The sequence below is a fragment of the Streptomyces sp. NPDC005805 genome (genome assembly GCF_040630445.1).
Lineage (GTDB): Bacteria > Actinomycetota > Actinomycetes > Streptomycetales > Streptomycetaceae > Streptomyces.
Map to the genome: position 1 here is coordinate 1 of NZ_JBEXXN010000005.1, position 114,102 is coordinate 114,102.

100 protein-coding genes and 1 pseudogene (1 of these 101 only partly in view) are annotated in these 114,102 nt (G+C 72.3%); 49 read left to right on the forward strand and 52 right to left on the reverse strand.

The features are described from left to right. Nucleotides 1-100: 100 nt before the first annotated feature. Nucleotides 101-676: a flavin reductase family protein gene (locus ABZ457_RS04580; protein ID WP_359153795.1), complete on the reverse strand. Its 576-nt coding sequence runs from the start codon at nt 674-676 to the stop codon at nt 101-103. Between the two features lie 225 nt (nt 677-901). Here ABZ457_RS04580 and ABZ457_RS04585 point away from each other — a divergent pair, with 225 nt between their 5' ends. Together ABZ457_RS04585 and ABZ457_RS04590 are read left to right on the forward strand one after the other, a co-directional pair. Next, the gene (locus ABZ457_RS04585; protein WP_359153797.1) at nt 902-2,491 is read left to right on the forward strand and encodes an aminotransferase class III-fold pyridoxal phosphate-dependent enzyme; all 1,590 of its coding nucleotides are present in this window, start codon (nt 902-904) and stop codon (nt 2,489-2,491) included. 301 nt (nt 2,492-2,792) lie between these two features. Next, on the forward strand, nt 2,793-5,051 hold the full coding sequence (locus tag ABZ457_RS04590) for a BTAD domain-containing putative transcriptional regulator (RefSeq protein ID WP_359153799.1): 2,259 nt from the start codon (nt 2,793-2,795) through the stop codon (nt 5,049-5,051). 31 nt (nt 5,052-5,082) lie between these two features. On the opposite strand, the gene ABZ457_RS04595 is transcribed toward ABZ457_RS04590, so the two are convergent. Further along, on the reverse strand, nt 5,083-5,916 hold the full coding sequence (locus ABZ457_RS04595; protein WP_359153801.1) for a putative protein N(5)-glutamine methyltransferase: 834 nt from the start codon (nt 5,914-5,916) through the stop codon (nt 5,083-5,085). Nucleotides 5,917-6,296: 380 nt separating this feature from the next. Here ABZ457_RS04595 and ABZ457_RS04600 point away from each other — a divergent pair, with 380 nt between their 5' ends. The 3 genes from ABZ457_RS04600 to ABZ457_RS04610 all read left to right on the forward strand — a co-directional run bounded on the left by ABZ457_RS04600 (nt 6,297) and on the right by ABZ457_RS04610 (nt 8,781). Next, nucleotides 6,297-7,508 (forward strand): pyridoxal phosphate-dependent aminotransferase, encoded by a 1,212-nt coding sequence (locus ABZ457_RS04600; RefSeq protein ID WP_359153803.1) that lies wholly within the window; start codon nt 6,297-6,299, stop codon nt 7,506-7,508. A gap of 144 nt (nt 7,509-7,652) precedes the next feature. Further along, nucleotides 7,653-8,219, forward strand: a complete 567-nt coding sequence (locus ABZ457_RS04605; RefSeq protein WP_359153805.1) for a Uma2 family endonuclease — start codon at nt 7,653-7,655, stop codon at nt 8,217-8,219. Nucleotides 8,220-8,397: 178 nt separating this feature from the next. Next, nucleotides 8,398-8,781: a hypothetical protein gene (locus ABZ457_RS04610; protein WP_359153807.1), complete on the forward strand. Its 384-nt coding sequence runs from the start codon at nt 8,398-8,400 to the stop codon at nt 8,779-8,781. 208 nt (nt 8,782-8,989) lie between these two features. On the opposite strand, the gene ABZ457_RS04615 is transcribed toward ABZ457_RS04610, so the two are convergent. Continuing rightward, on the reverse strand, nt 8,990-10,834 hold the full coding sequence (locus ABZ457_RS04615) for a phosphoenolpyruvate carboxykinase (GTP) (protein ID WP_359153809.1): 1,845 nt from the start codon (nt 10,832-10,834) through the stop codon (nt 8,990-8,992). A 261-nt stretch (nt 10,835-11,095) separates the two neighbouring features. Here ABZ457_RS04615 and ABZ457_RS04620 point away from each other — a divergent pair, with 261 nt between their 5' ends. Both ABZ457_RS04620 and ABZ457_RS04625 read left to right on the forward strand, forming a co-directional pair. Then, a complete protein-coding gene (locus ABZ457_RS04620; protein WP_359153812.1) occupies nt 11,096-11,782 on the forward strand; it encodes a hemolysin III family protein in 687 nt (228 codons plus the stop codon). Nucleotides 11,783-11,971: 189 nt separating this feature from the next. Beyond that, complete coding sequence (locus ABZ457_RS04625; protein WP_359153814.1) at nt 11,972-14,992, forward strand: ABC transporter substrate-binding protein; 3,021 nt, start codon at nt 11,972-11,974, stop codon at nt 14,990-14,992. A 92-nt stretch (nt 14,993-15,084) separates the two neighbouring features. Here ABZ457_RS04625 and ABZ457_RS04630 read toward each other — a convergent pair whose 3' ends face one another. The 7 genes from ABZ457_RS04630 to ABZ457_RS04660 all read right to left on the reverse strand — a co-directional run bounded on the left by ABZ457_RS04630 (nt 15,085) and on the right by ABZ457_RS04660 (nt 24,845). Continuing rightward, complete coding sequence (locus tag ABZ457_RS04630) at nt 15,085-17,517, reverse strand: galactose oxidase-like domain-containing protein (RefSeq protein ID WP_359153816.1); 2,433 nt, start codon at nt 17,515-17,517, stop codon at nt 15,085-15,087. A gap of 121 nt (nt 17,518-17,638) precedes the next feature. Next, the gene (locus tag ABZ457_RS04635) at nt 17,639-18,877 is read right to left on the reverse strand and encodes a glycosyltransferase family 2 protein (protein ID WP_359153819.1); all 1,239 of its coding nucleotides are present in this window, start codon (nt 18,875-18,877) and stop codon (nt 17,639-17,641) included. Continuing rightward, on the reverse strand, nt 18,874-20,487 hold the full coding sequence (locus ABZ457_RS04640) for a phospholipid carrier-dependent glycosyltransferase (RefSeq protein ID WP_359154090.1): 1,614 nt from the start codon (nt 20,485-20,487) through the stop codon (nt 18,874-18,876). The genes ABZ457_RS04635 and ABZ457_RS04640 overlap by 4 nt, the downstream gene beginning before the upstream one ends. Nucleotides 20,488-20,585: 98 nt before the next feature. Further along, nucleotides 20,586-21,809: a glycosyltransferase gene (locus tag ABZ457_RS04645; protein ID WP_359154092.1), complete on the reverse strand. Its 1,224-nt coding sequence runs from the start codon at nt 21,807-21,809 to the stop codon at nt 20,586-20,588. 225 nt (nt 21,810-22,034) lie between these two features. Beyond that, nucleotides 22,035-24,056 carry a thioredoxin domain-containing protein gene (locus ABZ457_RS04650; RefSeq protein WP_359153821.1) on the reverse strand — a complete coding sequence of 674 codons (2,022 nt, stop codon included), beginning with the start codon at nt 24,054-24,056 and terminating at the stop codon, nt 22,035-22,037. A gap of 112 nt (nt 24,057-24,168) precedes the next feature. Continuing rightward, nucleotides 24,169-24,486, reverse strand: coding sequence for a helix-turn-helix transcriptional regulator (locus tag ABZ457_RS04655; protein ID WP_359153823.1), 318 nt, complete (start codon nt 24,484-24,486; stop codon nt 24,169-24,171). Continuing rightward, on the reverse strand, nt 24,483-24,845 hold the full coding sequence (locus tag ABZ457_RS04660) for a type II toxin-antitoxin system RelE/ParE family toxin (RefSeq protein ID WP_359153825.1): 363 nt from the start codon (nt 24,843-24,845) through the stop codon (nt 24,483-24,485). Before ABZ457_RS04660 ends, ABZ457_RS04655 begins: the two co-directional genes overlap by 4 nt. A 254-nt stretch (nt 24,846-25,099) precedes the next feature. On the opposite strand from ABZ457_RS04660, the gene ABZ457_RS04665 reads away from it, so the two are divergent. Next, nucleotides 25,100-28,291, forward strand: a complete 3,192-nt coding sequence (locus ABZ457_RS04665; protein WP_359153827.1) for a tetratricopeptide repeat protein — start codon at nt 25,100-25,102, stop codon at nt 28,289-28,291. 15 nt (nt 28,292-28,306) lie between these two features. Here ABZ457_RS04665 and ABZ457_RS04670 read toward each other — a convergent pair whose 3' ends face one another. The 3 genes from ABZ457_RS04670 to ABZ457_RS04680 all read right to left on the reverse strand — a co-directional run bounded on the left by ABZ457_RS04670 (nt 28,307) and on the right by ABZ457_RS04680 (nt 37,256). Continuing rightward, the gene (locus ABZ457_RS04670; RefSeq protein WP_359153829.1) at nt 28,307-28,738 is read right to left on the reverse strand and encodes an Imm1 family immunity protein; all 432 of its coding nucleotides are present in this window, start codon (nt 28,736-28,738) and stop codon (nt 28,307-28,309) included. Nucleotides 28,739-28,743: 5 nt separating this feature from the next. Next, a complete protein-coding gene (locus tag ABZ457_RS04675) occupies nt 28,744-35,259 on the reverse strand; it encodes an RHS repeat-associated core domain-containing protein (RefSeq protein ID WP_359153831.1) in 6,516 nt (2,171 codons plus the stop codon). Nucleotides 35,260-35,366: 107 nt separating this feature from the next. Beyond that, a complete protein-coding gene (locus tag ABZ457_RS04680) occupies nt 35,367-37,256 on the reverse strand; it encodes a LamG domain-containing protein (RefSeq protein ID WP_359153833.1) in 1,890 nt (629 codons plus the stop codon). Nucleotides 37,257-37,263: 7 nt separating this feature from the next. Here ABZ457_RS04680 and ABZ457_RS04685 point away from each other — a divergent pair, with 7 nt between their 5' ends. After that, nucleotides 37,264-37,395, forward strand: a complete 132-nt coding sequence (locus ABZ457_RS04685; RefSeq protein WP_359153835.1) for a hypothetical protein — start codon at nt 37,264-37,266, stop codon at nt 37,393-37,395. A 22-nt stretch (nt 37,396-37,417) separates the two neighbouring features. Here the strand turns inward: ABZ457_RS04685 and ABZ457_RS04690 are convergent, their stop codons facing one another. From ABZ457_RS04690 to mca, 3 genes are read right to left on the reverse strand one after another with little or no spacing between them, the layout of a single operon-like run. After that, nucleotides 37,418-38,557 carry a Fic family protein gene (locus ABZ457_RS04690; RefSeq protein ID WP_359153837.1) on the reverse strand — a complete coding sequence of 380 codons (1,140 nt, stop codon included), beginning with the start codon at nt 38,555-38,557 and terminating at the stop codon, nt 37,418-37,420. A gap of 54 nt (nt 38,558-38,611) precedes the next feature. After that, the gene (locus ABZ457_RS04695) at nt 38,612-38,866 is read right to left on the reverse strand and encodes a hypothetical protein (protein WP_359153839.1); all 255 of its coding nucleotides are present in this window, start codon (nt 38,864-38,866) and stop codon (nt 38,612-38,614) included. After that, nucleotides 38,859-39,740 carry a mycothiol conjugate amidase Mca gene (mca, locus tag ABZ457_RS04700; protein WP_359153841.1) on the reverse strand — a complete coding sequence of 294 codons (882 nt, stop codon included), beginning with the start codon at nt 39,738-39,740 and terminating at the stop codon, nt 38,859-38,861. The genes ABZ457_RS04695 and mca overlap by 8 nt, the downstream gene beginning before the upstream one ends. Before the next feature lie 97 nt (nt 39,741-39,837). Here mca and ABZ457_RS04705 point away from each other — a divergent pair, with 97 nt between their 5' ends. Next, nucleotides 39,838-40,254 (forward strand): DUF4307 domain-containing protein, encoded by a 417-nt coding sequence (locus tag ABZ457_RS04705; protein WP_359153843.1) that lies wholly within the window; start codon nt 39,838-39,840, stop codon nt 40,252-40,254. A gap of 221 nt (nt 40,255-40,475) precedes the next feature. After that, entirely contained in the window at nt 40,476-40,973 is a 498-nt protein-coding gene (gene greA / locus ABZ457_RS04710; protein ID WP_018847259.1) for a transcription elongation factor GreA, read from the forward strand. Between the two features lie 110 nt (nt 40,974-41,083). Here the strand turns inward: greA and ABZ457_RS04715 are convergent, their stop codons facing one another. From ABZ457_RS04715 to ilvA, 3 genes are all read right to left on the reverse strand, one after another. Next, on the reverse strand, nt 41,084-41,944 hold the full coding sequence (locus ABZ457_RS04715) for an ABC transporter permease (RefSeq protein WP_359153846.1): 861 nt from the start codon (nt 41,942-41,944) through the stop codon (nt 41,084-41,086). After that, entirely contained in the window at nt 41,941-42,969 is a 1,029-nt protein-coding gene (locus ABZ457_RS04720; protein WP_359153848.1) for an ATP-binding cassette domain-containing protein, read from the reverse strand. Before ABZ457_RS04720 ends, ABZ457_RS04715 begins: the two co-directional genes overlap by 4 nt. A gap of 268 nt (nt 42,970-43,237) precedes the next feature. Beyond that, a complete protein-coding gene (ilvA, locus tag ABZ457_RS04725) occupies nt 43,238-44,470 on the reverse strand; it encodes a threonine ammonia-lyase (protein ID WP_359153850.1) in 1,233 nt (410 codons plus the stop codon). Between the two features lie 244 nt (nt 44,471-44,714). On the opposite strand from ilvA, the gene ABZ457_RS04730 reads away from it, so the two are divergent. The 4 genes from ABZ457_RS04730 (at nt 44,715) to ABZ457_RS04745 (ending at nt 46,504) form a co-directional block, all read left to right on the forward strand. Beyond that, on the forward strand, nt 44,715-45,245 hold the full coding sequence (locus ABZ457_RS04730; protein WP_359153852.1) for a MarR family transcriptional regulator: 531 nt from the start codon (nt 44,715-44,717) through the stop codon (nt 45,243-45,245). Between the two features lie 188 nt (nt 45,246-45,433). Then, on the forward strand, nt 45,434-45,922 hold the full coding sequence (locus tag ABZ457_RS04735) for a sigma factor-like helix-turn-helix DNA-binding protein (RefSeq protein WP_359153854.1): 489 nt from the start codon (nt 45,434-45,436) through the stop codon (nt 45,920-45,922). Nucleotides 45,923-45,962: 40 nt separating this feature from the next. After that, entirely contained in the window at nt 45,963-46,214 is a 252-nt protein-coding gene (locus ABZ457_RS04740) for a hypothetical protein (RefSeq protein ID WP_359153856.1), read from the forward strand. A 98-nt stretch (nt 46,215-46,312) separates the two neighbouring features. Next, nucleotides 46,313-46,504 (forward strand): DUF1059 domain-containing protein, encoded by a 192-nt coding sequence (locus tag ABZ457_RS04745; protein WP_359153858.1) that lies wholly within the window; start codon nt 46,313-46,315, stop codon nt 46,502-46,504. 87 nt (nt 46,505-46,591) lie between these two features. Here ABZ457_RS04745 and ABZ457_RS04750 read toward each other — a convergent pair whose 3' ends face one another. After that, nucleotides 46,592-47,746, reverse strand: a complete 1,155-nt coding sequence (locus tag ABZ457_RS04750) for a cystathionine gamma-synthase (protein ID WP_359153861.1) — start codon at nt 47,744-47,746, stop codon at nt 46,592-46,594. Nucleotides 47,747-48,019: 273 nt separating this feature from the next. Between ABZ457_RS04750 and ABZ457_RS04755 the strand changes: the two genes are divergently transcribed. Next, a complete protein-coding gene (locus ABZ457_RS04755) occupies nt 48,020-49,123 on the forward strand; it encodes a hypothetical protein (protein ID WP_359153863.1) in 1,104 nt (367 codons plus the stop codon). A 45-nt stretch (nt 49,124-49,168) separates the two neighbouring features. Here ABZ457_RS04755 and msrA read toward each other — a convergent pair whose 3' ends face one another. Beyond that, complete coding sequence (gene msrA, locus ABZ457_RS04760; RefSeq protein ID WP_359153865.1) at nt 49,169-49,681, reverse strand: peptide-methionine (S)-S-oxide reductase MsrA; 513 nt, start codon at nt 49,679-49,681, stop codon at nt 49,169-49,171. A gap of 249 nt (nt 49,682-49,930) precedes the next feature. On the opposite strand from msrA, the gene ABZ457_RS04765 reads away from it, so the two are divergent. After that, entirely contained in the window at nt 49,931-50,314 is a 384-nt protein-coding gene (locus tag ABZ457_RS04765; protein WP_359153867.1) for a VOC family protein, read from the forward strand. A 51-nt stretch (nt 50,315-50,365) separates the two neighbouring features. Here ABZ457_RS04765 and ABZ457_RS04770 read toward each other — a convergent pair whose 3' ends face one another. Next, complete coding sequence (locus ABZ457_RS04770; protein ID WP_359153869.1) at nt 50,366-50,722, reverse strand: DUF1330 domain-containing protein; 357 nt, start codon at nt 50,720-50,722, stop codon at nt 50,366-50,368. A 207-nt stretch (nt 50,723-50,929) separates the two neighbouring features. Then, nucleotides 50,930-51,982, reverse strand: coding sequence for an NAD(P)-dependent alcohol dehydrogenase (locus ABZ457_RS04775; RefSeq protein WP_359153871.1), 1,053 nt, complete (start codon nt 51,980-51,982; stop codon nt 50,930-50,932). Nucleotides 51,983-52,109: 127 nt separating this feature from the next. Between ABZ457_RS04775 and ABZ457_RS04780 the strand changes: the two genes are divergently transcribed. Beyond that, nucleotides 52,110-52,976, forward strand: coding sequence for a helix-turn-helix transcriptional regulator (locus tag ABZ457_RS04780; RefSeq protein ID WP_359153873.1), 867 nt, complete (start codon nt 52,110-52,112; stop codon nt 52,974-52,976). Nucleotides 52,977-53,044: 68 nt separating this feature from the next. Here ABZ457_RS04780 and ABZ457_RS04785 read toward each other — a convergent pair whose 3' ends face one another. The 8 genes from ABZ457_RS04785 to ABZ457_RS04820 form a co-directional block, all read right to left on the reverse strand. After that, a complete protein-coding gene (locus tag ABZ457_RS04785; RefSeq protein WP_359153875.1) occupies nt 53,045-53,869 on the reverse strand; it encodes a hypothetical protein in 825 nt (274 codons plus the stop codon). Nucleotides 53,870-53,939: 70 nt separating this feature from the next. Next, on the reverse strand, nt 53,940-55,076 hold the full coding sequence (locus ABZ457_RS04790) for a peptidase M23 (protein ID WP_359153877.1): 1,137 nt from the start codon (nt 55,074-55,076) through the stop codon (nt 53,940-53,942). Between the two features lie 2 nt (nt 55,077-55,078). Then, a complete protein-coding gene (locus ABZ457_RS04795; protein WP_359153879.1) occupies nt 55,079-55,876 on the reverse strand; it encodes a hypothetical protein in 798 nt (265 codons plus the stop codon). A gap of 97 nt (nt 55,877-55,973) precedes the next feature. Next, on the reverse strand, nt 55,974-58,022 hold the full coding sequence (locus tag ABZ457_RS04800; RefSeq protein ID WP_359153881.1) for a hypothetical protein: 2,049 nt from the start codon (nt 58,020-58,022) through the stop codon (nt 55,974-55,976). Between the two features lie 37 nt (nt 58,023-58,059). After that, on the reverse strand, nt 58,060-60,630 hold the full coding sequence (locus ABZ457_RS04805) for an ATP-binding protein (protein ID WP_359153883.1): 2,571 nt from the start codon (nt 60,628-60,630) through the stop codon (nt 58,060-58,062). After that, on the reverse strand, nt 60,627-61,208 hold the full coding sequence (locus ABZ457_RS04810) for a hypothetical protein (protein ID WP_359153885.1): 582 nt from the start codon (nt 61,206-61,208) through the stop codon (nt 60,627-60,629). Before ABZ457_RS04810 ends, ABZ457_RS04805 begins: the two co-directional genes overlap by 4 nt. Next, the gene (locus ABZ457_RS04815; protein WP_359153887.1) at nt 61,208-61,456 is read right to left on the reverse strand and encodes a hypothetical protein; all 249 of its coding nucleotides are present in this window, start codon (nt 61,454-61,456) and stop codon (nt 61,208-61,210) included. Before ABZ457_RS04815 ends, ABZ457_RS04810 begins: the two co-directional genes overlap by 1 nt. A 58-nt stretch (nt 61,457-61,514) precedes the next feature. Continuing rightward, a complete protein-coding gene (locus ABZ457_RS04820; protein ID WP_359153889.1) occupies nt 61,515-62,390 on the reverse strand; it encodes a conjugal transfer protein in 876 nt (291 codons plus the stop codon). Nucleotides 62,391-62,877: 487 nt separating this feature from the next. Between ABZ457_RS04820 and ABZ457_RS04825 the strand changes: the two genes are divergently transcribed. The 5 genes from ABZ457_RS04825 to ABZ457_RS04845 are packed head-to-tail and all read left to right on the forward strand — an operon-like array spanning nt 62,878 to nt 68,156. Further along, nucleotides 62,878-64,701 (forward strand): type IV secretory system conjugative DNA transfer family protein, encoded by a 1,824-nt coding sequence (locus tag ABZ457_RS04825; protein WP_359153891.1) that lies wholly within the window; start codon nt 62,878-62,880, stop codon nt 64,699-64,701. Nucleotides 64,702-64,712: 11 nt separating this feature from the next. Continuing rightward, on the forward strand, nt 64,713-65,339 hold the full coding sequence (locus ABZ457_RS04830) for a hypothetical protein (RefSeq protein ID WP_359153893.1): 627 nt from the start codon (nt 64,713-64,715) through the stop codon (nt 65,337-65,339). Then, nucleotides 65,336-65,824, forward strand: coding sequence for a hypothetical protein (locus ABZ457_RS04835; protein ID WP_359153895.1), 489 nt, complete (start codon nt 65,336-65,338; stop codon nt 65,822-65,824). The genes ABZ457_RS04830 and ABZ457_RS04835 overlap by 4 nt, the downstream gene beginning before the upstream one ends. Beyond that, entirely contained in the window at nt 65,821-66,798 is a 978-nt protein-coding gene (locus ABZ457_RS04840) for a hypothetical protein (protein ID WP_359153897.1), read from the forward strand. Before ABZ457_RS04835 ends, ABZ457_RS04840 begins: the two co-directional genes overlap by 4 nt. A gap of 32 nt (nt 66,799-66,830) precedes the next feature. Next, nucleotides 66,831-68,156 (forward strand): PQQ-binding-like beta-propeller repeat protein, encoded by a 1,326-nt coding sequence (locus ABZ457_RS04845; protein ID WP_359153899.1) that lies wholly within the window; start codon nt 66,831-66,833, stop codon nt 68,154-68,156. Nucleotides 68,157-68,265: 109 nt separating this feature from the next. Here ABZ457_RS04845 and ABZ457_RS04850 read toward each other — a convergent pair whose 3' ends face one another. Next, a complete protein-coding gene (locus ABZ457_RS04850; protein WP_359153902.1) occupies nt 68,266-69,528 on the reverse strand; it encodes an Ig-like domain-containing protein in 1,263 nt (420 codons plus the stop codon). A gap of 664 nt (nt 69,529-70,192) precedes the next feature. Continuing rightward, complete coding sequence (locus ABZ457_RS04855; RefSeq protein ID WP_359153904.1) at nt 70,193-70,591, reverse strand: hypothetical protein; 399 nt, start codon at nt 70,589-70,591, stop codon at nt 70,193-70,195. Nucleotides 70,592-70,697: 106 nt separating this feature from the next. Between ABZ457_RS04855 and ABZ457_RS04860 the strand changes: the two genes are divergently transcribed. Continuing rightward, complete coding sequence (locus ABZ457_RS04860; RefSeq protein WP_359153906.1) at nt 70,698-71,048, forward strand: hypothetical protein; 351 nt, start codon at nt 70,698-70,700, stop codon at nt 71,046-71,048. 46 nt (nt 71,049-71,094) lie between these two features. Here ABZ457_RS04860 and hutH read toward each other — a convergent pair whose 3' ends face one another. From hutH to ABZ457_RS04890, 6 genes are all read right to left on the reverse strand, one after another. Then, nucleotides 71,095-72,636: a histidine ammonia-lyase gene (gene hutH / locus ABZ457_RS04865; protein WP_359154094.1), complete on the reverse strand. Its 1,542-nt coding sequence runs from the start codon at nt 72,634-72,636 to the stop codon at nt 71,095-71,097. 61 nt (nt 72,637-72,697) lie between these two features. Further along, nucleotides 72,698-73,462: a DUF899 family protein gene (locus tag ABZ457_RS04870; RefSeq protein WP_359153908.1), complete on the reverse strand. Its 765-nt coding sequence runs from the start codon at nt 73,460-73,462 to the stop codon at nt 72,698-72,700. Between the two features lie 52 nt (nt 73,463-73,514). Then, nucleotides 73,515-74,687, reverse strand: coding sequence for a GGDEF domain-containing protein (locus ABZ457_RS04875; protein WP_359153910.1), 1,173 nt, complete (start codon nt 74,685-74,687; stop codon nt 73,515-73,517). Nucleotides 74,688-74,770: 83 nt separating this feature from the next. Beyond that, entirely contained in the window at nt 74,771-75,571 is an 801-nt protein-coding gene (locus tag ABZ457_RS04880; protein ID WP_359153912.1) for an enoyl-CoA hydratase-related protein, read from the reverse strand. 167 nt (nt 75,572-75,738) lie between these two features. Then, nucleotides 75,739-76,950, reverse strand: a complete 1,212-nt coding sequence (locus tag ABZ457_RS04885; protein ID WP_359153914.1) for an adenylate/guanylate cyclase domain-containing protein — start codon at nt 76,948-76,950, stop codon at nt 75,739-75,741. Between the two features lie 211 nt (nt 76,951-77,161). After that, nucleotides 77,162-78,031, reverse strand: coding sequence for a biotin--[acetyl-CoA-carboxylase] ligase (locus tag ABZ457_RS04890; RefSeq protein WP_359153916.1), 870 nt, complete (start codon nt 78,029-78,031; stop codon nt 77,162-77,164). A gap of 147 nt (nt 78,032-78,178) precedes the next feature. Here ABZ457_RS04890 and ABZ457_RS04895 point away from each other — a divergent pair, with 147 nt between their 5' ends. The 4 genes from ABZ457_RS04895 (at nt 78,179) to ABZ457_RS04910 (ending at nt 81,077) form a co-directional block, all read left to right on the forward strand. Further along, nucleotides 78,179-79,768 (forward strand): acyl-CoA carboxylase subunit beta, encoded by a 1,590-nt coding sequence (locus ABZ457_RS04895; protein ID WP_359153918.1) that lies wholly within the window; start codon nt 78,179-78,181, stop codon nt 79,766-79,768. A 52-nt stretch (nt 79,769-79,820) separates the two neighbouring features. Further along, on the forward strand, nt 79,821-80,030 hold the full coding sequence (locus ABZ457_RS04900; RefSeq protein ID WP_359153920.1) for an acyl-CoA carboxylase subunit epsilon: 210 nt from the start codon (nt 79,821-79,823) through the stop codon (nt 80,028-80,030). 150 nt (nt 80,031-80,180) lie between these two features. Continuing rightward, nucleotides 80,181-80,309 carry a hypothetical protein gene (locus ABZ457_RS04905; protein ID WP_018847286.1) on the forward strand — a complete coding sequence of 43 codons (129 nt, stop codon included), beginning with the start codon at nt 80,181-80,183 and terminating at the stop codon, nt 80,307-80,309. 177 nt (nt 80,310-80,486) lie between these two features. Then, nucleotides 80,487-81,077 (forward strand): nucleoside triphosphate pyrophosphatase, encoded by a 591-nt coding sequence (locus ABZ457_RS04910; protein WP_359153923.1) that lies wholly within the window; start codon nt 80,487-80,489, stop codon nt 81,075-81,077. A 25-nt stretch (nt 81,078-81,102) separates the two neighbouring features. Here the strand turns inward: ABZ457_RS04910 and ABZ457_RS04915 are convergent, their stop codons facing one another. Further along, nucleotides 81,103-81,561: a hypothetical protein gene (locus ABZ457_RS04915; protein ID WP_359154096.1), complete on the reverse strand. Its 459-nt coding sequence runs from the start codon at nt 81,559-81,561 to the stop codon at nt 81,103-81,105. Between the two features lie 369 nt (nt 81,562-81,930). Here ABZ457_RS04915 and ABZ457_RS04920 point away from each other — a divergent pair, with 369 nt between their 5' ends. Together ABZ457_RS04920 and ABZ457_RS04925 are read left to right on the forward strand one after the other, a co-directional pair. After that, a complete protein-coding gene (locus tag ABZ457_RS04920; RefSeq protein ID WP_359153925.1) occupies nt 81,931-83,682 on the forward strand; it encodes a biotin carboxylase N-terminal domain-containing protein in 1,752 nt (583 codons plus the stop codon). Nucleotides 83,683-83,837: 155 nt separating this feature from the next. Then, the gene (locus tag ABZ457_RS04925) at nt 83,838-84,392 is read left to right on the forward strand and encodes a helix-turn-helix domain-containing protein (protein ID WP_359154098.1); all 555 of its coding nucleotides are present in this window, start codon (nt 83,838-83,840) and stop codon (nt 84,390-84,392) included. Nucleotides 84,393-84,474: 82 nt separating this feature from the next. Here the strand turns inward: ABZ457_RS04925 and ABZ457_RS04930 are convergent, their stop codons facing one another. Both ABZ457_RS04930 and ABZ457_RS04935 read right to left on the reverse strand, forming a co-directional pair. Continuing rightward, complete coding sequence (locus ABZ457_RS04930; RefSeq protein ID WP_359153927.1) at nt 84,475-85,410, reverse strand: DeoR/GlpR family DNA-binding transcription regulator; 936 nt, start codon at nt 85,408-85,410, stop codon at nt 84,475-84,477. 184 nt (nt 85,411-85,594) lie between these two features. After that, entirely contained in the window at nt 85,595-87,034 is a 1,440-nt protein-coding gene (locus ABZ457_RS04935) for an NAD(P)H-quinone dehydrogenase (RefSeq protein ID WP_359153929.1), read from the reverse strand. Between the two features lie 212 nt (nt 87,035-87,246). Here ABZ457_RS04935 and ABZ457_RS04940 point away from each other — a divergent pair, with 212 nt between their 5' ends. The 6 genes and pseudogenes from ABZ457_RS04940 to ABZ457_RS04965 form a co-directional block, all read left to right on the forward strand. Further along, the gene (locus tag ABZ457_RS04940; protein ID WP_359153931.1) at nt 87,247-87,684 is read left to right on the forward strand and encodes a gamma-glutamylcyclotransferase; all 438 of its coding nucleotides are present in this window, start codon (nt 87,247-87,249) and stop codon (nt 87,682-87,684) included. A gap of 168 nt (nt 87,685-87,852) precedes the next feature. Next, nucleotides 87,853-88,686, forward strand: a complete 834-nt coding sequence (locus tag ABZ457_RS04945) for a purine-nucleoside phosphorylase (protein ID WP_359153933.1) — start codon at nt 87,853-87,855, stop codon at nt 88,684-88,686. Nucleotides 88,687-88,822: 136 nt separating this feature from the next. Continuing rightward, nucleotides 88,823-90,481: a phospho-sugar mutase gene (locus ABZ457_RS04950; RefSeq protein ID WP_359153935.1), complete on the forward strand. Its 1,659-nt coding sequence runs from the start codon at nt 88,823-88,825 to the stop codon at nt 90,479-90,481. A 328-nt stretch (nt 90,482-90,809) separates the two neighbouring features. Beyond that, nucleotides 90,810-91,967: a UDP-N-acetylglucosamine--N-acetylmuramyl-(pentapeptide) pyrophosphoryl-undecaprenol N-acetylglucosamine transferase gene (locus ABZ457_RS04955; RefSeq protein WP_359153937.1), complete on the forward strand. Its 1,158-nt coding sequence runs from the start codon at nt 90,810-90,812 to the stop codon at nt 91,965-91,967. 188 nt (nt 91,968-92,155) lie between these two features. Next, a complete protein-coding gene (locus ABZ457_RS04960; RefSeq protein ID WP_359153939.1) occupies nt 92,156-92,281 on the forward strand; it encodes a hypothetical protein in 126 nt (41 codons plus the stop codon). 27 nt (nt 92,282-92,308) lie between these two features. Beyond that, a pseudogene (locus tag ABZ457_RS04965) lies at nt 92,309-92,629 on the forward strand (sporulation protein); the annotation flags it as partial. A gap of 375 nt (nt 92,630-93,004) precedes the next feature. On the opposite strand, the gene ABZ457_RS04970 reads toward ABZ457_RS04965, so the two are convergent. Further along, nucleotides 93,005-93,658 (reverse strand): PH domain-containing protein, encoded by a 654-nt coding sequence (locus ABZ457_RS04970; protein ID WP_359153941.1) that lies wholly within the window; start codon nt 93,656-93,658, stop codon nt 93,005-93,007. 99 nt (nt 93,659-93,757) lie between these two features. Between ABZ457_RS04970 and deoC the strand changes: the two genes are divergently transcribed. Genes deoC through ABZ457_RS04985 form a run of 3 tightly spaced genes read left to right on the forward strand, consistent with a single transcriptional unit; the run spans nt 93,758 to nt 97,042 of the window. Continuing rightward, nucleotides 93,758-94,708 carry a deoxyribose-phosphate aldolase gene (gene deoC / locus ABZ457_RS04975; RefSeq protein WP_359154100.1) on the forward strand — a complete coding sequence of 317 codons (951 nt, stop codon included), beginning with the start codon at nt 93,758-93,760 and terminating at the stop codon, nt 94,706-94,708. A gap of 5 nt (nt 94,709-94,713) precedes the next feature. Further along, nucleotides 94,714-96,162 carry an aldehyde dehydrogenase family protein gene (locus tag ABZ457_RS04980; RefSeq protein WP_359153943.1) on the forward strand — a complete coding sequence of 483 codons (1,449 nt, stop codon included), beginning with the start codon at nt 94,714-94,716 and terminating at the stop codon, nt 96,160-96,162. Continuing rightward, entirely contained in the window at nt 96,155-97,042 is an 888-nt protein-coding gene (locus ABZ457_RS04985) for an aldehyde dehydrogenase family protein (RefSeq protein ID WP_359153946.1), read from the forward strand. The genes ABZ457_RS04980 and ABZ457_RS04985 overlap by 8 nt, the downstream gene beginning before the upstream one ends. A gap of 114 nt (nt 97,043-97,156) precedes the next feature. Here the strand turns inward: ABZ457_RS04985 and ABZ457_RS04990 are convergent, their stop codons facing one another. After that, nucleotides 97,157-97,582, reverse strand: a complete 426-nt coding sequence (locus ABZ457_RS04990) for a hypothetical protein (protein ID WP_359153948.1) — start codon at nt 97,580-97,582, stop codon at nt 97,157-97,159. Between the two features lie 153 nt (nt 97,583-97,735). On the opposite strand from ABZ457_RS04990, the gene ABZ457_RS04995 reads away from it, so the two are divergent. Continuing rightward, entirely contained in the window at nt 97,736-98,383 is a 648-nt protein-coding gene (locus tag ABZ457_RS04995; protein ID WP_359153950.1) for an ATP-binding protein, read from the forward strand. 384 nt (nt 98,384-98,767) lie between these two features. Here ABZ457_RS04995 and ABZ457_RS05000 read toward each other — a convergent pair whose 3' ends face one another. After that, the gene (locus ABZ457_RS05000; protein ID WP_359153952.1) at nt 98,768-99,502 is read right to left on the reverse strand and encodes a SigE family RNA polymerase sigma factor; all 735 of its coding nucleotides are present in this window, start codon (nt 99,500-99,502) and stop codon (nt 98,768-98,770) included. A gap of 169 nt (nt 99,503-99,671) precedes the next feature. On the opposite strand from ABZ457_RS05000, the gene afsQ1 reads away from it, so the two are divergent. The 5 genes from afsQ1 (at nt 99,672) to ABZ457_RS05025 (ending at nt 103,723) form a co-directional block, all read left to right on the forward strand. Further along, the gene (afsQ1, locus tag ABZ457_RS05005; protein ID WP_199790018.1) at nt 99,672-100,349 is read left to right on the forward strand and encodes a two-component system response regulator AfsQ1; all 678 of its coding nucleotides are present in this window, start codon (nt 99,672-99,674) and stop codon (nt 100,347-100,349) included. Between the two features lie 52 nt (nt 100,350-100,401). Further along, nucleotides 100,402-101,991: a HAMP domain-containing sensor histidine kinase gene (locus tag ABZ457_RS05010; protein WP_359153955.1), complete on the forward strand. Its 1,590-nt coding sequence runs from the start codon at nt 100,402-100,404 to the stop codon at nt 101,989-101,991. Beyond that, nucleotides 101,988-102,671 (forward strand): hypothetical protein, encoded by a 684-nt coding sequence (locus ABZ457_RS05015; protein ID WP_359153957.1) that lies wholly within the window; start codon nt 101,988-101,990, stop codon nt 102,669-102,671. The genes ABZ457_RS05010 and ABZ457_RS05015 overlap by 4 nt, the downstream gene beginning before the upstream one ends. A gap of 162 nt (nt 102,672-102,833) precedes the next feature. After that, entirely contained in the window at nt 102,834-103,421 is a 588-nt protein-coding gene (locus ABZ457_RS05020) for a VanZ family protein (protein WP_359154102.1), read from the forward strand. A gap of 89 nt (nt 103,422-103,510) precedes the next feature. After that, nucleotides 103,511-103,723, forward strand: coding sequence for a PspC domain-containing protein (locus tag ABZ457_RS05025; RefSeq protein ID WP_359153959.1), 213 nt, complete (start codon nt 103,511-103,513; stop codon nt 103,721-103,723). A 30-nt stretch (nt 103,724-103,753) separates the two neighbouring features. Here ABZ457_RS05025 and ABZ457_RS05030 read toward each other — a convergent pair whose 3' ends face one another. From ABZ457_RS05030 to ABZ457_RS05040, 3 genes are all read right to left on the reverse strand, one after another. After that, nucleotides 103,754-104,476, reverse strand: coding sequence for a hypothetical protein (locus ABZ457_RS05030; RefSeq protein WP_359153961.1), 723 nt, complete (start codon nt 104,474-104,476; stop codon nt 103,754-103,756). 142 nt (nt 104,477-104,618) lie between these two features. Continuing rightward, nucleotides 104,619-104,981: an ATP-binding protein gene (locus tag ABZ457_RS05035; RefSeq protein ID WP_359153963.1), complete on the reverse strand. Its 363-nt coding sequence runs from the start codon at nt 104,979-104,981 to the stop codon at nt 104,619-104,621. A 156-nt stretch (nt 104,982-105,137) separates the two neighbouring features. Beyond that, nucleotides 105,138-106,253 (reverse strand): adenosine deaminase, encoded by a 1,116-nt coding sequence (locus ABZ457_RS05040; RefSeq protein ID WP_359153965.1) that lies wholly within the window; start codon nt 106,251-106,253, stop codon nt 105,138-105,140. Nucleotides 106,254-106,356: 103 nt separating this feature from the next. On the opposite strand from ABZ457_RS05040, the gene ABZ457_RS05045 reads away from it, so the two are divergent. Beyond that, nucleotides 106,357-107,184: an alpha/beta hydrolase gene (locus tag ABZ457_RS05045; protein ID WP_359153967.1), complete on the forward strand. Its 828-nt coding sequence runs from the start codon at nt 106,357-106,359 to the stop codon at nt 107,182-107,184. Between the two features lie 456 nt (nt 107,185-107,640). Here the strand turns inward: ABZ457_RS05045 and ABZ457_RS05050 are convergent, their stop codons facing one another. Then, nucleotides 107,641-108,588 carry a LysR family transcriptional regulator gene (locus ABZ457_RS05050; RefSeq protein ID WP_359153969.1) on the reverse strand — a complete coding sequence of 316 codons (948 nt, stop codon included), beginning with the start codon at nt 108,586-108,588 and terminating at the stop codon, nt 107,641-107,643. 62 nt (nt 108,589-108,650) lie between these two features. Between ABZ457_RS05050 and ABZ457_RS05055 the strand changes: the two genes are divergently transcribed. The 3 genes from ABZ457_RS05055 to ABZ457_RS05065 all read left to right on the forward strand — a co-directional run bounded on the left by ABZ457_RS05055 (nt 108,651) and on the right by ABZ457_RS05065 (nt 111,884). Further along, the gene (locus tag ABZ457_RS05055; protein ID WP_359153971.1) at nt 108,651-109,955 is read left to right on the forward strand and encodes an MFS transporter; all 1,305 of its coding nucleotides are present in this window, start codon (nt 108,651-108,653) and stop codon (nt 109,953-109,955) included. A gap of 155 nt (nt 109,956-110,110) precedes the next feature. Next, nucleotides 110,111-110,806, forward strand: coding sequence for a L,D-transpeptidase family protein (locus ABZ457_RS05060; RefSeq protein WP_359153973.1), 696 nt, complete (start codon nt 110,111-110,113; stop codon nt 110,804-110,806). Between the two features lie 76 nt (nt 110,807-110,882). After that, entirely contained in the window at nt 110,883-111,884 is a 1,002-nt protein-coding gene (locus tag ABZ457_RS05065) for a sigma-70 family RNA polymerase sigma factor (RefSeq protein ID WP_359153975.1), read from the forward strand. A gap of 27 nt (nt 111,885-111,911) precedes the next feature. Here the strand turns inward: ABZ457_RS05065 and ABZ457_RS05070 are convergent, their stop codons facing one another. The 3 genes from ABZ457_RS05070 to ABZ457_RS05080 all read right to left on the reverse strand — a co-directional run. Further along, nucleotides 111,912-112,325: an STAS domain-containing protein gene (locus ABZ457_RS05070; RefSeq protein ID WP_359153977.1), complete on the reverse strand. Its 414-nt coding sequence runs from the start codon at nt 112,323-112,325 to the stop codon at nt 111,912-111,914. 33 nt (nt 112,326-112,358) lie between these two features. Continuing rightward, nucleotides 112,359-113,636: a thymidine phosphorylase gene (locus ABZ457_RS05075; protein WP_359153979.1), complete on the reverse strand. Its 1,278-nt coding sequence runs from the start codon at nt 113,634-113,636 to the stop codon at nt 112,359-112,361. A 288-nt stretch (nt 113,637-113,924) separates the two neighbouring features. Continuing rightward, nucleotides 113,925-114,102 carry the 3' portion of a cytidine deaminase gene (locus ABZ457_RS05080; protein ID WP_359153981.1) on the reverse strand. The gene runs 227 nt beyond the window's last position, so only the last 178 of its 405 coding nucleotides appear in the window; its start codon lies beyond the right edge, outside the window; it ends in the stop codon at nt 113,925-113,927.

The window sequence follows — 114,102 nt, forward strand, 5'->3', positions numbered from 1 at the left end:
CCAACCCCCCCCCCCCCCCCGGGGGGGGGGGCCCCCGGGCCCCGGGGGGGGGGCCCCCCCCCCCCCCCCCGGGCCCCCCCCCCACAGCCTTGTGTCACGTTCAGTGCGCGACGGCCCCGCGCGGTGCGCTGCCGAACCGGCCGCCGAAGAAGAGCAGCCCGTGCCCGTCGCGGTCGGTGCCGCGCCCCGCGCCCAGGACCCGGCCGACGAACACGGTGTGGTCGCCGGAGTCGAGCCCCGCGTCGAGGGCGCACTCCAGCCAGGCGAGCGCGCCGGACAGCAGCGGCGCCCCGGTGTGCTCGCCCGGCCGCCAGTCCACGCCGTCGAACTGGGCCCGGCCGAGGGTGCGCTTCTTGTCGGCGAAGCGGCGGGCCAGCGGTTCCTGCCCGTCGGCGAGGATGGACACCCCGAAGCCCCGCCCGGCGGTGATCGCGCGGTGCATCACGGCGCTGTGGGCCACCGAGCAGAGCACGGTCGGCGGGTCCAGGGAGACGGAGCTGAAGGCGTTGGCCGTCATGGCGTGGATGTGCTCGCCGCCGACGGTGATGACGACGACGCCGGTGGCGAACTGCGCCATCACCTCCCTGAGCGCCTCGGCGGAAACGGGCGTACGGAGGCCGGTCGCCGGACCCGCGGCCACCGACCCGGTCGATATCCGGTCAGATACAGGATTCATGTCACCCTCTTTGATTCGGCCATGGTTCCGAACGTAACGGAATCCGATTCGGGTGCCGCAACCGCCGGGTAATCCCGAACTCCTTCCCGTCGCCGGTCGCGAATGACCCCGCTGTTACCGCGCGTTGACGGGACGCCGGAACGGGCGGCCCTAGGCTCCCGGGACGGCGGCCGGGCCGCCCAGGACATGGGACAAGGCGCCCAGGACAAGGGACAAGGGGAGACCATGAATTCCGAAGCAGAACGACTCCAGCTCGCCGAACCCTATTTGGGTTCGGTGCTCGCGACCGCCGGTCTGGACGCCGAATACGTGCGCGCCGAGGAAAATACCCTCTACCGCCTCGGCGCGGACGGCACGGAGATTCCGGTGACCGACTTCGCGGGTGGTTACGGCTCCCTGATCCTCGGCCACCACCACCCGGCGATCACCGCGCTCGCCAAGGAACTCCTCGATTCCGGCGTCCCGGTGCACGCCCAGTTCTCGGTGCGTCCGGACGCCAATCTGCTGGCGCTGGAGCTGAACCGGATCGTGCGCCGCGAGACCGGTTCCACGGAGAACTGGTTCGCCATCCTCGCCAACTCGGGCGCGGAGGCGAACGAGGCGGCCCTCAAGCACGCCGAGCTGGACCGGGTGAGCCGGCTCGCCGAGGCGGGCGCGGCGGCCGGTGCCGAACTGGCCGCGGCCCGCACGGCTCTCCTGGACGGCACGGCCTCGGCGCCCGCGGACCTGTGGCGGTCGCTCGGGCTCGACGCCCCCGCCGAGGGCGCGGCGCCCGACGCCCTGGTGGACGCGCTCGCCCGCCGCAACGCCGAACGGGCCGCCCGGGGGCCCCTGTTCCTCGCCCCCGAGGGCGCGTTCCACGGCAAGCTGGCCGCCAGTGTGCAGCTCACCCACAACGACGGCTACCGCACCCCGTTCAAGGCGCTGGCCGCGCAGGCCCGGTTCGTACCCGTCGACCAGCCGGGGGTGCTGCGGAAGCTCGTCGAGGAGGAGCGGACCGTGCTGCACGGGCTGGCCGTGGCGGACGGCACGGTGAGCGCGACCGAGCACGAGGCGCCGGTGTTCTGCGCGTTCCTGCTGGAACCGGTGCAGGGCGAGGGCGGTATCCGGGAGCTGCCGGCCGAGTTCGCCGCGGAGGTGGGGCAGGTGTGCGCGGCGGCCGGGGTGCCGGTGGTCGTGGACGAGATCCAGAGCGGCATGGGCCGCACCGGCCGCTTCCTCGCCGCGACCGCGCTCGGGCTGGAGGGGGACTACTACACGCTGGCGAAGAGCCTGGGCGGCGGGCTGGCCAAGATATCCGTGCTGCTGATCCGGGAGTCCCGCTACCGGCCCGAGTTCGAGCTGGTGCACAGCTCCACCTTCGCCAAGGACGGGTTCTCCAGCCGGATCGCGCTGAAGGTCCTGGACCTCCTGGAGGCGGACGACGGCGCGGCCTACCGCCGGGCGGCCGAGCGGGGCGAGCGGATCAGGGCGGCCCTGGAGTCGGTGCGGGCGGACTTCCCGGACGTGGTGAAGGAGGTGCGCGGGCGGGGCCTGATGCTGGGCTTCGAGTTCCACGACCAGTCCGACGCCCCGGCGCCGCCGGTCCAGGAGGCGGCCCGGAACGGCCTGTTCGGCTATCTGGTGGCCGGGCATCTGCTGGGCGGGCACCGGATCCGCACCTTCCCGACGGCGAGCGCGGCGAACACCCTGCGCTTCGAGCCCTCGATATACATCACGGACGAGGAGATCTCCCTCCTGGAGACGGCCCTGCGGGACACCTGCGACCTCGTCCGCGGCGGCTACCGGCGCCCCCTGGCGATCGGCGCATCGTAGACATATCACCCCATTGGGCCTCAGAAACCGATCGGATGTCCATGTTTCTGAACGGCCTCGAACGGCAGCAGCGGCGACGTCGGACGACGTCGCCGCTTCCGTTCACCACCCGCCTCTGACCACCATCTATGCGCTTCACAGCGGGACATGGGCGCTCGGTTCCAGCCGCACCGCAGACCGGGAACGGCTTGTCTCACCCCTTGAGCGCCGGTTCGTTTCTTCTTGAAAAACCGTACCTACGGTTTGTATTGTGTGGCGCAGAGTCTCACCGACTACGGGGGGAAGAGTTATGTGGTTCCGGATGCTCGGACCCTTGGAGGTCGTCTCCGGCGGCCGGTCCATCGAGCTCGGCGGGAGCAAGCAGCGGGCCGCACTCGGCTTCCTCCTCCTCCAGCCCAACCAGGTCGTCCCCACCAGCCAACTCCTGCGGGCCCTGTGGAGCCTGGAGGAGGCGCCGGCCACCGCCCGCAAGATCCTGCAGAACGCCGTCTGGGGGCTGCGCAGACGCCTGGCCGCGGCCGACGACACCCAGGCCCCGGTCACCCTGCGCACCCAGGCCCCGGGCTACGCCCTCGACGTCGCGCCCGAGCAGGTGGACCTCCACCTCTTCAGCCGCCGCGTCGAGCAGGGCCGTATCCATCTGGCGGCGGGCGCCTCCGAGGAGGCGGCCCGTCAGCTCCGGGACGCGCTGAAGCTGTGGCGCGGCTCGGTCCTCGCCGACCTCGTCGAGGTCGGCTTCATGTGGCCGGAACTGACGACCGTGCAGAACACCCGGCTGGACGTGCTGGAGGACTGCTTCGAGGCCGAACTCGCCTGCGGGCGGCACTACGCGGTCCTCGGGGAACTCGAAGCGCTCGTGGAGGCCGAGCCCCTGCGCGAGCGCTCCTGCGGCCAGCTGATGCGCGCCCTGTACCGCTGCGGCCGGCAGGCCGACGCCCTCGGCGTCTACAGCCGGCTGCGCTCCTCCCTCGTCGAGGACCTGGGCCTGGAGCCCAGCCGGGAACTCCAGTTGCTCCAGCAGGCCATCCTGATGCAGGACCCGGCCCTCCAGTACGCCCCGCCCGCCGCCCTGGTGACCATGCCGGTGCCGCGCGGCCCCGCCGACCCGTCCCGGGCGTCCGCCCCGGACGGCCTCCCGTTCCCGCTCCCCGACGGCCGGACTCCGGCCGCGCCGCCCGCGACCGCCGCCGACTCCGAGCCCCGCCCCGCCCCGAAGACCGCCCTGCCCGTACCGGTGGCCGCGACCGCGCCGGTACGCCAGGAGGTGAGCGTCGTCCTGGTCCGTACCGGCCTGAGCCCGGACACCCCCGAGGGCACCGACACCGACGCCGCCCTGGACCGGGCCGGGACCCGTATCCGGCAGGAGATCGAGAGCCGGGGCGGCACGGTGGCCGCCGCCATGGGCGCCGACACCTTAGGGCTGTTCCCGGCCCAGGCGCCCGCCTCCGACCACGCCGAACGCGCCCTCCAGGCGGCCGGCGCCCTGCGGACCGCGTTCGCCTGCACGGCCGAACCCGGCACCGGCGGCGCCCCCATGCCGGGCGAGGTCGTCCTGCGCACGGCGATCGTCACGGGCGAGGCGCTGGTGCGGCGCGGCGGCGAGCACGGCACGGCCCCGCTGTCGGCGAGCGGCGCCCTGCTGCACGCCTGCCAGGCGATGCTGCCGTTGGTACCGGACGGCGAGATCCAGGTCTGCCCCGACACCCGGGAGGCGGCCGGCCCCGGCTACTCCTTCACCCAGCCCGCGGGTTCGCCGCTGCGCTGGCAGCTGCGCCATGTCGCCACGGAGACAGGGGTGTTCGGGTACTCGGGGCTGGACAGCGAGTCCGACTACGGCGGTGAACTCGACCTGCTGCACAGTCTGATGGTGCACACCGGCCGCTGGTCCCGCTCGCACCTGGTCTCCGTGCTCGGCTCCTCCGGAGCGGCGCGCACCCAGATGCTGATGGACTTCCGGCAGCTCGCCGACGAGAACCCGCGCTCCGCGCAGGTGGTGTTCTGGTGCGGCCCGCCCGCGCCGAGGGCGGGCGCGTTCGTGGCGCACCGGTCGATCCTCTCCGCGTACTGCGGTATCTCCGGCCAGGACTCGGCGCAGACGGCGCGGGCGAAGCTGGAGGCGGTGCTGCACCGGCTGGTCGGTGAGCAGGGCCGGGCCAACTGGCTCGCGGCCCGGCTCGGTCCGTTCGTCGACCCGGCGGTCCGGCCCGAGGAGGGCTTCGGCACGGGCGAGTGGCTGGACAGCTGGTACCAGTTCCTGGAGACCGCCTCCAAGGAACGGCCGCTGGTCCTGATCGTCGACGACATGCACCGCGCCGACGACGCGCTCCTCGACTTCGTCGAGTCCCTGGCGGCCCCCGGGCGGCAGGTGCTCGCCCTGGTCGTGGCGGGCGCGGCCCCCGACTTCCTCAGCCGCCGCCCGGCGCTGACGAACAGCCACTACACCACGGTGATCACCATGGACGAGCAGGCGGGCGGCACGGTCAGCCGGCTGCTCGACTCCCTGGCCCTCCCCGCGGACCTCAGCCTGGCCCGGGCCCCCTGGGACGCGCCCCGCGCCTGACGCCAGGCCCCGGCCGCCCCAGGGGCCCCGGTCACCGCCGGGGCCGCGTCGCCCGCCGAACCCCCGGGTGCCGCCCCCGGGTGCCGGCCACCACCGTGGCGTCCCGGTCCTCGCAGACGGCGGTGGTGGCCGTGAGCCCGTGGGCGGTGAAGGCGGCCGCGGTCTCCGGGGCCTGGCGGCGGCTGGTCTCGATGAGCAGCACGCCGCCGGGGGCGAGCCACGCGCCCGCGCCCGCCGTGACCCGGCGCTGGACGTCCAGTCCGTCCGCCCCGCCGTCGAGGGCGACCGGCGGCTCGTGGTCGCGGGCCTCCGGCGGCAGCAGGCCCAGCTCGGCCGTGGGCACGTACGGCGCGTTGACCACCAGGACGCCGACCCGCCCCCGCAGCCGTGCCGGCAGGGCCGCGTACAGGTCGCCCTCGTGGACCAGGCCGCCCAGCGGCGCGAGATTGCGCCGGGCGCAGCGCACCGCGGCGGGGTCGATGTCGGCGGCGTGCAGCTCCGCGTCGCCGAGGGCGCCCAGCACGGCCGCGCCGACCGCGCCGGTGCCGCAGCACAGGTCGACGACCACGTCCCCGGGCGCGCCGAGGGCGGCGGCCCGTTCGACGAGGAACTCGGTGCGGCGGCGGGGCACGAAGACCCCGGGGTCGACGGCCACCCGGCGGCCGTGGAACTCGGCCCAGCCGAGGACCTGTTCGAGCGGGAGCCCGGCAACGCGGCGGGCGACCAGGGCGCGCAGGGCCGCCTCGTCACGGGCCGCACCGGTCAGCAGCGCGGCCTCGTCCTCGGCGAAGACGCAGCCGGCGGCGCGCAGCGCGGCGACCACCTCGGACCGGCACGGCGGGGACGAGGGTGCGGGAAGGGGCATGGGACAGCCTTTCGGGTACCGAGGGGCACCCGGCGGTCGCGTCCGGTTACCGTGCCCGGTCGGCGACGCGGCGGCGGGAGGCGGGTGCCCGGCCTGCGTGTACGGGAATCGGGCTCACCTCCTCGGGTCGCTCCGCGGGGCCGCGTACGGTCGGCGGCCTGCGTGGGGACGCACACCCTACCGCACCCCACCCCGCAGGGTGACGAGCGCAACACAGCCGTCACACGGGCAGGAATCGCAGGCGCACCGGCCGCCCCGGTCCGTTTTCCAAGGGCGCCGGGCGCCGCGACCACCGGAAGCAGCAAACCGGGACATACGCGGACGGCCGCCCGGGGCCGGAGCCGGGGGCGATCCCGCCGCCGCACCCGTAAGCTCGCGTCATGCAGGTGATCCAGTCCACGAAGCTCGCCAACGTCTGTTACGAAATCCGGGGCCCGGTCCTGGAGGAGGCGATGCGGCTGGAAGCAGCAGGTCATCGCATCCTCAAGCTCAACACGGGCAACCCGGCGGCCTTCGGTTTCGAGTGCCCGCCGGAGATCCTGGAGGACATCCTCCGCAACGTCGGCGGGGCGCACGGCTACGGCGACGCCAAGGGCCTGCTCACGGCGCGGCGCGCGGTGATGCAGCACTACCAGACCAAGGGCATCGACCTGGACGTCGAGGACGTCTACCTCGGCAACGGCGTCTCCGAGCTGATCCAGATGTCGATGCAGGCGCTGCTCGACGACGGCGACGAGGTCCTGGTGCCCGCGCCGGACTACCCGCTGTGGACGGCCTCCGTCTCGCTCTCCGGCGGCACCGCCGTGCACTACCGCTGCGACGAGCAGTCCGACTGGATGCCGGACCTCGCCGACATCGAGCGGAAGATCACCGACCGCACCAAGGCGATCGTGATCATCAACCCGAACAACCCGACGGGCGCGGTCTACGACGAGGCGATGCTGCGCTCCCTGACCGAGATCGCCCGCCGCCACAACCTGGTCGTCTGCTCGGACGAGATCTACGACAAGATCCTCTACGACGGCGCCACGCACACCCCGACCGCCGCCGTCGCCCCCGATCTGCTGGTGCTCACCTTCAACGGGCTCTCCAAGAACTACCGGGTGGCGGGCTACCGCTCCGGCTGGCTCGCGGTCTGCGGCCCGAAGGCGCACGCGGCCTCCTACATCGAGGGCCTGACGATCCTGGCGAACATGCGGCTCTGCGCCAACATGCCCTCCCAGCACGCGGTGGCCACCGCCCTCGGCGGCCGCCAGTCCATCGAGCAGCTCGTCCTGCCCGGCGGGCGCCTGCTGGAGCAGCGGGACACGGCGTACGACCTGCTGACGCAGATCCCCGGGATCACCTGCGTGAAGCCCAAGGGGGCGCTGTACCTCTTCCCGCGCCTGGACCCCTCGGTCTACAAGATCAAGGACGACCGGGAGATGGTCCTCGACCTGCTCCGCGCCGAGAAGATCATGGTCGTCCACGGCACCGGCTTCAACTGGCCCGAACCCGACCACTTCCGGATCGTGACCCTCCCCGCGGCCAAGGACCTCGCGGACGCGGTGACCCGGATCGGCACGTTCCTGGACGGCTACAGCCAGCACTGACGCCCCGGCCGCGGGGGTAGCGGGCTCCCCTCCCATGAGGACGGGGCCGCGTCGCGATACCGGTGTCCGGAAGACCGCGCGGCGCAGACAGTACGCTGAACCCAGCGGGATCGGCCCCGCGGCACGGTGTCCGGGAGGTGCTTCATGGCGGCCGGGATGGTGGCCCCTGCGTGGATGCATGAGCAGATCACGGCCGAGGAGTACGACTCCTGGTCCGAGGAGCAGTGCGCCGGCATCGAGATCGTGGACGGGATGGTCGTCGTGAGTCCGAGCGCGTCCAAGCGGCACAACCGGCCGGCCCGGATTCTGGCGAACGCCCTGGATGCCGCCGCGGGCCCGGAGTGGAACGCCGACACGGGCTTCGACGTCCGGCTCCAGGACGTCCCGCTCACCAACCGTCGCCCGGACGTCGTCGTGTACCGCGCGGACACGATCGACATCACCCCGACCCGCCCTGAGCACGTGCTGCTGGTCGCGGAGGTGGTGTCACCGGGCTCGGAGACCACCGACCGGATCGTGAAGGTCGACCAGTACGCCAAAGCGGGCATCGGCTTCTACTGGCGGATCGAGCAGGCCGCGACGGGCGTTCCTCTGGTGTACACCTACGTTCTCGACCCCGCGACGAAGACCTACCGGGACGGAGACGTGTTCACCGGCGTCCTCAAGGCAGTGGCCCCCTTCCTCGTGGAAATCGACCTCGGCCGGCTCTGACCCGCGCGCCGGTCAGCCGCGACAGCGCGTGAGCGAACCGGCCTGGCACGGGGCGGACGAACCCCGACGAGGGGCCGCCGCCTGACCGCGACCCCGGGGAACGGATCTCCCGAACCCCGCCAACTTTAGACTCGTTCCAATGTAGGATGGTCTCCTGGACAGAGCAGGAGGCCGCCCCATGTACGAACCGATCCGCACCAAGTCGGTCCATTCCCCGGCCGACGACGCCGAGTACCCCCACCGCTCCCGCGAGGAGGAGCTGGACATCCAGCTCGCCGGGCATCTCGCGGCGCTTCTCGCCGTCACCGACGAGCTGGGGCTCGACGAGGCGGCCGAGGCGATCGCGGTCCAGGTCGCCCGGCTGCGCGGCGCGCCTCCCGCCCGGCACACCGCCCGCGGCGGGGCCGGCGCCGAGGCGCTGCACCGGCGGGCGCTCGCGCTCGCGGGCCGCGCCCTGGTCGTCGCCGCGTCCCGCGCCGACACGGCCGTCGCGATCCTCTCCGCCCAGCGGATGGACGCGCACACGGCCGCCCTGGAGAGCCGGCCCCTGGTCGGCGTCTGACCGGCCCCGGCCCGCGACCGGGGAGGCCGCGGACCGGGTGCCACCCACGCAAAGGCCGAGGCCCCCGGAGTTCGTGCTCCGGGGGGCCTCGGTGGACGGCGGACCGGCGGGGACGACCCACAGGTCAGGGCGGATGTCGGAACGGGCCCGCCGCGAGGGTCCGGGGGATGTCCGGCCCTGACCGCCGGACATCCCCCAGGCTTGCGGGTCAGCCCAGGCGGGCGACGAGAGCGCGGTACTCGTCCCACAGCTCCTTGGGCGTGTGGTCACCGAAGGTGTTCAGGTGCTCGGGGACCAGCGCGGCCTCCTCGCGCCAGACCTCGGCGTCGACCTTGAGCAGGAAGTCGAGGTCGTCCTCGGCCAGCTCCAGGCCCTCGGTGTCCAGAGCCTCCTTGGTCGGCAGGATGCCGATCGGCGTCTCGACGCCCTCCGCGCGGCCCTCCAGGCGCTCGACGATCCACTTCAGCACGCGGCTGTTCTCGCCGAAGCCGGGCCAGACGAACTTCCCGGCGTCGTTCTTGCGGAACCAGTTCACGTAGTAGATCTTCGGCAGCTTGGACTGGTCCTTGTCCTTGGCCACGTCGATCCAGTGCGCCATGTAGTCGCCCATGTTGTAGCCGCAGAACGGCAGCATGGCGAACGGGTCGCGGCGCAGTTCGCCGACCTTGCCCTCGGCGGCGGCGGTCTTCTCGGAGGCGACGTTGGCACCCAGGAAGACGCCGTGCTGCCAGTCGAAGGACTCGGTCACCAGCGGCACGGCCGAGGCGCGGCGGCCGCCGAAGAGGATCGCCGAGATCGGCACGCCCTTCGGGTCCTCCCACTCGGGCGCGGCGATCGGGCACTGCGCGGCCGGGACGGTGAAGCGGGCGTTGGGGTGGGCGGCCGGAGTGCCGGACTCGGGCGTCCAGTCGTTGCCCTTCCAGTCCGTGAGGTGCGCGGGCGCCTCCTCGGTCATGCCCTCCCACCACACGTCGCCGTCGTCGGTGAGCGCGACGTTGGTGAAGACCGCGTTGCCCCAGAGGGTCTTCATGGCGTTGGCGTTGGTGTGCTCGCCGGTGCCGGGGGCGACACCGAAGAAGCCGGCCTCGGGGTTGATCGCGTAGAGGCGGCCGTCCTCGCCGAAGCGCATCCAGGCGATGTCGTCGCCGATGGTCTCGACCGTCCAGCCGGAGATCGTGGGCTCCAGCATGGCGAGGTTGGTCTTCCCGCAGGCGGACGGGAACGCGGCGGCGACGTACTTCGACTCGCCCTGCGGCGGGGTGAGCTTGAGGATCAGCATGTGCTCGGCGAGCCAGCCCTCGTCACGGGCCATCACGGAGGCGATGCGCAGCGCGTAGCACTTCTTGCCGAGCAGGGCGTTGCCGCCGTAGCCCGAGCCGTAGGACCAGATCTCCCGGGTCTCGGGGAAGTGCGAGATGTACTTGGTGGAGTTGCAGGGCCACGGGACGTCCGCCTCGCCCTCCGCCAGCGGGGCGCCCAGGGTGTGCACGGCCTTGACGAAGAAGCCGTCGTCGCCGAGTTCGTCGAGGACGGGCTGCCCCATGCGGGTCATGGTGCGCATGGAGACGGCGACGTACGCGGAGTCGGTGATCTCGACGCCGATCGCGGACAGCGGCGAGCCGAGCGGGCCCATGCAGAAGGGCACGACGTACATCGTGCGGCCCTTCATCGAGCCGCGGAAGATGCCCTTCTCCCCCGCGAAACCGTCTCCTTCTCCGGTAAAGATGGCCTTCATCTCCGCCGGGGCCTTCCAGTGGTTCGTGGGGCCGGCGTCCGCCTCCTTCTCGGAGCAGATGAAGGTGCGGTCCTCGACGCGCGCCACGTCCGTCGGGTCGGAGGCGGCGTAGTACGAGTTGGGGCGCTTGATCGGGTCCAGCTTCCGGAACGTGCCCTTGGCGACCAGTTCCTCGCAGAGACGCTCGTACTCGGCCTCCGAACCGTCGCACCAGACGATGCGGTCGGGCTGGGTGATCGCCGCGATCTCGTCGACCCAGCGGATCAGTTCCTGATGGCCGGTCGGGAGGGTGCCGGGAGCCGCGTTGTCACGCGCCACGATTGCTCCTAAATGAGGGGTGTGTAGTTGGTTGCCCCTTGGGGGCTGCGACCCGGACGCTTCGTAGGCGCTCATCCGGTGCCGACCGCACTCATCTGATCATCGATGCCGAATGCGCATATGTCCAGAGGGCCTCTCATGTGAGCATCACCACTCGATCGGGGGCGCTCCCGGACCCGCAGGTGACGGGCCCGCCGGACGCCCGCGCACACCGTGAGGGGCGCCACTCCGCCTCCCGTTACCTACGGTCGCGTAGGTACCATGCGGGACATGACCTCCGCCGCCGTCGAAGCGACCGAAGCAGCCCTCCAACAGGTGAAGCCGAAGCTCCGCGGCTGGCTCCACGCCGGGATGTTCCCCGCGGCGCTGATCGCCGGTGTGGTGCTCACCGCCCTCGCCGACTCGACCCGCGGCCGCATAGCCTGCGGGGTCTACGCCCTCACCGCCTGCCTGCTGTTCGGGGTGAGCGCCCTCTACCACCGGGGCACCTGGGGGCCGCGCGCGACCGCCGTCCTGCGACGGCTCGACCACGCCAACATCTTCCTGATCATCGCGGGCACCTACACCCCGCTCACCCTCCTCCTGCTGCCCGACGCCACCGGCCGGGTCCTGCTCTGGGCGGTGTGGGCGGCCGCGGTGGCCGGGATCGCCTTCCGCGTCTTCTGGGTCGGCGCCCCGCGCTGGCTCTACACGCCCTGCTACATCGCGATGGGCTGGGCCGCGGTCTTCTTCCTGCCCGACTTCATGCGCGCGGGCGGTATCGCGGTACTGGTCCTGGTGGTCGTCGGCGGACTCCTCTACAGCGCGGGCGGCGTGATCTACGGGCTCAAGCGGCCCAACCCCTCGCCCCGCTGGTTCGGTTTCCACGAGGTCTTCCACTCGCTGACGCTGGCCGCGTTCGTCGTCCACTACGTCGGCATCTCGCTCGTCGCCTACCAGCACTCCTGACCGGCGCACTCCCGGAACGGCAGCCCTGACCGGCACTCCTGCAACGGCACCCCCGACCGGCGCCCCTGACCGGCACTCCGGCAAGCGGCGCGCGCGGATCTGATGTAATCGACTCCGGCGACCCCCAGGGGGCGGGGTCAGAGCACGGGGGCGGCGTTGCAGGCGCTGGATACGGCAGACCCGCGGCAGGTGGGCCGCTATCGGATCCTCGCGCGCCTGGGCGCGGGCGGCATGGGCCGGGTGTACCTGGGCCGTTCCACCAGCGGCCGGATGGTCGCGGTCAAGGTGGTGCGCGCCGAACTCGCCGAGGACCCCGAGTTCCAGCGCCGGTTCGCGCGCGAGGTGGAGGCCGCCCGGCGGGTCACCGGCTTCTTCACCGCCGCCGTCGTGGACGCCGACCCCACCGGCTCGCCCGCCTGGCTCGCCACCGCCTACGTCCCCGGGCTGCCCCTGGAGACGGCGGTCCGCGCCCACGGCGCCTGGCCCCTGCGCTCACTGCTGGTCCTCGGGGCCGGGCTGACCGAGGCGCTGGAGGCCGTGCACGGCGCGGGGCTGGTGCACCGGGACCTCAAGCCGTCCAACGTGCTGCTCGCCGACGACGGGCCCCGGGTCATCGACTTCGGTATCTCGATCCTCGCCGAGGCGAGCGCCCTCACCCAGACCGGCACGGTCATCGGCACCCCCGGGTTCATGTCCCCCGAGCAGGTCACCGGACAACAGGTCGGCCCGGCGAGCGACGTGTTCTCCCTGGGCGCCGTCCTGGCGTTCGCCGCGACCGGCACGACCGCCTTCGGGACCGGCTCGGCGCACTCGGTCAACTTCCGCGCCGTGTACGAGGAACCGGATCTGCGCGGGCTGCCGGCGGGCACGGAGTTCGTCCGCCGGTGCCTGGAGAAGGACCCGGCCCGGCGGCCCACCGTCCCCGAACTCCTCTCCCTCTTCGGGCAGTTGCTCGGTGAGGCGGACGGCCACTCGCTCGCGGACGGGCAGGGCTGGACGACCGGCTGGCTTCCGGAGGCGGTGGCCGCGGCCCTCGGCTCCCAGGCCGCCGCCCCGCTCCCCCAGGACCCCCGCCCGACCCCCGACCCGCGCGTGCCCCTCGGCAAGCGCCCCGAGGCGACGCCCGGCGCCCCCGCGACCCCCGCCCCCACGGCCGGCGCGGACCCGGTGGCACCGACCCCCGCGCCCGCCCCCGGGACCACCCGGCCGCACGGGGACCCGGCACCCCCGCCCGCCCCGCCCGCCTACCCGCCGCACCAGGCCCACCCGCCGCACCACCCGCACCTCGTGACCGGCCCGCCCATCCCCTACCCGGCCGCACCCCAGCACCCGCAACACCCCCACCACCCCCAGCACCCGCCCGCGAACGCGGCCGCCCGTGCCCGGCGCCGCCGTATCGCGGCCATCGCCGTCACCGTCGCCCTGGTCGTCGGCGGCGGCGTCACCGGCGTCCTGATCCAGCAGGGCAAGAAGGACGACGACCGGCGCAAGGACCAGTCCCAGGGACAGGGCACGAGTGAGGAGGGGCAGGGCCAGGGCAAGGGCGACGGCAGGAAGTCCTCGTCCGCCGCCGGCTTCAACGCCGCCATCGGCAACGTCGTCAACGCCTCGGACGCCAGGGGCGGCACACTGAAACTGGTCAGCTCCTCCGACGCGGACTCCTGGGACCCGGCCCGCTCCTACTACGGCTGGGTCTGGAACATGCAGCGGCTCTACGCCCGCACCCTGCTGACCTACGCCCCCGAGCCGGGCGGCAAGGGCCTCGAACTCGTCCCCGACCTGGCCGAGTCGCAGCCCGACGTCTCCTCCGACGGCCGCACCTACCGGCTCACCCTGCGCTCCGGCCTGACCTTCGAGGACGGCTCCCCGATCACCTCCGCGGACGTCAAGTACGCCGTCGAGCGCGCCTTCGCGCAGGACGTGCTCCCCGGCGGGCCGACCTATCTCGTGGACGTGCTGGACCGGAAGCAGAACTACCGCGGCCCCTACCAGGGCGGCTCCGGCGGCCTGCGGTCGGTCGAGACCCCGGACGACCGGACCGTCGTCTTCAAGCTGGCCGAGGCGGACTCCCGCTTCCCCTACTTCCTCACCATGGGCGCCACCGCCCCCGTCCCCAAGGAGAAGGACACCCGCGAGCGGTACGGCGAGAAGCCCGTCTCCTCGGGCCCCTACCGCTTCGAGTCGTACCGGCCGGGCCGCTCCCTGGTCCTCGTCCGCAACGAGAAGTGGGACCGCGGCTCCGACCCGGTCCGCGGCGCCCTTCCGGACCGGGTCGAGCTGGATGTCGTCGCCGACCCCGCCGCGGCGGACGCGCGGCTGCTCGCGGGCCAGGCCGACCTGGACGTCTCGCAGACCGGGCTCGGCCCGGCCTCGGTCCCCCGGGTGCTCGGGGACGAGAAGCTGAAGGCGCACGCGGACAACCCGCACAGCGGGTACATCCGGATGGTCACCCTCCTCTCCAAGAGCGCGCCCCTGAACGACGCCGACTGCCGCAAGGCGGTGCTGTACGCGGCCGGCACCGACGCGTTGCGCACCGCGCGCGGCGGGGCGAACTCCGGCTCCCTGCACGGCAATATGCTGCCGCCGACGATCCAGGGGGCCGACTCCTACGACCCGTTCGGCCTGACCCGGGGCAAGCCGCAGCCCGGGAAGGCCCAGGAGGCGCTGCGGGCCTGCGGAAAGCCCGACGGCTTCACCGTGAAGATGGCCGTGCGCACCGGGAACCCCAAGGACGTACAGGCCGCCAACGCCCTGCGACGGGATCTCGGGGCCGCTGGGATCACCCTGGAACTGGAGGAGTTCGACGACGCCGCGGCCTTCTTCTCGGTGCTGGGCAGCCCGGCGGCCCTCAAGCAGAAGGGGATCGGGATGCTGATGCTGGGCTGGGGCGCCGACTTCCCGACCGGCGCGGGCTTCCTCCAGCCGCTGGCCGACAGCCGGCACCTGACAGCGAGCGGCAACACCAACTACGCCCAGGTGGACGACCCGGCCATCGACGAACTCTTCGACCGGGCCTCGGCCGAGACGGACCGGGCCGAGGCCAACCGCATCCACCGGGAGATCAACCACAAGGTCACCGACGGGGCGTACTACCTCCCCTTCGTCGCCGACAAGACGGTGGTCTACCGAGGCCCGCGGCTGACCAACGTCTACGTCCACCAGGCGTTCAACCTGATCGACGTACAGGCCCTGGGCACCGGCGGCTCCTGACACCGGCCGGGGCCCGTACAGCAGGCCGGGCCCTGTCCGCCCCGGGGCGGACAGGGCCCGGTGTCATACGCGGCTCACGCGCGCGGGCGCGGTCACCTGCGCCGCACGTCACCCTTGCCGCAGGCCACCCCGTCCCGGTTCGGGTCGAGGCGGAGCGGGTCGTCCTTGCCGTTGACCTTCAGCCGGCCGTAGTCGTTGGCCTTCAGCCAGTCGCAGCGCGCCTGGGTGGTCTTGGCGACCTTCTTCGGGAAGTCGGTCGGGACGCACACCCCGGCGCTGCCGTAGTGCCGGTCGCAGCCCGAGATCTGGGGGTCGACCTTCTGCGCGGACCGCTTCTTGCCGGGCTTCTTCGCCGGCTTGGCCGGCGCGTCGGCGAACTCGTGGACGTGCGCGGACGGCGCGTCCTTCGCCATCGCCGGCGGGCCGCCGAGGTGGATCCACTCCGCCACCGACGGCACGCCGTTGGCGTCGACCGCGAACAGCATGTACCAGCCGGGCGGGGCCAGGTTGGGGTTGCTGGTGACGTTGAGGTCGATGTTGTTGCCGTCGACCGACAGCGGCAGATCCACGAAGCGCTGGTTCGGGTCCGAGGAGTGCGTCACCGCCGCCGGGCGGATCAGCTCGGCCTTGACGATCGGCCGGTCCACCGTGATCCGCTGGGTGTCGCCGTAGGTCCACTCGCCGTCGATCACCGAAGTGATCTGCGGACGGGGGCCCTTGAGCAGGTACGGCGGGGTGTAGACGGACACATTGTGGTTCCAGGAGCCGTTGCCCGGGTTGTCGCCGACCGACATGACCCGGCCGTCGGGGAGCAGGAACGAGGAGGAGTGGTAGCCGCGGGCCTCCGGGTCCGGGGTGACCGGGTCGAAGGTCTCGGTCACCGGGTCGAAGATCGACGCGGAGTAGACCGGGTTGGCGCGGTTGTGCAGCGCGCCGCCGGTCTCCAGCACCGTGCCGTCCGGCAGCAGCACCGCGGAGACGTACATCTTGCCCTCGGCGCCGGTCTGCGGCCGGGGCCCGTCGCCCATGTCGACCGTGCCCTGCGGGAGCGGCGGGCCGTGCACGTACTGCGGGTTGGGCTGCTTGAGGTCGATGATGTCGGTCAGGCGGTTGGCGGCCGGGTTGGAGTCGATGTTGCCGCCGCCGATGGTGAGGACCTTCTGGTCCTGGGCGGGCGGCAGCAGCACGCTCGCGGACTGGTCGCGTTCGTCCTTGTTCTGGAGGCCGGGGACCTCGGTGACGGTGTTGGCGTCGTAGTCGTAGATCGCGGAGCCGGTGCCCGGGGTGCCGTTGCCGAAGACATGGCTGCCGGAGTAGAAGAGCCGGCCGTCCTGCATCAGGATCATCGACGGGTACAGACCCCAGTACGACCAGGTCTGGTTGACCTGCCACAGCGGCATCCAGGCGTTGTCCGCGGCGGAGAAGCGCTCCGCGGTCACCGAACCGGTGGAGTCCTCCTTCAGGCCGCCGAAGGAGATCACGTCACCGTTGCCGAGGATGGTGGCCGACGGGTACCAGTGCCCGTCGTTCATGTCGTTGGTCTTGATGTAGGTCTCGGTGTCCGGGTCGAAGATGTACGAGTCCTTGTAGCCCTGGTAGCCGATGGTGCCGTCGGCCGAGGGGTAGCCCTTGTTGCCGGACATGATGAGCACCTTGCCGTCCTGGAGCTGGACGTGGCCGGCGCAGAACATGTCGTCCGGGGTCGGGATGACCTTGTAGGTGCCGTCCTCGGGGTCGTAGACCGCCGAGGTGAAGGTGCCCGCCTCGAACAGCTCCGGGTCGTTGCCGGAGCCGGCGATCAGCAGGACCTTGCCGTTGTGCATCACCACCGAGTGCATGGAGCGCACCGGGTTCTGCACGGGGAGGACCTCCCAGCGGCCGTTGGCGCACTCCTCGGCGGTGCCGGTGCAGCCGGGTTCGGGCGCGGGGACGGTCACCTCCTCCATCACGTAGTCGTCGGTGGTGACGGAGCCGGTGCCGTAGACGGAGACGCCCCAGGCGATCTTGTCGGTGTTCGGCGGCACGACCGGGGTGCGGACCTCGGCCTGGGTGTAACCGGGGCTGATCTCCAGGGTCTTGAGGTCGGTCCAGTACTGCCAGCCGGCCTGGGTGTCGCGCCGGAAGAGGGTGACCGCCACGTCCGGGGTGGTGGACTTGTACCAGAGGGAGAGGTCGTACTGCTTGTCCGGCACGACGGTCGGGGCGCAGGCGGTGTTCTCGGTGATCAGGGTCTTGCGGTCGCCGTCGACCCGGCGGGTCAGCTCGACCTTCATCGCCTTGGTGCCGGAGTGGGCGTCGGCGACGGTCTCGAAGGTGTAGTCGTTGTCGCCCCAGCCGGACTGGGACCAGCAGGCGGGCATGGTGCCGGTGCCGGCGGTCTCGAAGCCCGGGTTGGAGATCAGGTTCGGCGGGCCGGCCTGCGCGGCCTGCGGCGCGGACACCAGCAGCGCGGTCGTCAGCGCGCCGACGGTGAACAGCGCGGTCCGGCGCCTGCGGCGCAGCAGGCCCCTGAGCGGTGGTGACATGGTGGTTCCCTTCGTGCGGTGACTCGGCGGCTCGGGTGTGGCGGGGCCCCGCGCCGGCCCCGACGGGGGTCCGGGGCCGGCGCGGGAGCGGACGGGCGCGGGAGCGAGGGCGGGGCGGGACCTACGGGACGGTGTCCAGCGCGGGCGCCTCGGTGCGCGCCGTGCGGCGGGCCGTACGCCGGGAGGTGCGCCGGGGCGTCCGCTCGCGGCGCGGCAGATAGACGAGCGCCTCGGTGGCGGCGAACCGGAGCACGAACGTGGTCAGCAGGGCGAGCGCGGTGGCCGGCAGCACGGCCATCCCGAACTGGGCCACGAACAGGGCGATCAGCGGTATCCGCAGCAGCAGGTCGGCGTTGGCGAGGAGGGCGAAGCGGCCCACCCGGTCGGCCCAGTGCCGGTGCCGCCGCCGGTCGCGGAAGAGCAGCAGCTCGATGAGGACGAAGTTCCAGGCGACGCCGAACTGGTTGGCGACGATCTCGGCCGGGAGGTAGTGCATCCCGGCCCCGGTGAGCATCGCCAGCGCGACCAGGTTCGGCACGAAGCCGGTCAGCCCGATCAGACCGAAGGCGATCATCCGGGCCACCGGCGAGGCGGTGCGCAGCCCGACCAGGTGGGACAGGAAGCGCATGCCCTCCTTCGCCGTCGACTTGGACTCCCCGGCGAACCGGTCCTGGAAGACGAACGGCACCTCCGCGACCTTCTCCGGGCGGCAGCGCACGGCGAGTTCGAGGAGGATCTTGTAGCCGAGCGGCTTCAGGGCCTCCGCGGTCACCACGCTCCGCCGGATGGCGAAGAAGCCGCTCATCGGGTCGCTGATGCCGTGCAGCCGGCGGGGGAAGAGCCCTTTGGTGAGCCAGGTGGCGCCGCGCGAGACGGCGACCCGGTAGCCGCCGGCCAGCCCCTCCCGGCTGCCGCCGGGGATGTAGCGGCTGGCGACGACGAGGTCCGCGGCGTCGCGTTCCCCGGCCGCGACCAGTTCGGGCACCAGGGCGGGCGGGTGCTGGAGGTCGGCGTCCATGACGACGATCCAGTCCGAGCCGGCCCGCTTCATGCCCTCCACGACCGCCCCGCCGAGTCCGCCGGACGGGGTGTCCCGGTGCAGGACGGCGACCGGGAAGGGGCAGTCCTGGGCGGCGTTGCGGATGACCTCGGGGGTGTCGTCGGTGGAGTCGTCGACGAACAGGACCTCGCAGGGCACCCGTCCGGGCACCGCGTCGGTCAGCCGGCGCAGCAGTTCGCGGATGTTGCCGGACTCGTTGTAGGTGGGGATGACGAGGGTGACGGCGCCGGGTTCGGCGACCTGGTTGGCGCTGAGTTCCGGGTCGCCGAGTTCCTCGGCCCCGGTGCGGGGTGTGGTCACAGTTCGCCTCCAGCCGGGTCCACCCGGCGGATCTCGATGCGGTCCTCGCCCTCGCCGAAGACGGCGACCGGCGTCGAATGCTCCAGGGCGGCCTTGACGTTGGGCAGGTCGGCCGCGTCGCGCCGGACGGTCGGCGACGAGACCACGTAGTCGATGTCCTGCCAGCCGCGCGGCAGGGTCTTCGTCACGGCCGGGTCGAGGTCGGCCTTGTAGAACCAGATCACCCCGGTGCCGGGGGTGAACCCGTCGTGCACCAGGTCGAGCCAGAGGGCGTCGTCGACCAGGACCCGGGTGCGGGCCGGGTCGTCGACCTCGGTGTCCATCCAGGCGGCGGCGGCCCGGTAGGGGGCGTTGGCGTCCTTGGTGAGGGCGTCCCGGTTGCCCTCGTACCAGCTCGCGGAGACGTACACGAGACCGGCGAGGGCGAGGACGGCCGCGAGGCCGGTGCGCAGGCGGCGCTCGGTGCGGGCGATGGTCCGGCCGGTGGGGCGCCGCAGCACCGCGTGGGCGACGCTGGCCGCGCCGCCCGCGAGGACGAGCGCGAGGAACGGCAGCGCCTGGATCACGTACATCGCCGGCAGGTAGCCGTCGGGGCGCAGGGCGACCACGGCGAGGATGGCGACGACGAGGGAGGGGCCGGCCAGCGCCCGGGCGGTGACCGACCAGCGCATGGTGAGCAGCAGCAGCGCGGCGCCGGCGAGACCGCCGACGGGCAGCACCACGTCGTAGTAGAGCCAGGAGGTGAGCACCCCGTGGGAGCCGGTGCCGGCCTCCAGGATGAACCCGGAGCCGGGGCGGCTCATCTGGTAGGTGATGCCGTCGATCAGCGAGACGTGCCCCGGGCCGGGGAGGAGTTCGTTGTTCAGCAGCGCGTAGAGCGGGTACGACAGGCCGATCAGGGCGCAGGCGGTGACGGCGCCGGTGACGGCGAACTTGCGGGTGTCGCGGTGGCTGTAGCGCCACATGGTGACCAGCAGGGCGGGCAGCACCAGCAGCATCGTCTCCTTGGTGAGGACGGAGACGGCGGCGGCCAGCCCGGCGGCGAAGTGGTGCCACAGGTGCCGCTTGGGGGACGCGGCCAGGCAGAAGGCCAGCAGCATCCACATCACGGCGATGTTGTCGAGGAAGATCTCGCGCTGGAGGACGACCGAGAGCGGCGAGAGGCCGAAGAGGAGCATCGCCAGACCGGCCGCCCAGCGGGGCAGCCACAGCCGGCGCGCGAGGACGAAGAGCAGGACCGCGCAGGCGGCGCTGACGATCAGCATGACCACGCGCATGGTGGCGACGGTCATCGTCTCGGGCGCGATCAGGGAGGGTATCCAGGTGAGGAACGCGATCTGGATCCAGCCCAGCGGCGGGTGGTCGTACCAGTAGGTGTAGTGGGCGAGCCCCTCGCCCTGCTGGACCGCCCACGCCTGGGAGAGATACGTTCCCTCGTCGTCGCTGAGGGCGGGGAAGTTCCCGATGTTCCACGCCTGCACGACCATGATCACGACAAGCAGACCGGCGCAGAGCAGCAGGTCGGGGCGGGAGCTGCGGAAGCGGACGACGGGCCGGACCCAGTCGGGCGTCGGCAGGCCCCGGGCGGCGCCGGTCCGCTGGGCGGGCACCCGGGCGGTGGGAGCGGTGACCGTCGCGGTGGCGGTCGCGCCGGAGGGCGTCCCGGTGCCGGCGCCGTCGGTCTCCGGGACGGGAGGCAGGGTCGTGGTCACCGGCGGGCGTCCTCTCGGGTCTCGTTGAGTTCGGTGAGGTGTGCGCCGACGTGGCTGGTCAGCTCCCACTCGTTGTTGCCGCGCTGCTCGCGCCAGACCGCGCGGACCGCGGCACCGGCCAGCATCAGCTGGTAGAACGGGCCGCCGATGATCAGCTTCAGGTAGTGCACGAACCGGACGCGCAGCCCGTAGGCGACCCCGAAGTCATGGAGTCCGACGACCTCGAAGACAAAGGTGACCAGCGCCGTGATCAGGGGCAGGAAGGTGATGATGGCGATGCCCGCGGGGACGTCGTAGAAGAGCGCCACCCCGACGTTCACCGGGATGATCACTCCGGTGAACGCCTGCATGAACGGCGACATCAGGGTGTAGCGGGCCAGCAACCGCTGCCCGCGGGTGGGCAGTTGCTTCCAGTCCTTCTTCCGGTAGACCTGGAGGAAGCCCTGGTTCCACCGGGTGCGCTGCTTCAGCAGGCTCATCAGGGTGCCCGGGGTCTCCTCCCGGGTGACCATGTCGCTGTCGTAGGCGACGACGACCTTCTTGCCCACCGAGGAGAGGCGCACACCGAGGTCGCAGTCCTCGGCGAGGCAGTTCGGGTCCCAGCCGTCGGCCTCGCGCAGCACATCGGTGCGGACGAAGACCGTGTTGCCGCCGAGCGGGATGAAGCCCTTCTCGGCGTGCAGGTGGAGCCGGCTGCGGAAGTAGAAGAAGTACTCCAGGCAGTTGCGCAGGCTGTACCAGCTCGAATGGAAGTTGATGAGCTGGACGCCGCCCTGGACGACGTCGGCGCCGGTGGTGGTGAAGGCGTGGTCGACGTGCGCGAGGAGTTCGGGGTGGACCTGGTCCTCGGCGTCGAAGACGCCCACGATGTCGCCGCGGCAGTACGGCAGGGCCGTGTTCAGCGCCTTCGGCTTGTTCTTCGCCTCGTGGGTGTCGGTGACGACCCGGACCCGGACCGGGTCCCGGGCGGCCGCGCGCTCGGCGACGGCCGCCGTCTCGGGGTCGTCGTGCCCGACGATCACGATGATCTCGAAGTTCGAGTGGCTGGATTCCAGCAGCCGCTCGATGGTGTGTTCCAGCACCGCCTGCTCGTGCCGGGCGGGCAGCAGCAGCGAGAACGACAGGCCCGCGCCGCCGTCCGGTCGGTCGAACCGTGTCGACGCGAGCGTCTCCGGCGTCCGCCAGGCATGCATCTGCCACCAGAGCGTGAACGCCGCCATCCAGAAAAGTGCCACGGAAATGGCAACGACAATCACCGATATGAGCACAAGCCCCCCTAGGCCCCCTGCGCCGCGGCAAGGACCCCCCTTGGCCGTCCGGCGCTCACTCGACCCGCAGGCAAGCACTCCCCAGTACGCGCGCACACCGCGGGTCGTTCAGGACAGGACTGTAGAGGCGGAACGTGGCATTCCGGTGCCGGTCCGATAAATTCCCCTGTTTCGGACTCAGGCAGTGAGGTTTCGGGCAAGTTGCATCGCACTTGCGACCGGCGTTTCACACACGAACCGTCGGCAGACGTACGCAGCCGAACTGTCGTTCACCAGCGGTCGATTACGCAACAGCGGAAACTCGCCACCCTCCGGCACCCCCACGGCGACGACCACCCCGGGAGCCGTCGAGCGCAGAGCAGTGTGATGAAGCTCACATCGCAGTGAGTCGTCCGGCTCCCCCACGACCGCCACCTCGCGCGGCCCGTCCAGCAGAGCCTCCGCGGCCGCGAGCCCCCAGCCGACGAACCGCGGCACCCGGGGCCCGAGCGCCCTGACCACGCCGAGCGCGCCCTCCGCCGCCGTCCGGTGCGCCGCGCTGCCGGTGTGCGCCGCGTACGACAGCAGGGCCGCGGCCGCCGCCGTCCAGCCGGACGGGGCCGCGTTGTCCGTCGGGTCCTGCGGCCGGCGGATCAGCCGCTCCGCGTCGTGCGCCGTGTCGTACAGCGCCCCGCCCTCCCCGGTGAACCGGTCCAGAACGATGTCCAGAAGGAACCCGGCGAATTCGAGCCACACCCCCTCGCCGCCGACCGAGGCCAGCGCCAGGAAGCCCTCCGCGACGTCCGCGTAGTCCTCCAGCACCCCCGCGTTCGCCCCGGCGCGCCCGTCCTTCGAGGTCCGGTGCAGCCGTACGCCCCCGGCGGAGAAGTCCATGTGCACCCGCACCAGCAGATCCGCCGCCTCGGTGGCGCGCTCCACCAGGTCGGGCCGGTCGAAGTACGCGCCGGTCTCGGCGAGCGCGGCGATCGCCAGCCCGTTCCAGGCGGCCACCACCTTGTCGTCCCGGCCGGGGCGCGGGCGCTCCTCGCGGGCGGCGAGCAGCCGGGCCCGCAGCCCCTCGTCCGGCTCGCCCGCCGGGAGCGTGAGCACCGAGGCGCCCTCCTCGAAGGTGCCCTCCTCCGTCACCCCGTACAGCGCGGCCGCCCGCGCGGCGTCCTCCTCCCCCAGCACCTCGCGCAGCTGGGCGGGCGTCCACACATAGAACGCGCCCTCGGCGTGCCCGCCGTCCGGGGTGTCGCTGTCCGCGTCCAGCGCGGAGGCGAACCCGCCCTCGGCGGTGCGCAGTTCGCGCACCAGGAAGTCGGCGGTCTCCAGCGCGACCCGCTTGGCGAGTTCGCTGCCGGTGGCGCGCCACAGGTGCGCGTAGGCGCGGCAGAGGAGGGCGTTGTCGTAGAGCATCTTCTCGAAGTGCGGTACCACCCACTCGCGGTCCACCGCGTACCGCGCGAACCCGCCGCCGAGCTGGTCGTAGATCCCGCCCCGGGCCATCGCCTCGCAGGTGTCCGCCGCCATCTGGAGGGCGCCCTCGGCGCCGGTGCGGGCGTGGTGGCGCAGCAGGAACTCGATCACCATCGACGGCGGGAACTTCGGCGCCCCGCCGAAGCCCTTGTGCCGCTCGTCGTACTCCCGGGTCAGCCCCAGCAGCGCCTGCGCCAGCTCGTCGGCGCCGGGCGGCCCGTCCTGGCCGCCGTGCACCAGCTCCCGCTCCGCCAGGTCCCGGGCGATCTTCCCGGCCACCTCGGCGACCTCCTCCCGCCGCCCGGTCCACGCGCTGCTCACGCCCTCCAGCACCTGCCGGAAGGACGGCATCCCGTGCCGGGGCTCGGGCGGGAAGTACGTCCCGAAGTAGAACGGCTCCCCCTCGGCCGTCATGAACACGGACATCGGCCACCCGCCCTGCCCGGTCGCCGCCTGCACCGCCTCCATGTACACCGCGTCCACATCCGGCCGCTCCTCACGGTCGACCTTGACGTTCACGAAGTGCTCGTTCATGTACGCGGCGGTCTCGGCGTCCTCGAAGGACTCGCGCGCGAGGACATGGCACCAGTGGCAACTGCTGTACCCGACACTCAGGAAGACGGGCACGTTCCGCCGCCGCGCCTCCTCGAAGGCCGCGGGTTCCCAGGGCCACCAGTCGACGGGGTTGTCGGCGTGCTGGAGGAGGTAGGGGGAGGTCGCCTGCGCAAGTCGGTTCGCCATGGTTCCATCCTCGCGCACGGGGCGGGAGGGGGCGTTGTTCACCCGGAGGCCGGTGTGGCAGGGGCTGTCGCGGGGCAGAGGTCTCCGGAACCCGTGCAACCGCAGCACACCCTCAGGCGATGGCCGCGATGTCTCCGTCATCGAAGTAGATGGCCTGGTGCAGACGTCCACCGAGAGCCACGGCGAACCGGGCGAGCACGTCCTGGCCCGAGAGCTGCCCTCGCTCGATCTGCGACACACGCCCCTTGGTGACGCCCATGCGGTCGGCCACCTCCTGCTGGGTCAGCCCCCGGGCCCTTCGCAGCTCGGCAAGACGCCGCCCGGTCATCTCGGCGAGTAGCTCCTCCTTGCCCGCCTGCACGGCTTCCTCGCCTCCGGCACGGGCGACGTGCTCGGCGCGAATGTCCTGCCAGCGCGTGTAGCCACTCACGACCGTCCTCCTTCTGCCCTGGCTCGTTCCTTCACGTATATCTCGTATCGCTGTTCGGCGAGGGGGATCGCCTCCCGGTACCACTCGCTCCACCGCCCCGCCTTGTCACCTGCCACCAGCAGAATGCTGCAACGCCAGGGATCGAAGGCGAAGAGAATGCGCACGGTGCCGGGGCGTAACTCCTTCAGGTTCGCCATCGACGAGCCGTGAATCGTGTCGACCAGCGGGCGCCCCAGCCCGGGCCCGCCTTCCGCCAGCGCGTCGAGGGCCTGCACCACTCTCGCGTGCGCATGGTCGTCGAGGCCGACGATCCACTCACGTACCTCGTCGACCAGGAAGATCTCCCACTCAGTGTCCACGCCATCCGAGTATAGTCATCGCTATACTCGGATGGCGTCGGCTGCTCGATCATGAACAACCGACCGCGGTCACTCCCAGCCCCGACCCGGAGGTCCGTCGGCTCGGGCTCCTGCATTGGCCGTCGGCACGTACCACCGGGCGATCCCTCCGGCACGTCGCCCCCGCTTCCCCATCCCCCCACCCCCGCACCACAATTGACGGCGCGACAACTGGGTAGGGAACCCAACCGGCGTGCACAGCGAGGGGGAGACAGATGCGGGACAGCCACCGGGCAGAGGCGGAGCGGCTGCTGGGGCGGGCGGTCGAGGAGGAGGTCCGGCGCAGTGGCGGGCGGACCGACGGGCAGGTGCTGATGTCGCGCGGCCGGGCCGCCCTCGACACCATGGCCGCCGGCGCGGCCGAGGAGTACGCCGCGTACGAGCAGGCCCTCGCCGAGTCGGCGGCCCATCGGCCCCCGCTGTCCGAGCGCTTCTCCCGCCGGAACCTCGGCACGCCCGCGCTGGTCACCGCCGTCGCCGCGGCCGCCGCCGTGGGCGCGGACGTGGCGCTCGGCACCGCGACCGGCACCGCCCTCGGCGCGGGCGCCGTCGTCGCGGTCGCGGGGGCCGCGACCACGGTCGCCAAGGTGACGGCGTCCCACTGGCCCGCCTCCCACCGCCGCGCGGGCGCGGCCGGCCAGCCCGGCGGGCCCGAGCAGTTGCGGCTCCAGTGGCTGACCGCCCTGGAGGTCCGCGGCATCCGCCCGTTCCTCGACCAGCAGCGCATGCTGTCGTCCGCCGCCGCCCCCGCGAAGAAGCCCGCCGCGCCCCGGCTGCGCGGCGGGGACCGCAGCGCGGCCGCCCGCCGCCGGTCCGTCCTGGAGCAGTCCTTCGGCCATCTCCCCCAGCCCGAGGGCCCGTTCGCGGGCCGCCGCGAACAGCTCGCGCAGATCACCCAGTGGGTGCACGCCTCCCGCGCCGCGACGCAGACGGAGCCGACCGTCGTCGTTCTGCACGGCCCGCCCGGCGCGGGCCGCACCACCCTCGCGGTCCGGGCCGCGCACCACCTGAAGGACCAGTTCCGGGGCGCCTGCCTGGTGGACCTGCGCGGCGAGAGCGGCCGGCCGCTCTCCACCCGGGACGCCCTCCTCCATCTCCTCAACCGCCTCGGCGCGCCCCGTGAGCAGCTCCTCTTCCGCGAGCGCTCCTCGGCGGAGCAGCACGTCGCCCGGCTGAGCGAGCTGTACGACAAGCATCTGACCGGTCTGCCCGTCACCGTCGTCCTGGACGACGCGAGCGACCCCGAGCAGGTGCGCACCCTCGTCCCCGAGCGTTCGGACAGCCTGGTCCTGGTCACCTCCCGGGCGCCGCTGGAGCTGCCGAAGGACCTCCGGGCCCGGGTGCACCACCTGCCGGTGGACGCACTGGACGCGGTCGGCGCGGAGGAACTCCTGCGCCAGGCGGCGGGCGACGAGGCGGCCGCCGGGCCGTACGACGCCCAGGCGGCGGACCGGGTCGGCGAGCTGTGCGGCGGGCTGCCCCTCGCCCTGCGGATCGCCGGGTCCTCCCTCGGCGAGCGCAGCGCGGACCGGCTCGCGGCGGACCTGGCCGCGTACGGGCCGGTGGACCCGGTCGAGCGCGTCCTGTGGCTGCGCTACACGGACCAGCCCGAGCAGTGCCGCCGGCTGCTGCGCCGGCTGGCGCTCGCGGGGCGGGCGTCCCTCGGCACCGCCGCGGCGGCCGCGCTGCTCGGCGCGGACGAGCAGGAGGCCCGGCGGCTGCTGGCCCGGCTCGCGTCGGCGGGGCTGGTGGACCACGTCCGCGGCTCCCGCCACCGGCTGCACGACGTGGTCCGCGCCTTCGCCCGGGCCCGCCTCCTCGACGAGGAGGACGCGGCCGACCGCACCGCCGCGCAGGAGCGGCTGATCGAGAACTACGCGGACCTCGCGGGCGCGGTGATCCGCATGGTCGACGGCAAGATGTCCACCCGGGCCGGCCGCTTCGACTCGCACGGCTTCCCGTCCCTGGACGCGGCGCTGCGCTGGCTGGACGAGGAGTCCAGCTTCATCACCTCCGCGCTGCGGCACGCGGAGGGCGTCAACCAGCAGGCGGTCCTGGGGCTGCTGGGCGCGCTCTGCGACTACTGCCTGCTCCGCGGCGACCTCTACCGGCTGGGCGAGATCAGCGAGTTGACGCAGGCGGTGGACCAGGGGCTGCTGGAGCGCTCGGTGCGCTGGCGCACGGGCATCGCGGCGCGGCAGCTCGGCGAGCTGGACAAGGCGCGGACCACGCTGTCCTCGGTCGTCGGCCTGTACCGGGAGGCCCGGCACGACGCGGGCGCGGCGCTGGCGCTCTGCTCCCTCGGCATCACCCTGCACCACCAGGGAAATCTGACCGAGGCGGCGGCGAAGCTGAACGAGGCGATCGCCCTCCAGTCCTCGCCCGAGCAGGACGAGGACCGCGCCTGGTCCCTGCACGCGCTCGCGGCGGTGGAACGCGACCGGGCGAACCTCGCGGAAGCCGAGGCCCTGCTGGAGCGGGCGCTGCGGCTGCACCGGGAGGGCGAGTCCCTGCACGGCGAGGCGTGGACGCGCTTCCAGCTCGGGCAGGTGTGCCTGCGCCGGGGCGATGTCGCGGGCGCGGACGAGGCGCTGGGCCGGGCGCTCGACCTGTACGGGCAGACCCGGGACGACCGGGGCGAGGCGTGGGCGCGTACGCAGCTGGCGCGGGCCCGGCTGGTGGCCGGGGACGCGGGCGCGGCGGCCGAGCAACTGCGCCAGGCCCTCGCCCGCCACCGCGAGAACGAGGACGCGCGCGGCGAGGCGTGGACCCTGTACTACCTGGGCCAGGCCCTGGAGGAGCAGGGCACCCGCGACGAGGCGGTCCGCGAACTGGAGCGCGCCCGCACGATGTTCTCCCGGATGCGGGACGTGTACGGGCTGGCCTGCGCCCGCCACCACTCGGGCCGCGTCACCCGCGACCAGCGCGCCGCCCAGACCGGCAACCTGCGCAACTCCGGCTTCGCCCGCCAGCTCCTGGTGGACGCCCGCGCCGACTTCGCCCGCATCAAGGTCGCCCACGGCGAGGCGTGGACCTGCCTCGAACTCGCGGTCGTCGACGCGGGCAACGACCGCGCGGCCCAGGCGCTGGCCCTGTGCGACGAGGCCATCACCCTCTTCGCCTCCTACGGCGACCGCCGCGGCGGCGACTGGGCGGCCTTCCTGCGCTGCACCCTCCTCCCCTACGCCTCCCCGGGCGGCTCCGAGGTCGGCACCGCCGTCGCCCAGCAGGAACTCACCACCCTCCGCACCACCCCGCACCCCGCCCGCGACCCCAAACTCGACGACTGCGCCGAAGCCCTGACCGTCGTCCTCACCCGCGGCCCCCGCCTGGAGGACGGCTGGACGGCCTGGCCACTGGGGCTTGTGCCGGGGCGGCACGCGCGGGAGGTGATGGGGGTGGGGTGAGGGGGCGGTCCGGGATCACTCGACTCCCGGCTCCTCCTGCCACTCGATGCACGTGGGTCGCTGCCCTCCGGACAGGAGGAACTCCTTCACCGCCTCGCGCACGAGGGGAAGCGGGATTTCTGCATCGGCAGGAAACTCCCGGGAGTGCCCCGCGATGTGGTATACAACCTCTCCATCACGAACCTTCGAGGCCCCGATTGAAACGTAGTTACTTTCGTCAACAAAACTCACAACTCCGACCCCACGCGCCCCATCGGCGCCAACCAGGAATTGATGGTCGGGAAACCCCGAAGGAAGGAGCTCGCGCTGCAGACTCTGCAGAAAAGCCATAGTCTCATCCTCATCACCGAAGGCAAGTGACTCAATGAGCGCATCAACATCTTCCGGCGAATAGACCATCGCCGGATCATCCGCATGCCGCTCGCTGTAGTAGACCTGAACTTGCATGATAACTACCTACCACCTATCCCTACGCTCCCATTCCCGTACGTATGGGAGCGGAAGCCACCCTTTCCATCCGGCCAGTGTACCGTGAGCTGACGCTTGCCAAGCATAGTATTGAGGACCTGATCACAGCCCATCGGCGCCCTGCACGGCCCTTTAGGATTATTGATTACAATTTCACCCTTTCGAATGCCGTCACGTATCATTATGGCAACAAATTTCTGCTCAACATCACTAGCGGCCCCCGAGTTTGCGGCCCCCTTCAGGATTCCCGCATCCCTCAGTCGCTTATTTGAGATTTTCCACAACTCGTCATCAATAGCCTTGTTCCCGCTATTCACGAGATAAATTCGACCATCAGGAGAGATCCCCATACCCTGGGTCTTCTTCTTGAAAGGGAACGCCTTCATCGTAACCTTCATGCCCTCCAGCAAGCTTGCGAAGCTAAAGGAACTACTAGCTCGCCCAGCGCCGGCTATCACACGGCTCGGCCCACTTGGCCCCCAGCCCACAACGTTTTCGTTGTACGGGAGGTAGTCGCAGGTCCCATCCATGTTGCACATGAGGTGCATATCGGGCGGGCCCATACCAAGAACTTCGTTCCAGAACCACTTAAGGGGGGTGGGAATTCCGGGTATCCCGGTTTCCTTATACGGGCCAGGCGTCGGCGGAGGTCCCGGGCTAGGGCTGGGAAGCGGATCACCACCACTGGTAGTTGCTGTACCACTACCAGTGCCACTGCCGCCACCGTCCCCAGCCGTGGAAGTGGAATTTCCGTTGTAGTTGTCCCCGTAGCCGATGTCCGGACGGCCACTGTTGCTTCCCGGCTGGCAGCGACCATTTCCGGGGTCGTCACAGAGACCGGTGGGGTCCGAGAAGGTGACGGGGCTCTGGCTTGCGTAGGCGTAGCCGTTGAGCGACTGGGGTCGCTCGGGCATCAGGATCGGGTCGACGCTGATGAACTGCCCGATGGCCGGGTCGTACTGGCGGGCGCCGATGTGCGTGAGCCCGGTCCCCTTGTCGGCCGTCTTGCCGAGGAATCCCTTGTCGCTGGGCCATGAACCGCCGGCCGGGGTGCCACGGTCGGCGCCGAACGGGGTCATCCAGCGCTTGCTGAAGGTCTGCGCACTGCCGGCGTCGACGGCGAGGCTCTGTGTGCCGTGGTGGTCGCCGGCCAGGTACATCAGCTTGACGGTGCCCGACTCATTGGACCGGACCGCCACGGTCTGGTCCCCGGAACCGTAGTGGCGCTGCGCCCACAGCGTGCCGTTGGCACGGCGGTGCAGTTCCGTGGCCCCCGCATACAGCACCCGCTCGCCGTTCTTGGCGTGGCGGATCAGCAGGGTGCCGTCGGCGTCGTAGATGTAGTCGGTGGACGCCGTTCCCTCCGTCAGTTTGGAGAGCCGGCCCTCGTCCGACCAGGCGAGCGCCTGCGAGGCGCTCTTTCCCGGGCGCTTCGTCGTGTTGCCGGTGGCGTCGTAGGCGTAGGTGGGCACGGTGGTCGAGCAGTTCGCGCTCGCCTGGGTGCTCGTCGCCGTGAGCGTGTGCGGCTGGCCGGCGCCGTAGCAGTAGGTGGTCGTCGTCTTGCCGGTGGTCTTGTTCTGGGTCTCCGTCGTGCGCTGGCCGGCCTTGTTGTACGTGTAGCTGGTCCAGTACGGCGCCGGGCCGGAGAGGCTCGCGGCGCTGCGCGGGTCGGAGCACTTCTGCGAGGCCGGGGTCCATGCCTCGGTCATGCGCCGGTGGCCGTCGTAGGCGAAGCACTGCGTCTCGGCCGAGCCGGTCCCGCCGAGGGTGGTCGGGTCGCTGATCGAGGTGACGTTTCCGGCCTGGTCGTAGGTGTAGTTCAGGCTCTGCAGCATGTACGGACGCGTCATGTCCGTGACGTTGCTGCGGGTGAGCCGGCCGGTGCCCGCCTCGAAGGTGTTGGTGACGTAGGTCCGCTTGTGGGCGTCCGTCGAACCCGTGCCCATCACGAGCTGCTGCGGCTGCCCCAGCTCCGAGTACACGGTGTCGAGCAGATAGCCCGTGCCGCCACCGATGGAGGTGACCAGGCCGAGATCGTTGTGGTCGAACTCGATCGCCTCGGCGGGGAGCCCGCCCAGCGCCGGCTCACGCGAGTTCTGCAGGGTGCCGTCGACGTTGTAGTGGGTGCTGTACTTCAGGACCGACGGCGCTCCCGACTGGACGAGCGGGTCGTCCGACGGCAGCCGCAGTTCGGTCGCCACCGGCCGCGACATGCTGTCGAAGGCCGTCACCGCCTTGGTGTACGCCTTGCCGGCCTTGCCGCCCACATAGCGGGTGGACGCCGTCGGCTGCCCCTTGAGCAGGGTGTCGTAGGTGTACGCCGTCAGTTGCGTGGCATCGGTACGGGACCCGGACCAGGTACCGGTCCTGCGGCCCAGCGCGTCGTACTCGGTCAGCACGGACCGGTTGCGCGCGTCGGTCGTCTTCACGGGACGGTCGAGGGCGTCGAAGGCCGTGGTCGCCTTGCCCTTGTCCGGGTCGGTCGCGGTGGCCTGCCGGCCGAAGAGGTCGTAGGTGTACGTCCACTTGGTGTCGTCCGGAGCGGTGATGGACGTCTGCTTGTCGTCCAGGGTGTATCCGAAGCGGACGGACGTGTACGGGGTACCGGTGCCGGTCGCCGCTCCGTACTGGGTGTCCAGGGGCTTGGTGCCCGCGTACTCACGGGTCTCAGTGGTCCGGCCGCGGGCGTCCGTGATGGTCCGTGCGGCGGATCCGCCGTCCACGGCCGTGGTGGCGGTGGAGTCACCGGTGTAGGTCGTGGTGGTGGACCACTTGCGCACCCCGCCGACCAGGAGAGTGCTGGTCGTCGCCCGGCCCGCGCCGTCGAAGACGGTCTCGGTCTGGGTGGGCGCCGCGCCGTACTCGACCCGGCTGTAGGTGCTGTTCGGCGCCTTGCCGCTCTCGTAGATGTCCGCGTGGGTCTCGTGGGCGAGGCCGCGGGTGTCGTAGCGGGTGTCGGTCAGCAGCCGTCCCCCGCGTGGGCTCGGCGACTGGGTCTGGAGGGGCCTCAGCAGTGAGTCGTAGAGGGCGTAACTGGTGTTGTAGGTCTCGCCGTCGGCCTTGAGGGTCGAGGTCGCGACGGCGGAGGCGACCGTGCGGCTGAGGTGGTAGGAGAACTTGTGGTTGGGGCCCTGGCTGCTGCGCACACGGTTGGGCAGCCATACGCCGGTGGTGCGGCCGAGCGCGTCGTAGGCGGCCTCGGTCAGCTTCTGGTTGATGTCGTAGCTGCGGACCGGCAGTCCGCGCTTGGGGTCGAGGAAGACGGCCGAGCGGTACTTCATCGCGTCCGTGACGATGGTCTTCGTCAGCGGACCGGCGTCCACGGGCGTATAGGCGGTCTCGGTGGCTTGGCCGCCCGGGTCCGTGACGACGAGCGGGCGGCCCAGGGCGTCGTACGTCGCCGTCGAGAGCTTCTGCCAGCTCACGCCGCTCGCGGGGTAGCCCTGGGCGCGTCCGGTCCAGGTCACGCGGCCGGCGGTCGGGACCATGGTCGGCGACCAGGCGAGGCCGTCGTAGGCCGTGGCCACGTCGGAGAGGACGTCACCGCGCTGCTTGGAGTCCGCCGGCAGGACGAGCTGCGCGTCGGTCACCGAGCACGGCCGGGAGACCAGGCGGTCCCGGGACACCAGGCTGGTCAGGCCCTTGTCGCCGTTGCGGGCGTACCAGGTGGTCCGGCAGGTCTCGTCCCCGGTCTTGGCGTCGTCGCCGCGGTCCTCGACCGTGCGCCCCATGCCGTGGTCGTCAAAGGTGGTGACGACGGTCCGGGCCCGCCAGGAGTCGGGGATCGTGAGATGGGTGTACGACGTGGTCAGCCGGGTCCGCACGAAGCGTGCGACATGGTCGATGGACTCGGGGATGCCCGTCTGCCGTGCCGTCTCCTTCGACCAGGGCTCGTTGACGACCGCGCTGATGGGCTTGGCGCCGTCATAGGTCACGCTCTGGCGGAGCTGCCCGGCGTACTGGTCGGTGTCGTCGACCGTCGCGACGCCCAGTGCGGGGCTCTGCAGCGGCGGCAGGGGGACGGACCGCTTGGTTCCGTTGCTCTGCTTGTCGCCGTCCATGCCCTGGAAGTAGAGCGAGACGGACTTGGACCGGGTCCGGTCGAGCGCACCCGTGTACGCCGTGACCTGGCGGTATCCGCGCCAGTCGGACCAGGTCCGCTCCTCCTTCGGGGTGAAGGGGTCGTCGCTGTGGTGCCAGGCGGCACCCGAGTACTCGTAGGCGTGCTCCATCGTCTCGCCGTCGCCGGCGGGGTCGGAGACCGTCACGGCCAGCACCCGGTACTTGTGGAACCAGTCGACCGATGCGTTCTCGGCGCCGTTGATGTTCCAGAACTGCGGGTAGCAGGAACGCGTGTTGCTGTCCTGAGGAGCGTCGATCACCTGGCTGCGGACGCACTCGGTGGGCGAGAGCGTGACCTCGGTGATCGCTCCGGTCTCCGAGGTGATGGTGGAGATGCGGGGGCGGGTGAGCGGAAGGATGTCGTCCGTCTTGCCGTCCACGCGGTTGGGCCGCATCTGGTAGGTGAAGGAGACCGGTTGGAGCGTGATGCTCGGGGACTCCGACTTGCCGGTGCGCTTGATCGACTTGAGGGTCAGGACGTGGTCGGTGACGTCGTCGTCCAGGTCGCCGCCGTCGCGGTACTCCTGTTCCAGGGCCCAGCTGTCCACGGGGTCGTGCTTGCTCGTGGTGGCGTTCCAGGAGAAGGTGTTGACCCCGGTGAGGCGCTTGCGGGTGAAGAACGCGGGGGCGGCGGAGTCGCAGTCCTCGTCGCCGCTGGTGCAGATGGCGTCGAAGGGCACGTCGGGCCAGTTGTCCGAGGTGTCCTCGGTGAGTTCGCCGCAGTTGGATGCGGTGCAGCGCTCGGCGTGGTCGAAGGTCACCTTGGCGTCCGCGGAGTCCGTGAACAGGGCGCCCGCACGGAGCCCGTACGCGATCTCCTTCAGGTACCCGCCCCGCGTGTAGGAGGCGTTCGCCGTCTCGGACTTGTTCTTCTTGTAGTGGTTGGTCTCCTTGGTGTACCAGTACGTGGCCGCATTGCCGGAGGTGTCCTCGACGTAGTCGAGGTTCCAGCGCCACGCCTGGGTGAGGGAGCGGTCCTTGAAGGAGCTTCCCCCGGTGTAGCCGGGTTCACCGGCGTCGTCGCCGAAGACCGGGACAGTCCAGGTCGAGTTGGTCCGCCGACTGCCCGCCCCCTCGAGCTTGTTGAGGCCGAAGGCATAGGTGGTGCCGTCGCCGGTGACGACCTTCCAGTGCTCGCCGTCGTCGTCGCCGTTGTCCGCTCCGGTCGAGCGCGTCACCTTGGAGGCGTCGTCGCTTTCCAGGCGCCACGTCTTGTCGTTGACCTTGACGAGGCGGCTCGACTTGCCGTTGAGGACGATGCGGGCGTTGTCGTACGTCCAGCAGCGGTCGTAGACGTCCTTGTGACCGTCGTCGTCACAATTGTCGTAGGTGCGCTCGATGTACGACTCGGTGAGACCGAAGCCCTCGCCGACCGGAGTGCCCTGGTTGTTGGTGTTGGCTGTGCGGCCGTCGATGCTGCCCGAGTCGTAGGACAACCCGAGGCGGGGCGCGGGGCCCGCCGCGGCCGGCGGCACGGTGAAGTCGTAGGACCAGGTGAAGGAACCCGAGTTGCCGCCTGCCTGCCAGGACGAGGACGCGGACAGGTCCGTCGCGGAGTAGTCGCCGCTCCCCTTCGGGGACTGGCCCGCGCCCGGGCCGGCGGCTGTGACGGCGAGGACCGTGGCCTGGCCCGCTGATGCCGCGCGTGCGAGCTGAGGGGTGTGGCCCTCGTTCGTGGCGGGCAGCTCGACCGCGGCGGAGACGGTCTGCCGCATGAGGTCGTTGCTCGACGCGACGGAGCTCTGCTTACGGCAGTCGGCCTTGTCCGGCGTCGTCAGGGCGCAGGCGGGCAGTCGGACGAGACGCAGTCGCTGCGACCAGCCTCCTCCGATCGTGGCGGCGAACCCGCTGTAGTCGACCGCGACCTCGGCCCTGCCCGGGTCGGTGGCCGCGGCGGTCAGCAGGACACCGGTGACTCCCGCCCGTCGGGCCGCCTTCTGGTCCAGGACGGTGACGCGAGCCCCTGTGCCCGCCGCCTGGGTGCTCTTCCCCTTCCTGGGCTTCACCGTCACCGGCACCCCGGCGGGCGCGGCCTTCGCGGTCCGCCCCTCGGCCAGGGAGAGGTGTGCCGAACCGGCCTTCGGCCACGCGGTGGCGGACCTCTCGGCGTCGGCTCGCCTGACCTGCTGGGCGTTGACGGCGACGTCCTTGGCCACCCGGGCACGGGCCTTCAGCGCACCGGGGTCGGCCGCCTTGACCTTGGTGCTCTTCGGCTCGGGCACGTCGGGCCTGCCGAGGCCGGACGGCTGGGCCTGTGCCGGCGGCGTCGCGAGCCCGAGGGGGGCGAGCAGCGCGAGCGCCAGGGACCGTGCCAGCAGGCTGCCGCCCCATCTCCGCGCGGCGCGCTGCCGTCTCGACACACCCGCGTTCGCACCCATGGCCCCGCCCAACTCCCTGAAACCGAAGAAGGCCCACATGTCGTCCGCGCGACCCGCTCGGCCGCTGCGGGTGGCGGAGCATCCCGCCCGCCACCCGCGATCCGTGCTCAGCCGCCCACAGCGGTTTCGACCTGCTGCGCGCTCGCCATCGCCCCGCTCCACAGCCGCACTTCGCCTACCCGGCTCGGCAGATGGTGCTTCCAGCCACCGGAGGTGAACCCGCGGCCGATGGCGAAGTCCCCGTTGCCGGCCGCGGCGGTGAACTCGGTGTCGTCCCCGTCCTGGTTCTGGTTGAGGTAGAGCCGGATGACGTCCTCCTGGGCGTCGAACACGCCGGTCAGCCGCACGGCGCTGCCGATCGTCGCCTCCTCCGTGGACCTGACCGAGGAGAAGGTGCCGTTGTTCTCCAGCCGGCCGAAGTGCCAGTAACCCACCGGAACGACTTCCTCCTCGAAGTCGTCGTTGAGGACGGTCTTGGTACCGGTCAGCTCGAACCAGAAGCCCCAGGCCGAACCGCCCGCGGTCCGTTGGCCGAGGACCTGGCCGGTGTAGCCGGTGCTCTTGCCCTTGAGCTTCTCCTTGTCGAGGCTCACCAGCGTCGTCACGGTGAAGGACCCGGTGTCGTCCACGACCGGCCCGGCGGTTCCGGCGGCGTCGTTCACGCCATCGAGGACGATCTCCTCGTCCTGGACCGCGGCGCCCCCGGTCAGCGTGAGGGTCCTGCCGTAGCCGGACGAGGCGTCCGGGACGGTCGTAGCGGACGCGGCCGCAGCGTTCCAGTCGGCGACGAGTTCCACGTCGGCGAACTGCTCGGACGTCACGGCCCGGGCTTCGTCGCGTATCTGCTCGCTGCTCAGCGCTTCCTGCCACACGACCGCCTCGTCGATCGACCCCTTCATGTGGTCGGTGACCGCGTCCCCGTACATCAGGCGCCCGAACTGCAGCGGCCCGTCCGCGTTCCACGTGGTGCCCGCGTCCGCCGATGCGGCGAGGTCGCCGTTGAGGTAGAGGCGCATCTTCTTGGTCGCCGCGTCGTGCACTCCGGCGACATGCGTCCATACGCCCTTGGGCGAGGTGTTCGGTGCCATGGCCTCGCGGATGAACGTGCCGTCCGTGGAGTGGACGCGCATGCTCCACCTGCCGCCGTAGGTGATGGCGAACGGGCTGTACTTCTTGGCCCACGGAGCCGCCGACTGGGGCGTCTGGCTGATCACGCCGACCGTCTGCGTGGAGGCGGGGTCCACCCGGACCCACGCCGCCACGGTGAAGGAGGACCGGGCCTCGATCACCGGGCCGGAGGTCGAGGCATGGCCCGTGGTGCCGTTGAGGACCATGCCCTTGTCGGTCACCGGGGTCGGCAGGGGGTTGGCCTCGGCATCGTGGGTGATCAGACCCCGGCGTCCGCGGTCGTCGCGGACGGCGGAGCCGCTGAGGGTCGCGTCATGGGTACCGGGAGCCTCGGAGTTCTTGGCGACACCGGACTTCTCGTCGAAGTGCCATCGCCCCACCGGCCCGGGCCCCGGGGACACCAGGAACTCCCGGTGGGCTTCCTCTCCGGCGCGCCCGAGAGCGTCATAGGCCCTGACCTGCACCATGTAGGTGCCTGCGCGCGGCGGTGTCAGACTCACGGTCACGGTGGACCCGGTCTTCGGCTTCCATGTGGTCTCGGTGGACAGCTTGTACTCGTAGCTCTTGACGCCGCTGATCTCACCGGCCGCCGGGGCGAAGGTGAACGAGCCGGGCTTGCCGGGCCCGCCGGCGGACGGGCACGCGTTGGGCGTGCACTCCGCGTAGGGGGACCCGAAGGTGATCCGCGGAGGATGGGGCCGGGTGGGGTCGACCGTGAAGTAGCACCAGCCGGTGGTCGACGCGTTCGACGGACCCGGAAGCTGTGACTTGCCTCCGTTGTAGTACGAGCGGGTCCACGAGCGGTACCGGTACAGCACCCCTTCGGTCAGCTTCGGGGTCGTGGCCGTCAGCTTGCGGTTGTCACCCACATATCCCGTGCTCGGCCGTTCCATCTCCGTGAACGCGGCGGACCATGTGCCGTTCGACGCCTTCTTGTCCACGCTCGTCCTGACGGTCCGCTGGCCGTCGGTGCCGGGCTACGCGGTGGGCGGGGACGGCACCCCGTAGCGCACCGCGCCCCTCGCCGTCGTCAGTCCGCCGCGTACGGGTCCGTGAGCCGGACCGGACCGGCGGCGTGTTCCAGGACGTGCGCGGGGAAGCGGGTACCTGGTACGTAGAAGCGGGCCTTGGTGTTGCCGACCGCTTCGAGCAGGCCCGCGTCCGTGAGAGCGCGCATGTCCCGCACGGCCTGCTGACCGCTCAGGTTCTCGGCCCGCTGATAGCGGGCGCGACGGACCCGGCCCACGAGTGCCGCGTCGTGCAGAGCGGTGATCTGGCGCTCGTCGATCCCGTGGGCGGCGGCGAATTCCTCCAGGTCCGTCCAGCACCGGTTGGAGCGTTCGATCCGGAAGCCCACCAACTGCGCCTGCTGGTGGTAGGCGAGCAGGTTGAACCGGATCCAGGGACGCGTGTCGCGGTCGGGGCTCCATTCCGGGCCCGCGGTCTTGAGGACCTTGTAGTACTCCCAGGTGTTGCCCGGCGCCCCCAGCCACGCCTCGATCGAGGAGAACTCGGGTGCCAGCACGCCGCCCCGCGCGATGAGCAGCGTCTGGAGGGAGCGGGACATCCGGCCGTTGCCGCCGGCCCACGGGTGAATGTTGACCAGATTGAGGTGGGCCAGGGCGGCCCGGAGAAGGAAGTGCGTCTCGGGGTCGCCGTCGTTCAGCCAGTCCACCAGTTCGCCCATGAGGGCGGGGAGGCGGTCCGCGTCCGGGGTGACGTAGGCGGCCACCTCGGGGCGGCCCGGTTCGTTGATCCACGCTCCGCGCCTGCGCCACTGGCCGGCGAGCCGCCGCGGGTGATGGTGCCCCTGGAGCATCCAGTGCAGGCCGTTCAGCAGGCCCTTGGAGTAGGCGAAGTCGGGTACGTCATGGAGTGACTGGATGTACGTCATGGCGTTCTGGTACGCCAGTGTCTCCGCCTTGTTCTCCTCCGAGGTGGCCACTTCGCGCTCGCCGTCGAGCAGATCCTCGACATCGCGCGAGTCGACTTTGTAGCCCTCGATGGTGTTCGAGCCGGCGATGGCGTCGGCGGTGAGGCTCTTCCGCAGGCCCGCCGTCCATTTCGCCGGGGTCCCCAGCACCTGGTGCCGCAGCCTTTCCCGCCGTGTGTCGACCTCGGCGAGTACCCGCTCGTCCTCGCGGGTCAGCGAAGGGATGGAGTACAACATGATTCGATGATACCCAGTGGGTGTCATCGAATCATGTTGCAGCGATCCCCCCGCTCAGGCCGTCGAACCGCCCGCCCGCTCCGCCGAGGGCCCGGTGCCCGAGGAGCCGTCGGGGGACGGCTGCTCCTCGAAGTTCACGCGCCCCATGTGGCGGTTCATGGACTTCATCAGGAACCACACGCCGACCGCCATCACCGCGAAGACGATGAAGCCCAGGACACCGGGGGTGACCTTGTTCTCGTCCAGCTCCTTGGCCAGGGTCGCGACGTGCGTCATTGCGAGGTTTGCGCTAGCGCTCATGTCAGGCATTCTCCCGGACGCCCTCGAAGAGGTCGCTCTCGGGGAGGGAAGTGTCCACGAGGGACTTCGCCAGCTCGTACTCCTCGGTCGGCCAGACCTCCTTCTGGATCTCCATCGGGACCCGGAACCAGCCGCCGTCGGGGTCGATCTGCGTCGCGTGCGCGATCAGCGCCCGGTCGCGGACCTCGAAGAACTCGGCGCACGGCACATGCGTGGTCAGCGTCCGCTCGGCGCGCTCGAACTCCTTCCAGCGCTCCAGCCACTCCCCGTACGGCGACTCCAGGCCGCGCGCGAGGAGCGCCTCGTGGAGGGCGACGGTGCGCGGGCGGTTGAAGCCCTGGTTGTAGTAGAGCTTCTGCGGCTGGAAGGCCGGACCGTACTCGGGCTCCGGGAACTTCTCGGGGTCGGCCGCGCCCTCGAAGGCCACCATCGTGATCTTGTGGGTCATGATGTGGTCGGGGTGCGGGTAGCCGCCGTTCTCGTCGTAGGTGGTGATCACCTGCGGACGGAACGCGCGGATCTTGCGCACCAGTTCGCCCGCCGCCTTGTCGACGTCCTCCAGGGCGAAGCACCCCTCGGGCAGCGGGGGCAGCGGATCACCCTCGGGGAGGCCGGAGTCGACGAAGCCGAGCCACTCCTGCTTCACCCCCAGGATCTCGCGGGCCTCGTCCATCTCCTTCCGGCGCACCTCGTGGATGTTCTCCTCGATGTACGGGTCGCCCTGGAGCTTCGGATTGAGGATGGAGCCGCGCTCGCCCCCCGTGCAGGTCACGACCAGCACGTCCACCCCCTCGGACACATACTTCGCCATCGTGGCCGCGCCCTTGCTCGACTCGTCGTCGGGGTGGGCGTGCACGGCCATCAGTCGCAGCTGCTCAGTCAAGACTCGATCCTCAGTGATTCGTCGCGTCGTGCGCTCTCTATAGTGACCGAACCGGGGGGCGGAAAATTCCTGTCCCCGGAACCCGGAGGGATCGATCATGGCGGCGGTGCGCGAGGTACGCGAGGGGCTTCCGCACGGGCGCTACGGGCGCTCGGCGGACGAGCGCGCGGACCGCAGGCTGCGCGTGATCGGCGCCTTCCTCGGCGCGGGCCTGGTCGCCATGGTGGGCTGGTTCGGCTACGACTACATCACCGGCCAGACGATCAGCGCCGAGATGATCAAGTTCGACATCGTCGAGGGCGAGAAGACGGTCCAGGCGCACCTGGAGATCCGCAAGGACGCCGGCGCCACGGGCACCTGCACCGTGCGGGCCCTCGCGGAGGACGGCGGCGAGGTCGGCCGGCTGGACGCCCGGATCGAGGACGCGGACAGCGCCCGGATCGACCGGGTCTTCACGATCCGCACCACGCGCGAGGCGACCAGCGCCGAGCTGATGGGCTGCACGGCCACCTGACCCGGCCCGGGCCCAGCCCCCGGGCCCGGTCCGTACCGGGGCCCGGCCGCGCACCGGACCATGCGCCGGAACGCGCTGACCAGCGGCGTTCCCGACGAGGTGGGATATGTCCTCCCCCTTTCGCCCCGAAATTGTTAGGCTCGTGGTTTCGCCCATCCAGGAAGGACCATCCTTCTGGGTAGGGCGATGCTTTGTATTCCCAGTACCTACGAGGAGCACCTGTGACCCAGACCAGCGAGAACGTCACCTGGCTCACCCAGGAGGCGTACAACCAGCTCAAGGCCGAGCTGGAGTACCTGTCTGGTCCCGCGCGCACCGAGATCGCGAAGAAGATCGAGGCGGCGCGTGAGGAAGGGGACCTGCGGGAGAACGGCGGGTACCACGCGGCCAAGGAGGAGCAGGGCAAGCAGGAGCTCCGAGTGCGCCAGCTCACCCAGCTCCTGGACAACGCGAAGGTCGGCGAGGCCCCCGCGGACGACGGCATCGTCGAGCCCGGCATGGTCGTGACGATCGCCTTCGACGGTGACGAGAACGACACCCTGACCTTCCTGATGGCCTCCCGCGAGTACGCGAGCTCGGACATCGAGACCTACTCGCCGCAGTCGCCGCTCGGCACCGGCGTGAACGGCAAGAAGGTCGGCGACGACGCCGAGTACGAGCTGCCGAACGGCCGGAAGGCCATGGTCAGGATCCTGGCCGCCAAGCCGTACAGCGCCTGACCCGACACGCACGGACACAAGAGGGCCCCGGCGGGGATCCGGATTCCGGATCCCCGCCGGGGCCCTCCGCTTGCCGGGACCGGCCGCCGTGCAGGCGGGCCGTCAGCCCGTCACGCCGTCGCCGAGCGGTACTTGCGCACCGCCAGGGTCCGGAAGACCACGATGATCAGCACGGACCACAGGATCGAGGCCAGCACCGGGTTCTGCATGGGCCAGGCGTCCGGGGTCGGATAGCCCGGCGGCAGGTTGCCGAAGAGTTCGCGGGCCGCCTGGACGGTCGCGCTGAACGGGTTCCACTCGGCGATGTGCCGCAGGAAGGTCGGCATGTTCTCCGAGGGCACGAACGCGTTGGAGATGAACGTCAGCGGGAACAGCCAGATCAGGCCGCCCGAGGTCGCCGCCTCCGGCGTCCGGACCGAGAGGCCGATCAGCGCGCCGATCCAGGAGAACGCGTACCCCAGCAGCAGAAGCAGGGCGAAGCCGGCCACGACCTTGGCCGCGTTCTCGTGGGTGCGCCAGCCGACGAGGAGGGCGACGCCCGCGAGGACGACCAGGGTGAGCGCCGTCTGCACCAGGTCGGCCAGGGTCCGGCCGGTGAGCACCGCGCCGCGCGCCATCGGCAGTGAGCGGAAGCGGTCGATCAGGCCCTTGTGCATGTCGTCGGCGATGCCCGCGCCCGCTCCGGCGGTCGCGAAGGTGACCGTCTGGGCGAAGATGCCCGCCATCAGGAACTCGCGGTAGGCGGCCGGGGACAGGCTGCCGCCGACCGAGATCGAGCCGCCGAAGACATAGCTGAACAGCACCACGAACATGACCGGCTGGATGATCCCGAAAATGATCATCTCGGGGATCCGGGTCATGCGGATGATGTTCCGCTTGGCCACGACCAGGGAGTCGTTGAAGGACTGGATGATGCCGCCGCGCGGGCGGGGCGCCGCGACCGGGGCGGCGGTGTCGGTGGTGGCGCTCACTTGGCGCTCTCCTTCCGGGGCGCGTCGCCCTCTGCGCTGCCGCCGTTCCCGCCGTCGCCCCCGCTGCCGCCGTTCTCGTCGGCAACCTCGGCCGCATGGCCGGTGAGGGAGATGAACACGTCGTCCAGGGTGGGACGGCGCAGGCCGATGTCGTCGATCTCGATGCCGCGCGCGTCCAGGTCGCGGATGACCTCGGCGAGCAGCTTGGCGCCGCCGGTGACGGGGACGGTCAGCTTCCGGGTGTGCTCGACGACGCTGACCTCGCCCTTGCCGTAGGTGGTGAGGATCTGGCGGGCGGCGGCGATCTCCTCGGGCCGGTGGACGACCACCTCCACGCACTCGCCGCCGGTGCGGGCCTTGAGCTGGTCGGAGGTGCCGCGGGCGATGACCTTGCCGTGGTCGACGACGCAGATGTCGTCGGCGAGGTGGTCGGCCTCCTCCAGGTACTGGGTGGTGAGCAGCAGGGTGGTGCCGCCGCGCACGAGTTCCTGGATGACGTCCCACAACTGCTGCCGGTTGCGCGGGTCGAGGCCGGTGGTCGGCTCGTCCATGAACATCACGGGCGGCGAGACGACCAGGGCGGCGGCGAGGTCGAGACGGCGGCGCATACCGCCGGAGTACGTCTTGGCGGGGCGGTCGGCCGCGTCGGCGAGGTTGAAGCGCTCCAGCAGCCGCCCCGCGCGGGTCTTCGCGTCGCGGGCGGACATCTGGTAGAGCTGCCCGACCATCTGAAGGTTCTCGCGGCCGGTCAGGTACTCGTCGACCGCGGCGAACTGCCCGGAGAGGCCGATGGACCGGCGGACCTCGTTCGGATGCTTGAGCACGTCGATGCCGGCGACCCGCGCCGTGCCGCTGTCCGGCTGGAGCAGGGTGGTCAGCACCCGCACGGTGGTGGTCTTGCCGGCGCCGTTCGGACCGAGAAGTCCGAGGACCGTGCCTTCGGGGACGTCGAGATCGACGCCGTCCAGAGCCCTGACGTCGCCGAAGGTCTTGACCAGACCTTCGGCGTAGATGGCGCCTGGCATAAGAGGTCTCCCAAGGTGACAGGGGATGGGCTTGCGCGTAACGGGCGGAGCTTGCGGATGAGGCGGCTTGCGGGGAACGGGCCGCTGGAAAGCTTAGGGAACGGGACGAACCGGTACCCCGCGAACCGGCCGACCGAACAGGAGTCCGACCGTACGGGCACACCGGCGGCCGACCTCCCCACCCGAAAGTATCGCGATGTATCGCGACTCACAAGCGGTTTCCACCAGATGCTCCGAGCGTCCGGTGGGGCCGCGTACGGGGCCCTGCTCAGCCGTCCAGCACCGTGTACCCCGCGGCCCGCAGCTCCGCCGCCACCTGCTCGCAGTGCTCCGGCCCCTTCGTCTCCAGTTGCAGCTCCACCTCCGCCTCCGTCAGCCCGAGCCTCGGGTCGGTGCGCACATGGCTCACGTCCAGGACGTTGGCGTCCGCCGCCGAGAGGGTCCCCAGCAGCGCCGCGAGCGCCCCCGGCCGGTCGGTGAGCCGCAGCTTGAGCGACAGGTACCGCCCGGCCGCGGCCATCCCGTGCCGCAGGATCCGCTGCATCAGCAGCGGGTCCACATTGCCGCCGGACAGCAGCGCGACCACCGGCCCGTCGAACGCGTCCGGCTCGCTCAGCAGCGCCGCCACCGTGCTGGCACCCGCCGGTTCGACGACCAGCTTGGCCCGTTCCAGGCACAGCAGCAGGGCGCTGGAGAGCGCGTCCTCGGAGACCGTACGGACCTCGTCCACGAGATCGCCAATGATTTTGAAGGGCACGTCCCCGGGCCGTCCGACCTTGATCCCGTCGGCCATCGTCGCGGGGCTGCGGACCGTCACCGGGCGCCCGGCCGCCAGCGACGGCGGATACGCGGCCGCCCCCTCCGCCTGCACGCCGATCACCTTCACGTCCGGCCGCAGCGCCTTCACCGCCACCGCGATACCCGCCGCGAGACCGCCGCCGCCCATGCCGACGAGGATCGTCCGCACCTCCGGGCACTGCTCCAGGATCTCCAGGCCGAGGGTGCCCTGGCCCGCGATGATGTCCGGGTGGTCGAAGGGGTGGATGAACACCGCCCCGGTCTCCCGCGCGTACTCCTGGGCCTGCTCCAGGGTCTCGTCGACGACCTGGCCCACCAGGCGCACGTCCGCGCCGTACTCCCGGGTGGCGGCCACCTTCGGCAGCGGCGCCCCGACCGGCATGAACACCGTGGAACGCACACCGAGGAGCGAGGAGGCGAGCGCCACCCCCTGCGCATGGTTGCCCGCGGAGGCGGCGACGACCCCGGCGGCCCGCTCCTCGGGGGTGAGGCAGGAGATCCGCACATACGCCCCGCGCAGCTTGAACGAGCCGGTGCGCTGGAGGTTCTCGCACTTGAGGTGGACGGGCGAGCCCACCAGCCGGGACAGGTGGCGGCTGCCCTCCATGGGCGTCATCCGGGCGACGCCGGCGAGCATCTTCTGCGCTCCCCGGACGTCGTCGAGGATGACCGGGCAGGCGGCCTGGGGCAGGCGGAAGTTCATGCGCCAAGTCTCGCAGCCGGGGCCCGTCGGCGGGCCGCCGTCCGCATACCGGGCGCCCCCGCGATGGGCCCGGTGATCCCCCGAGACCGCCGCCGTGACCACCCCCGCGAGGGCCCTGACCGGCCTCCGGACCGGCCCGCGATACCGGGTGCACCGGATTGGGCAGCACGCCTCCGCGCGGGGGCACGGCCGCGTACTCTTGTCCCCCACCAGCCGACCACCGCACGAGAGAGCCCCCGCAGCCATGCCCACTTCCCAGGACATGACGGACCTCGGTCCCGGCCTCCTCGACGCCCTCCAGCACCAGGTGGCCGTCTTCGCGCGACGTGCCGAGCAGACCCGCCTCGGCGGGGTCGGCCAGGTCCGCAACTCCATGGACCGTGCCGCGTACCTCCTGCTCAACCGCCTCGACCAGGAAGGGCCGATGGGCGTCAAGGCGCTGGCCGCCGGGATGGGCATCGACTCCTCCACGGTGACCCGCCAGGTCGCGCCGCTCGTCGACACCGGCCTGGTCAAGCGCACCTCCCACCCGGAGGACGGCCGCGCGGTCGTCCTCCAGCTCTCGCCGCGCGGACAGGCCCGCCTCGACGAGGTGCGCGCCTCGCGGCGGGAGCTGATGCGCCAGATCACGGAGGGCTGGTCGCCGGAGGAGCGGGAGGCGTTCTGCACGCTGCTGACCCGCTTCAACGGCGCGCTCTCGGCACGGCAGGCGGGCCAGCCGCCGGCCGAGGCGGAGGCCCCGGAGGCCGGCCCGGAGCCCCCTCCGGTCTCCTGAACCCCGCACGGCGCCGGGGCGGGGTCCGGGGCCGACCCGGGCCGGGGGCCCGAACCCCGGCCGGGGCCGAACCCGGGCCGGGGAGACCGAGGATCGTCCGGGCGGTGTCCGGGCCCGGACCGGCCCCGGGTGTTCCCGGATGTGCCGACCCCTTGACCCCGGCACCGGCCTGGGCCCTATATGAGGACGTGAGCCAACGGCACTCCGTCCGGGACCGCCGCCGCGCCCAGGAGTTCGACGCCTTCGTTGCGGGCGCGGCCGCGCGGCTGCTCCATGTCGCCACCCTGCTCACGGCCGAGCCGCCCACGGCCAACCCGCTCGCCCAGCGGCTCCTCACCACCGCCCTCGCCCGCACCTACGCCGACTGGGACCGGCTGCGCGGCGAGGACCCGTACGACCGCACCCGCCAGGAGCTGGCCGCGCGCTTCGCCCGCGGCGCCTGGCGCCACCACCGGGGCCCGGGCGGCGGGGTCCTGGAACGCCTCACCCCGCAGGAACGGCTGGTGCTGGTCCTCCTCGTCTACGACGGGGTCGCCGAGGAGCAGGCCGCGGCCTTTCTCGGCATCCCGGCGGAACGCGTCCGCGCGATCTGCACCCGGGCCGTCTCCGCGATGCGCCACGGCCCGGCGACGCCGCCCGGGCGGCGTCCCGGCTCCCGTCTGGAGGCCGCGCCATGAGCGGGACCGCCGGCAACGGGATCCGCGGGAGGGCCGCCCCATGAGCGGCACCGACCGCAAGGAGGGCGAGGTCCGCCGCATGATGGAGGGCCGGCCGCCGACCGTCCCCCAGGACCTCGCCGTACGCGCCGCCGCCCGCGGCGACCGCCTTCTGCGCCGCCACCGCGTCCTCCGCCTGGCCGGCTGGCTCCTCCTGTCCGCCGCGCTGCTCGCCCTGCTGGTGTGGGCCCTGGTCGCGGAACCCTGGCTTCCGCCGCCGACCCGGACGACCCCGCCGATGGAGGGCGTCTAGGACCCGGGGCGGTCCGGGGCCGCGGGCTCCGCCCGGTCGGCGGATCTACCCTGGAGACCTGGAGGAAGCGGCACCGCACCCTGCCCGAGGAGGCCGCCATGACCAGGAAAGTCGCCGACTGCCGCAGAACGCCGAGCGTCGCCGGATGCACCCTCACGATCACGGGTGAGGAGGAGGAAGTCGTCCGGGCGGCGGCCGAGCACGCCGTCTCCGTGCACCAGCACACCGACGGGCCCGAACTGCGCCAGATGATCAGGGAGTCCTTGGAGGACGAGAAGGTCCCCGCCTGACCACGGGATGTGCGAAGGGCCCGTCCGCCGGCGCGGTGCGCGGGCGGACGGGCCCGGGAGCCACCGGCCGGGGGCCGGCGAACAAGGTCAGCCGAGGGCCTGGCGCAGGTCCGCCAGCAGGTCGTCGACCGCCTCGATGCCGACCGAGAGACGCACCAGGTCCGCCGGGACCTCCAGCGCGGAGCCGACGACGGAGGCGTGCGTCATCCGGCCCGGGTGCTCGATCAGGGACTCGACGCCGCCGAGGGACTCGCCCAGCGTGAACAGCTTGGCCCGGTCGCACACCTCGACCGCCGCGGCCTCGCCGCCCTGGACGCGGAACGAGACCATGCCGCCGAAGGACTTCATCTGCTTGGCCGCGATCTCGTGGCCGGGGTGCTCGGGCAGGCCCGGGTAGAGGACCTGCGTCACCTTCGGGTGCGTGGTCAGCATCTCCGCGACCCGGGTCGCGTTCTCGCTGTGGCGGTCCATGCGCACCGGCAGCGTCTTGATGCCGCGCAGCACCAGCCACGCGTCGAACGGACCGGCGACGGCGCCCATCGCGTTCTGGTGGTACGCCAGTTCCTCGCCCAGCTCCGCGTCGGCCGCGATCAGCGCACCGCCGACGACGTCCGAGTGGCCGCCCATGTACTTGGTGAGCGAGTGCACGACCACGTCCGCGCCGAGCGCGATGGGCTGCTGGAGGTAGGGGCTCGCGAAGGTGTTGTCCACGACGAGCTTGGCACCGGCGGAGCGGGCCACGTCCGCGACGGCGGCGATGTCCGTGATCCCGAGCAGCGGGTTGGACGGGGTCTCGACCCAGATCACCTTGGTGCGGTCGGTGACCGCGGCGCGCACCGCCGCCGGGTCCGAGGTGTCCGCGACGGAGAACTCCACACCCCAGCGCGCCACGACCTTGGCGAACAGGCGGAAGGTGCCGCCGTACGCGTCGTTCGGGATGACCACGTGGTCGCCGGGCGCCAGCAGCGTGCGCAGCAGGCAGTCCTCGGCGGCCAGACCCGAGGCGAAGGCGAGACCGCGCCGGCCGCCCTCGATCGCCGCGAGGTTCTCCTCCAGCGCGGTACGGGTCGGGTTGGCGCTGCGGCTGTACTCGTAGCCGCCGCGCAGACCGCCCACGCCGTCCTGCTTGTACGTGGACACCTGGTAGATGGGCGGGACGACCGCGCCGGTCAGCGGGTCGGCGGTGTTGCCCGCGTGGATCGCGCGGGTCTCGAAGCTGTGCAAGGTGTGCTCGTCGCTCATGAGGCCCGAGCGTAGTCCTGTGACGGGCCGGGTGCGGACCACACATGCCCGCACCACATATACGCGCACCACACATGCCCGGAGGACATGTCTCTCGATCACATATCCGCGGACCGCATGGGCCCGGACCACGCGTGCCGCGACCACACGTCCCCAGACCACGCGTGCCCAGACCACACGTGCCCAGACCACACATGCCGCGACCACACGTGCCGCGACCACAGGGGGGACCTGCCCGGTCGGGGGACGGCGGGCGTCCGGGACAATGGGGCCATGGAGATTCTCTGGTTCCTGATCGCGCTGTGCATGCTCGCCGCGGTCGTCGGCCCGTTCATGCTGCGCCGCCGCTCGGGCATCCGGCTCGCCGCGCCCGGTTCGCCCGACGCCGCCGACCCCGACACCTACGGCTTCGTGCGCCAGGAACAGCTGGACGTCCGCCTGCCGGGCCCCGACCAGGACCTCCTCGACGTGCTCGACGTCGTCCAGCGCACCCAGGACTGGCGGGCCGCCTCGCAACTCCTCGCCGGGACGCCCAAGGAGAGCGAGACCCGCTGGCAGCGGGTGCAGGCGTTCGCGGGCGCCGCGTCCCTCGAACTCCAGCAGCAGCCCGGCACCGGCGGGGCGTGGCTGCGCGCCTGGCGCTCCGAGTCCCCGAAGGACGCGGGCGGTGCGCAGGTGCACGCCGAGTTCCTCGTCCAGCAGGCGTGGCGGACGGCCGCCGCGGGGACGGACGAGTTCCGGATCATCCTGCAGGAGGCCCGGTCCGTCTGCGCCCAGGCCGCGCTGCTGGCGCCCGGCGACCCCGTCCCGTACATCGTCGACCTGGCCGTCGCCCGTGGACTCGGCGACTCCCACGAGCAGTTCGACCAGCTCTGGGCCAAGGTCATCGACCGGGCGCCCGGTCACATGGGCGCGCACCTCGCGGCGCTGCACTACCTCTGCGAGAAGTGGCACGGCTCCCGCGAGGAGGCCGACCACTTCGCGACGACCGCCGCTGCCCGCGCCCCGCAGGGCTCCCTGCTCGCCGCGCTGCCGCTGTTCGCGGTGTACGAGCACCTGCCCGAGGTCAACCTGGTCAGCGGCTTCTACCAGAGCGCGGTCGTCACCAAGGCCGTCGAGGGCGCGCTGTACGCGGTCCACTCCGCCCGCGCGGACGACCCGATGCTCGCCCACGTCCGGCACCTGCTGATCCTCTTCCTGGTGCGCGGCGAGCGCTGGGCGGAGGCCATGAACCAGCTCGTCTACGTGGACGGGCACGTCGGCGCCCTGCCGTGGACGCACAACGGCGACCCGGCGGCCGAGTACACGGTCTACCGGGCGCTCGCGGTGGCGGGTTACGAGGCGAACGGCGGCAGCCCGGCGACGCTGCGGGGCTGAGCCACCCCGCCGCCCCCGCCCCGCGGCCGGCCTGTGAGCCCCCGCTCAGCCCTCCGCGCGGGCCGGCAGCCGCCAACCCGGGCGCGGGAAGTGGCAGGTGTACCCGTCCGGGTACCGCTCCAGGTAGTCCTGGTGCTCCGGCTCCGCCTCCCAGAAGGGACCGACCGGCTCGACCTCGGTGACGACCGGGCCGGGCCACAGCCCTGAGGCGTCCACGTCGGCGATCGTGTCCACGGCGACCCGCTTCTGCTCGTCGTCCACGTAGTAGATCGCCGAGCGGTAGCTGAGGCCGATGTCGTTGCCCTGGCGGTTCCTGGTCGTCGGGTCGTGGATCTGGAAGAAGAACTCCAGGATCTCACGGAAGCTCGTCCGCTCGGGGTCGAAGAGGATCTCGATGGCCTCCGCGTGCGTGCCGTGGTTGCGGTACGTCGCGTTCTCCACGTCGCCGCCCGTGTAGCCGACGCGCGTCGCCGTCACTCCCGGAAGCCGCCGGACCAGGTCCTGCATCCCCCAGAAGCACCCGCCCGCCAGCACGGCCCTCTGCGTCTGCGCCGCCATTGCAGCCTCCTCCTTCGTCGTACCCGTACATGTCGTCCATGCCGGCTCGTTCGTCCGGGCGTCCGTCCCGGGGGCGCGCACGCCACCCGGACCCCTGCCCACTTCCTGAACGCCCGAGGGGTCCCGGCGATTCCGGCGGCGGCCGGGGGTGACGTGCGGTACGCGTACCGGAACACGGACCGGGGCGCCCGAGCCCGGCCCGGACGGCGCTCCCGCCCGACTGTCAGTGGCATGTGTCACCCTCGGTGAATGATCGACCACGTATCGGTACAGGTGACGGACACGGCGGCGAGCGCCGCCTTCTACGACCGGGTGCTGGCCACTCTCGGCGGCACGCGGCTCTTCGAGCGGGAGGAGGGGACGGTGATCGGGTACGGGAAGGACTTCCCGACGTTCTGGATCGGGCCGGCGGTGACGGGCGGGGCGGCCCGGGAGGCGCATCTCGCCTTCTCGGCGCCGGACCGGGCGGCCGTGCGCGCCTTCTTCGACGCGGCGGTGGAAGCGGGCGCCGAGGTGCTGCACGAGCCGAGAGTGTGGCCGGAGTACCACCCGGCGTACTACGGCGCGTTCGTGCGGGATCCGGACGGCAACAACGTGGAGGCGGTGTGCCATGCGCCGGAGGGAGCGGGGTGAGGGCCCCGGCCGGGCCGGCGCGGGCCCGGCCGGGGGGCGGGTTCGACGGGCTCAGGCCGCCGCCGTGCCCTGGACCTGCCGCAGGTGCGCGGCCGTCCCGGCCGCGTCGTAGCCGGGGCCCACGCCCTCGACGAGGACGATGTCCCCCGGCATATGGCGGGTGCGCAGGGGGATCAGGGCCCGGTAGGCGTCGGAGGCGTACCACGCGCGGGCCTCGCGCAGACCGGGGAAGGCGACGATCACCAGTGCGCCGGGCCAGTCGCCCTCCACGACCTCGACGTTCGCGCCGTGCACGAGGAAGCGCCCGCCGTAGGGCTCCATGGTGGCCTGGATGCGCTCCATGTAGTCGAAGACCTCGTCGTCGAGACGGGCCGGGGGCTGCAGATGGGCGACGGCGTACGCGGTCATGGCGGGTCCTCCCGGTCGGGGCGGGGCGGCGGTGGGCCCGGGGTTCCGGGCACACCGCGATCGTGCCGGGCGGGGCGGGCGCCCGTCGATTACCTCCCGGGTCATGGCCGGGGGTCTTCGACGGGCGGGCGCGCGTACCGGTGCCGCCTCCGCCTGCCGCCCTGCCGTCGGTCTCCGGATCGTCAGGTCGTCGCCGTGTCGATCTCGTCAGATCGTCGCCGTGTCGATCACGAACCGGTACCGCACATCGCTGGCCAGCACCCGCTCGTACGCCTCGTTGATCTCGTCGGCCCGGATCACCTCGATCTCCGCGCCCAGGCCGTGCTCGGCGCAGAAGTCGAGCATCTCCTGGGTCTCCGGGAGGCCGCCGATACCGGACCCGGCGAGGGTCTTGCGGCCGCCGATGACGGAGAACAGGTTCAGCGAGACCGGCTCCTCCGGGGCGCCGACGTTCACGAAGGCCCCGTCCGTGCGCAGCAGACCGAGGTAGCGGTCGAGCGGCAGCGGCGCGGAGACCGTGGAGACGATCAGGTCGAAGGTGCCCGCGAGCTGTTCGAAGGTGGCGTCGTCGGAGGTCGCGTAGTAGTGGTCGGCGCCGAGCTTCAGGCCGTCGTCCTTCTTGCGGAGCGACTGCGATAGCACGGTCACCTCGGCGCCGAGCGCGTGCGCGATCTTGACGCCCATGTGGCCGAGGCCGCCGAGCCCGACGATCGCCACCTTCTTGCCGGGGCCGGCCTGCCAGTGGCGCAGCGGCGAGTACAGCGTGATGCCCGCGCACAGCAGCGGGGCCGCCTCGTCGAGGGCGATGCCCTCGGGGATGCGGACGGTGAAGCGCTCGTCGACGACGATACGGGTCGAGTAGCCGCCGTAGGTGGGCTCGCCGTTCTTGTCGAGGGCGTTGTACGTGCCGACGCTGCCACCGGTGCAGTACTGCTCCAGACCGGCCCGGCAGTTGTCGCAGTCGCGGCAGGAGTCGACGAGGCAGCCGACGCCCACCCGGTCACCGGCCTTGAACCGGGTGACGCCCGGGCCGACCTCGGTGACGATCCCGGCGATCTCGTGGCCGGGGACCATCGGGTAGATGCCGGTGCCCCAGCCGTCACGGGCCTGGTGGATGTCGGAGTGGCAGATGCCCGCGAACTTGATGTCGATCAGTACGTCGTGTTCGCCGACGGCCCGGCGCGGGATCGTGGTGCGCTCCAGCGGGGCGCCCGCGGCGGGGGCTGCGTAGGCGGGGACGGTGGATACGTTCGTGGTCATGGCGTCGAGCCTGCCTGGTCACGGCGGAGCCACCCAGCCCTCTGCCGTGCCTACGTCCGCCGTGCCTACCACTGGCAGGGTCAGGCTCGTCCGGCGGGCCGTCCCGGGGGTGGCCAATACTTGAGGGATGGACCAGCGTGTCGAACTCAGCGAATTCCTCCGGTCCCGGCGGGCCCGGCTGAAGCCGGAGGACGTCGGGCTGCCCGACTTCGGCCGCCACCGCCGCGTCCCGGGGCTGCGCCGGGAGGAGCTGGCGCAGCTGGCGGGGGTGTCGGTGGCGTACTACACACGGCTGGAGCAGGGGAACGGGCAGAACGTGTCCACCGAGGTGCTGGACTCGATCGCGCGGGCGCTGCGGCTGTCGGACACCGAGCACGCGCATCTGACGCATCTGGCCAAGCCCAAGGCGAAGAAGAAGCGGGGCGCGGTGCACCGGACGCAGAAGGTGCGGCCGCAGCTCCAGCAGCTGATCGACACCATGGACCAGGCCCCGGCGCTGTTCCTGGGGCGGCGCCTGGAGATCCTGGCGTGGAACCGCATGGCCCGCGTCCTGTTCGGCGACTTCGCCGCGATGGAGCCGGCGGAGCGGAACATGGCCCGGCTGGTGTTCCTGGACCCGAACTCCCGCGCGCTGTACCTGGACTGGGAGTGCAAGGCGATCGAGGTGGTGAGCGTCCTGCGGCTGTGCGCGGGCTGCTACCCGGACGACCCGCGACTCTCCTCCCTGGTCGGCGAGTTGTCCGTGAAGAGTGAGGAGTTCCGCTCCCTGTGGGCGGCCCACACCGTGCAGGAGAAGGGCCACGGCGTGAAGCGCCTGCACCACCCCCTGGTGGGCGAACTGTCCCTCGCCTACGAGACCCTGCGCCTCCCCGACGACCACGACCTCTCCCTCGTCACCTACCACGCCGAACCCGGCACCCGCTCCGCCGAGTCCCTCCGCCTGCTGGCGGGCTGGGGCGTCGACGAGATCCCGGCGGACGCGGGCACGGCGTGAGGCGTGGGGCCCGTCCGGGGTGAGCCGGCCGGACTGCTGCTCGACGGCTCGCTCCGTGTCCAGCCGGTTCAACCGGTCGTTTCGTCCGCGAGCCGCTCGGTGAGTGTCCGCAGCCGGCGTTCCGTCCATCCGATCGGCCGGCGGTCGTCCCCGGCCGCCGCGTGCCACATCTCCAGCACATGCCGGCCGATCTCGAGCGCGGCTGCCGGATCGGCCACCTCTTTCCAACTGGCGTGGGCGTTCCGGGCCGCCTTCTGGACCACGGCGTGGGGCGCCCCGGCCGCTGCCAGCCGGCGGGCCGTGTGCGCGTACAGAAGAGCCGCCCTGCGGTGGTCGTGAGCGAGCAGGGCGAAGTACGCCTCGTTGAGCTGGGAGTTCAGCGTGGCGGGATGACCGGAACCGTAGCGGTGGGTGAGTTCACCGACCAGTTCGGTGGCGAGGGCACCGGCCGTGCGCAGATCGCCCCGCTGCGCGGCCTCCATGATCCAGTCCCACAGCGGGGTGTACTCCGCCGGCAGGGGGGCGTCCCAGTCGACGGCCGGCCGGACCTCGGGCGCGGCCGCGACCGGCGCGACGAACTGCGGAGAGGCGGGCGGCGACGTGGGCACGGAGGCCGCGGGCTCCGGACGGGGGTGCGGGTCGGACAGCGGCGTCACCGCGCCGTCCACGTCCACGATCAGCGCCCAGGCCGACCCGTCCGGCTCCTTGGCCGTGACCCGTACGGGGCGGCCGAGGAACGCGGCCTTGATCCGTACCTCCGCGAGCCCCGCCACTCGGGGGTCGCCGTCGGCCGGCACGGCCTCGCCGTTGACGCTGACACTGCCGTCGGCCCCCAGGAGGATGGTGAGCACGGGCGTCAGCGGTACGGTCGAGGGGTCTGCGATGACAGGCACGGTGATCAGTTCCTCCCCCGGATGACGCGCCGGCTCACACCTCGGAGCCTACGGGGTGACCGCGTCATGATCATCCTCCCTTGGGATAATAGGGAGGCGACCACCCGAGATACTCGGCCCCCCATTTGGTCTCGGGATCGGTCGCGGGCACGACGTCGATGTACCCCGCGCGCTTGATGTCGTTACTGGCGATCTTTCCGTCCCCGACGTAGACGGCCACATGGCCGGCGCGACTGCCGGTGTCCCAGTACATCAGCGCTCCCGGCGGCGGATTGCGGTCGCGGTCGTGCCGCATGGAGGCGGGCATGACCTTCTGGTAGTGGTCGATGGCGTACGGAGTGCCGGAGAAGCCCCAGCCGTACGAACGGGCAGTGAACGCCAGACACATGCGCAGCCAGTCGGGCCCGCCGTTCACCTCCCTCTTCGCCCAGGCGATCGCGTCCGCGGTCGAGCGGGGGTTCTTCACCTGGGCGGGCCAGGAGGCGTTGCCGTCGTGGAAGGGCTCACCGGGCTTGCCGGGCGTTCCGCCGCCGTCGGTGCAGGAGGAGCCGCCGTCGATCACCGGTGCGGTGCTGCTCCCGGATTCGCCGGACCGCCCGAGGTCGATGCCGGCCTTCCGGGCGATGGTGCGGGCCTGGCCCTCGCGGGGTGCGTACAGCGCCGGGAACGCCGACACCTGAACGGTCTGCGCGACGACGCCGAGCGGCTTGACCTGCCAGTCCTTGACGTCGACCAGACCGCGCGGATGCCCCGCTCCCCGTCCTCCGAAGAAGGCGTTGGCCGAGTACTCGGGGTTCATGATCTGCTGCACCGTGCCCCAACCGGCCGAAGGCCGCTGCTGGAAGAGCCCTACCGAGTCGCGGTCGCCGTAGTCGATGTTCCGCAGGCCGGACTCCTGAAGCGCCGTCATGAGGGCTATGAGTGTGGCGCGGCCGGGCAGCTTCCGCTTCGCGGCGACCCCGTCGATGATCTTGGCGTTGGTGATCTGGTCCTGGCTGGGAGGCAGCCCGGTGTCCCCGATGTCGCCCACATCGGCGTTGCCCGGGCAGTTGCTGCCCTCCCCCGCCGCGGACTCGCCGCTTCCGGAGAACGACCCCAGGAGCACGAGGGCGATCAGGAAGACGACGGAGCCCACCGCACCGACTTTGAGGCCCATGGCGCGGCCGGCCACCCCGGCGGCCGCGTTCAGAACTGCTTGACCCTTCACCGCTAGACCAGATCCAGGATCCGGCCCACGAGCCAGCCCTTTTCGGTGTAGACGAGTTCCAGGTGCAGCTTGCGGACCTCCGTGACGGTCTCCCACTCCTCGACGACGATCGAGGCACTCACCTCGCGGAACGCCCGCACCTTGGGGATGTCGACCGGCAGTTCGTCACCCGCCTCGGCCACATCGACCTTCTTGACCGTGGCCACTCCGCCCTGGATGACGAGGCGCTGGTACGCCGGGTCGGGGTGAGCGATCAGGTTCTGCGTCAGACTCTTGGTCATCCACGGCTCCGCCCGCTCGACGGACGCCCGGGGTCCCTGGTCCTTCACCGGATCACGCGTGAGGTAGGCCTTGATGAAGGCGGCGGCGACCGTGTCGGGCCGCGACAGGTCCGCAGCCGTCTCCGAGGGCGACGCAGAAGCGGGCGGCTGCTGCCCTTTCCCGTCAGGGGAGCCGGGCGCGGTGTCCGCGGCCGTCGGGCTCGCCGACACCCGGTTCGCGGGCTGTGCCCGGTCGTCCGTGTCCCTGGGGAAGAGCCACATGCCGAGCGCGCCGACGGCCAGCAGCACCACGGCCAGGAGGATGATCCCGCCGGGCGTGGCGGGTTCCTTCTCCCGCAGGCCCCGCACGTAGGCGCGGCGGGCTTCCCGGTCGGCCGCGCGCCACTCCTTGCGCGCACTGCGGCGCGCCTTCCGCCCGGCGTTCGCCGGGGTGAGGTCGTCGGGGTAGTCGTACTGCGCGTTGAGCATCTGCCTCCAAGCCTCGGGCTCGGGCGGCTCCTGCCGACGCTTCTTCTCCACCGATGTGCCTTTCCGCTCTGGTGATGTGCCTGTGGGCGGGCCGACGGCCGGGACGGACGGATCTCATTCCGATCCGCCCCGGCCGCCGGCTGTCCCGCTACCGGCCGCGGCCGGTGCGCTGCTGCTCACCGGAAGGCCGCGGCCGGCCTCCTCGCTGCACGGGCACCGCCCGGGAGGGGGACGACGGCTCGGGGCGGCGGTTCGGCTGGAGCTTGCGGAAGTTGAAGTCCCCCGTGCCGGCGGGCCGTCGGCGCGGCCGTACCGGCTGCTGCCCCGCCTGACCCCGGCGGTCCGCTCGTTGCAGTCGGGCACGCTGACGGTCCTGCATGGCGTCCAACGACGAGCTCTGCCGCTGCGGCGGCGCGGTCCTGCCGTGGCGCTGTCCGGGGCGGTCGCCCGGCGCCTTCTCCGCCGCGGACTTCCCGTACTTGCCGCCTGCTCCCGCGCGGCCCGCCGTACCGACCGGCTGGGTGCCGTCGCGCCCCGCGACCCGTCCGGGGCCCTGCCCGACGTCCTTTCCGACGTCCTGGCCCGCCGCTCCGCCGCCCGGGGCGGTGGTGCGGTCGGTCGGCAGAGGTGGCGGGGTGCTGCTGCGGAAGCGGCCGCCGCGCGTCACCGCACCCGCCGCCGACTCGCCGCCGCCGTCGGAACCGGCTTCCGAACCGGACTTCCTGTTCCGCCAGTTGGCGTACGCACCCTGCATCCTGCCGATGCCGTTGCCCGTCGCCATACCGGCCCGGAACGGCGCCTTGGCGCCGAAGGCCGCCGCCTTTCCGGCAAGCGCACCGGCCTTGGCCGTGGCGAGGCCGGCGATACCGGCCTCGGAGCTGAGTCCGCTCATCGAGCCGACGATCGTCTCGACGAGCCGGCGGAACTTGAACGCCACGATGGCGGCGGTGATCGAGAGACCGGAGGCCACCAGCCAGCCGAGTTTCTCCGCCGACTGCGTGCAGACCACCGTGATGATCATGACGCAACTGAGGACCAGGGTGGCGATGAAGGACTGCAGCACCATGCCGAGAAGCGCGTCGAACCACTTGACGCCCCACTGTCTCGGCCGGCCGGGAATGACCCACAGACAGGCGAAGATCACCCCGGATATCAGCAGCATCAACGCGCCCAGCAGCGAGGCGATCGAGGCGAAGGCCAGCATCAGGGCGAGTACCGCGTAGATGACCACGGCGACGATCCCCAGGATCAGCACCATCATCCGGCCGGCCGGAGTCTGGCCCTGACGCCAGTCGACCGACTTCTCACCGACGAAGGTCCCCTTGTCGCTGCCCCCGTCGTCGTGGACGTTCTCGTGCAGGAACTTCTTTCTGTCACCCCCGTCCTTGGCGACGTTGAGCAGATTCTCGCCTTCCTTCCGGCAGACCTCCAGACTGCCGAACTCCGCCACACACCAGGGCGTCGCCACATAGGTCCGCCATACGGCGTCGCCCGCCTTGCGGGTGACGTTCGTCCGCGCGTCACCCTTGAACGTCGGTTCGTGGGACAGCTCGATCGGATAGGCACCGGGCTCGCCGATCCCGGCGTTGGCCACGCTGAACGACACGTCCGAGCCGATGTTGCGGACCGAGTTGATGCCGTCGACCCAGACACCGGGACTCGTCAGCAGGGACATCGAGAAGACCGACGCGGCCACCAGCCAGCCCACCTGGGACATCTGCGACCCCTGGGCCTTGCGGTGGTTCCCGTAGGCGACGAGTGCTCCGATGACGAGGCAGGCCGGAAGCACCGTGGGGATCAGGGTGTTGGCGGCGCCGGAGATCGCCTTCTCGATCGGATCGGTGAGGTCGGTGACCGACGCGCCCTGGATCGCCCACTGGGTGATGACCACGCACGCACGGCCGATCAGGACGATGATGCCCATCAGCACCTGGTTGAGCAGATGCTGGAGGTAGAGGCCGTTGCCCTCCCACTCGGTGACGCCCGTCTCGATGTCCGAATCGAGTGTCCAGACGCTGAGATCCGTGGAGTAGGTCTCGTACAGGGTCGTCGCGTTGCCCCCGGGCTCGGCGTTCTCCGGAATCAGGCCCCCGACTCCCACTGGGGGAATGGGTTCGGCCGCGTAGGCCACGTTCGCCGTGACCGCCATGGTGGCCAGCAGTCCGAGGACCGGAATCGCGATGGTGCGCAGCCTCATCGGTCCCGTCCTTCGCGGACGCCGCCAGGAACGCCGCTCATGCCAGTGCCTCCTGTGCCAGGTCCGTCCCCGGATCCGATGCCTTCTCCTCCTGCGGTCCGGCGCCGAACCTGCTGATCTTCGGTGTCGTGCTGAGCAGTTGCAGCAGATCGCCGCTCGGGATGTCGAACTGTGTGGTGGCGCAGGAGAACCGGCGGTCGCGGGTGATGCAGTGGCCGTGCCGGATCTCGCCGTCGGGCTGGAGACCGATGGCCTGGATCAGCCGGCGGGTGTGCTCGTCGTCCGGCAGTCCGAGGAGCGCGGCGAGCGCGCTCTGCTGCTGGGGTGTGGTGAGCTGGAAACCGAAGACCGTGGTCAACTGCTCGACCAGACCGGTGAGGCCCGCCAGGGTCTCCGGGTCCTGGGTGTCGACGACCAGGGCAGTCGACAGGGCGCGGCCGACCCGGGCGATGTACTGGAGGAACGCGCTGCCCTCGCGTGTCGCCGTGAGCACATGCACCTCGGGGACCGCCACGACCTTGCGCAGGCCGCGCAGGTCCTTCCGGCCGGCCGTGGTGACGGCGTAGGCGATCATGGAGTGCATCAGGGCGACGGACAGGCGCTGGGTGACGTTCCAGTCCTCGCGGTCGCTGTCGGCGTCCGGCAGCGACAGTCCGGGCATCTGGACCACCCACAGGCCGGGCTTGGGCACGAGCATCGGCTCGCCCGACGGCCGCCCCATGAAGGGTGCGCCGACACCGGTGAGGGACAGCTCGTAGAGCGCCTCGCCGGTCTCCTGCGCGAGCGGGTCGTCACTGGTCCTCAGGCGCTGGATCACCTTCCAGGTGGCCGGGTCCCCCTCGGCCACGACCTGGTTGACGGCCTTCTGGATCGGGGTCTCGGCGCCACGGGCACGCAGATGGGACGGCAGGGCGATGCCCAGCTGGGCCGGCACCTCCACCTGCGCCCGCTCGTCCTCCCCCAGCATGCCGAAGAGGTCGGCGACGCCCGCGTAGTGCGTGCCGGTCTGGACGAGGTGGGAGTTGAGGCCGAAGGACTGCGCGGCCGTGACGAGTCCGCCGATGTCGCCCTTGAAGTCGAGGGCCAGCACGAACGCCTCGCGGAAGCCGGCGTCGAGCAGGCTCAGCATCATGCCGGTGGTCTTGCCGCGGCCGGAGCGGCCGATGAACGCGGTGGTGGTCGCGTCGCCGCGTTCGGAGCCGGCGGTGAGGTCGTTGCGGACGACACCCGGGGTGGAACCGGTGAGGTAGCCGATGATGGGACCGTTGTCGTCCCCGACCTGCGCGCCGCCCCAGAACCAGGAGCCCGCGAAGGCGTCCACCGTGCGGGTGTGCCCCAGGTCCGAGACCCGGACCAGGTCTCCGGCCTGGGCCTCGATCCACAACTCGCGCTGCTCGTCGGTGCCGACGACGACCTCGATGCCTATGCCGCCGTAGTAGGAGACGACCGCGTCGACCCTGGCCCGCAAGTCCTCCAGGCTCAGCTCACTGGTGACGACGAGCCGCGGGTGGTCCTCGATGAGGGTGACGTCGTCCCGCTTCATGTCCCGGGCGAGCTCGGCCATCACCTGCTCGGTTTCCTCGATCTCGCGTCCGGCCTCGCCCGCGGAGTGCTTGGCGGCCGACTGGCGCTGCTCCTTCGCCAGCCTCCGGACCTCGTCGATGGTCTTGAGGGCGTCCCGCTTGTGCATCACCTCGAAGCGGACGGAGACCTCGGGGTTCACCGGGACGACGGGTATCTGCCCGTAGTCCTGGAAGGTGTCGTCGTCGTTCTCGGGGATGTAGGTGATCTCCGAGACGGCCCGGAGCCACTCCCCGCTGCCGGGGCTCTCCATCTCCTCCGGGAATCCGGTGAGGGCGAGCACGGAGACCCAGGCGGTGGGCTCGCCCCGGCCGTCCAGTATCTGGAGGTGGTCGGAGTGGGGCATGACGCGGCCCTGCGTAAGCTGGACGAGCTTGGCGCCCGAGATGGCTCCGTCGCCGTTGGGCGCGGGGACCGGCGCGCTGCGGTGCTGCTCGCGGGCGATCATCCAGCCGAGCATCTCCACCGTGGCGGGTTGCGCCCGCCAGGGGGTGCTCTCCAGTTGCCGGCCCAGGCGGCGGGTGAGCGCGTCCAGGCGCGCGAGTTCCTTGTACGAGACGGCGCGGGTGCCGAGGCCGAGCGCCTCCTGGAAGCCGGCCCGGCTCTTCGCCTTGGTCTGGTTGTTGCGTTCGGCGATCCGCACGCCCAGCAGCAGGTGCCGGGTGGGCAGTTCGAGCATGTCCAGGCGGTCGACGCGCAGCTGGGTCCACTCCCGGTGGTGTCCCGCGGAGAAGAGCTGCTCGGACTCGTCCACGTAGTCGGACGCGTTGAGCGGGGACCACAGCACCTTGAGGTGGCAGTCGTAGCCGGCCAGGGTGCGCGCCAGGACCGAGCCGATCACGTCCTGTTCGGCGTCGCGGGCCGGCTCCGCCATGAGGTCGGTGTTGGAACCGGAGAGCACGAACCATGCCTCCGCGACCGTGTCCGTGATGACGAGGCCGTCCGCGATGGCCTCGTAGCGGGGTGGCGGGAGCGCCCGCTCGGGGCCGAGGCCCATGAAGCGTCCGAGTGCCTTGGTGAGCTTCACGCCTTCGCCTTCCTACTGGGTCGCGACGTCTTCTTGTCGGTGAGGCCGGCTCTTTCCCGTGCCCGCCACACCCGGTCGGGCCCGTACATCCGGGCTCGGCCGTCCAGCCGGATGGCGGAGGCCGTGGGTTCACGCCTGCTGCCGCTGAGCAGCGGCTCCAGTCCGCCGAAGCCCGGGAGGTCGAGCAGCTGGTCGACGCGTTCGCCCCAGCGGGCCCGCACCGGAATCCACTCCGAGCGTTCGGCGGCCCGGCGGCCGCCGTTGATGATGGGCCGGTGTCCACTCGTGACGTAGCGCCAGGTGAGGGCCCAGCAGGTGAGGTTGCGGCGCCGGTCGACCCGGCGGTTCCGCTGGGCGCCCAGCACGGCGATGATCAGAGGCGGCAGCATGTACACCGAGAACGTGTACTTGGACGGTGCGCCGAAGATGAGCACGAGGCCGCCGCACCACGTCGCGAAAAGGGCCACGCCGAGGATCAGGGTCCGCCGCGGGACGCCCTCCCCCAGGTCCAGACCCATCAGCTCGTGCTGGCGCGTCTCCAGGTCGAAATGGCGCGTGAACGTGTAGCCCTTGCGCATCAGGCTCCTGCGACCTTCTCCCAGATCCCCCGGAAGAGGCCGATGGCGACGTTGGGCGCGTACACGATGCCGGCGATCACGACCGCGGCCATGAGGTGGCCGATCAGTTCGCCCCACTCCCGCTTGGCGTAGTAGCCGATGCCTCGGACGGCCAGGATGACGATGAAGATGTTGCCTGCGATCAGCAGGACCCAGTCCTTGAGCTCCGCGCCGTCCGTCAACGGAGCCGCAATTTCTATCATGGACATGCCACAACCCTTTCCTAGCGTCTGTTCGGGGTGAGTCCGCCGGACCCGTGAGGAAGTTTCAGTACGCCCCGCCGTGGAGGCCCGAGACCTGCCAGCGCCCCGCTTCGGCCGAGGCCACCCGCGTGATGCTCACGCGATACGTCTGGGAGACGGTTCCGCCGGCCGTGCTCCAGGTGACGACGGCGGTCCCTGTCCGGTCGTCCCCCTTGCCGAGGTCCACGACCCAGCTGCTCACCGCGGTGAGCTCATAGCCCTTGGGCAGGGCCGGGATCCGCACACCGGGAGCGGCGACCGCCGACGGGTCCCCGTCGGCGTACTGCTTGAAGAACTGCTCCACGACGTCCATGGACTGCGTGGACATCGCCGGGTCGGGCTCCGGCGCGTCGACGGGCTCCGGGTCACCCGGCGGGGCGAGCGCGACGACACCGGGCGCACCGGTCACGGCGATCCGCTCGCCCACCCGGGCCACCGGCACGTCCAGTCCGATCCACTGCGGCTGCGGCTTGGCCTTCGGGTCGGCTCTGCCCGCGACGAGGGCCTCGACGCGAACCCGCGCCCGGCCGTCCTCGAGCACCGTCACACCACCCGGATACAACTGGACGACCCGCTGTCTGCCCTTGCCGTCCCAGCCGAGCCGGGCCTCGACACCGGGCACCAGATCAAGGGCGAGGGCGCTCTCCCGCTCCGAGGCGGAGTCCTCACTCCACGTCAGATAGGCACGGGCGAACCGGGATGCCACCGCCTGGGCCTCGGCCTCGGCATAGCGAGGTGGCGCCTGCACGACCGGGGCCGGAGCCTTCCCGGGGGTGTTGGGGATGAACCACGAGCGGACGCCCGTGACCGCCGCGAGCACGATGACCGTCCACAGCACACCCCGGCCGAACCGCCTCGCGAACCTGGCCCCGCTGCCCTCCTCCTGCACGTTCCACGGCACGCCGGCGGCAGACCTGGCCCCGGGGCCACGACCCGCGGCACCGGACGCGGCAGAGCCCGCGTCCCCCCGGCCGACCGGGCCGGTGGCCGGTTCCAGCCGCCTGGACGCCTCCACCCACGGATTGGACCGATCCCCGCCCGCGGTGTCCGCCGGCAGGCCCTGCCGGCCGCCTCCGGACGTGCCGGATCTCTCCTGACTGTCCGACTGTTGCCCGGTTTGCTCAGGCAGATTCAAAATGACACGAATAGCCTTGGGCAGCGCCCTCATGCTCTTCCCCGTACCCCGTTGATCATCCTACGGCCGACCGCAGGAGCCGGTCGGCGAACCCGGTGACCGGGCGGGCCGAGTGTAACCACAACCTCGGACAGCCCGGCGGCCAACCTCACTCCGTGAGCGGCCCAACTGCCCCTAAAATTGCAGATGCTACGGTCAGCCTGATCACGACGGCATTGAGCCGGGCGAGTTCCGGCGCATCGGGGGGATGAAAATGAGCCGCGGACGTGACGTGGGGCGCAAGCCCCAGAAGACCGAGGCCAAGGGAGAGACGACCGTCCTGAAGGCCGGCTGCGGTATCGCCGCCGTCGCCGTCTCCTGGCATCTCGCCGTGTGGGCGACCGCGGACGGACTGGCCCTGTCCGACGTCACGTCCACCGTGGCCGCCCTGATCGTCAACAAGCCCCTCGACGGTCTCGGCGACGGCATTCGGCCGGCGTCGGCCGGCGTCACGCTCGCCGTCTGGGCCGCGTTTCTCCTCGGGCCCGTCGCCGTGGGATGGCTCGTGGCCCGCGCTGTGCGGCGCCGGTCGCGCAGCCGGGGCGGCGAAGGGCTCGCCTCGGCGAACGAGGCCCGGTACGCCCTCGGCGAGCAACGGGCCCGCTCCGCCGCCGCGATGACCCGGGCGACGACCTTCAGCCGCGGGGACGGCAGTTTCGACTCCCGCGCGGCGGCCAGGGCCGACCTGAAGGAGGTCGGCTGGCTCCTCGCACGCCAACTCCACACCGGGCAACCGCTGGTGGCCACTCCCGAGGACTCCGTGGCCGTCATCGCCCCGTCCGGCGCGGGCAAGTCACGTACCGTCGTCGTCCCCGCGTGCCTGGACGCTCCCGGCCCGCTCGTCGTCACCTCCACCCGGGCCGACGTTCTCGACGTCATCGCCGAGCCCCGCTCCCGGCTCGGCAGGGTGTGGGTCTTCGATCCGCTCGACACGGTCGGATGGCCCGAGCGCATGGTCTGGGACCCGGTCGCCGGCTGCCAGGACGGCGAGACCGCCACCTCCCGGGCACTGTCGTTCTCGGTCGGCATGGGTGCCGACGACTCGTCCTCCACCAACGCCGGCTTCTTCCAGCAGACCGCCTCCTCCGCCCTCACCCGGCTCCTCCACGCCGCCGCGCTCGAAGGCCGGACCATCGAGCACGTGATGCGCTGGGCGACCAACCTCGAGAACGCCGACGAACCCCGCGCGATCCTCACCGACCACCCCGGCGCCGAGCCGGGCTGGGACGTGCTGCTGAGGTCCGTCTCCACCGGGGCGGACGAGACGGTCGCCTCCACCCGGCAAACCCTCGCCGCCCAGATCGAGCCCCTCGCGCTGCGCAAGGTCCTGCGGTGCGTGACCCCGCAGGAGGGTGTGCCCGTCTTCGACGCCGACCGGTTCGTGGCCTCCCGCGACACCCTGGTCCTCATCAGCGACGCCAACGCCTCCACCAACGTCTCACCGCTGACGACCATGCTCCTCGGCGAGGTCGTCGACGCCGCCAAGCGCCGCGCACCGAGGCTCGCCTCGGGCCGCCTGGACCCCTTCCTGCGCCTGGTCCTGGACGAGGTCGCCAACGTCGCCCCGCTGCCGAAGCTCCCCGCGCTCGCCTCCGACGCGCGCGGCTACGGCATCCACATCGTGTACGCCCTCCAGTCCCTCGCCCAGGCCGTCCTGCGCTGGGGCGAGCAGGAGGCCGACACCCTGCTCGACAACGCGGCCGCCACCCTGGTCATGGGCGGGCTCAAGGACATCGAGGCACTTCGCCGCTTCTCCGAACTCGTCGGCGAGACCGAGATGCGGGAGGTCTCCACCTCCCGCGAGTCCAACCGCCTCTTCGTCTCGACCAGTTCCCACACCGAGCGCGAGCGCCGGGTACTCCGCCCCGAGGAGATCAGGCAGCTGCCGAGCGGGCAGGCGCTGCTCCTCTTCCGCGGCGCGCCCGGTGTGATCGCCGAACTCCTGCCGTGGGACGCCCGGAGCGACGGCAGGCAACTGCGGGCCGCCGAACAGGCGACCCGGGCACGACGGGTCGGCCCGCACCTGGAGAAGGCGTGAACGGAGAGGGCGTGAACACGGAGACCACCCCGGTGCTCGCCTCCTCCGTCGCACGCCTCGCACAGGACGTCGACGCGATGCGGCAGCACCGGGAGAAACTCGAGACCCTGGTGCGCACCTTCGCCACCCGGGTGAAGACCGACCAGCGCGAGATCGAGAGCGTGCTCTCCGAGATCCTGGGCCGGCTCCATGTGCTGGAGGAGAGCCGCCCCGCCTCCGCCTCGCCGCACGGGGTGGACCGGCCCGTGGGCAGCCCCTGGTCGCACCGGGCGACGGACCGCGACTGGCGGGACCTGTCGGCCTGGGTGGACTGGCTCGGCGGGCACTACGCGCCGCAACTCCATCTGCGCATCTGGCCCTGCTGGCCGGCCCACGGGGGTGTGGCCGAGGAGCTGGCGGCGCTGCGTGGAGCCTGGCTCGCCGCCTCCGAGGCCGACGCGGCGTCGGGGGGCACGGGCCAGGAGATGGCCTACTGGCATCAGATGTGGCTCTGGCCGACCGTCGAACGGATCCACCAGAACTACACCTTCAAGAACTGCGAATCCGACCACTCACCCGACCGCCCCGGCCGCCCCACGGACGCGGCGGCGCTCGAGGCGCGCATCAAGGCCGCGTCCGCCAGGAGGAACGACGTATGAGCGAGCAGTACGAGTATTTCGTCCGCGTGTCACCGGGATACACGGTCGACCGCCCCGCCAACCTGTGGCGGCGCAACGGGGACTCCTGGGAGTACCTGTCCCTGCTCACCTGGGAGTGGCGCCCGGTCGCCGAACCCGAGAAGTACCTGCCGAAGCGGGAGGCACTGCACTCCGTGACCGCGGAGCGGGCCGCGGAGCTCGAGGCGGACCGTCAGGGGTGGGTGCGGTACTGGGCCGAATACGGCAGCGAGGCGTCCTGGCGAAGCGGCAAGGCACCGTATTCGGTCGTACGGCGCCGCAGCAGCCCCGAGCGTGTTCATGACGAGGCTTTCATGGTCACCAACACCTGGGAGACGACGGACCGGGTCTACGACCACTTCAGCGCGCGCTCCGACGAGCTCACACACCTCGTGGAGGTCACCCCCGACGAGGCCGAACGGCTGCTCCAGCAGGTCCGCGGCGTGAGCGGGGCCACCGCGTTGTGATCGACGAGACGGGGGCATGGCACGGAGAGGGCACCGACGAGGGCCGCACGCTCACACCCGAGCAGAACAAGCTCGTCACGGACAGCTGGCACCGGGCGCAGCAGGGCCGAGCGGAACTCGACCGGAAGCTGGTCGGCATCGAAGAGTCCCACGCCACCAGGGGCGGGAGGCTGGAAGGGCTGGAGTACTCGCTCAAGGGCCTGGACTCGCTGCGCCGCAAGGTGGCGAAGTCCGCCATGCGCGGCGTGCCGGTCGAAGAGCTCCTTGAGCAGAACAACGACCTCCACCGCTACACCCTGACCTTTCCCACCGCCGAGTACACCGCCGCCACGGAGCAGGTGTACGGGCAGCTGCGGGAACAGGGTTACCGTCCCGTGCCCGGCTCGGAGAAGAACACCTGGGAAGACCCCGTGTACAAGGGGCTCAACACGACCTGGGAGAACCCCGATCGGGGCGAGAAGTTCGAGCTCCAGTTCCACACGCCGGACAGTTTCCGCGCCAAGATGGACAACCACGAGCTGTACGAACTCGCCCGCTCCGACCAGTTCAAGCAGCGGTTCAACGATCCGGAGCTCGAGAAGAGCTACCTCGCCGCGACCGACATCCTCCAGAACGAGCGGTACGAGAACGTCGCGATCCCCCCTGGTGTGGAGCGACTGGGCGAGCGCAAGATCCGCGTCGCGCTCGACCACAGCCTCGATCCGGCCATCGTCGAGAACGTCCGCCGCTTCGAGAGCGAGGTCCGCGCCGAGAACGAGGCGAAGGCCGCGGCGGCGAAACCCTCGGCCCCCGCGGAGGCCGAGGTCAGCGAGGACCTGACCGAACTGCTCCAGGACGACGGGCCCAGCCTCCGCGACCGCATCCAACCCCCCGGGGCACTCCCCGCCCAGCGAACCGACGCCCCCGCGCCCACGCTCGGCGAAGCCCCGCTCCCCGGAATCGACCAGGGACGCCCCAAAGGCCGCCGCCTGTGACGGTCCGGCCTCTTCCACGAAAGGCAATTCCCTTGCGTACCTGGCGATCACTGACCGCCGTGGCCACCGCCGCGCTGCTCGGCGGCGTACTCACCGCCTGCGGCGGGGACGGGGCGAAGGAGAACGCGGACGGGCGGTCCGGTGACAAGGCGTCACCGTCCGCCACCGCGAAAGCTCCCGCCCGCAAGACCTTCGATCCGCCGGTCAGGTTCGACGCCGAGAACGAGACGCGGCTGCCCGACTCCCTGAAGCTCTCGCCGGAGCTGGGGAGCATCGGTTTCAGCACCCCCACGTTCGCCCTGTACGAGGGGCTCGCCTACACGGTGAGCGAGGAGAAGCTCTCGGCCTATGACACCGTCGGCGGCGAGACGGTGTGGTCCGCCCCGGTCGGTCGAGGTCAGCAGCGTCCCTACGTCGTGGCCAACGGGGACGGCGCCCTGGTGATCGCGGCGGTATCGGTCACGACCGGCGGCACGGGCACCTCGAAGGCGACGACCTCGACGGAGGTCGTCGCGCTCGACGCGCGCACCGGTACCGAGAAGTGGCGGACGGCGGTCGGCGCGGAGGGGGACCTCATCGGCGCCGACGCCACCGCCGCGGTCGTCGCCGAGACCGAGACCAACGCCGACACCGAGACCGAGACCGGTGCCGTCCGGGCGCTCGACCCGGCGACCGGGAAGGAACTCTGGCAGAAGCAGGACGCCGGACTCGTCGACCCCGTCTACAGCGGCGGCGCGGTCGTCGGCGTGGTGCGGAGCACCGAGAAGTTCACGGCCGAGGGCCGGAGCGAGACCTTCGAGAACCGGTTCACCCGGCTCGTGGGACTCTCCGCGAAGGACGGCTCCAAGCTGTGGGAGCAGTACGCCAAGAGCACGACTCTGAAGGCGCGGGCAATCGGCACCGGTCTGCTCCAGGTCCAGGCGGTCTACCAGTCGCTCTCCGGTGACTTCGGCGACGACACCGAGGGCGTGGTCGACGCCCGGACCGGAAAGCAGCTCGTCCGGCTCCCGCTGCGAGAAGGCACCGACGCCAACGCCTGGACCTGCGTCTACGACGAGCGCAGCGTCGTGGTGTGCGGCAGCACGGAGCACACCTCCGACGAGGTGAACGGCTACGACGCCGTCTCCGGCAAGAAGCTGTGGTCCCTGCCCACCGGGGACCGGACCTCGCTGGAGGTCACCACGGCCTGGCACGGCGCCGTCTACGGGGAGGCGAAGAGCGGCCCCGTCGTCCTCGACGCCCGCACCGGAGCCGACCGGGAGACGGCGCCCGGCGTGGCCCCGAGCGCGGTGGACGGCGGTGTCGGCCTCGTCAAGGGCAACCGGGGCAGCCTGGAGGCCCACCTGGCCGTCGGCTGACCGGAGCCAGAGCCCAGAGCCAGAGCACCCCGCACCCCCGCACACACGAAGCGGCGGCCCTCCCGGTCGGGAGGGCCGCCGCTTCGGTGTCGGGGCGGGGTGGCGCGGATCAGACCGCGGAGCCGGCCTTCCACTGGGACCAGGTCATGTTCCAGCCGTTGAGGCCGTTGTCCGGCTGGATGACCTTGTCCTTGGAGTTCTTCACGATCACGACGTCGCCGATGATCGAGTTGTTGTAGAACCACGCGGCGGGCTGGTTCGGGTCGCCCGCGCCCTTGACGTCGTTCAGGCCCACGCAGCCGTGGCTGGTGTTGGCGTTGCCGAAGATCGAGTCGGCGCCCCAGTAGTTGCCGTGCAGGAAGGTGCCCGACGTGGACAGGCGCATGGCGTGCGGCACGTCCTTGATGTCGTACTCGCCCTTGCCGTCGTCGTCGGTGAAGCCGACCGTCGCGCCGTTCATCCGGGTCTCCTTGAACTTCTCGGAGATCACCATCTGACCGTTGTAGGTCGGGTTGTCCGGGGAGCCGGCGGAGATCGGGACGGTCTTGATCGTCTTGCCGTCCTGGGTGACCGTCATCTGCTTGGTGCTGACGTCGACGGTGGAGACCTGGTTGCGGCCGATCTTGAAGGTGACGGTCTTCTGCTGGACGCCGTAGACGCCGTCCGCGCCCTCGACGCCGTCCAGCGCGAGCTTCAGCGTGACGGTCGAGCCCTCGGTCCAGTACTGGTCCGGGCGGAAGTCCAGGCGCTGGTTGTTGAACCAGTGCCCGACGACCTCCTGGCCGCTGCTGGAGCTGACCGTGATGCCGGACTGGACGGCCTTGCGGTCGGTGATCGCCTTGTTGAAGTTGATCGAGACCGGCATGCCGACGCCGACGGTCGAGCCGTCCTCGGGCGTGAAGTTCCCGATGAAGCTGTTGTCGGGCGAGACCGTGGTGAAGGACGAGTTCTCGTGGGCCTCCAGGCCGTCGGCGTCCTTCGCCGTCACGGAGAGCTTGTAGGTGGTGGAGCGCTCCAGCTGCGCGTCCGGCTTCCAGCTCTTGCCGTCGGCGGCGATGGTGCCCTTGACGGCGGTGCCGTCGGCGCCGGTCAGGGTGACCTCGGTCAGCGTGCCGTCGGTGACGGTGACCTTGGCGGCGTTGTTGATGCTGGCGTTGTCGGAGCCGTTCTTCGGGGAGATCGCTATTCGCGCCTTGGAGACCTCCTTGGCGGCCGCCTCGTCGACCTGCGCCTGCGACGTCTTCGAGCTGTCGGACCCCGTGCCCTTGTCGCCGTCGCTGCAGGCGGAAAGCACCAGCACGCCCCCGAGCACCGCGGACACGGCCACCAGACCCCTGCGCCGCTTGCTGTCCGTCATCACACGCTTCTCCATCGTCGCCGATTTCCCCAGACCGTCACTGTGGACAATCCCCATCTCAGGGCATCCGGTTCCACATCCGCGAAGGATGTGGGGAACGCCACTGCCGGTCGCGCGACCCCCCGCGCCCCGCTCACCGATGTGATCGACGCGTGCGGCGGCCGGTTGGTTGCACGGGCCGGCGGACCGGTGCGGACGCGGCGCGACGACCCTTCCGTCGCGCCCGCCGTACACCGGCCGTCCGGCGCTCCGCCAGTTCGCCTGCCCGGGGATCCGGTGCCTGAAGCACCCGAATCCGGGCGGCGGAGGTCCGGTGGTCGACCGGACACGGCGGTGGTGCCGGCCCGCCCCCATCATCCTCCTTGCCGGGGCCTCCTCCGCACCACCCCCTCGCCCACCGCTCACCCCGGCCTCGGAAGGCGGGCACCCCGGCCCGGGCGGAGGGCGCCCCGGCGCGTACTCCCCCGGGCGTACGCGCCGCCCCGGACCCGCTCGTATCGTGACGATGTGATCCGCGTCTCGTCCCCGACCCGCCGCCCCGATGCGCGTGGCCGTCGCCCGCGCCCCGGTGGCCGACGGACGCCGCCGTCCTCGTCCTCCTCGGCGCGGCGCACCGGCGGTCGGCCCGCCGGGAGGGGTGAGAGCGCCCGCCCGCCCCCGGCCCGCAGGTCCGGGCCCGTCAGCGGGGACCCCCGCCGGGCTCCTCCCCGGAGTCGTCGTCGGAGTCCTCGTCGGCGTCGGAGTCGTCGTCGGCGTCGGAGTCCTCGTCGGAGTCGTCGTCGAGGTCCCAGTCGTCCGCGTCCGGGTCGTAGTCGACCTGCTCACTGGTCCAGGACGCCTGCGCCAGCTCCACCCCCGGCACCTCGGCGACCAGGTCGAACGGGTCGACGAGGTACGCCAGCGCCTCCGCCTCGTCCTCGCGGACCGCCGAGCCGGCGTGCGCGCGCTCCTCGTCCGGCATCAGCTCGTCGGCCGTGATGCGCTCCAGGGCGGCCCCGGTCAGGGCGTCCGGGTCCTCGATCTCCAGGACCAGTTCCACTCGCAGCCGCACAAAACGTGATGTCTCGTCAGTGGTCATGGACGGGAGCGTAGGGGCCGGTGCCCTCGGGTTTCCGGAGACCCGCTGCGTTCACTAGCATCAGCGCGTTCAATGATTCGAACGACCGTTGATGGGGAAGGTGTTCGTGTCCGTCGCACGTCGTCCGCTGCTCACCGCGACCGCCGCAGGGTCCCTGCTGTGCGCGCTGTGGTTCGTCCCTTCGGCGAACGCGAGCGGTGAGAGCAGACAGGGCCAGGCGCACGCCGCGGCCGGCACCGTCACCTCGGCCCGGAACGCCGTCGCCCCCGAGGCGGGCCCCGGCAGCGACGGCAAGAGCCAGGACCAGAGCCACGACCAGGACCAGGACCTCCGGCTGGCGGACACCGGCGGCGTGAACACCACCCCGTACGTCATCGCCGGGTCGGCGTTCCTCGCGATCGGCGCGGGCTTCGTCGCCTACTCGGTCCGCCGCGGCGGCGGCGCCTACCCGGCCTGACCCCGCGCGCGCCGCGCACGGGGCCAGGAAGAGAGGGCCGGGGACGTCAGGCGAGCGGGCCGGTCACCGGCTCCACCGCCGCCAGCAGCCGCCCGTCCCGCACGAACGCCTCGGCCGCCGCCAGGTCCGGTGCCAGGAAGCGGTCCGGACCGGGCCCCTGGGCGCCGGCCTCCCGCAGCGCGGCGATCGCCGCCTGCGAGGCGGGCGCCGGGGTGAGGTGCCGGCGCAGTTCGATGCCCCGGGTGGCCGCGTACAGCTCGACGGCGAGGACCCGGGCCAGGTTGCCGACCGCGGTGCGCAGCTTGCGGGCCGCGGACCAGCCCATCGACACATGGTCCTCCTGCATCGCGGAGGACGGGATGGAGTCCGCGGACGCCGGCACGGCGAGGCGCTTCAGCTCGGCGACCAGAGCGGCCTGCGTGTACTGGGCGATCATCAGACCGGAGTCCACGCCGGCGTCGTCCGCGAGGAACGGCGGCAGGCCGTGGGAGCGGTTCTTGTCGAGCAGCCGGTCCGTGCGGCGCTCCGCGATGGAGCCCAGGTCGGCGACGGCGATCGCGAGGAAGTCCAGGACATAGGCGACGGGCGCGCCGTGGAAGTTCCCGTTGGACTCCACCCGGCCGTCGGGCAGCACCACGGGGTTGTCGACGGCGGCGGCCAGTTCGCGGTCCGCGACCAGGCGGGCGTGGGCCATGGTGTCCCGGCCGGCGCCGGCGACCTGGGGGGCGCAGCGCACCGAGTAGGCGTCCTGGACGCGCGGGGCCTCCTCCTCCTGGAAGTGGCCGGTCAGCCCGGAGCCCTTGAGGACGGCGAGCATATTGGCGGCGGAGGCGCCCTGCCCGGGGTGCGGCCGGATGGCGTGCAGTTCGGGCGCGAGGACCTTCTCGGTGCCGAGCAGGGCCTCCAGGGAGAGCGCGGCGGTGATGTCGGCGGACTTGTAGAGGCGGTCGAGGTCGGCGAGGGCCATGACGAGCATGCCGAGCATCCCGTCGGTGCCGTTGAGAAGGGCCAGGCCCTCCTTCTCGCGCAGGACGACCGGCTCGATGCCGTACTCGGCGAGCAGTTCACCGGCCGGGCGGACGGTGCCGTCGGGCCCCTCCGCGTCCCCCTCCCCCATCAGCGCGAGCGCGCAGTGCGAGAGCGGCGCGAGGTCGCCGGAGCAGCCGAGGGAGCCGTGCTCGTGGACGACGGGGGTGATGCCCGCGTTCAGCAGGTCCGCCATGGTCTGCGCGACCTCGGGGCGGACGCCGGTGCGGCCGGAGCACACCGTCTTCAGCCGCAGGAACATCAGCGCCCGCACGACCTCCCGTTCGACGCGCGGGCCCATGCCGGCGGCGTGCGAGCGGACGATGTTGCGCTGGAGCTGGGCACGGAGTTCGGGGCTGATGTGCCGGGTCGCGAGGGCTCCGAAGCCGGTGGAGACCCCGTAGACGGGCTCGGGCCTGGCGGCCAGGGCGTCCACCACGGCACGGGCCTCGGCGAGGGCGGCGCGGGCCTCGGCGGAGAGCTCGACACGGGCGCCCCGGCGGGCCACGGCGACGACGTCATCGGCGGTGGTACCGGACGTCCCCACCACGACAGTGTGCATATCCATATTCAGCAGCGTACGTTTTGAATCGCTACCTGTCACGAGGCGGTCGGGGACCGCTTCAGGGCGGCGTGAGGTCGTCGGAGCGCCCGGCCTCGATACGCGGCCACTGGGAGATCGGGCGCCCGCCGAGGCGCATCGGGTGCTCGGGCGGTGCGTCCCGCTCCTGCGGCCAGCCGGGCGGCGAGTCCTCCCACAGCTCCTGGCGGCCGTACGCGGTGAGGTCGATGAGCGCGTAGCTGTAGTCCATCTGCTCCACGCCCCGCAGCGTGGTCCAGTACGTCTCGTACACCCGGTCCCCGTCCCGCAGGTAGCAGACCAGGTGCATCATGCCGACCCGGCGGCCGACCAGCAGTTCGTCCACCGACGGGAGGGCCGAGTACCACGGCACCTCCCATCCCATGAAGTCCCGGTAGCGGCGGCTCTCCTCGTACGGGCCCTGGCAGAAGACGGCGTAGGTGATGTCGCGGGAGTGGAGGAAGGACAGGTCCTGGACCTGGGTGGTGACCCAGGTGCAGCCCTCGCACTGACCGGCCGCGTCATGGCCCTCGTGCCACATGAAGTAGTAGGCGATGAGCTGCCGCCGCCCCTCGAACGCGTCGAGCAGGGTGAGCGGCCCGTCCGGCCCGGTCAGCTCCAGGTCGGCGGGCACCTCGACCATGGGCAGCCGGCGCCGGGCCGCGGCGATGGCGTCGCCCTCCCGGGTGTGCGCCTTCTCCCGGACGCGCAGGGCCTCGATCTCCGCCTGGTGGGCGGCCCGGTCCACCACGGGCGGCAGCGGCCACGCGGGGCCGGGCCCGTTCGCGTACTGAGGGTGCTCCGTCATGGTCGTCCCGTCCTGTTCCTCGTGGGTCGTCGGTACGTCGGCCGGCGGCGGGTCACGGCTCGCTCCACGGCTCCTGGGCCTCCGGGTCCTCCTCCGGCTGGGCGTCCCGGAACCGCCGGCGGTCCTGGGGCGAACGCGGCGGGGAGTCGGCCAGCCGCAGGACCGTTCCGTCCCGGCCGGCGACCACGGGGCCGGGTGAGCGGGCCGCCTTGGCCCGGTACTGGGCGGCGTCGGCCAGCCGGAACAGCCGCCGGCCGCTGCGCACCTCCCCGATGGCGTCCCCGGTGGAGGCGACCCCGCAGGCCACTCCCGCGCCGAGCTCCAACTCCCCCGCCCGCACGCACAGTTCAGCGGCCGCCGCGATCACGTCGTCGGCCGGCGGGCCCTCGGCGACGAGACAGAACTCGTCACCGCCGAGCCGGGCCGCGAGCGCGCCCGGGAGCATCGCCCCGCACCGGGACAGCACCGAGCCGAACCGTTCCAGCAGCCGGTCCCCGACCGCGTGCCCCAGGGTGTCGTTGACCTGCTTGAGGCCGTTGAGGTCGCAGACGACCAGACTCACCACCACCCCGTCGCGACGGTGGTTCTCCAGGGCCTCGTCCAGCCGGGTGTCGACGGCCCGGCGGTTCGCCAGGCCGGTCAGCGGGTCGGTGAACGCGAGGGTGCGGACCTCCTCCAGCCGCTCGGTCTGCGCTATCCCGGCGGCGACGACGGCGGCGAGCACGGCAGCGAAGTCGGCGTCCTCCCGGCCGAAGACGGGTGCGCCGAGGGGCCGCGCCACATACAGCTCGCCCCAGGCGCGGCCGTGCAGCACGATCGGGGCGACCACACAGCAGCCGCGCCGCCGCCGTCGCAGCGCGGCCACCCGCTGGTGGCAGTAGCCGTGGCCGGGAGTCGCCGGTCCGTCCGCCGTCTCCACCCAGGCATCCGGCTCCCCGCCGCCCGCCCACTGCTCGTGCAGAAACTCGGTGATCTCGGGGAAACGGTTCACCGGATAGGTCTCCGCCTCCGGGAACTCCTCCTCGCCCTCGGCCCGTTGCCCGGCGTTGACCAGGACCTTCAGCCGCCCCAGCTCCCGCTCCCAGACGGAGAGCGCCCCGAAGGTGCCGTCGAGGGCGACACAGGCCCCGAGGGCCGCCGCCCGCCAGGACTCCCGAGGGGTGTGGGCGGCCGCCATCGCCTGCGCCAGCGCCACGACGGCCCGCAAACGCCGATCCTCAGCCATCCCCCCACACTAGAGAGGTTTGTCCGAATACGATCGGTTGACGCGAAAGTGATCACTCACAACGCCCCGGTGCCGCCGGTGCGTCACTCCCCCGGCCAGGCCGGCCGCCGCTTCTCGTTGAACGCGGCCACACCCTCGGCCCGGTCGCCGGAGAACGCGGTCGCGCGCCAGGCGGCGTCCTCCACCTCCAGGCCCGCCCGCAGGTCCAGCCCCTGGCCGAGGCGCATCGCCTTCTTCGCGTTGCGCAGCCCGACGGGCGAGTTGACGGCGATCCGGGCGGCGAGCGCCAGCGCCTCGGTGCGGGCGTCCTCCCCGAGGACGTCGACGAGCCCCAGCGCGCGCGCCTCGGCCGCCTCCACCCGGCGGGCCGTGAAGACCAGCTCGGCGGCGCGGGCGGCGCCGACCCGGCGGGGCAGCAACTGTGTGCCGCCGCCGCCCGGGATGACGCCGACCGACACCTCGGGCAGCCCGACGACGGCCGTCGCGTCGGCCACGATCACATCGCAGGAGAGGGCCAGCTCGAAGCCGCCGCCCAGGGCGAAGCCGTGCACCGCCGCCACGGTGGGCATCGGCAGCTCCAGCACCCCGGTGTACGCGCCGCGGGCGGTGGGCCGCTGGCGGACCAGGTCCGCGTCCGAGAAGGAGTTGCGCTCCTTGAGGTCCGCGCCGACACAGAAGGCGCGGTCGTTGCTGGAGGTCAGGACGGTGACCCGGACCTCCCGGTCGGCGGCGAGGGCGGCGCAGGCCGCGCCGATCGAGGCGGCCATCTCCGTGGAGACCGCGTTCATCGCCTTCGGCCGGTCGAGGACGAGCTCGGCGACATGCCCCTGCTCGTGCCTGCGCACCGCGACGAACTCCCCGAACCTCTGCTCGGACTCCGGCATGACGGCCCACCCTCCCGGTTAACGCTGGTTCACATCCACCGGGATCATAGGCCCAGGGAGCGCCGGGGCGGCAGGGGACGGCGGGACGGCAGGGCGGCAGGGGCGCGCGGGAACAGCGGGGCCTCGGAGGAAACGCCCACGCGCGGTCAGGGCGTAGTCAGAGGCGCTCAGGGCGCGGCCGGGCGGCGGCCCAGGAGCCACGGCTCCACCACGCCGAGACCGCGCACCGGGCGCTGCCACATCGGCTGGAGGCCGTACCGGTAGGGCGAGGGCTCGTCGCTCTCCTTCTCCGCCGCGGCGGCCTCCGTCTCCGACTCCGGCGCGTCCCCGGTCCGCACCAGTTCCTCGGCGAAGGCGCCGTCGACCAAGACCGCGTCCTTGGGCGCTATCGAGGTGAGCCGGCTCGCCAGGTTCACGGTGGTGCCGAACACGTCGCCCATCCGGGTCGTCACCGTGCCGAAGGCGATGCCCACCCGCAGCGCGGGCATGGTCTCGTCCTCGGACATGGCGTCGATGAGGCGCAGCGCGATCTCGGCGGCCGTGCGGGCGTCGTCCGCCGCGTACAGGACCTCGTCGCCGAGCGTCTTGATCAGCCGGCCGCCGTGCGCGGCGACCAGGTCGGCGCAGGTGGTCTCGAAGGACTCGACGAGTTCGCCGAGTTCCTCCTCCTCCAGGCGGCGGGTGAGCCGGGTGAAGCCGACCAGGTCGGCGAAGCCGACGGCGAGCCGGCGGTCCACCATCTCCTCGTCGTCCGCGGCCTGGACGACCCGGCCGGTCGCGGCCGCGAGCTGCCGCCGCCACACATAGACCAGGAACTCCTCCAGCTCGGGCAGGAGCAGCTCGACCAGCGGATAGGTGACCTCGGTCCGGGTCATCCCCGGCTCCGGGGGCTCGGTGAGGCCCTCCAGGAAGGAGTCGATCTGCCATTCGGCCAGCCGGGCGGTGGTCTGCCCGGTGGAGCGGGCCACCTGGATCGCCATCGGCTCGCTGAGCAGCCCCGCCTCCACCAGACCGGCGAGGCGGCGCAGGGCGAGGACGTCCGCCTCGGTGAGCGCCTTGGCCTGGCCGATGTCCGCGAAGCCCATGGCCCGCCAGAAGCGGGAGGCCAGCTCCATGGAGACGCCCGCGGTACGGGCGGCCTGGAAGGGGGTGTAGCGGCGTTCGGCGCCGAGGATGAGCTGTTCGAGCCGGATGGCCAGGGGGTCGTCGGACGGCTCCGCCGTGTGGTCGACCTCGCGGTGCGGGGGGTGGACGGCTCCGGGGCCGTTCTGGCCCGCGCCGCTCCCGGAGGCGGCCGGGCCCGCGGTGCCGGAGGAGCCGGACGAGGAGTCCGACGGCGGCTGCTCGCCCGCGCCGGAAGTGGTGTCGTCGACGGTCACCAGCCGCCTCCTGCCCGTTCCCTGCGCACGTACCTGCCGATCTGTCGCTCGATCGCCTCAACGATACGGCAGGTGTGCCCCAGCTCACGTCCCGGCGGCGGACCCGCACGAACGGAATCCGCCGCACCGCCCGCACCGGCCCGGGCGCGGACACGAGCCGGGCCCGGGCCGGTGCCCGGGGCGCACCCGGGCCCGGACGCCCACCCCCGTCTCAGTCCGCCGGGCGCAGATGGACGATGTCGCCCGCCGAGACCGCCGTGCGCTCCCCGTCACCCGTGGTGACCACGAGCCGGCCGTCGCCGTCGATCGCCGCGGCCTCGCCCGTCAGCGCCTTCCCGCCGGGCAGCTCGGCGCGCACCTCGCGGCCGAGGGTCGCGCAGCCCGCCGCGTACGCCGCCTGGAGCCCGCAGGCCCCCGCGTCGCCGCCCGCCGCGCGCCAGTCGCCGTACCACTGCTCCAGGGAACGCAGCACGGCCCGCAGCAGGGGGTCGCGGTCGGTGGAGACGGCGTTCGCGAGGCCCAGGGAGCCGGCCGTGGGGACGGGCAGCTCACCGGCGTCGAGCGAGACGTTGACGCCCAGGCCGAGGACAACCGCGTCGTCCCCGGCGCGCTCGGCGAGGATGCCGCCGGTCTTGCGCTCCTCGCCGTCCACGGTCACCAGGAGGTCATTGGGCCATTTGAGGGACAGATCGGTGCCGGCGGCGCGGGCGAGGCCGGTCGCGGCGGCCACGCCGCCCAGCAGCGGGAGCCAGCCCCAGCGCTCCGGCGGGATCTGAGGCCCGGGGCGCAGCAGCACCGACAGGAAGATGCCGGAGCGCGGCGGCGCGGTCCAGGAGCGGTCCAGCCGGCCCCGGCCCGCGGTCTGCTCCTCGGCGACCAGCACGGCCCCCTCGGGCAGGTCCCCGGCCCGCTCGGCCAGGTCGGAGTTGGTGGACCCCACGCTCGGCAGGACGTCCAGGGAGGTCCACAGGCCCCCCGGGACGAGGAGGGCGCGCCGCAGCGCGGCCACGTTCAGCGGGGGTCGGTCGAGGTCGGACCAGCGGCTTGCGGAGGCCCCGTCGGGCGCATTCTCGTGCGTCATGCAAGCCAGGTTAGGTGTGGCAAACGCCGCACTGCCGAACGGTATCCGCGCCGATACGCTACGAGTCAGTAGCACCGGAACCAGCCCGGAAGCCGATCACCCGTTTCCGTACCCGTCCCCCGTGACCAGTCAGGGAGCCGCATCCCGATGTCCGAGCCGGAAGCAATCGACATCCACACCACCGCGGGCAAGATCGCGGATCTTCAGCGCCGGATCGACGAGGCGACGCACGCCGGCTCCGCACGCGCCGTGGAAAAGCAGCACGCCAAGGGCAAGTTGACCGCGCGGGAGCGGATCGACCTGCTGCTGGACGAGGACTCCTTCGTGGAGCTGGACGAGTTCGCCCGGCACCGGTCGACCAACTTCGGCCTGGAGAGGACCCGGCCCTACGGGGACGGCGTGGTCACCGGCTACGGCACGGTCGACGGCCGTCCGGTGGCCGTGTTCTCGCAGGACTTCACCGTCTTCGGCGGCGCCCTCGGCGAGGTGTTCGGACAGAAGATCATCAAGGTGATGGACTTCGCCCTGAAGACCGGCTGCCCGGTCGTCGGCATCAACGACTCCGGCGGCGCGCGCATCCAGGAGGGCGTGAGCGCGCTCGGCATGTACGGCGAGATCTTCCGCCGCAACGCGCACGCCTCGGGCGTGATCCCGCAGATCTCCCTGGTCGTCGGCCCCTGCGCGGGCGGCGCGGTCTACTCCCCCGCGATCACCGACTTCACGGTGATGGTCGACCAGACCTCGCACATGTTCATCACCGGCCCGGACGTCATCAAGACCGTCACCGGCGAGGACGTCGGCTTCGAGGAGCTGGGCGGCGCGCGCACCCACAACACCACCTCGGGCGTGGCGCACCACATGGCGGGCGACGAGAAGGACGCCATCGAGTACGTCAAGTCCCTGCTGTCGTACCTGCCGTCGAACAACCTCTCCGAGCCGCCGTCCTTCCCGGAGTCCGCGGACACCGCGGTCAACGACGAGGACCGCGAGCTGGACACGCTGATCCCGGACTCGGCGAACCAGCCCTACGACATCCGCACGGTGATCGAACACGTCCTGGACGAGGGCGAGTTCCTGGAGACCCAGGCGATGTTCGCGCCGAACATCGTGACCGGCTTCGGCCGGGTGGAGGGCTTCCCGGTCGGCATCGTCGCCAACCAGCCGATGCAGTTCGCGGGCTGCCTGGACATCAACGCCTCGGAGAAGGCGGCGCGTTTCGTGCGCACCTGCGACGCGTTCAACGTCCCGGTGATCACCTTCGTGGACGTGCCCGGCTTCCTCCCGGGCGTCGACCAGGAGTACGGCGGCATCATCCGGCGCGGCGCCAAGCTGATCTACGCGTACGCCGAGGCGACCGTCCCGCTGATCACGGTCATCACCCGCAAGGCGTTCGGCGGCGCGTACGACGTGATGGGCTCCAAGCACCTGGGCGCCGACCTCAACCTGGCCTGGCCCACGGCCCAGATCGCGGTCATGGGCGCGCAGGGCGCGGTGAACATCCTGCACCGCCGCACCATCGCGGAGACCCCCGCCGAGGAGCAGGAGGAGGTGCGGGCGCGGCTGATCCAGGAGTACGAGGACGCCCTCCTCAACCCGTACACCGCGGCCGAGCGCGGCTACATCGACGCGGTGGTCATGCCGTCCGAGACCCGCGCCCACATCGTGAAGGGCCTGCGGCAGCTGCGCACCAAGCGGGAGAGCCTGCCCCCGAAGAAGCACGGCAACATCCCGCTCTGACGGTCCGACGGCGAGGGCCCGATCCGAACGACGGGCCCCGGGAGGCAATCCGATGATCAAGGTCGTACGAGGCAACCCCACCCCGGAGGAGCTGGCCGCCGCCGTCGCGGTCGTCCAGGCCCGTGCCGCGGCGGGCGCGCAGGCCGCCGCGGGCACGTCCGAGGCCGTGCCCGAGGGCTGGTCGGACCCGGCGCGCATCGCCCGCAGCCGCCGGCCGATGCCGGGGCCGCGGTCCTGGGTGCGCAGCTACTGGCCGTCCTGACGGGTGGCGCGCGAAGCGTGGGTGAGGGGCCGGTCCCGGTCGGGACCGGCCCCTCACCGTATGCGGTCCCTCGCGGTGTGCCGGGGGCCACGGGGAGGTTGAGTACGCGTACTCAGGCGGGACGGCGGCGCGACCCGCAGGATCGAAGGCATGCTGTGGTCCGACCCGGAGAACGAGCCGCCCGAGGAACTGCGCGCCATGCAGGCGATGCTGCGCCGCGCGGGTGTGCTGCTGGCGCTGGCGATGCTCGTCGCGATGCTGGCGGCGGGCCTGCGCTGACCCGGCCGGGCTCCCGGCCCCGGGCCCGCCCGCGTCCGCCCCTCGCTCGCCCGGGCTCCGGGCCCGTCGTGTACGTGTGAGCCCGGCCCTCGGGCCTGTCCCGGTCCGGTCCCGCCCGCGCGTTGATCGCCCCCGGGCCCGTGCCGACGCCCGGCGGGCCGCCCGTAGCATGACCGCATGCGTCTCGTCCTCGCCTCCGCGTCGCCCGCCCGCCTCGGTCTGCTGAAGCAGGCCGGACTCGATCCCCATGTCGTCGTCAGCGGGGTCGACGAGGACGCGATCGAGGCGCCCACCCCCGCCGAACTGGCCCTCGTCCTCGCCGAGGCCAAGGCCGACGCCGTCGCCGCCCGCCCGGAGGCGGCCGGGGCCCTGCTGGTCGCCTGCGACTCCGTCCTCGAACTGGACGGCGCGGCCTACGGGAAGCCCGCCGACGCCGAGGAGGCCACCGCCCGCTGGAAGGCGATGCGCGGGCGGGACGGGGTGCTGCGGACCGGGCACTGCGTGATCGACACCGTGACCGGCCGGCGCGCCTCGGCGACCGCGTCGACCACCGTGCGCTTCGGGGAGCCGACGGACGCGGAGATCGCCGCGTACGTCGCCAGCGGTGAACCGCTGCATGTGGCCGGGGCGTTCACTCTGGACGGGCGGTCCGCGCCGTTCGTCGACTCGATCGACGGCGACCACGGCAATGTCATCGGCCTCTCGCTGCCCCTGCTGCGCAGGCTGCTCGCGGAGACCGGCCACTCGATCACCGACTTCTGGACCTGACCGGCCCGGTGGCTCACGTCATGGCTCAGGCGGTGGCCGGACCCGCCGCCGGGCCCGTCTCCACGGCGTCGGCCGGTTCGGCGGGCTCCGCGGGCACCCGCGGCCCGTAGGCCACCAGCGGCAGCACGACCAGCGCCAGCACCACCATCATCGCGGCGAACGCCGACCAGCCGACCAGACCCACCGTCAGTGCGCCCAGCACCCCGTGCACCACCGCGCAGACGACGAGGAGGATCCGGCCGAAGCGCCCGGGCGCCCGGTCGCGTATGCCCATCGGGAGCAGCACCGCCGCGCACCCCGCGAGGAACAGCCCGGAGCCGATGCCCAGGCCCCAGGTCGCGTCGGCCATGAGCGCCGGGTCCAGCCCGTCGAGGGACATGTTCTGGCCCGTCACGAACCTCGCCATGATGCCGTTGAGCACCACGATCCCGACGGCCTCCGCCAGCAGGACGAGCGCCGCCACCACGGCCACCGTTCTGCGCACCACGGCGCCCCACCCCCTGTCTTCGGACCCTGCCACCGGACGTACGTACGACAGCCCGCACGCTACTGACCGGTAAACGCCGGGACAAGAGGCGCGGCACTCCCGGAGTCGGGGCAAAGAATCAGGGGTCCGTTCGTAGGGACTCCACAAAGAAACGCACGAGCGAGGTGGCCCGGCGGACAGAGACCTTGACCACACCGGAGGGTTACTGTGCGAGGGGAGATGCCGTCGTACCTTGGTGCGACAAGGGATTTCACGATCGAGCGAGCCTCGAATCACGCTCCGTGTGGGCAAGCTCACCATTGGGGACGGGTCGATAGGCCGTGTCGGCAGTCCCTAAACTCAGCTTGTTTCAAGGAGGGAGCCATCGTGCGCAAGGTGCTCATCGCCAACCGTGGCGAAATCGCTGTCCGCGTCGCCCGGGCCTGCCGGGACGCCGGCATCGCCAGTGTCGCCGTCTACGCGGATCCGGACCGGGACGCTCTGCATGTCCGCGCGGCGGACGAGGCGTTCGCCCTGGGCGGTGACACCCCGGCCGCCAGTTACCTGGACATGGCCAAGGTGCTCCAGGCCGCGGCCGACTCCGGAGCGGACGCGATCCACCCCGGTTACGGCTTCCTGTCCGAGAACGCGGAGTTCGCGCAGGCCGTCCTCGACGCCGGCCTGACCTGGATCGGCCCGCCGCCGCAGGCCATCCGGGACCTCGGTGACAAGGTCGCCGCCCGGCACATCGCCCAGCGCGCGGGCGCCCCCCTGGTCGCGGGCACCCCCGACCCGGTCTCCGGCGCCGACGAGGTCGTCGCCTTCGCGAAGGAGCACGGCCTCCCCATCGCGATCAAGGCCGCCTTCGGCGGCGGCGGCCGCGGTCTGAAGGTCGCCCGCACCCTCGAAGAGGTCCCCGAGCTGTACGACTCCGCGGTGCGCGAGGCGGTCGCCGCTTTCGGCCGCGGCGAGTGCTTCGTCGAGCGCTACCTCGACAAGCCCCGGCACGTGGAGACCCAGTGCCTGGCCGACACCCACGGCAACGTGGTCGTCGTCTCCACCCGTGACTGCTCCCTCCAGCGCCGTCACCAGAAGCTCGTCGAGGAGGCCCCGGCGCCGTTCCTGACGGACGAGCAGAACGCCGAGCTGTACCGGGCGTCGAAGGCCATCCTGAAGGAGGCCGGCTACGTCGGCGCCGGCACGGTGGAGTTCCTGGTCGGTCTGGACGGCACGATCTCCTTCCTGGAGGTCAACACCCGCCTCCAGGTCGAGCACCCGGTGACCGAGGAGGTCACCGGCATCGACCTGGTGCGCGAGATGTTCCGCGTCGCGGACGGCGAGGCGCTGGGTTACGACGACCCGCCGGTGCGCGGTCACTCCTTCGAGTTCCGTATCAACGGCGAGGACCCGGGCCGCAACTTCCTGCCCGCCCCCGGCACGGTCACCTCCTTCCGCCCGCCGACCGGCCCGGGTGTCCGTCTGGACGCCGGTGTCGAGTCCGGCTCGGTGATCGGCCCGGCGTGGGACTCCCTGCTGGCCAAGCTGATCGTCACCGGCGCCACCCGTGAGCAGGCCCTCCAGCGGGCCGCCCGCGCGCTCGCCGAGTTCGAGGTGGAGGGCATGGCCACGGCCATCCCCTTCCACCGCGCCGTCGTGGTGGACCCGGCCTTCACCGCCGACCCGTTCCGCGTCCACACCCGCTGGATCGAGACGGAGTTCGTCAACGAGATCAAGCCGTTCACCGTCCCCGGTGAGGCGGACGAGGACGAGTCGGGCCGCGAGACGATCGTCGTCGAGGTCGGCGGCAAGCGCCTGGAGGTCTCGCTGCCGTCCTCCCTCGGGATGACCCTCGCGCGCACCGGGCTGGCCGCCGGCGCCAAGCCGAAGCGCCGGGCCGCGAAGAAGTCCGCGTCGGCCGCCTCCGGCGACACCCTGGCGTCCCCGATGCAGGGCACGATCGTCAAGGTCGCCGTCGAGGAGGGCCAGGAGGTCAAGGAGGGCGACCTGGTCGTCGTCCTGGAGGCCATGAAGATGGAGCAGCCGCTCAACGCGCACCGCTCCGGCACGGTCAAGGGCCTCTCCGCCGAGGTCGGCGCCTCGCTCACGGCCGGTGCGACGATCTGCGAGATCAAGGACTGACCCGTCCCGCCCCGGCGTTCGCACGTCCCGAGGGCCCCGGCCGACCGACCGGCCGGGGCCCTCGGGCGTTTCCGCGGCACCGGTACGCCCCTCGGGCACGGCGGCCATCCGGCATCCTGGACGGCGTGACCGAGACCAGCCCCCTGCCCCGGCCCATGCGAGCCGACGCGCGCCGCAACTACGAGCGGCTGCTCACCGAGGCGCGCGCCGTGTTCGCCGCGCAGGGCACCGACGCGTCCCTGGAGGAGATCGCCCGCCGCTCGGGCGTGGGCATCGGGACGCTGTACCGGCACTTCCCCACCCGCCAGGCGATGCTGAGCGCCGTCTTCCAGGAGGCGCTGGCCGCGCTCCTGGACCGCTCACGGGAACTCGCCGACGCTGAGGAGCCGTGCACCGCCCTCGTGGAGTGGCTGCGCGCGCTGATCCGGCACGCGGGCGAGTACCGGGGGCTGACCTGGGCGCTGATGTCCGCCGCCGGCACGGAGGGCACCGGTTCGGCGATGACCTCGTGCAGCGTGCCGCTGCGTGTGGCGGGCGAGCGGCTGCTGCGCCGCGCGCAGGAGAGCGGTGCGGTGCGGGCGGACGTCGAGATCGGCGACCTGATGCAGCTCACCAACGCGATCGCCCTGGCGGCCGAACAGACCCCGTCCGACACGGAGTTGGCCGACCGCCTGCTGAGACTGACCCTCCGGGGCCTCAAGAGCCCCTGAGGGGCTCGGAGCCCCGCGCGGACGGAGCACTCTGCCCGGGCCCGCGCGCAACGCACCCCGCCTGACCGGCCCCGCCGGGGCGCTACCGGCGGCGCAGGTCCGCGACGCGCGCCGCCGTGCGCTCCGGCAGCGCCTCCGGGGCCAGTGCCCCGGTGGTGCTGCGCAGCCCGCCCCGGGTGCGGCGCTGCCCCGGGAGGGGTACGTCGTGCCGGGCCGCGCCCCCCGGCGCCGGGGTGTCCGCCCCGGCGACCGCGATCTGCACGCCCTGGTCGGCCAGCGCCTGCAACTCCGTCGCGGCCCGCTCGTCGTGCGGCGGCGGCTCGTCCGTCACCAGGCGCGTGATCACGTCCGTCGGCACGGTCTGGAACATGGTGTCCGTACCGAGCTTGGTGTGATCGGCGAGGACCACGACCTCCGCCGCGGCCTGCACCAGCGCCCGGTCCACGCTCGCCGAGAGCATGTTGGACGTGGACAGGCCCCGCTCGGCCGTGAGCCCGCTCCCGGAGAGGAAGGCCCGCGAGACGCGCAGCCCCTGGAGGGACTGCTCCGCCCCGCTGCCCACCAGCGCGTAGTTGGACCCGCGCAGGGTGCCGCCGGTCATGACGACCTCGACCCGGTTGGCGTGGGCGAGGGCCTGCGCGACCAGCAGGGAGTTGGTGACCACGGTCAGCCCCGGGACGCGCGCGAGCCGGCGGGCCAGCTCCTGCGTGGTCGTCCCGGCGCCGACCACGATGGCCTCGCCCTCTTCGACGAGGCCCGCGGCGAGGTCGGCGATGGCCGTCTTCTCCGCGGTGGCGGACAGGGATTTCTGCGGGAAGCCGGATTCACGGGTGAACCCGCCCGGCAGTACCGCACCGCCGTGCCGGCGGTCGAGGAGTCCTTCTGCCTCCAGTGCCCGCACGTCCCGCCGTACGGTCACTTCGGAGGTCTGGACGACGCGGGCGAGCTCACGGAGCGACACGGCTCCGTTGGCGCGCACCATTTCGAGGATCAACTGACGACGTTCTGCAGCGAACACGAAACTGACAGTAACCCCACCGCCGCGTCGTTTTCAGCTCTATGCGCTGGATAACGGAAATTGCACGCTTGAGGGGCCGCCAAGTGATATAGACGGCCCCTCAGTTGATCGATTCGGGCGCGGAGTGCCCGGGGTTCGCCGGGTTTCTCCCCCGCTCCGCCCGGTTCGCGCCCCGCCGGGCCGGTCAGCCCTCGCCCAGCCCCTTGCGGGTGTGCAACTGCCGGGCCACCTCGGCGATCGAGCCCGACAGAGACGGGTACACGGTGAACGCGTTCGCGATCTGTTCCACCGTCAGGTTGTTGTCGACCGCGATCGAGATGGGGTGGATCAGCTCCGAGGCGCGCGGCGAGACGACCACACCGCCGACCACGATCCCGGTGCCCGGACGGCAGAAGATCTTGACGAAGCCGTCCCGGATGCCCTGCATCTTGGCGCGGGGGTTGCGCAGCAGCGGCAGCTTGACGGCCCGGGCGTCGATCTTGCCCGCGTCCACGTCCGCCTGGGTGTAGCCGACCGTCGCGATCTCCGGGTCGGTGAACACGTTCGCGGAGACCGTCTTGAGGTTCAGCGGGGTCACCGCGTCGCCGAGGAAGTGGTACATCGCGATCCGGCCCTGCATGGCCGCGACCGAGGCGAGCGCGAAGACGCCGGTGACGTCACCGGCCGCGTAGACGCCGGGGGCGGTGGTGCGGGAGACCTTGTCCGTCCAGATGTGGCCCGAGTCCCGCAGCCGGACCCCGGCCTCCTCCAGGCCCATGCCCGCCGTGTTCGGGACGGCGCCGACCGCCATCAGGCAGTGCGTGCCGGAGATGACCCGGCCGTCGGCGAGGGTGACCTCGACCCGGTCGCCGACCCGCTTGGCGGACTGGGCACGGGAGCGGGCCATCACGTTCATCCCGCGCCGGCGGAACACGTCCTCCAGCACGGCGGCCGCGTCCGGGTCCTCGCCGGGCAGCACCCGGTCGCGCGAGGAGACCAGGGTGACCCGGGAGCCCAGCGCCTGGTAGGCGCCGGCGAACTCGGCGCCCGTGACACCGGAGCCGACCACGATGAGCTCCTCGGGGAGCTCGGTCAGGTCGTAGACCTGGGTCCAGTTGAGGATGCGCTCGCCGTCCGGCAGCGCGTCCGGGATCTCACGAGGGTGGCCGCCGGTCGCGACCAGCACCGCGTCCGCCGTCAGCCGCTCCTCGCTGCCGTCGGCGGCCCGCACCACGACCGTGCGGGAGCCGTCCGTGTCCTGCTGGCCCTCCAGCCGGCCGCGGCCGCGCATCACCCGCGCGCCGGCCCGGGTCACGGCGGCCGTGATGTCGTGCGACTGGGCGAGCGCGAGGCGCTTCACCCGCCGGTTGACCTTGCCGAGGTCCACGCCGACGACCCGGGCGGCCTGCTCGATGTGGGGGGTGTCGTCGGCCACGATGATGCCCAGCTCCTCGTAGGAGGAGTCGAAGGTCGTCATCACCTCGGCGGTGGCGATCAGGGTCTTCGACGGCACGCAGTCGGTGAGCACCGACGCCCCGCCCAGACCGTCGCAGTCGACGACGGTCACCTCCGCGCCGAGCTGGGCGGCCACGAGCGCCGCCTCGTAGCCGCCGGGTCCGCCACCGATGATCACGATCCGGGTCACGAAAAAGTCCGCCTCGCATTGTCGTTCCCGGCCCGCCTGCCCGCTCTGCCGGGGATCCGGGGAAGCCCCGGGAGGAATGCAGTACGTACTTCATTCTCCCGCACCACGGGCGGTCCCTCGCCCCCGGGGCTCCGAACCGCGCCCGAGGTGCGGGGGCCGGGCGGCACCGGCGTGTCGTCCGCCCCTCCGCGCGCTCCCGTACCCTCGATCCCATGTCGCTCTACGCCGCGTACGCCGGCAACCTCGACGCGCGGCTGATGACCCGCCGCGCACCGCACTCACCGCTGCGCAGCACCGGCTGGCTGAACGGCTGGCGGCTGACCTTCGGCGGCGAGCAGATGGGCTGGGAGGGCGCCCTGGCCACCATCGTGGAGGCACCCCGCTCCCAGGTCTTCGTGGCGCTGTACGACATCGCGCCGATGGACGAGGACTCCATGGACCGCTGGGAGGGCGTCGGCCTGGACATCTACCGCCGGATGCGGGTCCGGGTGGACACCCTGGACGGCGAGGAGCCGGCCTGGGTCTACGTCCTCAACGCGTACGAGGGCGGTCTGCCGTCCGCCCGCTATCTGGGCGAGATCGCGGACGCGGCGGAGTCGGCGGGGGCGCCGCACGACTATGTGATGGAGCTGCGCAAGCGGCCCTGCTGAGGCCCGCGGGCGGCCCCGCCCGGGGCTTCCGGGGCCGTCGGGGCGCGGTGCCGCGCACCCCCGGAGCCCCCTTCGCCGGCCCTTCGTCGGAAACGACAAGACAACGATCCGAAGACCGTGCGCAGCGTCATCTACGCGCGTAGGGCAACACGGGTTACCCTCATCGGCGTGAACGCATCTGTGAATCCGGACCTCCCGGGCGGCGCCCTCGCCGACCCCCATGCCGCGGCCGACGCCGCCGCCTCGCGCCTGCGTGAGCTGACCGGCACCGAGACCCATGACGTCGCGCTGGTCATGGGCTCCGGCTGGGCCCCCGCGGTGGACGCGCTCGGCGCACCCGAGGCGGAGTTCCCCGTCACCGAGCTGCCCGGCTTCCCGCCCCCGGCGGTCGAGGGCCACGGCGGCAAGGTCCGCTCGTACCGCATCGGCGACAAGCGCGCACTCGTCTTCCTGGGCCGCACCCACTTCTACGAGGGCCGCGGCGTGGCCCCCGTCGCCCACGGTGTGCGGACCGCCGTCGCCGCCGGCTGCAAGACGGTCGTCCTGACCAACGGCTGCGGCGGCCTCCGCGAGGGCATGCGCCCCGGCCAGCCGGTCCTGATCAGCGACCACATCAACCTCACCGCCGCCTCCCCGATCGTCGGCGCCAACTTCGTCGACCTCACCGACCTCTACTCGCCGCGGCTGCGCGCGCTCTGCAAGGAGGTGGACGAGACCCTGGAGGAGGGCGTCTACGTCCAGTTCCCCGGCCCGCACTACGAGACCCCGGCCGAGATCACCATGGTCCGCGTGCTGGGCGGCGACCTGGTCGGCATGTCCACGGTCCTGGAGGCCATCGCGGCCCGTGAGGCGGGTGCCGAGGTGCTCGGCATCTCCCTCGTCACCAACCTCGCCGCCGGTCTGTCCGGGGAGCCCCTCAACCACGAGGAGGTCCTCCAGGCCGGCCGTGACTCCGCCGCGCGGATGGGCGAGCTGCTGACCCGGGTGCTGGACCGCATCTGACGGCCGGGGCCGCCCGGCCCCACGGGGGCGGCGGGCGGCGTACCGGCCGCCGCGCCCGTCCCCGCGCCCCTTCCGCGCCCGCGCCGGGGCGCGCACAACCACTCACGAGAGCACGAGCACGAGAGGCGGACCCACCGTGCAGCAGGACCTCATCGCACGGGCCGAGGCATGGCTCGCGGAGGACCCCGACCCCGAGACCCGCGCGGAACTCGCCGCGCTGATCGAGGCACGCGACCTCGACGCGCTCGGCGACCGCTTCGCCGGCACCCTCCAGTTCGGCACCGCGGGCCTGCGCGGCGAGCTGGGCGCGGGCCCGATGCGCATGAACCGGTCCGTGGTCATCCGGGCCGCCGCCGGTCTCGCCGCGTATCTGCGGGCCAAGGGGCAGGGCGACGGGCTCGTCGTCATCGGCTACGACGCCCGCTACAAGTCCGCCGACTTCGCCCGTGACACCGCGGCCGTGATGACCGGCGCCGGGCTGCGCGCCGCGGTCCTGCCGCGTCCGCTGCCGACGCCCGTACTCGCCTTCGCCATAAGGCAGTTGGGCGCGGTCGCCGGGGTCGAGGTCACCGCCAGCCACAACCCGCCCCGGGACAACGGCTACAAGGTCTACCTCGGCGACGGCTCCCAGATCGTGCCGCCCGCCGACACGGAGATCGCCGCGGAGATCGCGGCCGTCGCCCGGCTCGCGGACGTGCCCCTCGCGGAGTCCGGCTGGGAGACCCTGGGCGAGGAGGTCCTCCGGGCGTATCTGGAGCGCACCGACGCGGTCCTCTCCGCGGGGTCCCCGCGCACCGCGCGGGTCGTCTACACGGCGATGCACGGCGTCGGCAAGGACGTGCTGACCGCGGCCTTCGCCCGGGCCGGCTTCCCGCCGCCCGCGCTCGTCGCCGAACAGGCCGACCCGGACCCGGCGTTCCCGACGGTCGCCTTCCCGAACCCGGAGGAGCCGGGCGCGATGGACCTGGCCTTCGAGGCGGCCCGCGCGGTCGTCCCGGACGTCGTCATCGCCAACGACCCCGACGCGGACCGCTGCGCGGTGGCCGTCCCGGACGCCGGCGCCGAGGGCGGCTGGCGCATGCTGCGGGGCGACGAGGTCGGCGCGCTGCTCGCCGCGCACCTGGTGCGCAAGGGCGCGACGGGCGTCTTCGCGGAGTCCATCGTCTCCTCCTCCCTCCTCGGCCGGATCGCCGAGTCGGCGGGCCTCGCCCACGAGGAGACCCTGACCGGCTTCAAGTGGATCGCCCGCGTGGAGGGCCTGCGCTACGGCTACGAGGAGGCCCTCGGCTACTGCGTCGACCCGGACGGCGTCCGCGACAAGGACGGCATCACGGCGGCGCTGCTCGTCGCGGAGCTGGTGTCCGTCCTCAAGGAGGAGGGCCGCACGCTGCTGGACCTCCTCGACGACCTGGCCGTCGAGCACGGGCTGCACGCGACGGACCAGCTCTCGGTCCGGGTCTCGGACCTCTCGGTCATCGCCGACGCGATGCGCACCCTGCGCGAGAAGCCGCCGGTCTCTCTCGGCGGCCTGCGGGTCGCCTCGGCGGAGGACCTCACCGTGGGCTCGGCGTCCCTCCCGCCGACGGACGGCCTGCGCTACCACCTGGACGGCGAGTACGCGGCCCGCGTGATCGTCCGCCCGAGCGGCACCGAGCCCAAGCTCAAGTGCTACCTGGAGGTCGTCGTCCCGGTCCCCGACGCCACCGCCCTCCCCACCGCCCGCACCCGCGCGACCACGGTCCTGACCGCCCTCAAGACCGACCTCGCCTCAGCGGCGGGCCTCCCGGGCGCGTAGCCCTCCCGACGGGCCGGGCCTCGGGGGGCGTTGCCCGTGCGGGGCCCGGTCGGAGAGAGGTCGGCCCTGGGGACGTTGCTTGTGCGGGGCCCGGTCCGGGAGGCCGGCCCCGGTGGCGTTCCGGGGCCTCGGGCACGGGACTGCTCAGTCTCCAGACCTGCGCAACCCACCTTCCGCACCCCGCTCTACGTCCCGCACCCGACCCCCTCCACGCCCCCGGCCCCACGATCACGGCGGGCCGCCGTCCCTGTGCGCGGGCCGACGGGTGGCGGCAACCGCCGCGCGCCGGTGCCGACAGAATGGGCAGTTCGGCAGCGAAGGAGGCGGCATGGGATTCAGGCTTCTGGTGACGGGCGGAGGGACGGGTGGGCACACCTATCCGGCTCTGACCGCGGTGCGCACGCTGGAAGCGAGGCTGGCGGCGGAGGGGCGCCCCTTGGACGTGCTCTGGGTCGGGACCGAGGGTGGTCTGGAAGCGCGCGTGGCCGCCTCGGAGGGGCTCGCGTTTCGCGCGGTCGCGACAGGCAAGGTCCGGCGTTCCGGTAACCCGCTCAAGATGCTGTCGCCCGCGAACGTCAAGGACATGGGGCGGGTGCCGCTCGGGGCCGCACAGGCGCGGGCGATCGTCTCGGAGTTCCGGCCGGACGTCGTCCTCGCGACCGGCGGTTACGTGGCGGTCCCGATCGGGCTGGCGGCCAAGATGTGCCGCCGACCGCTGGTTGTGCACGAGCAGACGGCCCGGCTGGGGCTTGCGAACCGGGTGCTGGCGCGCGTGGCGGCCCGGGTCGCGGTGTCGTCGCCCTCGACGCTCGACCTGCTGCCCGATACGGCCCGGGCGGGCGCGGTCGTGACGGGCAACCCGGTCCGCCCGGAGGTGTTCACCGGGCGCCCGGAGAAGGCGATCGAGGCGCTGGGGCTGGTCGGCTTCGACCGGCGTCTCCCCACCGTGTACGTGACGGGTGGGGCGCAGGGCGCGCAGCAGATCAACCGCGCGGTCGGCGAGGTGCTGCCGTGGCTGCTGGAACACGCCAATGTGATCCACCAGTGCGGGCCGGCCAACGTCGCCGAGTTGGAGCGTTCCGCGGCCGGCCTGCCCGCCGCGCTCTCCGGCCGGTATCTGCTGACCGGATACGTCGGCCCGGAGCTGCCGGACGTCCTCGCCCTCGCGGACGTGGTGATCTCCCGAAGCGGCGCGGGCACGATCGCGGAGCTGACGGCACTCGGCAAGGCCGCGGTGCTGATCCCGCTGGCGACGTCGGCCGGGAACGAACAGGCCCACAACGCCTCCCACTTGCAGGAGCAGGGCGCGGCTGTCGCGGTGCTGGGCGAGGTGACGCCGCAACGGCTCACCGAGGCCGTCGGGCCACTGCTGGCCGACGCGGAGGCGCGGGAGACGATGGCCGGACGGGCCCGTGCGGCAGGTCGCCCCGACGCTGCGGAGCGGTTGGTCGATGTGCTGCTGGACGTCGGGGGCGGAGGCCGCTGACCCGGGCGCAAGGGGCCCGGAGACGACTCGCGCCCCCGGGCCCCTTGTGCTCTCAGAAGCGGGAAATGGCCCGTGTCCACCCACTGCGTTCTTCGAGTTCGTGGATTCCGCTGCTGTAGTGCGTGACGGCCTGGCCGTGGTCCTGGGGGCGGGGCTCGATCACGTCGAGCCTGGGGAGAGTATGGGAGATGAGAAGTTCGCCGTGCGCCATGCAGCGCGCCCAGACGTCCTCGACCTCGTCGATCGCAGGGTGGACGCTGAAGAGAGCCTCGGCGATGACCGGCCCCGAGTCGACGCCTGCGTCGATGCGGTGAATGGTGATACCGGCAGTCGTCTGTCCTTGGGACTCACGCTTCGGCGGGGGCAACTGGAAGACCTCCTCGGTTACCGAGTGTCTGCGCCTGCGGGCGGCACCGCTACTGACCGGCACGTACTCCGAGGCGATCGGCAAGGAGTTGTTCTCCGCAACCGCGGAACTCTCCCGCGTCGTGGGCTGGTCGGCCTTCGACATCGGCCAGCATGAGGCCGCACAGCGGCACTTCATTCAGGCGCTGCGTCTGGCCCGCGCGGCAGGGGACGTCCAAGGCGGCTGCTACGTCCTGACAACCATGTCCCTCCAGACGGCATTGCGCGGCTTTCCTCAGCAGGCCGCAGACATGGCGGCCCATCAGCCGTCGTCGGCCAGGCGGCCGAGGGACGGAGCCACACACGGGATCGCCACCCGTCGGCCCGCGCACAGGGACGGCGGCCCGCCGTGATCGTGGGGCCGGGGGCGTGGAGGGGGTCGGGTGCGGGACGTAGAGCGGGGTGCGGAAGGTGGGTTGCGCAGGTCTGGAGACTGAGCAGTCCCGTGCCCGAGGCCCCGGAACGCCACCGGGGCCGGCCTCCCGGACCGGGCCCCGCACAAGCAACGTCCCTGGGCCGGCCACCCCGACCGGGCCCCGCACGGGCAACGCCACCGGGGCCGGCCACCCCGACCGGGCCCCGCACAGGCAACGCACCCCCCGGCAACGCATCCCGCAGGGGCAACACCCCCGTCAGACCGACAGCAGCACCCCGAGCAGCACCGCCCCCGCCACCGTCGGCCCCATGACCTCGAAGGCCCAGCGCACCTGCGGCTCGCCCTGAGCGCCCGGGGCGGACGCGAGGCGTTCCGCCTGGGCGCGCAGGTCCGCGATCTTCTGGTCGGCAGGGGCCAGACGCGCCTCCGCGTCCGAGACGGAGGCCGTCGCGGACGTGTGCCCGTGCGGGTCGTCCGCCGCCCTCTGCATCTGCCGCCGCGCCGCCCGCTTCCGCTGCCGCAGCGAGACCGGCACCGCCCAGAGCTGGTACTTCGCGCCCCCGTGGGTGAAGACCTCGCTGGAGTACCCGGCGCGCACGTCCGCCACGCTCCCCCACGGAAGGACGATCGTGCGGAACGGGTTGCGCACGAAGAGCCGGCGCTCGTCCGCCCGCACCGCCGGCCGGAAGGTGAACGCGACGATCAGCGGGACCGCGAACAGCGCCCCCGCCAGCACCAGCCACGGCGTGCGCCCCTCGCCCCGGATCAGCGCGTCCACCGTGATCCAGGCGACGACCGCGAGCATCAGCGCGCCGCCCACCATCGCGCCGGTGGACCGGTACACCCGCTCCCCGGCGGCGTCGGGACCCGCGTCCGGGGTGTGCTGTGCGGAAGGCTCGGGGCTCGTCATGCCCCCGATTCTGCCGCACGGCGGACGCCCGCCATCAATCCGCCGCCCGCACCCCCCTGTACAGGCCGCTACGCGCGTAGATATGCTCCTCTGGTGACCATGCCCACCAATGCCCCAGCAGCACTCCCCGACGTGACCGCGTCCGACAGTGCGCTGCGCCGTTTCCTGCACGGGCTGCCCGGCGTCGACGCCGTCGGCCTGGAAGCGCGCGCCGCGTCCCTCGGCACCCGGTCGATCAAGACCACCTCGAAGGCGTACGCCATCGACCTGGCCATCTCGATGATCGACCTCACGACGCTCGAAGGCGCGGACACCCCGGGCAAGGTCCGGGCGCTCGCCGCCAAGGCCGTGCATCCCGATCCGACCGACCGGTCCACCCCGACCACCGCCGCGGTCTGCGTGTACCCGGACATGGTGGCGACCGCCAAGGCCGCGCTGAACGGCGCCGACGTCAAGGTCGCCTCCGTCGCCACCGCGTTCCCGGCCGGCCGCGCCGCCCTCGACGTCAAGCTCGCCGACACCCGGGACGCCGTCGCGGCCGGGGCCGACGAAATCGACATGGTGATCGACCGCGGTGCCTTCCTCGCCGGGAAGTACCTCAAGGTCTACGAGGAGATCCTGGCGGTGAAGGAGGCGTCCGGCGCCGCCCGCCTGAAGGTCATCTTCGAGACCGGCGAGCTGTCCACGTACGACAACATCCGCCGCGCCTCCTGGCTCGGCATGCTCGCGGGCGCGGACTTCATCAAGACCTCGACCGGCAAGGTCGCGGTGAACGCGACCCCGGCGAACACCCTGCTGATGCTGGAGGCCGTCCGCGACTTCCGGGAGCAGACTGGGGTGCAGGTGGGTGTGAAGCCCGCCGGCGGAATCCGCACGTCCAAGGACGCGATCAAGTTCCTGGTGCTGGTCAACGAGACCGCGGGCACGGACTGGCTGGACAACCACTGGTTCCGCTTCGGCGCTTCCAGCCTGCTGAACGATCTGCTGATGCAGCGGCAGAAGCTCGCCACCGGCCGCTACTCCGGCCCCGACTACGTGACGGTGGACTGATCACCATGGCTTCCGCTTCCCCCTCCCCCTTCGAGTACGCGCCGGCCCCCGAGTCGCGTTCCGTCGTCGACATCGCCCCCTCGTACGGGCTGTTCATCGACGGCGAGTTCACCGACGCCGCCGACGGCAAGGTCTTCAAGACGGTCTCCCCGTCCACCGAGGAGGTCCTCTCCGAGGTCGCCCGGGCGGGCGCCGCGGACGTCGACCGGGCGGTGAAGGCCGCGCGCAAGGCGTTCGAGAAGTGGTCCGCGCTGCCGGGCTCCGAGCGCGCCAAGTACCTGTTCCGGATCGCCCGGATCATCCAGGAGCGCAGCCGTGAGCTGGCCGTCCTGGAGACCCTGGACAACGGCAAGCCGATCAAGGAGACGCGCGACGCGGACCTCCCCCTGGTCGCGGCGCACTTCTTCTACTACGCGGGCTGGGCCGACAAGCTCGGCCACGCCGGTTTCGGCGCGGACCCGCGGCCGCTGGGCGTGGCCGGCCAGGTCATCCCGTGGAACTTCCCGCTGCTGATGCTCGCGTGGAAGATCGCCCCGGCGCTCGCCACCGGCAACACGGTGGTGCTCAAGCCCGCCGAGACGACCCCCCTCTCCGCCCTGTTCTTCGCGGACATCTGCCGCCAGGCGGGCCTGCCCAAGGGTGTCGTCAACATCCTCCCCGGCTACGGGGACGCCGGTGCCGCGCTCGTCGAGCACCCGGATGTGAACAAGGTCGCCTTCACCGGCTCGACCGCCGTCGGCAAGGCCATCGCGCGCCAGGTCGCCGGCACGGAGAAGAAGGTCACCCTGGAGCTGGGCGGCAAGGGCGCCAACATCGTCTTCGACGACGCCCCGATCGACCAGGCCGTCGAGGGCATCGTCGGCGGCATCTTCTTCAACCAGGGCCAGGTCTGCTGCGCGGGCAGCCGCCTCCTCGTGCAGGAGTCGGTCCAGGAGGAGCTGCTGGACTCGCTGAAGCGCCGGCTCTCCACGCTGCGCCTCGGCGACCCGCTGGACAAGAACACCGACATCGGCGCGATCAACTCCGAGGAGCAGCTCTCCCGGATCACCTCCCTGGTGGAGGCCGGCGAGGCCGAGGGCGCCGAGCGCTGGTCGCCCGCCTGCGAGCTGCCGGCCTCGGGCTACTGGTTCGCGCCCACGCTGTTCACGAACGTCACCCAGGCGCACACCATCGCCCGGGACGAGATCTTCGGCCCGGTCCTCTCGGTGCTCACCTTCCGCACCCCGGACGAGGCCGTGGCCAAGGCGAACAACAGCCAGTACGGCCTGTCGGCGGGCATCTGGACGGAGAAGGGCTCGCGCATCCTGGCGGTCGCGAACAAGCTCCGCGCGGGTGTGGTGTGGGCCAACACGTTCAACAAGTTCGACCCGACCTCGCCCTTCGGCGGCTACAAGGAGTCGGGCTTCGGCCGCGAGGGCGGCCGCCACGGTCTGGAGGCCTACCTCGATGTCTGACGGGCGACTGAACGTCTTCAAGACCTACAAGCTGTACGTCGGGGGCAAGTTCCCCCGCTCCGAGAGCGGCCGGGTGTACGAGGTGACGGACTCGAAGGGCAAGTGGCTGGCGAACGCCCCGCTCTCCTCCCGCAAGGACGCCCGGGACGCGGTGGTCGCGGCCCGCAAGGCGTTCGGCGGCTGGTCGGGCGCGACGGCGTACAACCGCGGCCAGGTGCTCTACCGCGTCGCCGAGATGCTGGAGGGCCGCCGGGACCAGTTCGTGCGGGAGGTGGCGGACGCGGAGGGCCTGTCCAAGTCGAAGGCGGCCGCGGTCGTGGACGCGGCGATCGACCGCTGGGTCTGGTACGCGGGCTGGACGGACAAGATCGCCCAGGTCGTGGGCGGGGCGAACCCGGTCGCGGGCCCGTTCTTCAACCTGTCGACGCCCGAGCCGACCGGTGTGGTGACGGTCCTCGCGCCGCAGAAGTCCTCGTTCCTGGGCCTGGTGTCGGTGATCGCCCCGGTGATCGCCACCGGCAACACGGTCGTCGTGATCGCCGCCGAGGACGCGCCGCTGCCCGCCCTCTCGCTGGCCGAGGTGCTGGCCACCTCCGATGTGCCGGGCGGGGTGGTCAACATCCTCTCCGGCCGCACGGCGGAGCTCGCGGCCCCGCTCGCCGCGCACCAGGACGTCAACGGGATCGACCTGACCGGTGCCGGCGAGGAGCTGGCGAAGGAGCTGGAGGTCGCGGCGGCGGACAACCTGAAGCGCGTACTGCGTCCACAGGCTGTGGATTTCTCGGCGGACCCGGGCACGTCCCGGCTGACCGCGTTCCTGGAGACCAAGACGGTCTGGCACCCCACGGGTTCGCTGGGCGCGTCCGGCTCGGCGTACTGAGCCACTCCCCCCTCGGGCCCCTGAGGGCCCGCCCGGTCCGAAGCCCCCGGCGTCCGTCCGCGCCGGGGGCTTCTCCGTGCCCGGGTCCCGGCGCGGGGACGGGGACGGGGCGCGTTACGGGAGGAGGCCGCCGACGACCGGGCCGACGGCGGGCAGGTCCTCCAGTGCCTGGCCGCGGGTGATGTTGTCGGTCACCAGGGCGGTGCTCACCGGCTGGAAGTCGGCGACCTGGGTGCCCACGGCGTTGTCCAGCGGGTCGACGCCGGTGTTCGCCAGCGGGTGGAGCTGGAGGCTCTTGAGCTCGCTCACGCCCTCCACGGAGCGGGTCGCCACGCCCGTCAGGGTCTGGAGGGGCGCCGCGGCCGAGGCGGTGTCCAGGCCGACGGGCGCGGCGGAGGCGGCCGGGGCGGGGGCGGCCTGCGCGGGGGCGGCCTGCGCGCTCGCCGCGCCCGCGCCGAGGGCGGCACCCGCCGCGGCGACGGTCAGTCCGGCGCGCAGCAGGGCGCCGCGGCGGGGGGAGGGAGCTGCGTGACGAGCCATGGTCGTTCCTTGTCTAGGGGGTACGCGGGTGGTGGTGCCGGGTGACGGGCGGTCTGCGGACCGTAGTCGCGGCGGGGTCGCGGTGTGAGACTGGTTACCGATCACGTGCTCGGGGGGTTGCCCGCCCGGTTGGATGCGTCAGACTTGTCTCCCGTGAGTTCCCAACCCATACCGACCCGCGTCGTGCTGCTCGCGGGCCCCTCCGGCTCCGGAAAGTCGTCCCTCGCCGCCCGGACCGGACTGCCGGTGCTGCGCCTGGACGACTTCTACAAGGAGGGCAACGACCCGACGCTGCCCCTGGTGACGGGCAGCGCCGACATCGACTGGGACTCGCCCGCGTCCTGGGACGCGGAGGCGGCCGTCGCCGCGATCGCCGAACTGTGCGCGACGGGCCGTACCGAGGTCCCGGTGTACGACCTCGCCACCAGCTCCCGCACGGGCCGGGAGACCTTCGACATCGCGCGCACCCCGCTGTTCGTGGCGGAGGGCATCTTCGCGGCCGAGATCGTCCGCCGCTGCCAGGAACTCGGCTTCCTCGCCGACGCGCTGTGCCTGCGCGGGCGGCCGTCGACGACCTTCCGCCGGCGGCTCGCCCGGGATCTGCGGGAGGGCCGCAAGTCGGTGCCGTTCCTGCTGCGGCGCGGCTGGCGGCTGATGCGCGCGGAGCGGGGCATCGTCGCGCGCCAGACGGGTCTGGGCGCGCACCCCTGCGGACGGGACGAGGCGCTGGGCCGGCTCGCGGACGCGGCGGCCGGCCGCTGCCGCACCCCCGCCCCGCCGAAGCCGAAGCTCACGGCCTGACGGGGCGGGCGCCAGGCATATGTGCCTCCTGCACACGTGCGGCCCGCACACGTCTGGCGCGGACACATCCGGCCCGCACATAGGCGCGGCGCACATGTGCCCTCGCCCCACGGGCCCCACGCACATGTGCGCCGCCCACACGTGTGCCGCGCACAAGGAAGCGGGGCCGGACGGAACCCCCTGGTCCGTCCGACCCCGCTTCTCCCCCGTGGATCCGCGATTCCCCCGTGGATCCCTCCCGCCGCTTCCCCCGAAGCGGCGGGCCGTGCTTCCCCCGTGATCCCCCGTTCCCCCCGTTTCCCCCGTGGCGCGGTGTCCCCGTGTCCCCCGTGGACCCCGCTGCCGCCGTCTCCCCCCGGGACGGCGGACGTCTCTTCCCGTCCCTCAGGCCACCAGCTCGCCGAAGGACTCCTCCTCGTCACGGCCGAAGCTGAGGACCTCGTCCTCGCGCAGCCGGCGGAGCGAGCGCCAGATGCTGGACTTCACCGTGCCGACACTGATGTCCAGGATGTCCGCGATCTCCGGGTCGGTGCGGCCCTCGTAGTAGCGCAGGACCAGCATCGTCCGCTGGAGTTCGGGCAGCCTGGCCAGCGCCTGCCACAGGACCGCGCGCAGCTCGGTGCCCCGCATCGCGTCGGTGTCGCCTGCCGTCTCCGGCAGCTCCTCCGTGGGGTACTCGTTGAGCTTGCGCCGGCGCCAGGCGCTGATGTGCAGGTTGGTCATCGTGCGGCGGAGGTATCCGCCGACCGCCGCCTTGTCGCTGATCCGGTCCCACGCCCGGTAGGTCGAGAACAGCGCGCTCTGGAGCAGGTCCTCGGCCTCGTGGCGGTCACCGGTCAGGTGGTAGGCGGTCGCGTACAGAGAGGCGCGGCGTTCCTGCACGTAGGTGGTGAACTCCACCTCCGACGGAGACGTCCGCTCCCCCGTGGCCTCTCCGTACGCGGCCCTGCCGCCCCCCGCGGCGGCGTCCACGACCGCCATGAACGGCGGCTTGTGCTGGCGCCCGGCGCCGCGAACGCACCCCCGTCCGGTCACGGCGCCGGACTTCTCGGTGCTCCGCGCGACGTCGTGGAGACGCGTGACAACTGCGCTGGAGGTGGTGCTGTGCAGTGCGTTCATCTCGCGCCCCCCGTCGAGTGGAGTCCGTTCGTTCGGTGTGACAAGAAGCTTGCCCGGCCACTTTCATCGCGGTGTCCGCCGACTGTCACAGGCACGTCACAGAGGCCCCCGCAACCGGTGATGCTCCACGGGAGTCGAACCCTCGCTGCCCATGGGCCAGAATGGGCCCGTGCCTTTCCTGTTGCTGATCGAGGACGACGACGCCATCCGCACGGCCCTCGAACTCTCCCTGACCCGCCAGGGCCACCGTGTGGCCACCGCGGCGACGGGCGAGGACGGCCTCCAACTGCTGCGCGAGCAGCGACCGGATCTGATCGTGCTGGATGTGATGCTGCCCGGGATCGACGGCTTCGAGGTGTGCCGCCGCATCAGGCGCACCGATCAGCTGCCGATCATCCTGCTGACCGCGCGCAGCGACGACATCGACGTCGTCGTCGGCCTGGAGTCCGGTGCGGACGACTACGTCGTCAAGCCGGTCCAGGGCCGGGTGCTGGACGCGCGCATCCGCGCCGTGCTGCGCCGCGGCGAGCGCGAGTCGACCGACTCGGCGACCTTCGGGTCCCTGGTCATCGACCGCTCCGCGATGACGGTCACCAAGAACGGCGACGACCTCCAGCTCACCCCGACCGAGCTGCGCCTGCTGCTGGAGCTGAGCCGGCGGCCCGGACAGGCGCTGTCCCGGCAGCAGTTGCTGCGCCTGGTCTGGGAGCACGACTACCTCGGCGACTCCCGGCTGGTGGACGCCTGTGTGCAGCGGCTGCGGGCGAAGGTGGAGGACGTGCCGTCCTCGCCGACCCTGATCCGCACGGTGCGCGGTGTCGGCTACCGGCTGGACGTCCCGCAGTGACCCACACGCACACATCCGGCCGGGCGCGCCGCGCGACGGCCGGGGGCCCGCGGTGAGCGCGGGCGCCAGGCGCGGCATACTCGCCCGGCTCCGGCTGACCAGTCTGCGGCTGCGGCTGGTCGTCGTCTTCGCCCTGGTCGCGCTGACCGCCGCCGTGTCCGCGTCCGGTATCGCGTACTGGCTGAACCGCGAGGCGGTGCTGACCCGGACGCAGGAGGCCGCGCTCGACGACTTCCGGCGCGAGATGCAGAACCGGGCCGCGACCCTGCCGCCCGTGCCCACCCAGGACGAACTCCAGCGCACCGCCGAGCAGATGGCGTCCGGCGGCGACTACAGCGTGGTCCTGATCGGCGAGCGGGAGGCGGGCAAGCCCATCACCGGGGTGTCCGAACCGGACGCGTTCACCGTGGAGGACGTCCCGCAGTCCCTGAAGGACGCCGTGGACGACCGGCAGGAGGTGGGGTCGGGCAACGCGGCCCCGTACCACCTGTACTGGCAGCGGATCGAGCGGGGCGGCGCGCCCTATCTGGTCGGCGGGACCCGGATCGTGGGCGGCGGGCCGACCGGCTATCTGCTGAAGTCGCTGGACCAGGAGCGCGAGGACCTCGCCTCGCTGGGCTGGTCGCTGGCGATCGCGACGCTGCTCGCGCTGATAGGTTCCGCCCTCCTCGCCCAGGCCGCCGCCACCACCGTCCTCAAGCCCGTCCACCGGCTGGGCGAGGCGGCCCGTCGGCTCGGCGAGGGCAAGCTCGACACCCGGCTGCGGGTCTCCGGCACGGACGAACTGGCCGAGCTGTCACGGACGTTCAACAAGACGGCGGCCTCGCTGGAGAAGAAGGTCGCCTACATGAGCGCCCGGGACGAGTCGAGCCGCCGGTTCGTGGCCGACATGTCCCATGAGCTGCGCACCCCGCTGACCGCGCTGACCGCCGTCACCGAGGTGCTGGAGGACGAGGCGGACTCGCTCGACCCGATGATCGCCCCGGCGGTGAACCTGGTGGTGAGCGAGACGCGCCGGCTGTACGACCTGGTGGAGAACCTGATGGAGGTCACCCGCTTCGACGCGGGCACCGCCCGGCTGGTCCTCGACACGGTCGACGTCGCCGACCAGGTCACCGCCTGCATCGACGCCCGGGCCTGGCTGGACGCCGTCGAACTGGACGCCGAGCGCGGGATCATGGCGCGCCTGGACCCGCGGCGGCTCGACGTGATCCTGGCCAACCTGATCGGCAACGCCCTGAAGCACGGCGGCTCCCCGGTGCGGGTCTCGGTCCGCCCGGAGGAGGACGAGCTGGTGATCGAGGTGCGCGACCACGGTCCCGGGATCCCCGAGGAGGTGCTGCCGCACGTCTTCGACCGCTTCTACAAGGCGAGCGCCTCCCGGCCCCGGTCCGAGGGCAGCGGACTGGGCCTGTCGATCGCCATGGAGAACGCCCACATCCACGGCGGCGACATCACCGCCGCCAACTCGCCCGACGGCGACGGCGCCGTCTTCGTGCTGCGCCTCCCGCACGGCACCGACGCCCTCGACGACCCGGAGGCGAACGGCGACGGGGACACCACCCCGCCCGCCGGCCCGGACCACGGCCACGACCCCCGCACCGGCCCCGGCGGCGGACACGGAGAGGACGACGCACGGTGACGCCCCCTGTCAGTCGCGACCGCCCGGGGACCCGGGTCCGGACCGGACCGGCGGGCCGGGCGCGGCGAACCCGCGCCGCGGCGCTGCTCGGCCTGGCCGGGGCGCTGGCCCTCGCGGGCTGCGGCATCCGGCCGACGCAGGTACCCGTGGAGGCGGGCCCGGCCCCCTCCCGGGTGCCCTGCGAGGTATCGGCCGACGACATGACCCCGCAGTCGGGGCGGACCGGCATCCCGCTGCGCGTGTATCTGGTGTGCGCGACCCAGCTGGTGCCGGTGGAGCGCACGGCGGCGACACCGGACGACAAGGCTGCCGCCAGCCGGCTGCACGCGGCGCAGACCCTGCTCGACGCGCTCCAGCAGGACCCGTCGACGGCCGAGCACGAGGCGGGCCTGATGACCTATCTGCGCGGCCCGCTGGTGCTCAGCGGCGCCCGGGAGGGGGACCCGGAGGGCACCCTGCGGCTCAGCCGCCCGCCCGAGGACCTGCCGGCCGAGGGGCTGGCGCAGCTCGTGTGCACCCTGGTGGAGACCCGCTCGGGCCGAAACGGCGCGCTGCTGCTGGGCGGGCCGGGCGACTGGGCGCCGCGCGCGTACCTCTGCCCGCCCTCGGTCAAGGAGCGTCCCGAGGACGTGGTCCCGACCCGCAGCCCGCTCCCCGCCCCGGCCCCGGGCGCCTCCTGACCCGCGCGCCCCGGCGCACCCGCCCCCGCGCCGCCTCACCCGCTCCCGCACCCTTCCCGGGCCGGGCGCCCCGCCCCCGTGCGCACGCCCCCTGAGCGATGTGGGCACGGTCACCGCGGAATGTGCGGAACCGTTTCACGAGGAGTGCGCGTCTTGGGGGGCGTGCAGCGTCAAGGTCCCGGCGGCAGTGCCGCCATCCGCTTCCGCACGGCGGGGCTCGTGCTCCTCCTCTCCCATCTGCTGCTCGTCGCCTGGCTGACTCTGCGTCCGCGCGACGTGCTGTGGGTGACCGCGGCGAACCTGGAGCCGCTCGCCGGAATCCGGGCCTCCCTGGAGCTGGGTCTCGTGGCGGGCGCCCGGCACATCGGCGGCGGGCTGCTCCTGCTCGCGCCGCTCGGGGTGCTGCTGCCCCTGGCCGGCGGCCGGATCAGCGTCTCCCCCTGGGGGTCCCTGACCCGGACGGTGGCGGCCGGGGCGCTGCTGTCGCTGGGCATCGAGCTGCTGCAGACCGGGGTGCCGGGGCAGGTCGTGGACATCGACTCGCTGCTGCTGAACACCGCCGGCGTCGCCCTGGCGCATCTGGCGGTGGTCCCCGCGGGCCGGGCCCGGCTGCGCCGCCGGACGGCCGGCCGCTCCACCGCGCCCACCCACCGCGGGGAGGGCCCGGGGGCGGAGCGCGGTGCCCTGCTCAGGGACGAGCGGCCCCTGAGTCCGACCCCGACGATTCCCGGGGTCGGGATCGCCCCGTAGAGCGACGTTTCCTCCCCGTTCGCGCGGCCACCATGGAGATACCGGGAGCACACGGAGGTTCCCGGCACCACGACTCGAAGGAGTTCACCATGGCCGCGATAGTCCGCCCCGATCAGGGACGCGTACTCGGCGGGGTGTGCGCGGGGCTCGCCCGGCGCTTCGGCACCTCCGCGACCACGATGCGCGTGATCTTCCTGGCGTCCTGCCTGCTGCCCGGCCCGCAGTTCCTGCTCTACGCGGCGCTGTGGATCCTGCTGCCCTCGGAGCGGAAGGCCGGCCGCTCCACCGCCACCGCCTGGTGAACCGCACCGGCCCGCCCGGCCGGGGCGGGCTCAGGAGGAAACGGTCCGCAGGAGCTTCGCCAGCTGTGCGTCGGCGACCTCCCGCGGGACGCGCGGCGGGGTCCGGCCCGCGAGGTCGAGCGCCATGAACCGGGCGACGGCCGCCCCCTCCCGCACCACCACCAGATGGAGCGCGGTCTCGGTGCCGCCGGTCCGGGCGAGCGCGGTCCAGGAGACCGTCTCGTCGGCGCCGGGCACGGTGTACGCGGTGCGCCGCACCGGTCCGTACGCGGCCGTCCGGCCGTCCAACGACGCCTCGAAACCGCCGGCGCAGGCGTCCAGGGCGCTCCGGATGCCGCGGGTGAGCCCGGCCGCGTCGGACGGCTCGTAGGAGCTGAGGGACACCGAGACGGCGAGGCCGAGGTGTTCCAGGGAGCCGAGGCCGCGGTGGACGCTGTGCCGGGCCCGGTCGCCGGGCCGGTCCCCCATCGCCTCGGCCAGCGGGCGGCAGGCCGCGCGGTCCGCCCGGGGCCGGCCGTCCGGGGTGAGGGCGGTGTCGGCGGAGACCTGGAAGCCGGGGAGGTCGTCGGCGGCCAGGGCCGCCTTCTCCAGGCGCTCCGCGCCGGGCGGCGCCGCGACGCCCCCGGCCGGGGGCTCGGCGTCCGCGCTCCCCCGTGCCGCCGCGGGCGCGCTCGCCCCGCTCGTGCAGCCCGGGAGGGTCAGCAGCAGGCAGGCGGCGAGCAGCGGGGGCGCGGCGGCGGTCAGGGCACGCATGCCGGGATCCTGGCACAGCGGCCGTCCGGCTGTCCGCGGAAACGTTCCGGACGCGGCCCGGGCACAAGGGCGTTCGCGACGCCGTGGGGCGCGCACCCGGACCGGGTGCGCGCCCCACGGGTGTACCGCACGGCGGCTCGGGTCAGTTGGTCAGACCGCCGGGGACCAGGCCGCCGCCCAGCTCGCCGGTCTTCAGGCCGCCGATCAGGCCGTGCACGGGAGCCGCGGCGTCCTCGCTGGACAGCGTCTCACCGGCCGTCTCCTGGAGGGTGCCGGGCAGCGTGGTGACGGCGCCGGTGAGCGCGTTCTGGCCGCCGGCCAGGGCCTGGGGAGCGCCGGCGGGCAGCTTGGACGCGGCCTCCTGCACCGGCGCGACCTGGCCCACGGTGCCCAGCAGGCCCGTGGCGTCGGGGAGGGCGGGGGCGGCCGAGGCGGTTCCGGCGGCGGCAGCGGCGAACGCGGCACCGAGAGCGGCGGCGCCGAGGGTCTTTGCGGACTGCTTCATCACAGACGTATCCCTTGGGGACGGAAATATGAGCGGCTCCGCAAGCTAGTCAGCCTCCCACAGGACCCGCAAACACCGCGAAACGGCCGCGGATCGATCTCCGCGGCCGTTTCACCACCCTCGCGCCGGAACGCTCCCCACGCCCCTGACCTGGGCCTATCGGAACAGCCACTCCGCCTTCAGCTCGGCGTAACCGGGCTTGATCACGTCATTGATCATCGCGAGTCGTTCATCGAAAGGAATGAACGCGGACTTCATCGCATTGACGGTGAACCACTGCATGTCGTCGAGCGTGTATCCGAAGGTCTCACACAGCAGCTCGAATTCACGGCTCATGCTGGTGCCGCTCATCAGCCGGTTGTCGGTGTTGACCGTGGTCCGGAAGTGCAGCCTGCGCAGCAGTCCGATCGGATGGTCCGCGTACGAGTCGGCCGCTCCGGTCTGGAGGTTGGACGTCGGGCACATCTCCAGCGGGATGCGCTTGTCGCGGACGTAGGAGGCGAGCCGGCCGAGGGTGACCGAGCCGTCCTCGGCGACCTCGATGTCGTCGATGATCCGCACCCCGTGGCCCAGGCGGTCGGCGCCGCACCACTGGAGGGCCTGCCAGATGGACGGCAGGCCGAAGGCCTCGCCCGCGTGGATGGTGAAGTGGTTGTTCTCGCGCTTGAGGTACTCGAAGGCGTCCAGGTGGCGGGTGGGCGGGAAGCCGGCCTCCGCGCCCGCGATGTCGAAGCCGACGACGCCCGAGTCCCGGTAGCGGTTGGCCAGTTCGGCGATCTCCAGCGCCCGGGCCGCGTGCCGCATCGCGGTGAGCAGCGCGCCGACGCGGATGCGGTGGCCGCTCTCCTTCGCGCGCCGCTCGCCCTCCCGGAAGCCCTCGTTGACCGCCTCGACGACCTCCTCCAGGGTCAGCCCGGCCTCCAGGTGCTGCTCGGGGGCGTAGCGGACCTCGGCGTAGACGACGCCGTCCTCGGCCAGGTCCTCCGCGCACTCGGCGGCCACCCGGAACAGCGCGTCGCGGGTCTGCATGACGGCGCAGGTGTGGGCGAAGGTCTCCAGATAGCGTTCCAGGGAACCGGAGTCGGCCGCCTCGCGGAACCAGATGCCCAGCTTGTCGGGCTCGGTCTCGGGCAGTGCCTCGTAGCCGGTCTCCCGGGCGAGGTCGACGATCGTGCCCGGGCGCAGACCGCCGTCCAGATGGTCGTGGAGGAGCACCTTGGGCGCGCGGCGGATCTGGTCTCCGGTGGGTGAATCAGGGCTCTGGCTCGTCATCTCCGCACTCTAACGCCTACGCGCGTAGATCGTGCAGCGTCGATACGTAACAGTGACCGCGCGTACGGGTGGCGTACACCTGGCCTTCTGAGACTGTTGGCCCATGGCACACCGCGCACTGCCCCGGTGGTGGGGACAGGCAACAGCCCGCAGTGACAGAGCAGTCGACGAGTCCCCGGGCACCGGCCGCGTCCCGGCACAGGCCCGCCTCGGCGACGTCGCCGTCCGCCTCCCGGAGCAGACGCCGGTGGGCGGTGTCGTCCTCCTCCTCCCGAACGGCGAGGCCGAGTCCGAGCGGCGTCCCTCGGCATTCTCCTCCGCGTCGGTCCTCCCGCTCGGCCGCACCCTCGCCCGCGCGGGGCGCGCGGAGGGGCTGCTCGTGCACCGGGTGCGCTACCGCAGCCGGGGCTGGAACGGCACCGAGGCCCGGCTCGCCGCGGACGCGAGCTGGGCGGCGGAGGAGGTGGTACGCCGTTACGGCGATGTGCCGGTCTGCCTCGCGGGCCACGGCATGGGCGGCCGGGCGGCCCTGCGCGCGGCGGGGCACCCGGCGGTGACCTCCGTCCTGGCCCTCGCGCCCTGGCTGCCGGCGGAGGACCCCTCGGCCGCGCCGGAACCGGTGGCCCAACTCACGGGCCGCCTGGTCCTGATCGTCCACGGCACCAACGACCGGGCGACCGACCCGGAACTCTCCTACCGCCTCGCGGCCCGCGCCAAGAAGACCAACCGGGACGTGTGCCGCTTCGAAGTCCACGCGGACGGGCACGGGTTGCGGCAGTACCAGGACGAAGTCCTGGCCCTCTCCGCGGACTTCGTCCTCGGCTCCCTCTTCACCCGCCGCTACGCCCGCCCGGTCGCCGACGCGCTGGCGGCTCCGCCGCCGCTGGGGCTGCGCATGCCGCTCTCCGCGGGCTTCGGCCGCTGGCGCTAGGCCCGCCCCGGGGCGGGCGGGCCAGGGGTCGGTGGCGGGCCCAGGGCCGGTGGTGGGTGCCGGGGCGCGGGAACTCCGGACGGGGGATCGCGGACTGCTTTACTCACCGCACTCACCGCGCTCCGCGCGAGCTGCGTCGCTTTACGTCCGCTCACCCCCCTCCTCCGCCCCCACGCCCCTCCCGCCGCCCTCCGACCTCGGCCATCGGCCGGCCGTTGCCCGTGCCCCCTCCCGGGCGTAGCGGCGCAGCTCAGCCATGGTGGGGAGGCCGGGGCCGTGCAGGGGTCGTGTACGGGACGTGCGGCGTGGCCCGGAAGCCGGGTGGGCAGGCCGCGCGTCCCGTGCATGAGCCCCGGAGGGGCCACGAGACCAGCCTCCCGGACCGGGCCCCGCACAAGCAACGCCCCCCACCACAGCGCCGCACGCAAGCAACGCCCCACCACAACGCGCACGCGGCTACAGCAACGCCCCCCGCCGCGACAGCAGAAACCGCTTGAACGCCGCCACCGGCGGCGTGTCCGGGTGCCCGTCCAGCCACGCCACCCCGATCTCCCGTACCGCCCTCGGCGCCGTGACCGTCAGCTCCACCACCCCCGGCCGCGCCACCGCCGGCGGCGGCAGCAGCGCCACCCCCAGTCCCGCCGCCACCAGCCCCCGCAGCGTCTCCGCCTCCTCCCCCTCGAAGGCGACCCGCGGCACGAACCCCGCCTGCGCGCACAGGTCGTCCGTGATCCGCCGCAGCCCGTACCCCGGTTCCAGCGTCACGAAGGTCTCCTCCGCCGCCTCCGCCAGCCGCACCCGCTTGCGCGAGGCCAGGCGGTGGTCGTCCGGGACGACCAGCCGCAGCCGCTGCTCGTCGAGCCGCCGCGCCACCAGGTCCGGCGCGTCCGGCACCGGCGAGGTGAGGCACAGGTCCAGGTCCCCCGCCCGCAGCCGCTCGATCATCGCCTCGCCGTAGTTCTGCACCAGCGTGAACCGGATGCGCGGATGGTCTGCCCGAAAAGCACGGATCAGCGACGGCACCGTCTCCGACCCCATCGTGTGCAGGAACCCGAACGCGACCTTCCCCGCCGCCGGGTCCGCGTCCGCCCGCACCGACTCCGCCGCGCGTTCCACCTCCGCGAGGGCCCGTTCCGCCGAGGCGAGGAACGCGCGCCCCGCCGGTGTCAGCGAGACCGTGCGCCCCCGGCGCGCGAAGAGCGTCACCCCGAGGTCCTCCTCCAGCCGGACCATCGCCCGGGAGAGGGTCGACTGCGGGACGCCCATCTCCTGTGCGGCGCGGGTCACATGCTCCTGCCGGGCGACGCCCACGAAGTACGCGAGCCGCGGCGCGAGCTGCATCGCGATGTCTTCTTCGTAACTGCCCGGTGACAGCCGTGGCCCTGAACTGCGCTCATGCACCATGGGAACGATTATGGCCATTCCATGCATTGGACGCATGAAAAAGCCGTGCCTACCTTCGGGGTATGCCTTCCGCCAGTACCAAGGCGTCCACCACCGTGGACGCCGTCCCGCCGTCCCCTTCCGCACCCCAGCTCCCCGCCGAGCCCGCCGGCCCCGCCGACACGCGCCTCGCCCCCGGCACCCCGGCCTACCGGCGCCTCAACCTGGCCCTGTTCGCCGCCGGTCTGGCGACCTTCGCCCTCCTCTACTCGACGCAGGCCCTGCTGCCCGCCGTCTCCGCCGGTTTCGGCGTGACCGCGTCCGCGGCGAGCTGGACGGTCTCGGCGGCGACCGGCGCCCTGGCCCTCTTCGTCCTCCCGATGAGCGCCCTCTCCGAGCGCGTCGGCCGGACCCGGATGATGCACGTCTCCCTCGCCGTGGCCGTGGCGGTCGGCCTGCTGGTGCCCTTCGCGCCGAACTTGGAGTCGCTGGTGGCGCTGCGCGCCGTGCAGGGCGCGGCCCTCGCCGGGCTGCCCGCCTCCGCGATGGCGTACCTCGCGGAGGAGGTGCGCCCGAAGGCGCTGGTCGCGGCGATCGGCCTGTTCGTGGCGGGCAACAGCATCGGCGGGATGAGCGGCCGCATCGTGACCGGCTGGGTCGCGCAGCTCGGCGGCTGGCGCTGGGCGCTGGCGGCGGTCGGCGTGCTGGCCCTGGTCTGCGCGCTGGTGTTCCGCGTCCTGCTGCCGAAGGCACGTCACTTCACCCCCGGCACGCTGAACCCGCGGGCGCTGGCCCGCACGGTCCGCGGCCACCTCGCCGACCCCCTGCTGCTGCGGCTGTACGCGATCGGCGCGCTGTTCATGACGGTGTTCGGCGCGGTCTACACGGTGATCGGCTACCGGCTGGTGGAGGCGCCGTTCAGCCTGCCGCAGGGTGTGATCGGCTCGGTCTTCCTGGTGTACCTGGTGGGCACGGTCTCCTCGGCGGCGGCCGGGCGGCTGGTCGGCCGGCTCGGGCGGCGCGGCGCGCTGTACCTCGCGGTGACGACGACGGCCGCCGGGCTGCTGCTCTCCCTGGCGGACTCCCTCCCCTCGGTCCTCGCCGGTCTGGTGCTGATCACGGCCGGCTTCTTCGCGGGCCACGCGGTCGCCTCCTCCTCGGTCAGCCGGACCGCGAAGACCGGCCGCGCGCAGGCGTCGGCGCTCTACCAGTCCGCGTACTACCTGGGCAGCAGCGCGGGCGGCACGCTGGGCGCGGTCGCCTTCCACGCGGGCGGCTGGGCCGGGACGGTGGCGCTGGGGCTGCTCGCGGTACTGGGCGTCGTCTCGATCACCCTCTACGGGACGCACGCCGCCCGCGCGCACGACCGCCGCCTCGCGACGGCCTGACCGCGGGGGCCGGCCCCCTCCCGGCCCCTTTCTCCCGGGTAACGGTTCCGCACGTGCCAGATTCGTGTTCTGTCCGTGCAACTGATACCGCCTCTAAGGTGTCTCAACCGGCAGGACCTCCCAACCGGAAGTCAATCAAAGGGGAGTTGGGGAACATGAGGGGCATATCGGGACGTACGGGTGTGGTGCTGGGGCTCACGGGGCTGCTGGTACCGCTGACCGCCGTCCTCGGCAGCGGGACCGCCCAGGCGGCGTCCTGTACGACGTCGACGGGACCGCACCAGAAGCAGGTGGAGAAGTTCCTCGGCCGTCCGGTCGACGGAAAGCAGTCGTCGGCCGACTGCAAGGCCATCCGCGCCTTCCAGTCCAAGCACGGCATCACGCCGACCATCGGCTACGCGGGCCCGCTGACCTGGCGCACGATGAACACGATGAACGAGCAGAAGGCGGCCGGGAAGAACCCGAACAAGGCCGGCAAGTGCCCGACGAACAAGGGCCGTATCGCCTGCGTCGACCTCACGCGCCAGCTGAGCTGGATCCAGGACGGCAAGAAGCTGAAGTTCGGCCCGGTCCCGGTGCGCACCGGCAAGGACGGCACGGAGACCCGTACCGGCGCCAAGAAGATCTACTGGCGCAGCATCAACCACTGGTCGACGCTCTACAACGTGCGGATGCCCTACTCGCAGTTCTTCGACGGCGGACAGGCCTTCCACTCCACCACGAAGTCCATGTGGAACCCGCCGGGCTCCGGGGGCTGCGTCAATATGCGGCCCGCCGACGCGAAGGCATACTGGAACCTGTTGAAGAACGGCGACGACGTGTACGTGTACGGGCGCAAGCCCGGAACCTGACCCGCGCTGTCGGTGCCCTCCTGTAGGTTCCCCGGGACCGGTGCCGATGTGACAGACGGGTGACAGGGGTGGACCGATGAGTGACCTCGCGACGACGCGGGACCTGGATTCCAGACTGGAGCAGCACCGCCGGGAGCTGACCGGCTACTGCTACCGGATGCTGGGTTCGTCCTTCGAGGCCGAGGACGCCGTGCAGGACACGATGGTCCGCGCCTGGCGCAGCATCGACACCTTCGAGGGCCGCTCCTCGCTGCGCTCCTGGCTGTACCGCATCGCGACCAACGTCTGCCTCGACATGCTGAACGCGGCGGGCCGGCGGGCCCGCCCGATGGACCTGTCCGGCCCCACCCCGGTCGCGCAGGCACAGCTCAACGCCCGTCCGGAGATCACCTGGCTGGAGCCGGTGCCGGACGGGCGGGTGCTGCCGTCGGTGGCGGACCCGGCGGAGACGGCGGTGGAGGGGGAGTCGATCCGGCTGGCCTTCATGGCGGCCCTCCAGCATCTGCCGCCCAAGCAGCGGGCGGTGCTGATCCTGCGGGAGGTGCTGGCCTGGAAGGCGAGCGAGGTCGCCGAACTGCTGGACACCACGGTCGCCTCGGTCAACAGCGCCCTCCAGCGCGCCCGGGCCACCCTCGCCGATCACCGGCCGGGCACGGCGGACGCGGCCGATCCGCTCGACGAGGAGCAGCAGGAGCTGCTGAACCGCTATGTGGCCGCGTTCGAGGGCTACGACATGAAGGCCCTGACCGCGCTCCTCCACGAGGACGCCACGATGTCCATGCCGCCGTACGACCTCTGGCTGCGCGGCCACGACGACATCACCGGCTGGATGCTGGGCGTCGGCGAGGTCTGCCGCGGCTCCCGACTGGTCCCCACCGTCGCCAACGGCGTCCCGGCCTTCGCCCACTACCACCCCCGCCAGGACGGCGAGGGGTACGAGCCGTGGGCCCTGATCGTCCTGGAGCTGCGGGACGGCAAGGTCGGCGGGATGGACTTCTTCCTCGACACCAAGCGCTGGTTCCCGCTCTTCGACCTGCCGGACGCCCTGGACAAGGACGGGTCGCCGGTCGCGGGGTAGTCGTCTCCGGGCCGGCGGCAGGCCCGCTCACTGCGGGGGCCCCGCGCGGGCGATCTCGCCGAGGCCCGCCGGGCCGGTCAGGCCCATGAGGCCCAGCAGAAGGCGGAGTTCGGCCCCGGCGCCGGTGAGGTGGACGCGGGTGCCGTGGCGGCGGGCGGTGAGCTGGAGCCGGGTGAGCACCTCGACGGCCGCGAGGTCGGCGCGGGTCAGCCCGGCGACGTCGACCAGGACCGGCGCGGGCCCGGGCACCGGCTCCCCCGCCGCGTCGGGTGGGGCGTCGGGTCCGGCGGGCCCGTCGTCCCGGAGGCGTTCACGGAACCTCCCGGTCAGTTCCTCGCACAGGCGTGGCGCATCGCCCGGGGCCAGTCCCCCGGTGATGCGCATGACGATCGGCTGCTCGGCGTCCACATGGGGGTGACCGGCCGCCGGGCGGGAAGTCATCGGCGGCCGGTCACCCGAGGGGGCGTCCCCGGGTCAGGCGATGCGCTCCAGCACGACCGGCCGCGCCTCGTACGCCGTGCCCGCCGGGGCGATGTCGTACGCGGAGCCCAGGGCGTCGAGGGCGTAGCCGAACTTCTCCGGAGTGTCCGTGTGCAGGGTCAGCAGGGGCTGGCCCTCGGTGACGGTGTCGCCCGGCTTGGCGTGGAGCTCGACGCCCGCGCCGGCCTGCACCGGGTCCTCCTTGCGGGCGCGGCCCGCGCCGAGGCGCCAGGCGGCGATGCCGACGCCGTAGGCGTCGAGGCGGGTCAGCACACCGGAGGACGGCGCGGTGACGACGTGCTGCTCGCGGGCGACGGGCAGGGCCGCGTCCGGGTCGCCGCCCTGGGCCGCGATCATCCGGCGCCAGACGTCCATGGCGGAGCCGTCGGCCAGCGCCTTGGCGGGGTCGGCGTCCTTGATGCCGGCCGCGTCGAGCATCTCCCGGGCGAGGGCGAGGGTCAGCTCGACGACGTCGGCGGGGCCGCCGCCGGCCAGGACCTCGACGGACTCGCGGACCTCCAGGGCGTTGCCCGCGGTGAGGCCGAGCGGGGTGGACATGTCGGTGAGCAGGGCGACGGTGCGCACCCCGCTGTCGGTGCCGAGGCCGACCATGGTGGCGGCCAGTTCGCGGGCGTCCTCGATGTTCTTCATGAAGGCGCCGGTGCCGACCTTGACGTCGAGGACGAGGGAGCCGGTGCCCTCGGCGATCTTCTTGGACATGATCGAGGAGGCGATCAGCGGGATGGCCTCGACGGTGCCGGTGACGTCGCGCAGGGCGTAGAGCTTCTTGTCGGCGGGGGCCAGGCCGTCGCCCGCGGCGCAGATGACGGCGCCGGTGGTGTCCAGGACGTTCAGCATCTCCTCGTTGGAGAGCAGGGCGCGCCAGCCGGGGATGGACTCCAGCTTGTCGAGGGTGCCGCCGGTGTGGCCGAGGCCGCGGCCGGAGAGCTGCGGGACGGCGGCGCCGCAGGCGGCGACCAGCGGGGCGAGCGGCAGGGTGATCTTGTCGCCGACGCCGCCGGTGGAGTGCTTGTCGGCGGTCGGGCGGGAGAGCGAGGAGAAGTCCATGCGCTCGCCGGAGGCGATCATGGCGGCGGTCCAGCGGGCGATCTCCGTGCGGTTCATGCCGTTGAGCAGGATCGCCATGGCGAGGGCGGACATCTGCTCGTCGGCGACCGCGCCGCGGGTGTAGGCGTCGATGACCCAGTCGATCTGCTCGCCGCTCAGTTCGCCGCGGTCCCGCTTGGTGCGGATGACGGAGATGACGTCCATGGCATGTCCTCCAGTGGTGGCTCACCGCGCAGAGGGAGGCTCTACGCGCATAGAGCAAGGGTATGGGAGCGGCCCTCCCACCGGAGCGGAAGGGCCGCGGGGTGGCCCGGAACGGTCCGGGCCGAGCCCATGGGCTCCGGGCACATGTGTCCCGAAGCGGTGTGGCGCCGGCACGTGTGGCCCGGAGCCATGTGTCCCGAAAGCCGTGTGCCCCGAAGCCGTGTGGCGCCGGCACGTGTGGCCCGAGCCCATGTGGCCCGGAGCCACGTGCCCCGGACCCATGTGGCCTCAGCCCAGGTGCCCCGGGCCGAAGGCCTGCGGCAGCATCGCGGACAGCGGCAGGATCCCCGCCGGGGTGTCCAGCAGCAGGTCCGGCCCGCCGAACTCGTGCAGCAGCTGCCGGCACCGTCCGCACGGCACCAGGACCTCGCCCCGGCCGTCCACGCAGGCGAAGTGCGTCAGCCGC

Bases quoted from the DNA above. Each gene is read 5' to 3' on its own strand.
- ABZ457_RS04580 (WP_359153795.1), bottom strand. From the start codon at position 676: ATGAATCCTGTATCTGACCGGATATCGACCGGGTCGGTGGCCGCGGGT.
- ABZ457_RS04585 (WP_359153797.1), top strand. From the start codon at position 902: ATGAATTCCGAAGCAGAACGACTCCAGCTCGCCGAACCCTATTTGGGT.
- ABZ457_RS04590 (WP_359153799.1), top strand. From the start codon at position 2,793: ATGCTCGGACCCTTGGAGGTCGTCTCCGGCGGCCGGTCCATCGAGCTC.
- ABZ457_RS04595 (WP_359153801.1), bottom strand. From the start codon at position 5,916: ATGCCCCTTCCCGCACCCTCGTCCCCGCCGTGCCGGTCCGAGGTGGTC.
- ABZ457_RS04600 (WP_359153803.1), top strand. From the start codon at position 6,297: ATGCAGGTGATCCAGTCCACGAAGCTCGCCAACGTCTGTTACGAAATC.
- ABZ457_RS04605 (WP_359153805.1), top strand. From the start codon at position 7,653: ATGGCGGCCGGGATGGTGGCCCCTGCGTGGATGCATGAGCAGATCACG.
- ABZ457_RS04610 (WP_359153807.1), top strand. From the start codon at position 8,398: ATGTACGAACCGATCCGCACCAAGTCGGTCCATTCCCCGGCCGACGAC.
- ABZ457_RS04620 (WP_359153812.1), top strand. From the start codon at position 11,096: ATGCGGGACATGACCTCCGCCGCCGTCGAAGCGACCGAAGCAGCCCTC.
- ABZ457_RS04630 (WP_359153816.1), bottom strand. From the start codon at position 17,517: ATGTCACCACCGCTCAGGGGCCTGCTGCGCCGCAGGCGCCGGACCGCG.
- ABZ457_RS04645 (WP_359154092.1), bottom strand. From the start codon at position 21,809: ATGGCGGCGTTCACGCTCTGGTGGCAGATGCATGCCTGGCGGACGCCG.
- ABZ457_RS04650 (WP_359153821.1), bottom strand. From the start codon at position 24,056: ATGGCGAACCGACTTGCGCAGGCGACCTCCCCCTACCTCCTCCAGCAC.
- ABZ457_RS04665 (WP_359153827.1), top strand. From the start codon at position 25,100: ATGCGGGACAGCCACCGGGCAGAGGCGGAGCGGCTGCTGGGGCGGGCG.
- ABZ457_RS04670 (WP_359153829.1), bottom strand. From the start codon at position 28,738: ATGCAAGTTCAGGTCTACTACAGCGAGCGGCATGCGGATGATCCGGCG.
- ABZ457_RS04675 (WP_359153831.1), bottom strand. From the start codon at position 35,259: ATGGGTGCGAACGCGGGTGTGTCGAGACGGCAGCGCGCCGCGCGGAGA.
- ABZ457_RS04690 (WP_359153837.1), bottom strand. From the start codon at position 38,557: ATGTTGTACTCCATCCCTTCGCTGACCCGCGAGGACGAGCGGGTACTC.
- ABZ457_RS04695 (WP_359153839.1), bottom strand. From the start codon at position 38,866: ATGCCTGACATGAGCGCTAGCGCAAACCTCGCAATGACGCACGTCGCG.
- ABZ457_RS04705 (WP_359153843.1), top strand. From the start codon at position 39,838: ATGGCGGCGGTGCGCGAGGTACGCGAGGGGCTTCCGCACGGGCGCTAC.
- ABZ457_RS04720 (WP_359153848.1), bottom strand. From the start codon at position 42,969: ATGCCAGGCGCCATCTACGCCGAAGGTCTGGTCAAGACCTTCGGCGAC.
- ilvA (WP_359153850.1), bottom strand. From the start codon at position 44,470: ATGAACTTCCGCCTGCCCCAGGCCGCCTGCCCGGTCATCCTCGACGAC.
- ABZ457_RS04730 (WP_359153852.1), top strand. From the start codon at position 44,715: ATGCCCACTTCCCAGGACATGACGGACCTCGGTCCCGGCCTCCTCGAC.
- ABZ457_RS04740 (WP_359153856.1), top strand. From the start codon at position 45,963: ATGAGCGGCACCGACCGCAAGGAGGGCGAGGTCCGCCGCATGATGGAG.
- ABZ457_RS04745 (WP_359153858.1), top strand. From the start codon at position 46,313: ATGACCAGGAAAGTCGCCGACTGCCGCAGAACGCCGAGCGTCGCCGGA.
- ABZ457_RS04750 (WP_359153861.1), bottom strand. From the start codon at position 47,746: ATGAGCGACGAGCACACCTTGCACAGCTTCGAGACCCGCGCGATCCAC.
- ABZ457_RS04755 (WP_359153863.1), top strand. From the start codon at position 48,020: ATGGAGATTCTCTGGTTCCTGATCGCGCTGTGCATGCTCGCCGCGGTC.
- msrA (WP_359153865.1), bottom strand. From the start codon at position 49,681: ATGGCGGCGCAGACGCAGAGGGCCGTGCTGGCGGGCGGGTGCTTCTGG.
- ABZ457_RS04765 (WP_359153867.1), top strand. From the start codon at position 49,931: ATGATCGACCACGTATCGGTACAGGTGACGGACACGGCGGCGAGCGCC.
- ABZ457_RS04770 (WP_359153869.1), bottom strand. From the start codon at position 50,722: ATGACCGCGTACGCCGTCGCCCATCTGCAGCCCCCGGCCCGTCTCGAC.
- ABZ457_RS04775 (WP_359153871.1), bottom strand. From the start codon at position 51,982: ATGACCACGAACGTATCCACCGTCCCCGCCTACGCAGCCCCCGCCGCG.
- ABZ457_RS04780 (WP_359153873.1), top strand. From the start codon at position 52,110: ATGGACCAGCGTGTCGAACTCAGCGAATTCCTCCGGTCCCGGCGGGCC.
- ABZ457_RS04800 (WP_359153881.1), bottom strand. From the start codon at position 58,022: ATGAGGCTGCGCACCATCGCGATTCCGGTCCTCGGACTGCTGGCCACC.
- ABZ457_RS04810 (WP_359153885.1), bottom strand. From the start codon at position 61,208: ATGCGCAAGGGCTACACGTTCACGCGCCATTTCGACCTGGAGACGCGC.
- ABZ457_RS04815 (WP_359153887.1), bottom strand. From the start codon at position 61,456: ATGTCCATGATAGAAATTGCGGCTCCGTTGACGGACGGCGCGGAGCTC.
- ABZ457_RS04825 (WP_359153891.1), top strand. From the start codon at position 62,878: ATGAGCCGCGGACGTGACGTGGGGCGCAAGCCCCAGAAGACCGAGGCC.
- ABZ457_RS04835 (WP_359153895.1), top strand. From the start codon at position 65,336: ATGAGCGAGCAGTACGAGTATTTCGTCCGCGTGTCACCGGGATACACG.
- ABZ457_RS04850 (WP_359153902.1), bottom strand. From the start codon at position 69,528: ATGGAGAAGCGTGTGATGACGGACAGCAAGCGGCGCAGGGGTCTGGTG.
- ABZ457_RS04855 (WP_359153904.1), bottom strand. From the start codon at position 70,591: ATGACCACTGACGAGACATCACGTTTTGTGCGGCTGCGAGTGGAACTG.
- hutH (WP_359154094.1), bottom strand. From the start codon at position 72,636: ATGCACACTGTCGTGGTGGGGACGTCCGGTACCACCGCCGATGACGTC.
- ABZ457_RS04870 (WP_359153908.1), bottom strand. From the start codon at position 73,462: ATGACGGAGCACCCTCAGTACGCGAACGGGCCCGGCCCCGCGTGGCCG.
- ABZ457_RS04875 (WP_359153910.1), bottom strand. From the start codon at position 74,687: ATGGCTGAGGATCGGCGTTTGCGGGCCGTCGTGGCGCTGGCGCAGGCG.
- ABZ457_RS04880 (WP_359153912.1), bottom strand. From the start codon at position 75,571: ATGCCGGAGTCCGAGCAGAGGTTCGGGGAGTTCGTCGCGGTGCGCAGG.
- ABZ457_RS04890 (WP_359153916.1), bottom strand. From the start codon at position 78,031: ATGACGCACGAGAATGCGCCCGACGGGGCCTCCGCAAGCCGCTGGTCC.
- ABZ457_RS04895 (WP_359153918.1), top strand. From the start codon at position 78,179: ATGTCCGAGCCGGAAGCAATCGACATCCACACCACCGCGGGCAAGATC.
- ABZ457_RS04900 (WP_359153920.1), top strand. From the start codon at position 79,821: ATGATCAAGGTCGTACGAGGCAACCCCACCCCGGAGGAGCTGGCCGCC.
- ABZ457_RS04905 (WP_018847286.1), top strand. From the start codon at position 80,181: ATGCTGTGGTCCGACCCGGAGAACGAGCCGCCCGAGGAACTGCGCGCC.
- ABZ457_RS04910 (WP_359153923.1), top strand. From the start codon at position 80,487: ATGCGTCTCGTCCTCGCCTCCGCGTCGCCCGCCCGCCTCGGTCTGCTG.
- ABZ457_RS04925 (WP_359154098.1), top strand. From the start codon at position 83,838: ATGCGAGCCGACGCGCGCCGCAACTACGAGCGGCTGCTCACCGAGGCG.
- ABZ457_RS04940 (WP_359153931.1), top strand. From the start codon at position 87,247: ATGTCGCTCTACGCCGCGTACGCCGGCAACCTCGACGCGCGGCTGATG.
- ABZ457_RS04955 (WP_359153937.1), top strand. From the start codon at position 90,810: ATGGGATTCAGGCTTCTGGTGACGGGCGGAGGGACGGGTGGGCACACC.
- ABZ457_RS04960 (WP_359153939.1), top strand. From the start codon at position 92,156: ATGAGAAGTTCGCCGTGCGCCATGCAGCGCGCCCAGACGTCCTCGACC.
- ABZ457_RS04970 (WP_359153941.1), bottom strand. From the start codon at position 93,658: ATGACGAGCCCCGAGCCTTCCGCACAGCACACCCCGGACGCGGGTCCC.
- deoC (WP_359154100.1), top strand. From the start codon at position 93,758: ATGCCCACCAATGCCCCAGCAGCACTCCCCGACGTGACCGCGTCCGAC.
- ABZ457_RS04980 (WP_359153943.1), top strand. From the start codon at position 94,714: ATGGCTTCCGCTTCCCCCTCCCCCTTCGAGTACGCGCCGGCCCCCGAG.
- ABZ457_RS04985 (WP_359153946.1), top strand. From the start codon at position 96,155: ATGTCTGACGGGCGACTGAACGTCTTCAAGACCTACAAGCTGTACGTC.
- ABZ457_RS04990 (WP_359153948.1), bottom strand. From the start codon at position 97,582: ATGGCTCGTCACGCAGCTCCCTCCCCCCGCCGCGGCGCCCTGCTGCGC.
- ABZ457_RS05000 (WP_359153952.1), bottom strand. From the start codon at position 99,502: ATGAACGCACTGCACAGCACCACCTCCAGCGCAGTTGTCACGCGTCTC.
- ABZ457_RS05025 (WP_359153959.1), top strand. From the start codon at position 103,511: ATGGCCGCGATAGTCCGCCCCGATCAGGGACGCGTACTCGGCGGGGTG.
- ABZ457_RS05030 (WP_359153961.1), bottom strand. From the start codon at position 104,476: ATGCGTGCCCTGACCGCCGCCGCGCCCCCGCTGCTCGCCGCCTGCCTG.
- ABZ457_RS05035 (WP_359153963.1), bottom strand. From the start codon at position 104,981: ATGAAGCAGTCCGCAAAGACCCTCGGCGCCGCCGCTCTCGGTGCCGCG.
- ABZ457_RS05040 (WP_359153965.1), bottom strand. From the start codon at position 106,253: ATGACGAGCCAGAGCCCTGATTCACCCACCGGAGACCAGATCCGCCGC.
- ABZ457_RS05045 (WP_359153967.1), top strand. From the start codon at position 106,357: ATGGCACACCGCGCACTGCCCCGGTGGTGGGGACAGGCAACAGCCCGC.
- ABZ457_RS05050 (WP_359153969.1), bottom strand. From the start codon at position 108,588: ATGGTGCATGAGCGCAGTTCAGGGCCACGGCTGTCACCGGGCAGTTAC.
- ABZ457_RS05055 (WP_359153971.1), top strand. From the start codon at position 108,651: ATGCCTTCCGCCAGTACCAAGGCGTCCACCACCGTGGACGCCGTCCCG.
- ABZ457_RS05060 (WP_359153973.1), top strand. From the start codon at position 110,111: ATGAGGGGCATATCGGGACGTACGGGTGTGGTGCTGGGGCTCACGGGG.
- ABZ457_RS05065 (WP_359153975.1), top strand. From the start codon at position 110,883: ATGAGTGACCTCGCGACGACGCGGGACCTGGATTCCAGACTGGAGCAG.
- ABZ457_RS05070 (WP_359153977.1), bottom strand. From the start codon at position 112,325: ATGACTTCCCGCCCGGCGGCCGGTCACCCCCATGTGGACGCCGAGCAG.
- ABZ457_RS05075 (WP_359153979.1), bottom strand. From the start codon at position 113,636: ATGGACGTCATCTCCGTCATCCGCACCAAGCGGGACCGCGGCGAACTG.